The sequence below is a fragment of the Stenotrophomonas sp. 71799_Sma genome (assembly GCF_056482505.1).
This window is the reverse complement of record NZ_CM151202.1, coordinates 4,500,097-4,613,274: the sequence shown is the minus strand read 5'-3', so window position 1 is coordinate 4,613,274 and position 113,178 is coordinate 4,500,097. Positions and strand designations below refer to the sequence as shown.

The window sequence follows — 113,178 nt, the reverse complement described above, 5'->3', positions numbered from 1 at the left end:
AGTACAACGGCCAGCTGGCGCAGCGTCGTTATGGCCTGCGCGTGCTCAGCCGCCAGGCGCCGCGCGCGGTGCAGGCCGGTGGTCGCGCGCTGCCGGCGCTGGCCGATGCCGCTGCGTTCAACAACGCCAGTGAAGGCTGGTACTTCGATGCCAAGGAGCGTCGTGGCACCGTGCATGTGCGCACCGCCGCCCAGGACATCCGCCAGCCGCTGCAGTTGCAGCTGGACTTCGCGGTGGCTGCCGCGGCCGCCGACGATGCCTATCCGGCCGCGCTGGTGCTGGGCCGCGAACTGCCGGCCGACAGCCTGCTGGTGGTCAACCGCCCGGCCGAAGAACCCGGCCATGCGCTGGAGAATGCCTTCGATGATGATCCGGGCACCTGGTTCCGCAGCGTGCGCAACCAGGCCGTGCGCACCGGTGCGCACGAGTGGGTGATCGGCTTCGGCGAGCGCAGGATGATCGACGGCATCGACATCGCGCCGCGCAACGACAAGAACTGGAAGCACGGCCAGGTACGCGACTACGAGGTCTACCTCGGCGACAGCAATGGCGAGTGGGGCGAGCCGATCGCCCGCGGCCGCCTGCAGCTGAAGGAAGGCGTGCAGCGCATCGACTTCCCGGCCCACGCGGGTCGCCTGCTGCGTTTCCGCGTGCTGAGCGTGCAGAACCCCGAAGGCGACGGCGCCAGCAGCACCGACCCGATGGTGACCGCCGCACAGGGCAGCGCCCGCGCCTTCGATGCATTGCAGCCGCGCGATGTCGGCCCGATCGCCTTGTCCACCTTCCACATTCTTGAACACCAGGAACCGGAGCGACCGGCCCGGCAGCGCTATCTCTCCGAGCTGCCGGTGCCGGCCGCGCTGGCCAGCCAGGTGCGCACCGACCAGTCGTTCCGTGGCGACGCCGGCATGCGCATGAACGGCCTGCAGTTCCGTCGTGGCCTGGGCGTCGGCGCCAACAGCCGCATCGACCTGCGTCTGCAGGGAGGCTGGCACCTGCTGCGCGCCGACCTCGGCATCGACGACGCCTGCCGCACTGCCGGTGGCCTGCAGTTCCAGGTCTGGGGTGACAACCGCCTGCTGTACGACAGCGGCCTGGTCAAGGCGCCCGGCGTGGTCAAGCCGGAGCTGGACATCCGTGGCCTTTCCACCCTGAGCCTGCGCACGCTGGGTGCGCAGGGCAGCCAACCCGCCCAGGTCTGTGCCAACTGGGCCAATGCCGTGCTGATCGGCCAGGAGGGCGACTCCGCCAGCATCGTCGCCCCATGACTCCAACGTAACACCGCTCCTCCCCCCGCCCATTCCGACTACGGCCCTCATGGCCGTGGCCCGGGAGCGTTTTGCCCGCCGAACGCCCACGCGCTCACTTTTTGCGCCGCACCCCTGCCAGGAGAGAACCCCGATGTTGCCCGCACGCCACCACCGTCCCCCCTGTCGTTCGATCGCTCCGCTGACGCTGGCCATTGCCGGCGTGCTGTTGTCGGTCACCGTTCCTGCCTTCGCCCAGGAGAGCAAGGACAAGGCCACCGACCTGGCCCGCATCGAGGTCACCGGCTCCAACATCCGCCGCACCGACGTTGAAACCGCCTCGCCGGTGCAGGTGATCAGCAAGCAGGACATCCAGAACATGGGTGCGCGCACGCTGCTGCAGGTGCTGGACAATCTGCCGGCCGCACGCCCGGCGCAGCAGGATGCGCGTTCGCTGTTCACCGGCTCCGATGGTGCCTCGCAGGCCAACCTGCGTGGCCTCGGCGCACAGGGCACGCTGGTGCTGCTGAACGGCCGTCGCCTGTCGTACTACGGTGCGCCGGCAGGATTCCAGACCCAGTTCGTCAACATCGATGCGATCCCGGCTGCAGCCATCGAGCGCATGGAAGTGCTGACCGACGGCGCCTCGGCGGTGTACGGCACCGACGCGGTGGCCGGCGTGATCAACGTGATCACCAAGCGCAACTTCCAGGGTGCCGAGGTCAGCTTCACCAACGACACCTCGTCGCGCATCGACTCCTACGGCGAGCGCCAGGCCAGCATCACCGCCGGCTTCGGTGACCTGACCGAGAACCGCTTCAACATCTACGGCGCGGTGAACATGTACCGCCGCGACGCGATCCCGCTCAGCGACTTCTACGACAAGCGGCCCGACCAGTACTACGTCAACAATCCGAACTACCTCAACAACCTGCGCCTGGGCGTGGGCAGCAAGCCGGGTGAATTCAATCCGGGCACTTACTTCGCCTTCGATCCAGTCACCGGCCGCCGCGTGCAGGAAGCTGCGCCGGGTTGCCGGAACGTGCTGACCAGTGAAGCGGCCGGTCCGCGTTGCGTCTGGGAAACCTGGATGAACAACGAGATCGACGCTGGTGCCAAGTCCGAGCGCAACACCGCCTACCTCAACGGCACCTTCCTGGTCGGTGACAGCACCGAGATCTTCGCCGAGGCGACCTACACCGACATCGACCTGCGCGCCAACGGCGGCACGCCGCGTACCTACGGCACCACCACCGGCAACCCGACCAGCTGGTTCTCGCGCAATACCGGCAACACCGTCAACCAGTTCCTGTACCCGTTCCTGGGCCCGAACAACGAGTACAACCACGCCAGCCCGCAGATGAAGGCGATGATGGGCGGTGTGGTCGGCCTGAATTACCTGCTGCAGGATGCCGGCCCGAACTATTTCGGCCAGCGCAATACCGACAAGAGCTACCGCGTGCTGGCCGGTGCGCGTGGCAACCGGGGCGACTGGAACTGGGAAACCGCGTTCGCCAGTGCCGGCACCCACTCCACCACGTACCAGACGATCAACGTCAACACCAAGGGCTTCGAGAAGGCCTTCGGTCCGTACACGATCGATCCGGGTACCGGCCGCGTGATCATCTCAGACCACCCGGCGTACAAGTTCGGCGAGATCAGCGAAGCCAACGCTGCCTTGATCCGTGAAGCGTTCCCGACCTTCGACATCCAGTCGTGGACCCGCCTGCACACCCTGGACGGCAAGATCGAAGGCCCGTTGTTCCAGCTGCCGGCTGGTGAGATGCGCGCCGCGTTCGGCTTCAATGCCAGCCGTGAGACCTTCTATACCCCGGGCAACGCCGATGCGGCCAATGGCCTGATCACCCAGCAGGGCGGCTCCTGGTTCGACGGCAAGCGCAACACCTACGCGCTGTTCGCCGAGACCGTGGCGCCGATCACCGACAAGCTGGAACTGGACGCGGCGGTACGCGTGGACAAGTACCCGAACTTCAGCGCCAACGTCGCGCCGAAGATCGGCTTCAAGTACCAGGCGTTCGATCAGCTGATGCTGCGCGGTACCTACTCGACCGGTTTCCGTGCACCGAGCCTGGCCGAATCCGGCAACGGCGGCGTGTTCGCGCAGCTCGGCGGCTACCGTGACGAGCTGCGCTGCAACGAGACCAACGCCATCGCCAACCTGCTGCTGAAGTCGCAGCGGCCGGGCGATGTCGATCTGGGCAAGACCATGCTGAACGTCGATTGCAGTCGCACCGTGGCACGCATGACCCAGCCGAACAAGGACCTGAAGCCGGAGAAGGCGAAGATCGCCACCCTCGGCTTCGTCTACGAGCCGGCAACCTGGCTGTCGGTGTCGGCCGACTACTGGTTCATCTACCGCGACAATGAAATCGTCGCGCCGGACTACCGCCGCATGGAAGACATCATCTCCTCGTCGCGTTCGCCGATCACCGACAGCGACCGGGCCAACCTGGCGCAGCTGGCGGCGATGTGTGCCGACCCGGCCAGCGGCGTGAACTGCCCGTCGGCACTGCCAGGCTATTCCGCCGGCAACGTGGCCAGCGTGGTGGGCCAGTACAAGAACCGTGGCAAGACGCTGATCGACGGCTTCGACATCGACGCGCGCAGCCGCTTCTCGCTGGGTGACTGGGGCAACCTGAACATCGGCCTGGCTGCCACCATCGCCAACCGAAACCGCTTCTACATGGACGAAGCGAGCGGCTGGTACTACGGCGACGTGGTGGGCTACTACAACAACCCGCGCCTGCGTGCCACGCTCAACGCCGACTGGACCTACAAGCAGGTCACCACCAGCATGTTCGTCAACTATGTGGGCGGCACCAAGTGGGCCACCGACCAGGTCGACGAAAAGAGCAACAACAAGGAAACCTGCACCGGCGGCTACCTGGCCCTGCAGAAGAGCAAGTGCGACGGTGCACCGTCGTGGTGGACCGCCAACATGAGCGTCACCTGGCGCCCGGATGATGCGTGGAATCTGAGCTTCACGGTCAAGAACCTGTTCAACCGCCTGCCGTTCTACGACCCGAACAGCTTCCTGGGTGACTCCAGTGACTACGCAACGATCTTCGGTCGTGGTTACAGTGTGACCATCGGCTACCGGTTCAAGTAATTCCGTTTGCGTGACCTGGCGTGCCGGCTTCGGTCGGCACGCTGCCAAGAGGAGAGATGTTTGCCATGAAGCGTAGGGAATTCATCGCGGCCAGTGCCGCTGTTGCCGCCAGCAGCCTGCTGCCGCAGACCCCGGCCTGGGCACGCGGGCGCAAGGTGCGCCTGGCCATGATCGGTACCGGCATGCGTGGCCTGGTGCTGCTGAAGGAACTGGTGCGCCGCGACGACGTCGAGGTGGTCGCCGTCTGCGATATCGAGCCGATCATGCTTGGCCGCGCCGTGGAGATGGTCAGCAAGGCCGGCAAGCCGGCACCGAAGACCTACGGCCAGGACCGCGACACCCATGCCTGGAAGCGCCTGCTGGAACAGAAGGGCATTGATGGCGTGATCATTGCCACGCCGTGGGAGTACCACGCGCCGATGGCGATTGCTGCGATGCAGGCCGGCGTGGCAGTGGGTTGTGAAGTAGTGGCCGGCATCACCCTGCAGGATCACTGGGACGTGCTGAAGACCCAGCTGAGCACCGGCACCCCGTACATGCTGCTGGAGAACGTCTGCTACCGCCGTGACGTGATGGCCGCGCTGCAGATGGTGCGCCAGGGCCTGTTCGGCGAGCTGGTGCACCTGCAGGCCGGCTACCAGCACGACCTGCGCGGCGTTAAGTTCAATTCCGGTGACCCGAACCAGCCCTACGACAGCGGCGTGGAGTTCGGTCCCAAGGGCTGGAGCGAAGCCCGCTGGCGCACCGAGCATTCGGTGGAGCGCAATGGTGAGCTCTACCCCAGCCACGGCATCGGCCCGTGCGCGATGTACACCGGCATCAACCGCGGTAATCGCTTCACCCACATCAACGCTTTCGCGACCAAGGCGCGTGGCCTGCACGAATACACCGTGGCCAAGAGTGGCGGCACCACCCACCCCAGCACCAAGGTGAAGTTCAAGCTGGGCGACATCGTGACCACCACGCTGGCCTGCGAGAACGGTGAGACCATCCTGCTGCAGCACGACACTTCGCTGCCGCGCCCGTACTCCATGGGCTTCCGCGTGCAGGGCACCAAGGGCCTGTGGATGGATGTGAACCATTCGATCCACATCGAAGGCCGCAGCCCGCCGCACCAGTGGGAAGAGTTCAAGAAGTACCAGGACGAGTACGAGCACCCGCTGTGGAAGCAGAATGCCGAGACCGCTGCCAGCGCCGGTCATGGGGGAATGGACTGGTTCGTCATCCACGCGTTTGTCGAGGCGCTGAAGGCCAAGGCACCGATGCCGATCGATATCTATGACGCGGTGACCTGGAGTGCGATCACGCCGCTCAGCGAGCAGTCGATCGCCAACAGCTTCCAGACGTTGGAGTTCCCGGACTTCACCGCTGGTGCGTGGAAGCAGCGTAAGCCGATTTTTGCGTTTGACGGCAAGTATTGATTCGCTCTTGTAGAGTCGAGCCATGCTTGTATGTTCCTCCCGGCTCCTACGCGGTATGTAGGAGCCAGGGTGGAGGGACCGTCAAGCATGCATCTGCGGATACTAGCCGACAGACGAGTCGAGCGATCCCCATCCCGCACACGAACGTCGATAAAGGATCGTACGGCCCCCAAAGGGGATCGTCGATGTAGGCAAGCTAACGTCGGTGCGGTACCACCCCAGCCCCTTAAAGATAGCTGGGAGCCGTACAAATGTCTGATTCTCTCGATATTGGCGTGGACGTGGACTCCAAGGAGTTCGTACCGGCAGTGGCCGACCGCAAGGCCGGCGACAGGATCGCCAACACCCGGGCCGGCATAGCCCAGTGGCTCAACACCTTGCCCCAGCGATGCCGGATTGGCATGGAGGCGACGGGGCGGTACTACGAGTTGTTGGCTCGGATGGCTGGCCAGGCAGGCCACGTTGTCTATGTGATCAATCCACGTCTGATCAAGCACTACGGCCGGGCGACGGGCTCGCGTGGCAAGACGGACGCCATGGACGCCGAAGCGATCGCCCGGTACGTGAAGAAGGAGAGCGATCGCCTGCGTGAATACGTACCGCGTACCGACGAGCAGCAGCAGATGCACGATTTGCTGCGCAAGCGGCAGACGCTGGTAAAGACACGCGCGCGCCTGGAGCAATCCTTCGGGGTAAGCAAAAGTGCCCCCGGGGAGCTGTCAGATCTGTTCTGCGCTCTGGCTGGGACGCTGTCCGAGCTGGAAAGCGAACTGCAGCGCTTGGGTCGCGATGGAGAGCATGGCACGCTCTACAAGCGCCTGTTGACCATCCCTGGTATCGGCCCCGCCGTCGCCGCTCACCTGATTTACTACATGACGCGCTGGCCGTTGGCCAACGCCAACGCGTGGATCGCCTGCACGGGCCTGGATCCCCGGCCCAACGAGTCTGGCGGCAGAACGGGACGGCGTCGGCTGTCCAAACAGGGCGCGCCAGTGCTGCGCCAGATGCTCTACATGGCCGCAATGGGGCTCAAGCGGTGTCGCCGGGGGCAACCGCTCTACGACGAGCTGTCAAAACGCGGTCACCCCAGCACCGCCGTCTTCAACATCCTGGCCAGAAAGCTGGCCAGGATCGCCTGGGGTGTCTTCAAAAGCGGCCGGGACTTCGATCCGGCCATGCTGAAGGTGGGTCAAGCCTGCTTCCAGCAGGCTTGACCACGAACATAGGATCTCGACTGTTTCGAACACAACGCCGGGCCATGCCCGGCGTTGCTGTTTGCGGCGCCCCCTAACAGGCCCATGCTAGGCTCGGCTTCGTGCCCGGCAGTTGATGTCAATCGACAGAGAGGAGCTTGCCTGATGCGCCTGCTGACCTTCACCTGTCCACTTTGCGGCGCTGCCGGGCAGCGATTCCCGCTGCTTTCCGCATCGAGACGGCAGGCGAAGACGGCATGCAGGGGATGTGGCGTGATGCTGCGCTCGGATCCCCGCTTGGGCCTGCACACGCTCTACCTGCTGCATACGCAGATCATCGTGCTGCTGGCTGCATTGCCCATGATCTGGGCCTGTGCCTTGGGCCGATGGTTCTGGTTGGCTGTGATCTGGGCCGTGGTGCTGGCGTTGTGCTGGTTCCCCGGCGTAATCAGGCACGCACGAAGTCCGATCATGCGCGCCTGCCGCGATCCGGATTACAGCTACGCGCGCAGGCCGGGTGCTTCCACTACGCGCGCTGCTGCAAACGCTGGGCAGGGTAGCGACGTGCCAGGTGCCAGCCCATGATCCGGCCGATCATTGCCCTCCTGACCGCAAGCCTGGCCGCGTGTGCATCGCACCCAGCCGATGCCGTGCAGTGCCCCGAGGCCACGATCACCTACATCGGCAGTGAAACTGTGGATGCCGTGGTCCTTGGCAGGTTCCAGATCAGTACGGAGGGATCGCAGGCACTACGACTGCCACTGGCCAGCGTGGATCGGCAGGCGCATGCACACGCGGTATCGACCGATATCCGCGACGAACACGGTCTTGCCTGGCGTCCCTTCAGTGTTGTTCTGGAAGAGCTCAAGCCGCCGGCTGCGGACCTGATGGTTGCACGAGGTGAGATTGAAACCTTCCTGTACGACGGCAAGGGCGCCTTCCTGCCCGGTGCGGTGCAGAAAGGGCAGGAGCTTTCCATCGTCGTGCGCGATCTTCAAGGTTGCGCACATCGCTCGATGCCGTTCGCTCCTGAGCTGCGTTGACGTGGAAGCGCAAGCGAGAGGCCCGGAGTGACGGGTACGAGCAGGGGAAGATGGCGCGCCCGGAGGGATTCGAACCCCCGACCAATGGCTTCGGAAGCCACTACTCTATCCGGCTGAGCTACGGGCGCGTTGTAGAACCGCCGCGCCACCGACCAGTGCCGGAGCGGGCATCGCAGCGCCATGAAGCGGTGCGGGACCGGCATTCTATCCAGTTTCGCCGAACAAATCTCCCCCCATGGGCAAAGCCCTGCCAGAGGGGCAGGAGTATCCTATCGTCATGGCTGATACCCCCCTCATTTCGCCGCAGTCGCCGGCGACGCCGCGTTGGCGGCATTACTGGAGTCTGATGCGCGCTGATCGCCCGATCGGCACGCTGCTGCTGCTGTGGCCCACATGGTGGGCGTTGTGGCTGGCTGCGGGCGGCCTGCCGCCGCTGTGGACCCTGTTCGTGTTCACCGCCGGCGTGTGGCTGACCCGCTCGGCCGGTTGCGTCATCAACGACTATGCCGACCGCTGGCTGGATCCGCACGTGGAGCGAACCAAGGCGCGCCCGCTGGCCACCGGCGCAATCAGCGGCCGTGCCGCGCTGGCACTGTTCGCCGTGCTGATGCTGGTGGCGTTCGGCCTGGTGCTGACCCTGAACGGGCTGACCATCGGCCTCAGCTTCATCGGCGTGTTCCTGGCCGCCAGCTACCCGTACCTGAAGCGCTACACCCATCTGCCGCAGGTCTACCTGGGCATGTCGTTCGGCTGGGGCATCCCGATGGCGTTCGCCGCCGTGCAGGGCGAGGTGCCGATGCTGGGCTGGCTGCTGTATGCCGGCAACATCCTATGGTCCACCGCCTACGACACTTGGTACGCCATGGTCGACCGCGAGGACGACCTGAAGATGGGCTCGCACTCCACCGCGATCCTGTTCGGTGATCTCGACCTGGTCATCCAGGGCGTGCTGTACGCGCTGTTCCTGGCCACCATGGCGCTGGTCGGCGTGCGCGGCGGGCTGGGTGGGTACTACCTGGCCGGCGTGGCGGTGGCCACCGTTCTGGTGGTGTACGAGTTCTGGATCTGCCGAAACCGCGAGCGCGGCCCGTGCTTCAAGGCGTTCCTGCACAACAACTGGGTGGGCGCCGCGCTGTTCGCCGGCATCGCCGTGGACCTGGCGCTGCGTTGAGCCCAAGGTGAGGTAGAGCCGGCCGCTGGCCGGCTGCACCCGTGCGCGATCCCGAGGTTGCCGGCCAGCGGCCGGCACTACCATTCCGCCACCTACGACCAATAGGTGGCTGACAGCCTGCACCTCACCGCCCAGAATCGATCCATCGAACCTGGGAGGGTAGGCGATGGCCTCGACGGCAGCAGTACAGGACGGCTGGATGGCGCGCGCTGCGCTGCGCTCGGCCGCCTGGGCGGAAAAATGGTTCCCCGATGCGTACGTGTTTGCGGTGCTGGGCGTGGTCATCGTCGCGCTGGCGGCGATGGGCTTCGGCTCGACCCCACAGGCCACCGCCAGCGCCTTCGGTGATGGCTTCTGGAGCCTGATTCCCTTCACCATGCAGATGGCCTTCGTGGTCATCGGCGGCTACGCCGTGGCCACCGCGCCGGTGGTCGCACGTTTCATCGACTTCCTCGCCCGTGTACCGCGCACCGGTCGTGGCGCGGTGGTGTACGTGGGGCTGGTCAGCATGCTCGCCTCGCTGCTCAGCTGGGGCTTCTCGCTGGTGTTCGGCGGCCTGCTGGTGCGCGCGCTGGCGCGCCGTACCGAACTGCGCATGGACTACCGCGCGGCCGGTGCTTCGGCCTATCTCGGTCTGGGTGCGGTGTGGGCGATGGGGCTGAGTTCCTCTGCCGCACAGCTGCAGGCCAACCCGGCCAGCATGCCGCCGGGGCTGGTCGAGATCACCGGCGTCCTGCCGTTCACCGAAACCATCTTCCTGTGGCAGTCGATCGCGCTGACCTCGGTGCTGATCCTGGTTTCGCTGCTGATCGCCTGGCTGACCGCACCGGCTGCCGGCAGTGCGCGTACCGCTGAGGATTTCCCCGGCGCCGCGCAGGCCGAGCCGGAACCACTGCAGCGCCGCACGCGCCCGGGCGAGTGGCTGGAATACAGCCCGCTGCTGACCGTGCTGCTCTCACTGCTGGCGTTCGGCTGGCTGTTCAACGAGTTCGCCAACAAGCCGGTGGTCACCGCCATCGCCAACCTCAATACCTATAACTTCATGTTCATTTCGCTGGGCCTGCTGCTGCACTGGCGGCCGCGCAGCTTCCTCAACGCGGTGGCCAAGGCGGTGCCCAGCACCACCGGCGTGTTGATCCAGTTCCCGCTGTACGGTGGCATCGCGATGATCCTCACCCATGCTGCCGGCGGCGATGGGCAGACGTTGGCGCACCGGTTGTCGAGCCTGTTCGTGCACGTGGCCAGCACCGATTCGTTCGCGCTGGTGATGGGCGTCTATTCGGCGGTGCTGGGCTTCTTCGTGCCCTCCGGTGGCGGCAAGTGGATCATCGAGGCGCCGTACGTGATGCAGGCCGCCAATGAACTGAAGGCACACCTGGGCTGGGCGGTGCAGGTCTACAACGCGGCCGAAGCGCTGCCGAACCTGATCAACCCGTTCTGGATGCTGCCGCTGCTGGGTGTGCTGGGCCTGAAGGCACGCGACATCGTCGGCTTCACCTTCATCCAGCTGCTGGTGCACATTCCGCTGGTGCTGGGCCTGCTGTGGCTGCTGGGCATGACCCTGGCGTATGTGCCGCCGGTGATGCCCTGAATGCAGGGTTGGCTTCCCTGCGTGAGCCGGGAAGCCAGCCTCGTTCAGCGCGTGTTTCCGGCGGCGAACGCCATGAATGCGTGCACCGTTGACGAAGGCATGAGCACATGTCGAACCCGCATGAATCCTTCAGCCGCTTGTGCCACAAGGGCTTCTGCGCGTTCATTCACAGGCGTACACACAGATGTAGCCGCCCACCCACGCGTGATTAACCATTCGCTGCAGACGATGGCCACGTCCACCGCATTCCGCGAGTGGCTTTGGAGATCGGACATGGCACAGCAGAACCAGAACCCGAACCAGAAGCAACAGGGCCAGCAGAACCAGCAGGATCAGCAGCAGGGTCGTGGCCGTGACCAGCAGCAGCAACAGCAGCAGGAACAGCAGAAGCGCAACCAGAACCAGCAGCAGGGCGGCAACGACGAAGAAGAATGACCGCGCCGTGCATGCGGAGTGACCGGTGAAGCCCCGCCTCGTGCGGGGCTTTGCTTATTCCAGCATGCCGATGCGCTGCAACACCGGTGCCGCCGACATGTCGTTCGGATTGCTGCCGGGCTGATCCTGCGGCACGTCCATGCCCATGCCGCGGTACAGATCAATCCAGTGCTGGGCGATCTGCCCGGTCTGCGGATTGCGGAAGTTCATCGGCTGCAACGCAAATACATGGTGCGCACGGAACGCACGTTCGATGAAGTCCGAGCAGTAGTAGCTGTCCTCGTTCAACACATACGACGTGTTGTACGGCTTGCCCAGCATCGTGCGCGCGGTGGCGACCGCATCCCTGATCGCTGCCTGCTGCGGCGCGCGCAGGCGATAGACCACGATCTGCCGCTGCTTGGCGCGCGCCTCCTGGCGGAATTCGACCAGCGATTGCCGGCGCGATCCTTTCTCGTCTGCATGCAATACCTCCCAGCCCTTCGGCGCGGAAGCGACCAGCGCGACGTGATCGAAGCTGGGCGCGCCCTGCTTGCCGGTGGCATCGTCGATGGCTGCACTGAGACCGCTGCTGCCGGCGGTGACGAACAGCAGGTCGCCTTCGTGGACATCGACGGCCCTCGCCACGGCCGGCCACAGGGCGGGCAGCAGCAGGCCGATCAGGAGCAGGAGGCGATGCATGAGGACTCTCGGACAGGCGGAATGCCGGAATTGTAGGGTGCGCGGTAGCATGGAGCGACCGGACCGGATTCAGGATGAGCCCATGTGTCGATACCGTTCTGCCGCACCGCTGATGCTTGCCTGTGGCGCGGTGCTGGCAGCCTGCGCGCCAGTGCCGCAGGCACCGCAGACCGCGACCGAAGCCTCACCTGCCGCAGCGGCGCCGGCGACCCCCCCCGCCGAGCCCACAGCTGTGGCTGCACGCGGTGAATGCCTCTACCCGGACTTCGATGCGTTCCTGAAACATTTCGGCAACGAGATCGCGTTGCAGGAAAAGGCCACCGCCGATCCGCTGCTGGACAGCTACATCGATGCCGAGGCCGAGCCGGAACCACGCAAGGTGGAAAGCCGGCTGGCGCGGGCCGATGTCGAGTGGCCGGTGATGCCTGATCCCGCCGCACTGGCCGGGCAGGGCCGCGAAATGCAGGTCAGCCTCCTGGCCGATGGACAGCGGCAGGTGCAGATCCGTACGCCGGACAGCAGCGACCAGCAGACCTATACCTTTGCGCAGGCGCCGTGCTGGACGCTGGTCAAGCGTGAGGATGAGTCGATCTGATGGCTGATCCGGCACAGGCGCGGCGGGCCAGCGGCTGCTAGGCTCGATCCCTGGTCCAGGCAGGGAGACGCCGATGCAGGCTTTCAGGAAGCGCACCACCACCGCCGCCATTGCCGCCGTATTGGCGATAGCCCCCTTCAGCGGCGCGCAGGCACAGTCGGTGCATGCCGATGACCGCACCTACTTCGCCAGCGCCGCGTCCGAACAGACAGCGCGCGACGCGTTGGGCAAGCGCGTCGAGGCCCTGCAGCAGGCGTCCACCCTCGCACCGGCGGAACGCTTCCAGCAGGCCGAGGCACTGGAGGCGCTGTGCCTGCGTCATCTCGGCTACCTGCATCTGCAGTCCGCCCGCAACGCGCGCGATCTTCGCCCGGCACAGGCGATGGAGCAGGCAGCGGGGCTGTGCAGCCGCATCGCTCGCAGTGGTCGCGCCGCACTGCGCGAGGCGCCCGCAGATGCGGCGTGGGCAGCACCGTATGGCTTCCTGCGCACTCGGGCGCTGAAGGAGGCTGCCACCCCGGCCAACGCCGCGCTGGATGAGGCCGTGGAGGCACTGGCCGATCCGGCGCTGGACAGCTTCGCGCGCCTGCGCGGGCAGATCCTGCGCAGCGCCGAGTACCCGCAGATCGAGCACGGCGGTCGTCACTGGGACACCGGACGCGACAAGCAGCTGCTGGCCCAGCAGCCCGACCGCGCCCTGCGCGAGGCCGGGTGGAAGGGCTACTGGCAGGGGCTGCACTCGCGCCGTGAGCCGATGGCCTCGGTGCTGCTGGGGCTGGTGCAGGTGAATGACGCCGCCGCACGCCTGCAGGGTGACGGCTCGGCGCCGGCATATGGCTACCAGCGCATGGGCCTGGATACTGCCGCAGTGGATGCAACGCTGGTGGCGATCGAACGGCACGCCGGGGACCGCCGTGCCTACCAGGACATGCTGCTGCGCCACGCTGCGCGATCCGGCATCGACGCGCCGCAGATCTGGGATACCACCGTGCCCGATGCCGGCTATACGCCACCAGTGCTGACATTGACGCAGCTGCGTGACAATGCCGCCGATGCCATGCAGCACCTGGGGCCGGCGTACGTCGCCGAACTGCGCGCGCTGCTCGATCCGGCCAACCAGCGCATGGATCTGGCCACCGAACGTGGTGACCGCAGCCAGGACGCGTTCCCGGTGAGCGCTCCCGGTGTGCCGGCAATGCTGTTCGTTGGCCTGCGCCGTGGTGATCTGGAAAGCGACGTCGAGATCGCCCATGAAGCCGGTCATGCCGTGCACGGCGAGTGGATGCAGCGCGGTCATGCGTCGCCGCTGCAGCGCAATGGCAGCCAGTGGCTGACCGAGGCGTTCGCGATCTACAACGAGCTGCGCTTCCGCGACCAGCTTTACCAGCAGGCAGAGGATCCGCGCGCCAAAGCCTATTACCTGAAATCGCTGCTGGACGACATGGTGCTGCAGCTGTTCACCTCTTCCGAGGAAGCGCAGCTGGAGCAGTCGATCTATCGGGGCGTGGCCGCCGGCACGCTGGGCACCGCCGATGACCTGGACGCGCTGACCGGGCAGGTGCTGGCGCGCTTCGGCCAGCAACCGGAGCGCTACCCGCAGCTGCGCAACACCTGGATCGGCAAGCGTCTGATGTATGAAGACCCGAATTATCTGGTGAACTACCTGTATGCGGGGCTGTTGGCCGTGCAGCTGTACGTGCAGGACCAGCGCGACCCCGAAGGGTTCCGTGAGCGCTATCTTGCCGTGCTTGGCGAGGGCTTCGACCGCGCGCCGAGCGAGCAGGTGGCGCAACTGCTGGGGCACGCGCCTGACTGGGCGGCCCTGGTGGATGCCGATCTGCAGGTGTTCAACCAGACGGCGGCGCAGCTGCAGGCGCTGCATGCGCAGATCGAGGCAGGGCAGGGTACGTGAACCCGGCGCGCCCCTTGCAGCAGGCGGCCGCCACCGTGTGGCTGCTGTTGCTGCTGTGCCTGCTGCCGATGGCAGCGCTGGCGGCAATCCCGGTCCCGGCGCTGGACGATCCCGTGGTGGACACTGCCAACGCGCTGTCCGCCGACACCCGCGCCACGTTGCGCAGGCAGGCGCTGCAGCTGCAGGCGCGGAAAGGTGCACAGCTGCAGGTGCTGGTGGTACCCAGCGTGGGCAGCGAAGGCATCGAGGCCTATGCACAGCGGGTGTTCGATCAGTGGCAGCTGGGGCGCGCCGGTGTCGACGATGGTGTGCTGCTGTTGGTGGCGGTGCAGGACCGCCGCGTGCGCATCCAGACCGGCTATGGCCTGGAAGGAGCGCTACCGGACGCGTACGCCGCTCGCATCATCGACAACGCGATCGTGCCGCGCTTCCGTGAGGGCGATGTCGACCAGGGCGTGCTCGATGGCACGAAGATCATGATGGCGCTGATCGATGGCGAGGACCTGCCGGCATGGGAAGAACCGTCGGCCAGCAATGTGCTGCCTGCGGACTGGCGACGCGCAGACTCGGTGGTGGCGTTGACCCTGCTGGCCGGTTTCCTGGCCGGGCTGTGGCGCTCGCCGCCGCCCCTCCCGCCGGCGAAGACCGAGGACGATTTCAGCGGCAGCCGTCGGGAGCGGCGGCGCAAGGCACTGGCCGCCAATGCATCGGCACCAAAACCAACCTGGCCGACCTTGCCGGCCTGGGGGCGCCCGATGCTGGTGACCGCTGTTGTGGGTGCGGGCATGCTCTCCGTGGCGCTGCTGCTGCCACGCCATGTGCTGCCGGGCCTGTGCTTCGTGCTGGCGCTGGGTGTGCCGGTGGCGACCCTGCTGGGCTGGTGCTGGCGCCGCAGTCGAGGTGTGCGCATCGTGCTGTGCGGGATGCTGATGCTCAGCGTGCTCTTCCTTGTGCAGGCGCTGCTGCGTGGCCAGCTGCCACCGAGCCTGGCCCGGCACCTGCTGCTGCAGGTCGCTGCGGGCGTTGTCACCCTGATGGTGTTCCTGCTGGTGCAGGCCTGCCGCACACGCTGGAAGAAGAATCGCGGCAGCTTCGTCGTGCGCATGACGGTGCTGGTGCTGTTGACCCTCGGCTATGCCGCGGGCGCGTTGCTGGCGATCCATCGTGCCGAAGGTGACGATCCACGGCTGCTGGCAATGATCGTGTCCGGGGTGTGCGGCGTACTGCTGTACTTCGTGTGGTTGTTCACCATGCTGCCGGGCGAGCGCGCACGTGGCCGGGTTTCATCCTCCCGCGAACGCACGTCGTCCCGTTCGTCGTCCTCGTCGAGTTCGTCGTCGAGCAGTTCCAGCAGCTGGTCTGGAGGCGGCGGCCGCAGCGGCGGAGGCGGCGCGTCCGGCAGCTGGTAGTTCAGGTCGCCTGCACCCGCCAGCCGAGCGAGGCGTCCTCCACAACACCCGGGCCGGCGACGTCGCCGACCTGCAGCTGCAAGCCGCGCGCGTTCGGCAGGTCCTTCTGCTCGGGGAACCAGCGACGATCCGCCGCAACCACGATCAGCAGGCCCTCATCGTCGCCCATTGGCGCGAACTGCGGCGACGGCGGGCTGATCGGTTGCAGGCCGAACCGCAGGCTGGACTGTTCGCGCACAGCGTCGACATCGTGGCTGGGCAGGCCGACTTCGCTCAGGCAGGTCAGTTCGCTGCCGTGGAAGGCGCCCTGACGCGTACTGGCCGGCAAACGGCGGCGGCCGATCAGTTCCAGGATCAGGCCGTCAGGACCAGTGAAGTACACCGACTGCGACTGCCAGCTGCTTTCCAGCGCGAAGTAGTCCAGTCCCGCCGGATTGCGCTGCAGTGGCGTGCGTTCACGCAACCAGGTCATCGCCTCGCCGAAGCGGTTGTCCGCGACGTTGAAGGCCAGGTGCACGCCACCGACCGGATGATCAGCCGCCGGCTGCAGTTCGATCGTGCTCCAGCCGATGTGCACATGATTTCCGACCACGCGCTGCTGCAGCACATCGTGGAAATACGCGGCGACGGTGGTGACGTCGGACACTGGCAGGGTGAGGTGAAGCAGGCGCATGGCCGATCCTCCGTGGATGCGCCCACTGTAGCGCCGGGCCATGCCCGGCGGCCACTACCGCAGTGCTTCGGCGAAGAATCGCACCGCGGCATCCACTGCCTGCGCGTGGGTGTCCGCCTTCGGAACCGAACTGCTGCAGAGCTCGGGCAGCCTCTGCACACCAACCGCTGTACAGGCCGCCAGGAAGTCGTAGTGACCGACATCCGGCAGACGCTGCAGCACAGCGCCCGGAATCAGTGTCTGTGCAGCCTCGCCATTGCTCTGCGGTGGCGCAACCGTGTCAGCCTCGCCCAGCACGATCGACACTGGCTGCCTCAGCGAGGACAGCTGCTCGGGCGCGAACGCCTGCACGATCGCGGGTGCCAGCAGGAATGCCGCACGCACGCCGGGGATCGCGCGCGAGTCGTTGGCGTGGGAGATCCAGGGAGACATCGCGGGTGAGCCCGCAGCGGCAACACGCGCGTCCATCGTGTGCGTGGCGGTTTCCTGTTGTGGCCGGCAGACGCCGTCATCCGGGTGCGCGCGGCAGAAGGCCAGCAGCCGCTGCAGGTCGGGGCGTGCACCGGCGGCCAGCAGCGCGGTGTAGCCTCCGGCCGAGAACCCGGCCACACCCAGTCGCTCAGGGTCGACATGCGGACCCAGCAGCGGATCGGCCTGTACTGCAGCGAGTGCCGAGCGCAGGTCATCCGCACGCAACCAGCTCAGTACGCTGCCGGGCAGGGTCATCTCGTCCACGCCGTTGTTGCCGGGATGATCGACCGCGATTACCAGATACCCGGCGCGCGCCAATGCCGTGCCCAACCAGCCCATCATGCGCGCGCTGCCGCCGTTGCCGTGGGAGAGCAGCAGGGTCGGCAGGCGCTTGCCCGCGATCGGGGCATCCGTGGCTGAGCGGCCGACGTCGAACAGCGGCGCATCGGGCGGACCGATGGTCAGGGCGGTTTCCGTGCTGCCAGCGGGCGCGGGATACCAGACCGTGTAGAGCAGGGCGTCGCGATGCTGCGCATCGCGAACCGCGGCGCTGGCCACTGTGGTGGTGCCGTGGCGTTCGCCTGCCTTCCAAGGCTCGCCAGCGCTGGCGGCCCCCGCGGAGGCCATCAGCATCATTCCCATCACAGTGGCTGTCATGCGCATCCTCAACTCCTTGTCAGCGTGGGCGTTCGTCCACCGGCAGCCAGATTTCCACGCCGCCGTTGCCGCTGTGCTCATCGAAACGCATGTCGTAGCGTTCCAGATCGGGGGCATCGGCCAGGCTGAGCCCGGAGCCGGGCAGGTAGTGATCCAGCAGCCAGAACCAGGTCGAGCGGATGGTCGAGATGTGCCCCCCGTGCCAGGCCACCAGGTAGCGGCGCGGCGGAATGTCCACGCGTTGCCAGTGCGCAGGTACGCTCGGCACCGCGCTGGCCGGCAGTGCGGCGATGTAGTCGAAGCCGCCATCGTCATCACTGTTGCAGCACACGCCGAAGCTGATCGGTGCCGGCGTCGGCCATTCCCGGTTGAGCTGCGCCCACTGTCCGGGTATCGCACCGCCGCTGTCGCGGGTATGCCGCATGCCGATACCCGCGACCTGGAAGGCAGGGGTATCGAGCAGGCGCGGCGCTTCACCGCAGGCAGTCGGCGCATCGTCCACGCGGATCGCCTGCACCAGCGCCAGCCCATCGGTGCCTTGTTCGCGTACCCGCTCCGGGGTCTGCCCGAACTGTTCGCTGAAGGCGCGGGTGAACGCGGCATGGGTGGTGTAGCCCGCGCCCAGTGCCACCTGCAGGATGTCGCCCGCCCCGTTGGCCAGCCGCTGCGCGGCAGCGGTCAGGCGCCGTCCCCGCAGATAACGCACCACCGAGGTGCCGGTGCGGGCCTGGAACAGGCGCGACAGATGGAACGGCGACAGCCCCGCCGCAGCGGCAATATCGGCCAGTGCCAACGGCTGGTCCGCATGGGTTTCGATGTACCACAACGCCTTGCCTGCCGCGCTCATCCTTCCGTTCCCCGAATCCAATGCCGGCACAGTAGCGGATCGGCAGGCAGCGCGTTTAGCAGTTCTTGCGCTCAAGCGGCATCAAGCTGTCGCACTGACGTCATGGCTCCTTCACAGATCGCGCCGAGACTGCGCGCCTTGTCCACGCCTGTTGTGTCCGAGCGGGTGCTGGCCCTGTCGCGTCCTCCCGGAGCCCTGCCGTGCATCGTTCGAAGCTTTCGCGTTCCATCCTCCTCGCCCTTTCCATGGCCAGCGCAGGCGGCGCGATCGCAGCGGAGGCCGATGCGGTCGATGCCCCGGCGGGCAGCCGTGCGGCGCCCACCCAGCTCGACGCGATGCTGGTCACCGGCACCCGCGCCTCCAACCGCACCCAGTTCGAAACGTTGGCGCCGGTGGACGTGTTCACCAAGGAAGACATCAAGTCCGTTGAATCCACCGACCTGAAGGACGTGCTGGCGCAGCTGGTGCCGTCGTTCGTGGTGCAGCGCCTGCCGATGGCGGACGGTCAGGTGTTCGTGCGCCCGGCCACGCTGCGTGGCCTGTCGCCGGATCAGACCTTGGTGCTGGTCAACGGTCGTCGCTTCCACCGCAGCGCGCTGCTCGGCAACCGTGGCGCGCAGGCGGCCGATCTGGCACAGATTCCGACCAGTGCGATCAAGCGCATCGAAGTGCTGCGCGATGGTGCGTCGGCGCAGTACGGCTCGGACGCCATCGCCGGCGTCATCAACATCATTCTCGAGGATGGCCCCGGTACCGAGATCACCGCCGGCTACTCGCAGTACGCAAAGGGCGATGGCGCCTCGCGCGACTTCAGTGCACGCACCGGCTGGTCGCTGGGCGACTACGGCAGCCTGGTGCTGTTCGCCGAATCGTCCAACTCCGACGCCACCTCGCGCACCCGCCAACGCCCCGATGCCATTGCCTTCCAGGCCGCGCATCCGGATCTGGACGTGCCCAACCCGGTACAGCGCTGGGGCCAGCCGGAACTGGAAAGCCGCCGTGTCGGCTTCAACGTGAAAGCCAATGCCAATGACACGCTGGAGCTGTATGCGTTCGGCCTGTACAGCCACAGCGATGGCGTCAGCGATTTCAACTGGCGCAATCCGGACACCACCACCGGTGCCTACCGCACCACGGCGATCTTCCCCGGCTGGAACCTGCGTTCGATCTATCCGGTGGGCTTCAGCCCGCAGTACGGCAACGTCCAGAACGACCTGCAACTGGTCGGTGGCCTGCGTGGCGAGATCACCCCGAAGCTGCGCTGGGATGTCAGCGCCTCGTATGGCCGCAACGCCATCGACTACAGCCTGAAGAACTCCATCAACGCCTCGCTCGGCCCGGCCAGCCCGACCGCGTTCGATCTCGGCCGCCTGACCCAGACCGAGAAGAACGCCAACGCCGACTTCAACTACGAGTGGGATGTGGCTGCGCTGTCCAAGCCGATCAACGTCGCCTTCGGTGGTGAGTTTCGCCAGGAGACCTACCAGGTGCGCGCGGGTGATCCGGCTTCGTACGCGGTGGGGCCGGGCGCAGCGGCGGGCCTGGAAGCCAACTCCAACGGCGCGCCGGGCTTCTCGGCCAGCCAGGCCGGGCAGTGGAGCCAGCGCAGCAAGGCCGCCTACGTGGATATGGAAGTGCCAGTGGGTGAGCGTTGGAGCATCGGTGCAGCCAGCCGCTACGAGGACTTCTCCAGCTTTGGCAGCACGCTGGACGGCAAGCTCTCGGCGCGTTTCGCGATTACCCCGGACGTAGCCCTGCGCGGTACGGTGTCCACTGGCTTCCGTGCACCGACCCCGGCGCAGCTCAACACCACCAGCACCACCCAGGGCCTGGATACGCGCACGCTGCAGATCTTCACCAGTGGTCGTCTGTCGCCGAACGATCCGCTGGCGCAGCTGCTCGGTGCCAGGCCGCTGAAGCCGGAGGAATCGCGTACCGCGTCGCTGGGCCTGACCTGGCGCACCGACCTGGGCCTGTCCGGCTCGGTGGATGTCTACCAGATCAAGCTCACCGACCGCTTCAGCCAGTCGGCCAGCTTCGCCATTCCGGCTGGTACTCCCAATCCGCTGGGCTATACCTCGGTGAACTACTTCACCAATGACTTCGATACCACCACCACCGGCGTGGACGTGGTCGGCAACTACCTGCGCGACCTCGGCGCGGGTCGCATGACGCTGACCCTGGCCTACAACTACAACCGCACCCGCGTGGACAACGGCAGCACCTCGGTGGCCACCAACGAGACCCAGCGCGTGCTGTTTGAAGACCGCCTGCCCGAGCACAAGGGCAGCCTGACCGGCAGCTGGGATGTCGGCGCCTGGTCGCTGATGGCGCGCATGCGCTACTACGGTGCCTGGACCGACGCCAGCGGCAATGCGGTGGGCGATATCTACCAGCGCTTCGGCGCGATGAGCTTCCTCGACCTGGCCGTGGGCTATCGCATCAACGAGCACCACAGCCTGCGCGTGGGGGCCGACAACGTGCTGGACCGCTATCCGGATGAGGCGGTGTTCCAGGCCAGCCGCGGCCTGGTCTACTCGCGGAACGCGCCGTACGACACCGATGGTGCCAACCTGTACGCGCAGTACCGGTTGAGCTTCTGATGGACCGCACGCGCCGCTCCCTGCTGCGTGCCGGCACCCTGCTGCCCGCCGCAGCCGCACTGTCTTCACTGCCCGCCATGGCTGCCACGCGTTACGCTGCGCCCATGCAGATTCCCGCAACGACCGTGGCGCCGGACGTGCTGGCCCGCGATGAAGGCTATTGGGCCTCCGTGGCCAGTCACTTCGATATCACCGATGAAGTGAACCACCTGGAGAACGGCTACTGGGGCGCGATGGGCCGCGAGACGCTGGCGAGCTACCAGCGCCACACCGCTGAAGTGAACCGTGGCAACGCCTGGTACGGCCGTCGTGAGTTCCCGGCGCAGTACATGGCGGTGCAGCGGCAGGTGGCCGAGCTGCTGGGCGTGGGTGCCGACGAGATTGCACTGACCCGCGGCGCCACCGAGGCGATGCTGGCCCTGATTGGCGGCTACAACCGTCTGCAGCCCGGCGACCAGGTGCTCTACGCCGACATCGACTACGACAGCATGATCGGCGCGATGCGCTGGCTGCAGCAGCGTCGCGGCGTGCAGGTCGAGCGTATCGCGCTGCCGGCCGTGCCCGACCACGCGCAGATCCTGCAGGCCTACGAGGCCGCATTCGCGCGGCTGCCACGCCTGAAGCTGGTGCTGCTGACCCAGGTCAGCCATCGCCATGGGCTGGTGCTGCCGGTGGCGGAGATCGCCGAACGCGCGCGAGCGCGCGGTATCGATGTGATCGTCGATGCCGCGCATGGGTTTGGCCAGATCGACTACGCGGTGCCGCAGCTGAAGGCCGATTTCGTCGGCATCAACCTGCACAAGTGGATCGGTGCGCCGGTGGGCGTCGGTGCGATGTACGTGCGCAAGGGGCGTGTGGCCGACCTGGATCCCTACATGGGTGAAGCCGACGATGGCCGCGTGGGCAGCCGCGTGCATACCGGTACGGTCAACTTCGCCGCCTACCTGGCACTGCCGGAGGCGATTGCCCTGCATCAGCGCATCGGCGTGGCCAACAAGCAGGCGCGCCTGCGCTACCTGCGTGAGCGCTGGACCTTGCCGGCGCGGCAGATGGCGCACATCGAAGTGCTGTCTTCGCCGGACCCGGCGTTGGCCAGCGCATTGGCCAGCTTCCGCCTGCGCGGGCGTACCAGCGTGGCCGACAACATCGCGCTGCAGAAGCGGCTGCTGGATGAGCATCGCGTGTTCACCACCCATCGCGACGGGTTGGAGTCTGGCGCGTGTGTGCGGGTGACGCCGTCGGTGTTCACCCGGCCGGAGCAGATGGATGCGTTGGTGCAGGCGCTGGACGCCCTGGCCTGACCCTGCTTTGGTGGGTGCCAACCTTGGTTGGCACATTCCGTCCGTGCCGGGGAATCTTCCGCCGGGCATGGCCCGGCGCTACCGATCCTCCCCCAGCCTGGTGGGTGCCGACCGTTGGCCGGCACATTCCATCCACGCATGGCGTGCACGGGCATTGCCAACCAAGGTTGGCATCTACCGAAGCGGGTCCCGTAGATCCACGCCATGCGTGGATGCTCTCCACCTACCGCTCGATCGCCGGCAACGCATCCGACAACAACAACCGATCAATCCGCCGCAGCGCACTTTCCAGCTGCCGACGGTCCGCCGCCAGCCCCAGCGACAACCGCACCCCGTTCTGATGCTGTACCCCCGGCGGGCAGAACGCCGATGACGGTGCAATCGCCAGCCCCTGCAGTTGCGCGGTGCGCACCAGCGTGGCATCGGTCCACGGCGCCGGCACGCGGCACCAGGCATGCAGGCCTTCAGCCCGCTGCAGCAGCGATGGCGCCAGCAGGTAGCGGGCCATGCGCATGCGCTCGCGCGCCTCGGTGCGCACCTGCGCCAGCAGTGACTGTGCCGAACCATCCAGCAGCAGCTGGCTGGCCAACGCCGATACCAGCGGATGGCCCATCAACCGCGTTGCCCGCAGTGCGGCCGTCATCGCCTCGGCATGCGCGGCGCTCGGGCAACGCACGAAGGCGGTGCGCAGGCCCGGGCTGATCACCTTCGACAGCGTCGCCACGTAGAACACATGACGCGGTGTCAGTGTTGCCAACGGTAGCGGCGCATCTTCGGCCAGATGCCAGTACGGATCGTCTTCGATCGCCAGCAGGCCTTCGCTTTCCAGCACACGCGCCAGCGCTTCGCGCCGATGCAGCGGCAGGGTCAGTGCGGTCGGGTTCTGGCAGGTGGGATTGAGATAGACCAACCGCGCGCCGCTTTCGCGTGACAGCCGGGCCAGTGCATCGGGGCACATGCCGTGTTCGTCGCTGTCCACCGGCAGCAGGCGCCGGCCCAGTGCGGCAGCGGCCTGCAGCAGGCCCGGATAGACCAGCGCATCGCAGAGGATCGCGTCGTTGTCGCGTCCCTGGCTGACCAGGATCGACGCCAGCGCCACCTGCGCGCCTTCGGTCAGCAGCAGGCAGTCGTCATCCACGGCGCCCAGCATCGGCTGCAGCCAACGCGCCGCAGCATGGCGATCAGTGGGGTTGCCGCCACCCAGGTGATACGTCATCAGGTTCGGCGCGTTGCTGCGTGCAAGCACGGCGGCGGCACCACGGCGCAGCGTCTCTGCCAGCGCGTCGGCGTCGGGCACCGGCGGCACGTTCATGCTCAGGTCCACCACTTGGTCGAAGCCAGCCTTGGGCGGTGCGATGAAACTGCCCTGTGGACCGCGCGCCTCGATCAGGCCGCGCTTGCGCGCTTCATCGAAGGCCCGCGTCACCGTGGTCAGGTCGATACCGAGCTGCTGCGCCAACGCGCGCTGCGAAGGCAGGCGCTGTCCCGGTGCGAGACCACCGCGGCGCACCGTGCGTTCCAGCGAGTTGACGATGCGCAGGTAGATCGGCCCGCTGTGCGCGAGTACGTCCTGCACCCATTCGCGGGCTGCGACATCCGGTCGCGGCATGTACGGAGCATGTCGGGGCGTATCGTTGCTTCCAACGGCGGGAGCCTGTCCATAACCATCGGTCGGTTCGGACAGGTGACCGCCGTTGTTGTTTGCGGGGGCCACACCGGCCAGCGTCAGTGATGTCATTGCGCGTCCTCAGCGCTTGGCCTGCCAGGGGCAGTAGCAGCCCACGGCAAGCAGTCCTTTCGGGCGCACGGTCTCGCCGCGCACCAGTCTGTCCAGCAGCGGTTCGACGAAGCTGTTGGCCGAGTTGCAGACCATGCCGATGCTGTACGGGCCGGCGTACGCCAGGTGGCCGTGCCGGTCCCAGATGGCCACGGCGGGGCTGGCCGGGATGTGTTCGATGCCGTCGATGGTCGGCAGGTTGATCACCTTGTTGCGCAGTGGCTCGGGCAGCTCGCCCTGCGTACCCGGGCGGCGGATGGCATAGAAGTCGATGCCGGCGCGGCGGTACATGCTGATCAGGTAGCTCAGGTGCGCACCGGTCTCGCGGTTGCACACGCCGCAGGCCGGGTCCCAGAAATGCACCACGCGGATGCTGCCGGTATCACCGGCCAGATCGGCCGGCAGGCGCAGCTGCGAATCGTCGAAGACGATGGCCTGTTCGGTGAAGGTGGACTGCGCGCTGTAGCCGAAGTACTGCCACAACGCAGCTGCCACGCCGGCCATGAACAGGCAGGCGAGGGCGATCATCGTCGGCAGCAGCCAGCGGCGACGCGGCGCGGCTGCGCCCATCAGGAATCTTCCCGGCCGAACTTGTGCACGTACTGCTTGCGCATCTCGCGGCAGGAATCGGCCTGCGCGCGGCGCTGGATCTCGCTACGCGACGGATCCTCGCTGCGCTGCACGCACTGCTCGATGGCGTGGCGTTCGGCGGCCTGCACATCCACGGTCTGCGGCTGCAGGCAGACCCAGGCCAGCGCGGCCAGCATCAACACCACAAAGCCACCGCACCCGGCCATCACCAGGTGGAATTTCATTTTCTCGGCGCGCATCGATGCACGTCCCTTCATCCATACATTGCATACAAAATATCATCTTGTATGGATAAAGCGCCATGCGCCCCGTTCAGACGATGGCGTTGTGGCGTGCCTCGGGGGCCTCGGACAGGATCTCGTTCAGCTTGGCCAGCGCCCCGGCCAGCGCGCCCTGGTCGACCGCGCCGCCCAACGACAGGCGGATCGCGTTGCCCGGTGGCGGTTCTTCCACGCTGAAGGCATCGGAGCTGGCAATGCCCAGCCCCTGCTCCTGTGCGGCCTGGATCAACCGGTACTGGTCGAGCCGCGGCGGCAGCGGCAGCCACACATGCAGGCCGGCCGGATGCGCCTGGGCGCGGGCCGGCAGGTAACGGGCGGCAATGGCCTGGCGCTCGCGCAGTTCCTGCTGGAAGCGCTGCACCATGTCCTGGGCCTGGCCGCTGCGGATCCACTGCGAGGCCACCGCTACCATCGACTGGGTCGGCATCAGTGCGATCGCGCGCAGCGCATCCAGCACCGGTTCCATCGGCTCGCCGGCCGGCACCACCAGGTAGGCGGTGCGCAGGCCCGGGGCCAGGCACTTGGACAGGGTGGAGATGTAATAGACCGGGCAGTCGGCATCGCGGTGCGCGGCCAACGGCGGCGCGGCGTCTCCGGCCAGCAACCAGTAGGGATCGTCTTCGATCACGGTCAGGTCGTGGCGCTTGGCGACCGCCAGCAGGGCCTGCCTGCGTTGTGCCGACATCGTCGCTGTGGTCGGGTTCTGGATGGTCGGTACCAGGTACAGCAGGCGCGGGCGGCGTAGCTGGCAGGCCTCCTCCAGTGCGTCGGGCAGCATGCCTTCGGCGTCCATCGCCACTGGCACCACGCCCCGCTGCAGCACGCGCGCGGCGGCCAGCAGGCCCGGGTAGGTCAGCTGCTCGGCGGCAATCAGCTCGCCCGGCTGGGTGCGGGCCAGGATCAGCGCGCACAGTGCGGTCTGCGCACCGGGGCAGATCACCACCTGGTCGGCACCGACCGTCCCCAGCATCGGCGCCAGCCACTGCACCGCGGCGGCGCGATCCTCGCGGGTGCCGGCGCCGACGTGGTAGCTCATCAGTTCGCCCTGGCCCAGCTGCTGGCCCACGTGCTGGAAACCGGCCTCCATGCCCTGTGCGAACGGCGCGCTGCCCAGCAGCGGCGGGATGTTCATGCTCAGGTCCACCGAGGTGCTGCGGTTGCCGGCCGACAGCGCGATGAAGGTACCGCCAGCGCCTTGGGCGTCGAGCAGGCCGGCCTGGCGCAGCTCGGCGAAGGCACGGGTGACCGTGGTCAGGTCCACGCCCACCTGCTGGGCCAGGTCGCGCTGCGGCGGCAGGCGGTCGCCCGGGCGCAGCACGCCGTCATCCACCGCCTCGCGCACCTGCTGGGCAATCTGCAGGTACAGCGGGCCGGCGCCCTCGCGGAAGGGGCGAACCCAGGTGCGATTGGGGTGTTTCAGGCGGCGGCCGGCGGCAGGTGGCGTCATCGGTCAGTTTTTTCCATACGTACAGATGCACAAGTCCATACAATGATGTATCTTGTATGGGCTTGATTGGAGTGGTTCGCCTGCTTGTAGGCGACCTCGTACCCACAGTGTAGCCGCTCCACGCCCGGGCGCTGCGCGCAGGCGAGCCGGTCAAGCGCGCTTCTTCAACAGGGTTGACCTCCAATGAATATCTGCTGGAACCGCATCCGCCTGGCGCTGATCGCCCTGGCCTGCGTCGGCCTGTCGGGCTGTGACTGGGTGCTGCTGGATTCGAAGGGCATGGTCGGGCTCGCCCAGCGCGACCTGATCCTGATCTGCATCGGCCTGATGCTGATCGTGGTGATACCGGCCATCGTGCTGACCTTCGTGTTCGCCTGGCGCTACCGCGCCGGCAATACCAAAGCCAAATACATGCCTGACTGGTCGCACTCCACCAAGGTGGAGATCGTGGTCTGGGGCGTGCCGCTGATCATCATCGCGGTGCTGGCGGTGATCGTGTGGAAGTCCACCCACGAGCTGGACCCCTACAAGCCGCTGGACGTGGCCGGTGAGCCGCTGCATGTGGACGTGATCGCCACCGACTGGAAGTGGGTGTTCGTGTATCCGGACCTCGGCATCGCCACGGTCAACCAGCTCAACTTCCCGGTCGACCGCCCGCTGGCGTTCAACATCACCTCCAACTCGACGATGAACACCTTCTTCATCCCGCAGCTGGGTGGGCAGATCTACGCGATGGCCGGCATGCGCACGCAGCTGCACCTGATCGCCAACGAGCCTGGCCAGTTCCGTGGCATGTCCGGCAACTACAGCGGGCATGGCTTCTCGAACATGAAGTTCATTGCCACCGCCAGCAGCAACGAAGAGTTCGAGCGCTGGGTGGCCGAGGTACGCAGCGCGCCGGACTCCCTCAGCTTCACGCAGTTCAAGGCGCTGGCCGCGCCGTCGAAGAACGCACCGGTGCAGCACTTCTCCAGTGTTGAACCACTGCTGTTCAAGAAGGTCATCGACCAGTTCATCGGCGTTGGTGAGAACACCGCTGCTGCTACCCCGGCGGGCGCTGCCGGTGGTGCCCAGGTTTCCCAGGAGTAACGAACATGTTGGGTAAATTGACGTGGGAGGCCGTGCCGCTGCACGAGCCGATCGTCGTGGTCACATTGGCGGCCATGGTGCTGGGTGGCCTCGCGCTGCTTGGCGCGGTGACGTACTTCAAGCTGTGGGGCCCGCTGTGGCGTGACTGGTTCACCACCGTGGACCACAAGAAGATCGGCATCATGTACGTGGTGGTAGCGCTGGTCATGCTGGTGCGTGGCTTTGCCGATGCGCTGATGATGCGCGCGCAGCTGGCCGCGGCTGGCCCGGGCAGTGACGGCTTCCTGCCACCTGAGCACTACGACCAGATCTTCACCGCGCACGGCGTGATCATGATCTTCTTCGTGGCCACCCCGTTCGTGGTCGGCCTGATGAACATCATCGTGCCGCTGCAGATCGGCGCGCGCGACATGGCGTTCCCGTTCCTCAACGCCTTCAGCTTCTGGATCTTCGTCGTCGGCGCCGCGTTGATGATGATCTCGCTGGGCGTTGGCGAATTCGCCATGACCGGCTGGGTGGCCTATCCGCCGCTGTCGGGCATCGAGTTCAGTCCAGGCGTGGGCGTGGACTACTACATCTGGGCATTGCAGGCTTCGGGCATCGGCACCTTGCTGACCGGCGTCAACCTGTTCATCACCATCCTGCGCATGCGTGCGCCGGGCATGACCCTGATGAAGATGCCGGTGTTCACCTGGACCGTGCTGGTCACCAGCGTGATCATCATCGCCGCCTTCCCGATCCTGACCGTGGCGCTGGGTGCGCTCACCCTGGACCGCTACCTGGACTTCAACTTCTACACCAACACGTTGGGTGGCAACCCGATGATGTACGTGAACCTGGTGTGGGCCTGGGGCCACCCGGAGGTGTACATCCTGGTGCTGCCGGCATTTGGCATCTTCTCTGAAGTGACTGCCACGTTCGCGCGCAAGAAGCTGTTCGGCTACAAGTCGATGGTGGGCGCCACCCTGGCGATCGGCATCCTGTCGTTCATCGTCTGGCTGCACCACTTCTTCACCATGGGCTCCGGTGCCAGCGTCAATGCCTTCTTCGGCATCATGACGATGATCATCGCCATTCCCACCGGCGTGAAGATCTTCACCTGGCTGTTCACCATGTACGGCGGCCGCGTTGAGTTCAGCGTGCCGATGCTGTGGACCATCGCCTTCCTGGTCACCTTCACCATCGGTGGCATGACCGGCGTGCTGCTGGCCATTCCGGGCGCGGACTTCCTGCTGCACAACAGCCTGTTCCTGGTCGCGCACTTCCATAACACCATCATCGGCGGTGCGCTGTTCGGCTACCTGGCCGGCTTCGCCTACTGGTTCCCGAAGGTGTTCGGCTTCACCCTCAACGAGCGCCTCGGCAAGTGGTCGTTCGCCTGCTGGGTGATCGGCTTCTACCTGGCCTTCATGCCGCTGTACATGCTCGGCTTCATGGGCATGACCCGCCGCATGAACCAGTACGACAACCCGGCGTGGACGCCGTACCTGATCGCCGCCTTCATCGGTGCACTGTTCGTGTTCGCGGGCATCATCCTGATGCTGGTGCAGATCTACGTGAGCGTGCGTGACCGCAAGCGCAACCTGGACCTGACCGGCGACCCGTGGAACGCACGCACGCTGGAATGGGCCACGCCGTCGCCGCCGCCGTTCTACAACTTCGCCGTGGTGCCCAAGGCCGATGAGCTGGATGCCTTCCACGAAGCGAAGAAGCGCGGCCTGCCGCCGCCGCCGAAGAAATACGCGCCGATCCACATGCCGAAGAACACCGGCGTGCCGCTGATCCTCAACATCTGGATCCTGGTGCTGTGCTTCGCCCTGGTCTGGCACATCTGGTGGATGGCCGCAGCCAGCTTCATCGCGATGATCGTGACCCTGATCGTGCGGTCCTATGACGAGGACGTGGACTACTACGTCAGTTCCGAAGAGGTGGCGCGCACCGAAGCGGCCAACCTGGCCAAGCTGAAGGAGGTACGCGCATGAACCTGTTGACCCGCCCCGAGCTGGCCAGCGACACGCAGGCGCACGAGGACCACCACGAACACGACCATGGCCACGAACAGGGCGGCATGAAGGTGTTCGGCATGTGGGTCTACCTCATGTCCGACCTGGTGCTGTTCGGTTCGCTGTTCGCCTCGTACGCGGTGCTCAGCACCGCCTACGCCGGCGGCCCCACCGGCAAGGAGCTGTTCTCGCTGCCGTTCGTGATGGCCGAGACCTTCCTGCTGCTGGTCTCCAGCATCACCTACGGCCAGGCCGTGCTGGCGATGCATCGCCACGATACCTCGGCAGTGCTGCGCTGGCTGGGCGTGACCTTCGTGCTCGGTGCCTCGTTCATCGGCATGGAGATCTACGAGTTCTCGCACCTGATCCACGAAGGCGCAGGCCCCAGCACCAGTGCCTACCTGTCGGCGTTCTTCGCGCTGGTCGCCACTCACGGCCTGCACGTGGCCAGCGGCCTGATCTGGATGGCGGTGGTCATGCACCAGGTCTACCGCCGCGGCCTGACCCCGACCAACATCACCCGCGTGTCGTGCCTGAGCCTGTTCTGGCACTTCCTGGACCTGGTGTGGATCTGCGTCTTCACCTTCGTCTACCTGATCGGAGCCTTCTGACATGGCCCACGTCGAAACCTCGCGCGCCGGCAATGCGCACGGCTCCACCAAGTCCTACCTGATCGGCTTCGTGCTGTGCGCGCTGCTGACCGTGGTGCCGTTCGCGCTGGTGATGAACCCGGTGCTGTCGCGGCCGCTCACGCTGTTCCTGCTGGTCGGCTTCGCGGTGGCGCAGATCCTGGTACAGCTGGTCTATTTCCTGCACATGGACCGCAAGTCCGAAGGTGGCTGGAACCTGGCCAGCTTCGTGTTCACCCTGGTGATCCTGTTCATCGTCGTCGCACTGTCGGTCTGGATCATCTGGAGCATGCACTACCACATGATGATCAACTGACCGTGGCTGGGGTGATCGGCATGGACCGCGCGATCACCCCGGCACCTCCGTCCTCTTTCCCCCAAGGGCAGGCCTGACCGAGACCCCGCCCGCGTATGCGTTGGTGGTACCCGTGAAGCGTCCTGCTGCTGTTGCCCGCTGGTTGTTCTCCCCCCGTTTCCGCCTGCCACTGCTGGCAGGACTGGCCGTCGGCCTGCTGGCCGGCTGCAGTGCGCAGTCGCGCATGGACTTCTACTCGAAAGACATCGCCTGCGAAGAGCTCGGCCAGCAGTGGTCGATGCCCGACAGCCACGGCACCGTGCGTGGCCCGAAGGACCTGCAGGGGCAGGTGACCTATCTGTTCTTCGGCTTCACCAGCTGCCCGGACGTGTGCCCGACCACCATGGTCGAGCTCAGCCAGGTCAAGCACCTGATGGGCAAGGATGCCGACCAGTTGCAGGTAGTGTTCGTCAGTGTCGATCCCGCACGCGACACGCCCGAAGTCGCCCGCACCTATGTGGAAGCGTTCGACCCCAAGGCGATCGCACTGGTCGGCAACGAAGCACAACTGGCCGCGATGGCCAGCGACTTCAAGGCGTTCTACGAAAAGGAACCCGGTCAGATACCGGAGACCTACACCATGAGCCACATCGCCGGCGGCTACGTGTTTGATCGCCAAGGCCGTCTGCGCCTGTTCGCGCCCTATGGCATGCCGGTGGACAAGCTGTTCTCGGACGTGCAGCGCCTGCTGCTGGAGCCTGGCCATCCGGCCGCCGGCAACGGCCCGCTGGCCAGCTGCCACCTCAAGCAAAGCGACACGCTCGCCGCCCGGTAGGTGTCGAGCTTGGTCGACACGCGGTGAATGAATCTGGTGGATGCCGACCGTTGGTCGGCACACCCCCCACACACCAATCCCCCGGCCGGCCAGGAGAGCCAACCGGCCGGGGGCACCACTCAACGCCTTACTTGGTTTCTTCCCACTGCACCACGTCCGGCTCGGCCGCCTTGATGCCGGCGGTCGACAGCAGCTTGGTGGTCGCATCCAGTGCCGCGTTCACCGACGGATACTCCACAATCGCGCGGCCCGAGGCCTTGGATACCTTCACCACGGTGCCGCCGGTGGCGGTGGCCGCACGCTGCGCCGAAGCCGCATCGGTGAAGAACACCTTGACCCGCGAGGTCGCCACGACCGGTGCGCCATCGTTGGAGACAGCGGCCGCAAACTTGCTGGCACCGGCATCCGCACGTGCGGCCACACCGGTAGACGCATCCGTGGACCGCTTGCTGCGGGTGCCGACGGCCGCCGCGCTGGCATCAGCCCCGGTGGTGATCCGGAACTGACCGCCGCTGGCCTGCTGCACGGTTGCCGACGGCGCCAGCTGGAAGCGCGAGCCGCCCACATTGAACGAACGGCCAGTGGCCTCCGCCTTCAACTGCTGCGTGTCTACGGTCGACAAGGTCTTCGCCGGAGGTGTCTGGCCCGAGCTCTGTGCCCAGGCGGTGGTGGTCATCGCCGCGAGGGCGAGGGTGCTCAACAGAATGGTCGTCTTCATCATCAGTGCCCCAGAACGCGGATCTTGAAGAATTCGAGGTTGCCACGCGATGCAGCGTTCGCGGCCTGCCCCAGGTCGGTGACTTCCAGCGTCCAGGTGCCCGTGGCGTTCTCATCCAGGAAGGCATTGCTGGACAGCAGGTCCCAGTTGGTGAAGTTGCGCTGGACACCATTGAGGCCAGAGCCGATCGCGGTGAATGCCGGCTGCACCACGCTGCGGGTGCCACTGGGCGAGATCAGCACGAACTGCAGCTGGCGGGTGTTGCTGTGGTTGACGCGGAAGCCGAGCTGCACGCTCTCGATGTTGCGCGCACCGTTGGCGAGCTGGAAGGTCAGGCGCGCCGCGGCCGCCGAGGTATTGCCGATGGCCACGGTACGCGTCGTGTTGCGCCAGCCACTATCCACCAGTGTACCCAGCGGCTGGAAGTCCTCTGCGACCTGTACCGCGCGTGCCGCATTGACCACACCGAAACCGTACCAGTTGCTGTAGGCACGGCCGGCGGCATTCACCGTCCAGCCCGGCACCAGCACGCGGCCGTCGGAGTGGGTCACCGCTGCCCGGTTCGGATCGGTGCGGGTGGCGGTGGTGGCCAGGATGTACTTCACATCGCGGTAGGACAGGTTCGGGTTGGTCTCCAGCAGCAGTGCCGCCACGCCCGACACCATCGGCGTGGCCGCCGAAGTTCCGTTCATCTTGCCTGTGTAGTTGCAGGTGCTGTCGATGGCAGACTGGTCGCCGTCCAAGGTGTTGCGCAGGCTCGTGTTCTTGTTGCTGCCCTGCGCGCAGCCGGTGACATCGGTGGTGAGGATGGCCGGATCGTAGCGTATCGCCAGCTGCCCCGGCACGACCTGCCGCTGCCAACCATTCTCACCGCCGAAGCCGGACACCCACAGCGCCGAGCCGGTGGACGAGTAGGACGAGCGCACGCCATCGGCGCGCACGGCGGCAACGGTGATCACGTTGAACAGGTTGTTACGCGGGTCGCGGCCGGCCGGAATGCAACCCGTGTTGCGGTTCTTGGTGTCTGCCGAGCAGATGTCGGTGCCATCCGAGCGTGCGCCGTTGTTGTGGTTGTTGCCGGCGGCCTTCACGTAGATGCCACCGCGGCCGCCACGGGTGCCGGACATGGCCTGCTCATAGGCGGCGATGTCGTTCTGGCTGTAGGCCAGCGGCAGGTTGGGGTTGCCCGGGCTGGAGCCCCAGCTGTTGTTGAAGACCCCCACGTCGGCCACTTCGGCGCCGTCCCACCACGAGTACTCGATGTTGGAATTCGAATTGCCCTGGGCATTGGACGCCAGGAAGTTGAAGCCCTTCAGGGTGGCCGCCGAGGCCACGCCGCGCACGCCCAGGTTGTTGGCACCTACTGCACCTGCGATGCCGCCGACCATGGTGCCGTGATTGTCGCGGTCGGGATTGGACGGTGAAGGGTTGTTGCTCTGGTTGGCGAAGTTCTTGCCCGCGACCGCCGCAACGTTGGCGGCCAGGTCCGGGTGTGCGATCTGCAGGCCGTCATCGACGATGGCGATGGTGACGCCCTGGCCACGGATGCCATTGCGGAACAGGCCATCCACGTTCAGATCGTTGCCAGCCACCGGCAGGGTATCGCCCAGTACGGCCTGTCCGGTGTTGAGCAGATGCCACTGACGCCCGGCCAGCGGATCGGCCTGCTGGGCCTGGGCGGTGACGGCCAGGCTGCCCAGCACCAGGGCAGTGGCAAGGGCCAGGCGCGCGGAGCGCGGTGGCGCGGAGCGTTGCGTGTGTCGCTTCATACACGAATCCTTCTGTTGTGAATCGGCATGGCAGGACGGCGGGGCGGAACTGCCCCATCGCAACGAGCCAAACGCGACACAACGAACAACCCCCTACCTCTTCACACTCCCAATCTGCAGATGTGCCGATTGCGTCACAAACGCTTATGCCGTGGGGTAATGACGACTGCAGCGGCCCGCATCTGGTAGGTGCCCACCTTGGTTGGCACGCGTATCGACGCATGGCGTGGATCTACCCGGCATCATCGCGCCCCCTCACATCCGGCTGTGCTACTACAGCCCGTGCACCCTTCCGCATCGGAGCACGATGATGGTCAACCCTCTGGCCCAGGCCCATCGCGGCCTCGGCACCACGCTGTTCAGCCTGTTGAACCCGATACCCTTCGGCTTCTTCGTCGGCGCGCTGATCTTCGACGCGATCTATCTCAACAGCGCCGAGGTGATGTGGGGCAAGGCCGCTGCCTGGCTGATCACCTTCGGTCTGCTGATCGCCATCATTCCGCGCCTGATCAACCTGTTCGCGGTCTGGCGCCGCAACGGCACCGCCACCCGCATCGACCGCATCGACTTCTTCCTCAACCTGGTCGCGGTGGTGCTGGCCATCTGGAACGCCTTCGTGCACAGCCGCGATGCCTATGCCGTCGCGGTGCCGGGCACGATCCTGTCGGCGCTGACCGTGGCCCTGATCGCACTGGGCCTGATCTTGCTGTCACTGCAGCCGCCGGTGCTGCAGGGAGGTCGTCATGGCTAAGCACATCCTGCCCACCGTGGGCGCCCTGGCGCTGGCCGTGATGCTGTCGGCCTGCGCGGGCAAGGCCGAGTACCACCCCACCGACCAATCCGGTGCGAAGCCACCACTGCCGACACCGAAGAACTTCCTGATGCCGCCGATGCAGGTGCCGCGCGGAGTGGGTTGGGCCGAGGGCCAGTCACCCACGGTGGCCGAAGGCCTGAAGATCGAACGCATCGCCGCCAACCTGCAGCATCCGCGGCGATTGTTGACGCTGCCCAATGGCGATGTGCTGGTGGTGGAAGGCAACGGCCCCGGCGAAGAACCGGTCACCACGCCCAAGCAGTGGATCGCCGGCAAGGTCAAGGCGCGCTCGGGCAAGGCCGGCAAGGGCGGCAACCGGGTCACCCTGCTGCGCCGCACGCCGGGAACGAACACCTGGACCCAGCACGTCTATATCGAAGGCCTGCATTCGCCCTTCGGCATCCAGCTGATCGGCGACACGCTGTACGTGGCCAACACCGGCAACATCGTGCAGTACCACTACGTGCCGGGTGAAACCCGCATGTCCGACAAGGGCCGCGAGTTCACCGACCTGCCCAGCACCATCAACCACCACTGGACCAAGGAACTGCTGGCCAGCCGCGATGGCAGCAAGCTGTACGTGGGCGTGGGCTCCAACAGCAACATCACCGAGAACGGCCTGGCCGTCGAGTACCGCCGCGCGGTGGTGCTGGAAGTGGACGTCGCCACCCGTGGCAACCGCCGCATCTTTGCGTCGGGCATCCGCAACCCGACCGGACTGGACTGGGAGCCGAGCACCGGGAAGCTGTGGGCGGTGGCAAACGAACGCGACGAGATCGGTGCCGACCTGGTGCCTGATTACCTCACCTCGGTGAAGGAAGATGGCTTCTACGGCTGGCCCTACAGCTACTACGGCCAGCACGTGGACGAGCGCGTGCAGCCGCAGCGGCCGGACCTGGTGGCGAAAGCCATCACGCCGGACTACGCCATCGGCTCGCACGTGGCACCGCTGGGCCTGCTGTTCTACACCGGCCAGGCACTGCCGGCGCAGTACCACGGCGGCGCCTTCATCGGCGAACACGGCAGCTGGGATCGTTCGCCGCTGAGCGGCTACGAAGTGGTCTACGTACCGTTCAAGGACGGTAAGCCGACCGGGCGGCCGCAGACCGTGGTCAGTGGTTTCGCCTCGAAGGACGAGAAGACGCTGATGGGCGCGCCAGTGGGCATGGCCATGGATGCCGAGGGTGCATTGCTGGTCGCCGATGACGTGGGCGACGTGGTGTGGCGGGTGTCAGCCAAGTAGTTCTGTAGCGTCGAGCCACGCTCGACTGCGTTGGATCTGGCCCTTGTAGAGTCGAGATCCTATGTTCGCGGTCAAGCCTGCTGGAAGCAGGCTTGACCCACCTTCAGCATGGCCGGATCGAAGTCCCGGCCGCTTTTGAAGACACCCCAGGCGATCCTGGCCAGCTTTCTGGCCAGGATGTTGAAGACGGCGGTGCTGGGGTGACCGCGTTTTGACAGCTCGTCGTAGAGCGGTTGCCCCCGGCGACACCGCTTGAGCCCCATTGCGGCCATGTAGAGCATCTGGCGCAGCACTGGCGCGCCCTGTTTGGACAGCCGACGCCGTCCCGTTCTGCCGCCAGACTCGTTGGGCCGGGGATCCAGGCCGGTGCAGGCGATCCACGCGTTGGCGTTGGCCAACGGCCAGCGCGTCATGTAGTAAATCAGGTGAGCGGCGACGGCAGGGCCGATACCAGGGATGGTCAACAGGCGCTTGTAGAGCGCGCCATGCTCTCCATCGCGACCCAAGCGCTGCAGTTCGCTTTCCAGCTCGGACAGCGTCCCAGCCAGAGCGCAGAACAGATCTGACAGCTCCCCGGGGGCACTTTTGCTTACCCCGAAGGATTGCTCCAGGCGCGCGCGTGTCTTTACCAGCGTCTGCCGCTTGCGCAGCAAATCGTGCATCTGCTGCTGCTCGTCGGTACGCGGTACGTATTCACGCAGGCGATCGTTCTCCTTCTTCACGTACCGGGCGATCGCTTCGGCGTCCATGGCGTCCGTCTTGCCACGCGAGCCCGTCGCCCGGCCGTAGTGCTTGATCAGACGTGGATTGATCACATAGACAACGTGGCCTGCTTGGCCAGCCATCCGAGCCAACAACTCGTAGTACCGCCCCGTCGCCTCCATGCCAATCCGGCATCGCTGGGGCAAGGTGTTGAGCCACTGGGCTATGCCGGCCCGGGTGTTGGCGATCCTGTCGCCGGCCTTGCGGTCGGCCACTGCCGGTACGAACTCCTTGGAGTCCACGTCCACGCCAATATCGAGAGAATCAGACATTTGTACGGCTCCCAGCTATCTTTAAGGGGCTGGGGTGGTACCGCACCGACGTTAGCTTGCCTACATCGACGATCCCCTTTGGGGGCCGTACGATCCTTTATCGACGTTCGTGTGCGGGATGGGGATCGCTCGACTCGTCTGTCGGCTAGTATCCGCAGATGCATGCTTGACGGTCCCTCCACCCTGGCTCCTACATACCTCGTAGGAGCCGGGAGGAACATACAAGCCATGCTCGACTGCTTTTGCCAGCAGCAGTCGAGCATGGCTCGACTCTACAGAAGACCATAAGCAGCCGAGCCTGGGCTCGGCTCTACATTTCCGAAGGCGCAGCGCGGAATCCACTGAACACCGACTCGGCGGCAAACCCCACGCCACCCAGCAGCACGCCGAAATACACCACCGTAGCCACCACGAAACCATAACCAGCCGCCACCGCCGCACCATCGCGCTGGATGAAGCCGATCGCAAACGACATCAGCGCCAGTGCCGGCAACGTATTGCTGAACGGAATCGGCCCGGCCGGCGCCATCAGCAGCAGGGTCGCGAACACCAGCATCAGGTTGTTCAGGCGCATCATCTTCTTCGAGCGCACCATCACCGCCAGCCGCATCGGCCGCGACAGGCGCTCCATGCGGTGCACCCATTTCAGCGCACGGCCCAGGTTGGCCTTCAGTTTGTCGGTGGCGATCTCGCGGCGCGCCAGTTTCTGCGGCACCCACAGCGGGCGGTTGCGTACGCGGCTCAGGCCGATCAGCAGGATCGAGGCACCAAACACCGTACTCAGCCCGGGAATCGACACCGGAATGATGAAGATGGCCGAGAGCAGGATCACGATCAGCAGCAGGCCCTCATCGCCCAGCGCGCTGAGCAGGGTACCGACGCTCACCTGGTCGCCGGGCAGCTCGTCGATCATCTGCTCGATCTGCTGGGCCAGGGGCGCGCTGTCATTGGTTTCGGGGGCACGGTAGGTCATGCGTCGCAAGGTTCTCCAGGGAAGGGCGGTCAATGGGCCGTCCTGCGGTGGGGGACGCACAGGCTCCCGCAGTATCCCGGCCAACGTGGGCAAAGAGGTGAACCGGGCATGAGGGGTTAAACTGGCGTGCCCCGCACGAGTTGAACGCAATGGACATGGGCCGCAGGCAATCGACCATCGAACTGGTCGCCATCGACATGGATGGCACCCTGCTGGACCCCAGCCACACGCTCACCGCGCGGGCCAAACAGGCGATCGCGCAGGCGCGCGCGCTGGGCGTGCACATCGTGCTGACCAGTGGCCGCCCGGTTCCGGGCCTGGAACCATTCCTGCACGAGCTGGGCATCACCGGCGACGACGACTACTGCATCGCCTGCAATGGTGGCCTGGTGCAGCGCATCGGTACGCGCGAAACCGTGGTCGAGTATCCGCTCAGCTTCGACGACTTCCTGTTCTGCGAGCAGGTGGCCCGCGACCTGGGCGTGCATTTCCAGGCGCTGGACAGCCAGCGCATGTATACGCCCAACCAGGACATCAGCTACTACACCGTGGCCGACTCGCATCTCTCGCGGATGCCGCTGTCCTATCGCCGCGTGACCGACATGGACCCGTCCATGTCGTTCATCAAGCTGATGATGATCGACGAGCCCGACGTGCTGGATGCCGCCATCGCGCGCCTGCCCAGCGAACTGACCGAGCGCTTCGCGGTGCTGAAGAGCGCACCGTTCTTCCTGGAAGTGTTCGACCACCGCGCCGGCAAGGGCCCAAGCCTGCAGAAGCTGGCCGAGCACTTGGGCATCGACCGCGCCAACGTGATGGCCATCGGTGACCAGGAGAACGACCTGACCATGCTGCAGTACGCCGGTACCAGCGTGGCGATGGGCAATGCCATCGACGCGGTGAAGGCGGTGGCGCGGTTCGAGACCACCAGCAATGCAGACGAAGGCGTGGCGCGCGCGATCGAGCGTTTCGTCCTGCAGTAACCGCGCGTTCCTACGCCCCGGTAGGTGCCAACCTTGGTTGGCGCACGCACACCGTATGCGCCGACCAAGGTCGGCCTCTACCATGTCCCATCCGCCCTGGTAGGTGCCAACCTTGGCTGGCACACGCAAACGGCAAGCGCCGACCAAGGTCGGCCTCTACCAGGCTCCCTCTGCCCAGGTAGTTGCCAACCTTGGTTGGCATACGTAGACCGTAGGCGCCGACCAAGGTCGGCCCCCACCACGCCCAGGCTATACCCACGTATAACCCACCCATCCCCATCGCCATCCGCGCTGTACCACCGCGCAATGGCGAATGCGGCACTGCGATGCAAGAATTTCGCACGTCGAAATCACCCCATCGAATCCCACGGCAGATGATCGCCTTCGTCTGCTGACCGGCGCGCACCGCGCCGTCACTCCCTCAACGCAATCGCATCGCCAGCCAGGGCGCCGACACCGGTGCTGCAACGCGCTGGGCGTGCGCCTGCGCCGCTCTCTCCCTGCACCCTGGATCTGCCCATGAACACCCCACCCACGACGCGCCTCGCTCTGGCCATCATCACGGCCATCACCGCACCTGCGTACGCCGCCGAGATTCACGACGCAGCACATGACACCCCCACCACCTTGAACGCCCTGCAGGTCATCGCTACCCCGCGCGGTGCGGCCGTTGCGCCCACCCAGGTGGTCGGTCCAAACCGCTACATCATCAAGGCCGAAGACCTCGACGCGATGGTCACCGGCAACAACGGCCTGGCCATGCTCAAGCAGGTGCCGGGCGCCAGCTACACCGCCACCGACGGGCTGGGCCTGGATATCTCCGCCACCAGCCTGTTCGTGCGCGGCTTCCGCATGAATGAAATGGGCATCACCTTCGAAGGCGTGCCGCTGAACGACAACGGCTTCCTCTCGCTCACCGGCACCAGCGTGGTGAACGTGGGCGTGCCCGATGGCATCGGCGCGATCACGGTCAGCCCCGGCGGCGCACCCGTCAGCGTGTTCTCCAGCAGCGTCAACGGCGGCAGCCTGGAATACCGCCTGCGCGAGCTGCAGGACACGCCCAGCCTGCGCGTGAAACAGGGCGTGGGCAGCAACAACACGCTGGTCACCACCGTGTCCGGGCAGAGCGGCCAACTCGGTGAGCACGGCCCGAAGGTGCTGGTCGACCTGCAGCGAGTGTCCGCCGACAAGTACCAGGGCGAGGGCACCCAGAACTTCCTGCGCGGCGACCTGAAGCTGCAGCAGGACGTTGCCTGGGGCGACTTCACCGTGTTCCTGTCCGACAGCAAGGCCAAGGTCTGGGGTTACAACAACATTTCGTTCGACATGATCCGCAAGCTGGGCTGGAAGGCCGACATCTTCTATCCCGATTATGCCTGGGCGTGGTACGTGGCCTCGCCGGAGAATGCGGACAAGTCCTGCGGCGCCTATACCTGCGGTGAGCTGTCCGAACTGATCCCGTACGACACCGGCCAGATCACCCGCGATCGCGTGTCCTCGATCAACCATCGCTTCCAGATCAACCCGGCGCTGAGCGGCAACGTGCAGTTGTACAACGCCAACAGCCACACCCAGGCCACGCTGACCGACCCGACCGTGCCGTCGCCAAACGGCGCACCGTTCTCCGAACAGGTGCAGACGCCGCGTGTGAATCGGCTGGGTGGCATGGTCAACCTGCAGTTCGAGACCGGCGCGCACACCTTCACCGCCGGTTTCTGGCAGGAGAAGAGCAAGGCCGCGGCCAAGACCGAGTGGTACCAGCAGCCGCTGCTGGGTGAGGGCCCGCCGCTGAAGGCCACCGGCCCGTTCGATGTGTACGGCCCCGCGTTCAAGACCGACAACGCATCGAGCTGGGTGACCCGCTCGCGCCAGTTCTACCTGCAGGACGACATCGTGTTGAACGACACGCTGAAGCTGGGTGTCGGCTTCAAGGCGGTGGACTTCCGCACCAGCGGTGGCGGCCTGGGTGATGCCAAGGACCGGCCGGTGAACGGCACGCTGCGCGCGAAGAGCAACTTCCTGCCGCACGTCTCGCTGTTCTGGAGCCCGACCGAATCCACCGACGCCTTCATCGACTTGGCCAATACCATGAACGGCTATCGCGTGGCGCAGCGCGGCAACATCGGCTACACCGCCTCCGCGTGGACCATCACCGACCAGGAAGAGTTCGACCGCGTGGCCGGCACGCTGCGCCCGGAGAAGAACTGGAATCTGACCGTCGGCGCGTCGCATCGCTTCGACCGGCTGACGATCACCGGTGACGTGTTCTACAACGACATCCGCAACCGCCTGCTGTCGGCGGCCATTGGTACCCAGTTCGCGCAGATCAACACGGTGCGGCTGATGCCGAAGATGCACGTGATCGGCGCCGACCTCGGCATCACCGCCGACCTGACCGACCACCTGCAGTTCTACCAGGGCGTGGCCGTGGCCCGTTCGTACTACGACAGCGATTTCGTGGTGGGCGACACGGTGTACCCGATCAAGGGCAACGCCCAGCCGGGCTACCCGCAGATCTCGCTGGTCAGCGACCTGTCCGCCCACTTCGGTGACTGGCGCTTCGGTGCCACCAGCACCTCCTACCTGCGCCAGCCCTTCACTTACGAGAACGACATCCGCGTGCCGACCTTCTGGCAGGTCAACACCTATGCCGCCTACCGCCTCGGTGCGGACAGCGCCGTACCCGGCCTGGAGCTGCGGCTGGACGTGAGTAACCTGTTCAACCGCCACAACATCGGTACCGCCACCATCGCCGGCTCGTCGTTCTCGGGGGATTACCAGACCCTGCAGCGCAGCGCCCCCCGGCAGCTCATGTTCAGTACCTCGATGACCTTTTAAGTAGATCCACGCCATGCGTGGATGCACTTGGCGGTCCCCAGGCAGGTGCTCAGATCCGCCCACAAACCTGCCTTGCGCAATCAACAGGGATTTTCTGGCAGCGACGCAAGGTTCCCACAATGTTGCTGGGTCATGCTGTCGGCATGGCTCAGCACAACCCGCGAACCCCGTTGTTCGGCATCCGGGGCCCAGGACGGCCCCGGCAGGCGCTGTCCGTGGCGCCTGCAATCGACCTGCGGGCCGAATACCAGTTCTGGCAGGTCTACGAACGCGTGGTCCGCCCGCTACCCGGTGGTGGGCTGCCGCAGGCGTGGCTGGCCTGCCAGAAGGTCTATCGCGACCGCATGCGCTTCCCCGACGACACCCACCCGACGGCGCTGTCGCGGGTGTTGTTCGGTACCAACATGACCGCCGAGCGCGCGGCGGAGCTGGAAGCGCTGTACGGGTTGGTCAGCCGGCGGCTGGTGCTATTGGGCAAGCAACAAAGGTTGCCGTTGCACAGCGCGGGCTACTGATGTTGTTGGGAACCAACTGCTTGCTGCGACTTCTCACTGCGAGATCTATCATTCCGGTTGGGATTCCGGTGCGATACCGGTATCAGGAGAATGCAACTTGACTGGTTGGGTGAACGCATGATGAGCCAGATGCCTTCAGAAGCTGTTGTAATCATTGCAACGGGTTTCGTAACGGTCGTTTCGTCGGTGATCGCACAGATCTGTGTATCCGTAGCTGAGTCCCGAAAGATGTCACGTGAACATGCCAGAGAGCTTCAGAAGCTTCAGCTGGCACAGGGGCAAGCGGCCCGTGATGTGAAAAATTCCAAGCTTGCGGAACTATGGGCTGGGATGGAGCTGGTCAGGATCCGTTGCGTGGACGGGCATATCAATTCTCGCGTGGGCGATGCCATTCTTCCTCCGCCCGCCGAAGGTCTGGCGTCAAAACCCGCCAGTGACGTCTATGGGATCGCTCTGTTGCATTTCCCGGAGTTGCGCCCGCAGGCCTACGAACTTCACGCAATCACTGCGGAACTGGAGACCGAAATGTGGTTCGGTGGTTCCGACGAGAATATCGATGTGCTGCTTGATCGACTTGCGGAGGTGAGGACTTCGCTGGCGGATGGCATTGAAAAGATCGCATCCAGCCTTGCCCAGCCGGCGAATCAACGTCCGCTCCGCTAGATGCAGATGCAGGACTGGTTTGTATTTCGACTTGCCTTGGCCGCAAGGATCAACTCTGCTAAGGCCCGTTCAAGGCCAGTTGGCGGGGGCGAAGCTTTCAACTGGCCGACGCTCCGCAAGCCTCCGCAATTCGCCCGATCAGATAGCCATGCGCGCCATGCTCCGGTCGGCCTGTCGGGCAGGGAGCTCCTGGCAGGGCCAGTTGCTAGTCAAATGCTTCTAGCTTTACCTGAGAAGCCTGCGCTTGGCGCAATAGCCGATTCTACCGCCCACGGTCCAGCTGCCTATACCCGATCGCCTCGGCGAGGTGCGCCGTCTGGATCGTTTCACAATCAGCCAGATCCGCAATCGTGCGCGCCACCCGCAGAATCCGGTGCATCGCCCGTGCGGACAGCTGCAGCCGTTCGATGGCCTGTTCCAGCATATCCTGATCGGCCTCACTCAATTTCGTGCACGCACGCAGCGCCGCCGGTGGCAGATGGGCATTCAGCCCACCACGCGCCTGCTGCCGGGCATGGGCGGCTTCCACCCGTGCACGTACCGCAGCACTGGGCTCACCCAGCGGCGTACTCTCCCGCAGCTCCACCGCGTCCATACGTGCCACGCTGATATGCAGGTCGATGCGGTCCAGCAACGGGCCGGACACCCGCGCGCGGTAGCGGTTGATACGTTCGTCGCTGCACAGGCAGCGGTTGCTGCGGTCACCGGCCCAGCCACACGGGCAAGGGTTCATCGCCGCCACCAGCTGGAACCGTGCGGGATACTGCACACTGCGTGCCGCGCGGGCGATGCGGATATGGCCGGATTCCAGCGGCTCGCGCAGGGTTTCCAACGCACTTCGATTCCATTCCGGAAGCTCGTCCAGGAACAGCACGCCATGATGGGCCAGCGAGATTTCACCGGGGCAGGGCGGATTGCCGCCACCCACCAGCGCCGCCGCACTGGCACTGTGATGGGGAGAACGGAACGGCCGTTGCCGCCAGCGCCGCGGATCCAGCCCTTCACCACTCACCGAGGCAATCGCAGCCAGCTGTAACGCCTCGGCTTCCTCGGTGTCCGGCAGCAGGCTGGGCAGGCGCGAAGCCAACAGCGTCTTGCCGCAGCCAGGGCTACCGATCAGCAATAGATGGTGCCCACCCGCTGCGGCGACCTCCAATGCGCGCCGCGCATGCGCCTGGCCGCGCACATCGGCCAGATCCGGCAGCGGCAACGGCGTCGTGTCCACACGCTCTACTGGTGGCAGCAGGCGTGGGTTCCCCAACCCAGCGCAGCACTCCAGCAACGTACGCGCTACCCGCACATCAGCGTGCTCAGCCAGCGCAGCCTCGGCGGCATTGCCCGGCGGCACCACCAGGATGCGCCCGGCTTCGGCCGCCGCAATCGCCGCTGGCAGCGCGCCGGCCACCGGCCGCAGTTCGCCGGTCAGCCCCAGCTCGCCCAGGAACTCGTACTGCAGCAGCGACTGCGGATCGACCTGGCCGCTGGCCGCCAGAATGCCCAGCGCAATCGCCAGGTCGTAACGCCCACCTTCCTTGGGTAGGTCGGCAGGCGCGAGGTTCAAGGTGATGCGCCGCTGCGGAAAGTCGAAGCGTGCACAGAGCAGGGCGGCACGCACGCGCTCGCGTGACTCGCGCACGCTGGTCTCGGCCAGGCCGACAATCTGGGTGGCGGGCAGGCCGCCAGAGAGGTGCACTTCCACCCGCACCAGCGGGGCGTCGACCCCGGCGCGGGCACGGCTGTGGACCAGCGCCAGGCTCATGTGTGGGTTCCTGCAGAAAGACGCTTGATGGTGAGGCAGGTGCTCTGCAGGGACTATCGGGAATTGCTGGTGAAGCGGCTAGGGGGATTCCGGCCAAACGCAGCCCGGTCCTCAAGCTGGTCCGCTGAATGGCATTTTGCGTAGCCCCACGCAGACTATTCGATCAGGCTGTGCGCAAGGTCGTTAGATATCCTCGCCGCTCCAAAATTGAGTTGTGTATACGGGGTGTTTGGAATCGACGTCCCCCAGGTTCTGAGTAGTACGATCCGAGTCATTGCCTCGTTGATACGGTCCGGTCAAGATGCGAACTAAGCTCTTTTATTGGATGGCATATGGAAGCCTTGAGAAGATACCTGCTTGCGCCCCCGTCCGGCCACGCGATCTTGCTGAACGGTCCTTGGGGAAGCGGTAAGTCGTACCAGTGGAGCCATTTCTCACTGTCACTAAGCGAGATCAAGCGAGAGCCGATTTCGCTGTCCGTCGCAGGACTTGTATCGCAAGAACAGCTTGAAGCCGCTCTCTTTCAGGCTTCCTTGAGTGGCCTTGGAAATGAGGCAATGAGGGAGGCTGCCACCGTGATCGGCCGAGCACTGCTTCGGACAGTCAGAATTGAACCGAATGACATTAAGCTTAAGTCCGATTTCTCTTCGGGAAAGACAGTTGTCTGTCTGGATGACGTAGAGCGATTTGAGGGGAAGTTCTCGATCCTCTTTGGATTTATCGTCAACCTGTTGGACAGAGCGCGAGTTCATTGTGTACTTCTGGCCGATGAGCGGAAGGCGATGGAGAAATTCGGTAGTGAATTCGGAGTATCCAAGGAACGAATCATTGGCCGTACGGTAGTGGTATCGTCCGATACTGCTGCATTCAGCGAGGAAGTGATCAAGGGGCTGGCGGATCAGGGAGCTCGGGATCTGCTGATGCACCATTTTCCCTATATTAGGAGCTTGCTGAATCTTAGTGGTACTTCGAATTTGCGGACAATTCGATACTTCCTCATTGAGGTTGCATCTCTTATTTCTGACATTCGACCAGTGGAGGGGACTGCCGTGCGTCCTCTCCTCAGTGCTGTGTACTTCTGGGTTCTATCTGCAAGTCGGAACGCCGCAGAGCGCGACATTGCTGCGGCCGTCTTCCGCATGGGTGGAATGGCAGTAGCAATTCAAATCCACGTGAATCGAGACAGCCCCTCAGTGGCCGGCGACGACATTGCCGTCTGCGCAGCACGCCTTGTATATGATAGCGGTTTGATGGATGAAGCGACGACGTGGCCAAAGTCCACAGCATTCGCTACGTTGGTCGAGGGCGCTGAGGCCGATGTGGCGATGATTGCGGAGGATTTTAGCCTTCATGCTCCGGAATCTATCTCGAAGGTACGTGCTCTACAGGCAGCGCTCAATGGCTATAGCCAGATGACAGACGATGAGCTCCAGACGGCAATTGGCGAGGCGAAAGAGGCCATTAAGAGCGGTTTGGACGCTGATCTAGTGGAGCTAGTAGAGCTCTACCGAACGCTTCGTCATTTTCGGAATCTTGGGTTCATTGCGCAAACAGAGTCCGACTTCGACAAGGATATGAACCTTGCGTTCTCTACCTACGACCCGTCGGTCGTCAGCTGCGACCACGCGGGATTGGAGTTTCTGTCAGATCACCAGGGGGCTGATAGCCTTCCGATCTGGGGTGTGATTCGAGACCTCGCCGATCGTATTGAGCAGCATGCTAGAGTCGAACGGAACAGGAGCATGCTGGCGCAACTAGCCGATCCTTCGAGCGAGCTCCCAGATATGATCGACTGCCGAGGGATGTTCGCAGATTTGGATCCACATGCCTACGCGATCGAGCTGATCGCTGGCGCTCCAGTTGCAACTGACCGGCTCTCGAAGGCAATTCGCAGGGCTTATCGAGTATCGAATGTTGAATCGTATCTCCGAGGCGAAGCACCATTCTACGAGGCTCTGGCCGCCGAGCTGGGCGCAATCCTTGCGCTCGATTCGCCGAGAACCATCGCTCAAGTTTCAGTGCTATCTGTTAAAGACCAACTGTCTGCTTTGGCGGCTCGGGTTGTGGTGTAGCGGTAATTTCATAGGTCGGAGGTGCTGTTCCCAGTGTCGGCCTCATTCGAGATCTCTATTGAATTCGATCCTGCCGCAACACGTATCGTTTCCTCTCGACCGGGCTGCCTCTTCTCTATTTGGTGCTGGACAAGTGGGGGCCCATTGAATCCGATCTCGGGTCAATGGTCCTGTCACTAGCGGTAAGCCCTTGCGAATAGGCTGCAAGGACCATCAGAGAGATATAAGCTGCACAAACGTGTGAGTCGCAGCGGTAGGAATGTGGCGTGTGGGATGTACGGTCGGCCGATCCTTGGCGGTGGGGCTGGCAGAGAGGAAGGAAGCAGGGCTCTTGCTGCTGGGCGAGGAGAAGTTGATCTCGATCTGAGGGGTCATCGCAGGTTGCTGACGAAGCGACTATGGGGCCCTGGCGGGCGCTGAGCTGTCCCCCAAGCAGGCACCGCTGCTCTTCAGGCACCAACCCAGTGACGCGCCCAAACCGCGCCTCAACCCACGAAGGCCCCGCACTTTCCACCAGCAACCGACCCTGGCTCTGGTGCAGATCCAGCCAACGCTCGAAGTTGATGCGCAGGCGCTCGATATCAGGCGCACGCAGGCGGGCATCGGCGGGCATGCGGATCAGCACGCGCGACGGCGCGTTCTCCACGTCCATCACCAGCACGCCCTTGCATCGGATCTCGAAGGACGTTGCCCCGGCATGGCGCGCGTGAAGTTCAAAGCCCTCGTATGCCTTCGCGGTAACGAAGCCGAGCGCATCACTGTGCAGCAGGCGGTAATCGGCCGGCCGCAGCTTCTGGTAGGCCCACACCTGATCGCCCGCTGGCTCGGGCCACTCCACCCACATCGCGCCGATCACCGCGATGCACACCGCTACAGCGGCCAGGCCGTGCATCTTCATTCGTCACCCCGCACACAGGCAGAAAGGTCCGCGCCATAAGCGCGCTCAGTCTTTGGGTCGCATCCGCTCGTGGATGAAGGCGGTCAGCGCGAGATCGGCCATCACCAACCCCTCCATCACCCGGTCGCCCACGTACTGCTCCGGCTCGCCGTTCTGGCGCGTGCGCTCGGCCGCCAGCAGGATCTCCTGCACGATGCGTTGGCCGGTGAGTGCGCAGTCGGCGTCGGACAACGCCATCTGCCGGCTGCGTAGATGGTGCCGCTCGGGCCAGGGCTGGCCGTCGGCCGCAGCGCCCGCGCCGATGGCGTGCAGGATGGCGATGAGGCTGTTGGGGTCCAAGGCTGGAGCGGCCAAGGGCGCTTCCTGGATGGGGCGCGGGGGTGGGGAGTGCGGTGTGGTCATGGCGGGCTCCGTGCATGCAGGCGGACGCCGCCACCGATAAAGGTGGCGGACGGGGCGTGGCTCGAAAACCGGTGTGTGATGATCGCCGGCGGGCACGAGGCCCCCACGCCCCGCCCGCCATAGCCGGCAGACGGATTGCCAGCCGGCACCACGCAAGGTGATGCCGGCTGGCAAGCGCAAACTTCATCACAACAACGGGTTTTCGAGTCCCGACCACCGATGCACGGTGGCGCAGTAACGATTACCTGCTGTTGTGCGGAATGCCAACGGGTAGGGGTCAATGCCGCCAAAACCCGAGACGTTTTTGGCATTGTCGCATAGCACCGGAAGCGGCGAGAGCCTTGGTGTGCTAGGCGGAACGGCACTTCTGGAACGGAGTCGTCAGAACCTTCCGTCAGAGATGTAAGGCGCGGCAAATGCGACAGCACTCGACCATCGGGCATGTGTGATCGCTCATGCAGCCGAACCGATGCGACACCCGCTAGATGGTTTAAATGACTTCTTGCCTATTGAACCTACCGAGTGCCGCGCGCAATCTGACTACTGCTGTAGTCACTCAAGATCGTCCTGCCCGCTGTAGGAAGGTTCTGCAGCGTTCGACTGGATTCCACCCACTGGCGCGGCCAATACAAGGATCACTGTACGTGTTACGCCGCAATCGACTTCTTCTGTCTGCGGGGCTGGTCCCGCTTCCGTGGTTCCTGTTCTGGACCAGCGTTGCCGCCGTGTTCGCGCCGGGCTACAACCCGCTTGCACAGCACGCCAGCGAGCTGCTGCAGGCACCAACGCTTGCAAGCATCTGCGCCAGGATTGCCCCCATCGGCTGCGGCGTGGGCTTCGTGGCGTTCGCCATCGGGGTATGGCGGGAGTCTGGTCGCCGGATTGCCGTAGGCGCGATCTGCTGGATGATCTTTGGCATCTCCATGCTGACCAACGGGCTCTGGCCCATGGGCCATCCGATGCACGGCTTCTACACCATCGGTATCGCAAACATCATTGCACCGGCGATGTCGCACATCGAATTGAGCGCGTGGTCTTCCGGCCGAAGGGCGTACACCGTGACTGCTGCGGTGAGCATCGCGGGCATCGTCTATCTCTGGTTGAACGTGGTGGGGGCGGATCCGGAGGGCTTCAGGGGGCTGACCCAGCGGCTGTTCTCGTCGATCAACTCGTTGTGGCCATTCCTGGTTGCGTTGTACCTGCTGCGCCGGGGTTCAAGCGCGCTGAAGGCGCAGCCGGCGCTTTGATGGAAAGGCATGCAGGCACATGGACGACCATTGAGCGTGTGGGGTTGAGAAGGGGATGAAGATTTTTCGCCGTCAGCTGATCTACGTTCAAGTGCATCAGGACCACTTCGTTGCGCGCGTGGTGGGTGGAGACAGGACCATCCGTCGCCAGTGTCACGCCCTTGGCAATCGCGCGGGTCCGATCACGGACTTTTCGACTATCCGGCCCAAGCTCAAGGCGATCTTCTCGGAACTCCTGCCTGGGTTCTCTTTCGTCAAGCCGTGGGGGATTCTGCACTTTGATCCGGTTGAGTACCCGGTCACGAAGGAGGAACTGGCCGGGTTTCAGAAGGCTGCCATGCGAATTGGTGTGAGCTTCTGTTTTCTCTCCACGTGGGAGCAGCGGCATGAAGACAGGGATCTGTTGGAGATGTTCAAGTAGGGTTCGGCCCGATACTTCGTTATAGGCCACGCAGATTCTTGGGCCGGTTCGAGGCACTGCGAGAGTCCGCTCTTGACCGAAAGCGGACATCCAGTTAGGGCGCTGCCTGTCTACTGAAGCCTTGGCGATTCAGCTCTACGTGCTGCAACTACTGCGATCAGTTGTTGTTACCACCTAAGTCCGGCGGGCTCATTAGCGACGAACTGGATAAACTCTTCTTTGAGAGTCGACTGCTGAGCTTTGACGAGGTGTGATTGAATCCATGAGCCGTGCTCAGATTCGTCATCAGGACCCTGACACGTTGCAACAGTGCCGGCTGCCAATCGCTTACGGCGGGTAGCGACGCGCTAGGCAGACCTGCTATCGAATCTCTGGTGAAAGCCCAAATAACGCGACGAAGCACTCGTTCTTCTGGGTACCTGGCTGGCTGAGTCAGGCGAGCGACGATGCCTTTGGGCGCGTTGTCGGTCAATCCTATGATGGCAGTTGCCAAGAGTCTGAATGCTGTTGAGTGGTCAGAGTGGATATCGCGCACCATCGCTGCTTGGGCATGCATCTTGGTCGTTCCAACACCAGGCGCACCCTCACTCCTGGCCAGCTCGTTGGCCCACTTGATCCAGCGCCGCCGGTCTTAGCCGCATGGAGGCTAAAGGGGCCTGGACATTCGGGCCTCGGTGAAGCGTGGGAGGTGACCTGGCGAAGTCAGCTTCTGGCCGCAGGACGCCATGGGACCCGAAGCGGTCGGCCACTGTCACCGGTTGTTGAACAAATCCACTGCGATCCATCGCTATCCGCGCTCAAGCTGCCCACTTCCTGCCGCGCAGCGCGTACTCAACGGCAAGGTCATAGACGTTGTCGCACTTCTGCTTGAAGGTGGTACGGTCATAGCTTTCCGGCAAGTCCGCATCAAGCACGCGTTCGATTTCCGCGCGCACCTGCTTCTGCGTCTGCGCGCTCTGGTGCCAGTTCTGAATCAGCACCTTGGGCTGCTCCTCCACCAGGCGCTTCAGCAGGTGCTTGGCGGCCAGCTTCACGCGCTGGGTCTCTTCCTGCGTCAGTGACTCCTTATTCAGCAGATCGAACAGCTCCAACTCGTCCTCGGTCAGGCCTTCGCGGATGTGTCGCTCAGCCTCTTCCTTCAGCTCCTCGGCATAGGCGGTCAGCTCGTCGTAGTAGTTCTCGGTGGACGTGGCGCCGGAGTTGTAGGCGTCGATCACATTCTGTAGCCGCTGGATGAAGCCCACCCGCGTGCTGTTCTGCGCCAGCATCTCGGCTAGCTTTCGCTGCAGAAAGGCCTGCAGGTCGGCGATCTGGATGTTCTTGAAAGGCGCCTGCTGGAACTCCTCGCGCAGCTTCTCAACGTTCACCTTGCTGAGGTCCCAGGCCTTGCCGCGCTGCACGATCTTGTACTGCGCCTCGAACTCCTTGGCGGAAAAGGCCTCGGCCTTGTCCACCACCACGCTGGCGTCCAGCAGCGCCTCGATTCGCTGCACCGCGCTGTCAATGTCGACCTGCTCGACGATGCTGTCCATCACCCCGCGCAGGTACTGGAAGGCCGACACCACGCGGCCCAGCTTGCGGCCCAGCACCTCAGGCTTGCAGGCCTCGTACAGCGAGGAGATTGTGTTCTCGTAGACGTTGAAGGACTTGCGCTGCTCGTCGCTGGCCAGCAGCGTGTCGGCAAAGCCGTTGAACTGGCCCAGCTTGGTGAACACGTCGCCGCGGTCCAGCGCCTCGTGCAGCGGCACACCCTGGCTTTGGCAGTAGGCCAGACCCTGCTCTATGGCCTCGTTCAACAGCGTGAACAGATGACTCTTGTCCCGCACCGGCAGCTCGTCGTCCTCGGGGCCGGCGGCGTAGTCCTTTAGGGCCTTCTTCATGCGGCGGAAGACGTTGTAGTAGTCCACGATCTCGCCGTGACGCTTGGCCACGCCCAGGATCTCGTGGCCGCTCACCCGGTTGGCCCGCGCGATGGTCTGCATCAGCGTGTGGCCCCGCATGGGCTTGTCGAGGTACAGCGTGCTCACCGTCGGCGCGTCGAAGCCTGTCAGCCACATCGCGCAGACGAACACCAGTTGCAGCGGGTGCTCCGGGTCCTTAAAGTTGAACTCGATATCGTGGCCGTGCTCATCCAGTGCGTTCATTCGCTGGCGGTGCGGCTTGAGGTCCAGTCCCTTCTTCGCGAACTTCTCGTCCTCGCCCGCCTCCTCGCTGACGATCACCGCCATCTGCACCGCGCCCATCCAGGCCTTGAGCTGCTTCAGGCGCTGGCGCTCCACGTCGTTGGTCGTCGCGGTGATGCGGCCGTTCAGCGCCTTGATCTCGGCCTTCCACAGCGACTGCACCTTGTCGAACATCGTCACGGCGGTGAACTTGTCCACCGAGATGACGATGCCCTTGCCCAGGTAGCCGCGGCGGGGGAAGTGGTAGACGATGTCCCGCGCAATCGTGTCCAGTCGATCCTCCCGCTTGACGACCTCCATCTCCTGCGCGAAGCGCTTCTCCAGCTTCTCCTGCGCCTCGCCGTCGAGGTTCTCGTCTTCCAGGATCGCAGCGAACTCGTCGCTCAGGTCGTCGTTCTGGATCAGCACCTCCGGCACACGCTTCTCGTAGAACAGGGGCACCGTGGCGCCGTCTTCCACGCTCTGCTGGAAGTTGTACTCGGACACATAGTCGCCGAACCAGGCGTTGGTCTTGCGCTCCTGGCCCAACAGTGGCGTGCCGGTGAAGGCCAGGAAGTTGGCGCGTGGCAGGCCGACGCGCATGTTCTCGGCCAGGCCCGCGTACTGCGTACGGTGCGCCTCGTCCACGATGACGACGATGTCGTCGCGGTCGGACAGCAGCGGGTAGTCCCTGCCCTTCTCGAACCGGAACTTCTGGATCAGCGTGAACACCACGCGCTTGTTCTTGCCCAGCATCTCGCGCAGTTGCGCGCTGCCCTTGGGTCGCACGTCGTCCTTCGGCGCCACCACACCGGTGTGCAGGAAGTTGCGGTAGATCTGCCCGTCCAGGTCGTCCCGGTCCGTCACCACCACGAAGGTAAAGTTGCCGGTGAGCTTGCGGAAGATCTTGCGCGTGTAGAACACCATCGAGAAGCTCTTGCCCGAGCCCTGGGTGTGCCAGAACACGCCCAGCTTGCCGCCTAGCTCCCGCCGGTGCCTGAACTGCTCGAAGGCGTTGTTCACGCCGATGAACTGGTGGTTCTGCGCGATGACCTTCTGCGTCTCGCGGTAGAACACGCAGAAGTTCTCCACATAGTCCAGCAGCCGCTCGGGCGTCAACAGCCCCAACACCGCGCGCTCCACGCTCAGGCCCTGCGCGGCAATGGCAGGGCGGTCCAGCTGTTCCTTCTCGTCATCGACCCGCAGCCAGGTGAAGAAGTGCTCCCACTGCGCGGTGATGCTGCCCAGCCGGGTCTCGATGCCATTGCTCAGCAGGCACAGCGCATTGGCGGTGAAGAGCTGCGGGATCTCGGCCTTGTAGGTAGTCAGGTTGTCGTCGAAGGCTGCGCGCAGCTTCACGTTGCTGTTCTTCAGCTCGATGAAGACCAACGGCAGGCCGTTCACGTACAGCAGCAAGTCGGGCCGACGGTAGCCATGTTCGCCGCGAACCCAGAGCTGGCTCACCGCCAGGTAGTGGTTACGGCCGGTGCGAGGATCATGCGCGTCGAAGTCGATGACCTTCAGCCGCTCGGTCACGGTCTGCCCGACCTGCGGCCCGGCCTCGGGCTTGTAGGTCACCGGCACGCCGTCGCGTATCAATCCGTCCATCTCCCGGTTGGCCGCGACCAGGCTCATTGCCGTGCGCGGTTGCAGCAGTTGGGCCAGAGCCTGGTCCACTGCATGGGCCGGAGCCTGCGGGTTCAGCCGCTCCAGTGCGGCGCGCAGCCGGTCGGCCAGGATCACCTCGCGCTTGTCCGCGCGGCCCGAGCCGTCGTTCAGCTCGTCGGGCTGGGCCGTGTAGCAGTTCAGCGCATCGAAGCCGCACAGGTGCTGCAGCCGCTGCAGCAGGGCCTGCTCGATATCGTCTTCGCTGATGAAATTCTTCGCGGCGGCCACGGCACCCCCTGGTGTTGCCGGTTATGGAGAAGAAGACCTACTAAAGGACTATCGCCTCACGCTGCGTGGCCTCTGCGGGCGGTTGCTGCATGCTGGGCGGGAATTGGATGTCTAAGGCATGGACGCCGAGTTTGCCGGAGATCAGGCGGGGAAGAAGGGCGTCGCGCTGCTTGCTTAGTTTGGTAGTCGTTGCGTAGAGCGTCGCGAGCTGCGCGTCAATTGGCTTGACAAAGGTCTCAAACATCTCAGCCAGTTCAGGCGGCGGACAAAGAATAGGATGCTTGGCGAGCTCATCTTTGCCGACGGAATTGAAGATGGAGCCGTTGCCAATCATGTCCTCGTTCGCAAACGTCACCTTAAGCAGGTAGAAGAGATAGCTGTTTAGATCCTGCTTGTGACGCATCGCGGCGAGACCGCGACCGATGATCAGCTCGGTGTCGGCAATATTGAGTCGGCCTACAGGTGCGCGAACACTGAAAAGAATGTCGCCAGCACTTGCTTTGCGACCGGTGCTTGAGCAAAAGACTTGATGCCGTGGGAAACGGTCGCCGTAGGTGCCGACGCCTTGATGGAATGGCAAACCGTCCCCCGTTTCGTTGTAGTGCTCGGAACTCGGACTCTGCCCCATGACGAAGTTCGCGATGGTGCCCAGAGTCGCTGGCGTCCAGCCCTCCGGTATGCCTTTGGGTTTTTGAACTTCGGCATGCCTTGGAAAACGCATCCGCACAAACCACTCGCGGTAGATCTCTTCGGCCATGGACTCCAGCAAGGTGATGCGGCGCTGGTTGTTGGCGATTAGGTCGTCAATCGTGCCCAGAATCGCAGCGATCTTTTCCTGCTTTTCGTGCGGAGGGAGGATGACTGGCAGTCGATGCTGCTCAGTGATGCCGAGGTAGGCACGAGTCGAGCCAGAACTGGCCAGCATTTGCAGCGTCTGCTGGAACAATGAGCTGTCGAAGTATGCCTTCAGGTACCGGTTGCTGAGCGCCGCTTTATCCTTGACGCGGTAGTAGGTCACCTGGGGCGTCAGCATGATGTACGGATGCTTGTCGTAGGCCACGATGGCGGTCTCACCAATTGTGGCCTTGTGTGTCAACAAGACGTCGCCGTTCTTCGCGAAACCCTTGCGCAGACTCTCCGCCTGGCGTTCGGTGATGAAAGCGCACTGGCCATACTCAACGCGACCGTTCTTGAGATCGCTTGCCATCACGAAGGGCACCCCCTCGGACACGAAGTCCGCTGACTTCGGATGAATTTCTCCGTGGTTGCCGTCGATGGGGCGCTCCAGGACGCCTCGCTTGACCAGATCACCTACGGTCGTGAGCTCAAAGCTTGCGTCCCGTATACCGATGGCTTCTCTCTTGTCCATCAGTGGCCCCCGAGGATCGCAGCAAGGTTCTTGGTCAACGTCGCCTCAAGCGCATGCGCATCGGCTGTGAGTGATTCCAGTTCGGCGTGCTGTTCTGCAATAGCGGCCAGGAACTCCTCCTCCGTCTTCCCATCCTCCTCAATCACCACACCCACATACCGCCCCGGGTTCAAAGACCAATCCTGCTCGGCAATCTCCTCGCGGCTGGCCAGCTTGCACAGGCCGGTGACGTCTTCGTAGGCGGCGTTGGGAAAGCGTTCCTGCAGCCAGCTCACATGCTGGTAGTACAGCTGGGCAGTCTTGAGCTCGTCGTGCAGGGCCTGCACCGCTGCCTTCACGCCCTTGGTCTGGCGGTTGGCGGTGGCGCGTTTGCCGTCCGCCTTGGCGGCCTCGGCCTTGCGCTTGTCCATCTCGCGGATGGCTTTGTCCAGCGCCTTCCCCGCTGCGTGTAGGCCGGTGAAGAAGGGCTTGAACTGGGCGCGCAGCAGGTGCTGAGCCGTGTTGCGGTCTTCCACACTGTGCTTCTGGCCGCGGGTGCGCTCGTGCTGGTCTTGGGCCTGCGCCAGCGCGGCGAGTAGGCCCCACTGGGCTTGCAGCGCCGCGATAGCGTCGTGCGCGGCCTGGCTGGTTTGGGCGTCGGCCGCTTCTTCGGCCAGCACGGCCAGCAGACGGTCGCTCAAGGCGGGCAGGTGCTCGGCGGCTTCCTTGAGCTGGGCCATGCCCTGGTGCAGGTAACGGTCCACCTGGTCCACGAACTCCTGGCGGCGGCCCTTGTGCAGGCGGGGGATGAGGGCGATGTTCTGGATCTGCTCGTCGCTCAGCTCACGGTGGGCGCGGTCCACTTGGGTGAAGATGTTGCGGGCATCGATGAACAGCAACTTGTCATCGGTCTTGCCCTTGTCGAAGAACCACAGCGTGGCGGGCAGCGTGACGGTGTAGAACAGGTTGGACGGCAGCGTGAGCATGCCGTAGATAAGGTTCTGCTCGATGAGCGTGCGGCGGATGTCTGCCTCGGAGTGGCGGGCATCGCTCGCCGAGTTGGCCATCACCAGCGCGGCGCGGCCGCCGGGCTTGAGCGACGTGGCGAAGAGGTTGATCCAGAGGTAGTTGCCGTTGGGCACGGTCTCGACGGCTTTTTCCTTGCCGTCTTTCCCGCCCGCCGCCTTTGCCTTGGTCTTGTTGCGGGGCACGCCGTAGGTGTTGAAGCGGCGGTCTTTCTCCACGGCGTCCAGCGTCACGTCGTCCACGTTGAACGGCGGGTTGGCCATCACGTAGTCGAAGGCGCCGAAGGCGTTGAAGGGGTCCTCGTAGTAGGTGTTGGCCTGCTTGATGTCGCCGCGCAGGTTGTTCACGGCAAGGTTCATCTTGGCGAGCTTGACGGTCTCCAGCGTCTTCTCGGTGCCGCAGACGAACACGTCCAGGTCTGCCGCCTTGTCGGCCTGGTGCTGGAGGATGAAATCCGCCGACTGCACAAACATGCCGCCGGAGCCGCAGGCGGGGTCGAAGACTTTGCCACCATGGGGCTCGATGATCTCGGTCATCAGCTTGACGACGGAGCGCGGCGTGAAGAACTCGCCGCCACCCTGGCCCTCGCTGAGCGCAAAGTTCGCGAGGAAGTACTCGTAGATCTGGCCGAACACGTCGCCGGTAGCGTCCACCGGGATGTCGGAGAACAGCTTGAGCAAGTCCTTGGGAATGTGCTGGTTCTTGGGGCTGCGGGTGAAGCGGTCGTACTCCTCCTGCGGCAACACGCCCAGCAGCTCGGGCTTGGTGTTCTCGATGCTGGCCATCGCGGCGCGGATGGCCTTGGCGATGTTTTCCTTCTCGGGCAGGTTCAGCAGGTAGTCGTAGCGGGCCTTCGCATCGAGGTAGAAGCCACACTTCTCGATGGCAATCTCTTCCAAGGTACGCTCACGGCGCGTGCCCTGAAGCTTCTTGAATTCCTGCTCGATTGCCGCTTGGTGCTGCCGGTACTTGTTGTCCGCGAATTTCAGGAAGATCAGACCGAGCACTGGGGTGCTGTACTCGCTGGCCTTGAGATCGGAGTTGGCGCGGAGCTTGTCGGCTGCTGACCACAGGTCATTTTCGAGTTTTTTGAGCTGGTCGCGATTCATTCTATTGATCGTAAAGGGGTTTGACCTGTTCCTGTCTTGCCGCCAATTAATATGTTCTGACGCGCAGACTCAGTCATGGCGCCCCATGGAGTTTCGATAGGCGACTTGACGTTCGTAAACAAATCTTGAGTTGACAATCAAAGATGATACTAGCCGGAAGGCTGCTTGTGGCCGTCGGGCGTTCTACGACCCATAGCGGCCATTGGTGCGGCCGCTGATCCTGCCACTGGGTCCATTTGTACGCTGCCCTGTTAGCCGGACCCTGCCGCCCTAAGATCGAGTTGTATCAAGGCGAAGCGCGCAGATCGGTGCTTTGTGGGCGAGTCGCATAACCGGACCCACGGGTCCGTCTACTTGGTAGTTGGGCGCCACTACAGCTATGACTGATCTTTGGGGTCCCATTTCGGCAACCGATTGGCATGCCTCACCCTGCATGGTCGGCCGCGCAGCGACCGAGGCTGATGTTGCGGCCGGCTCGGCCATCTTTTATGTACAGGGTGGTTCCACTCCAGCTCCAATGAGCCTTCCATGCTGCGCAGTTCAGATACCGGACGAACATCGTTCGACGACATTGATCTTCCGTCAGCCAAGGCACCGGTCTCCTTCCCTCAGTTGATGATCTCCCCACTCCCCGAAGCAACAAACGCCTTCAACTGCCGAATGAACTCCGCGTCGTAGGCTTCCCACTCCGTAATCTCCCCAACCACCCGCAACGGCTGCGCACTCCGATACGACCGCGTCGGGTTCCCGGGAAACTTCTTGTTGGTCACGTTCGGATCGTCTTCAAACGGCCCGGTCGGCTCCACCACATACACGCGCGGCCGCCCTTCACCCTTGGCCATCTCCGCAGCCAACCCGGCGCCCTTGGCAATCGTGGTGAAGTAGATGTGGTTCATCACCACGCTGTCGCGATAGTTGGAGCGGAAGCCTGCGCTCAGCAGTTCGCCCACCGCGAGGTCCGCGCGGGTGCCGTGATAGAACGGCCCGGCGACCTGGTCGCAGGTGTCATGCGAAACGGGTGTCCATTCGGTGTCCTGCGCCATCGGCACTGCCCCTGCGTGTCCTGCCGGATCGACAGGCCGGCGAGTCTAGGGCGCCCGGTGGGCCTTGCTGCAAGGCCCCATCCGGGAAATAATCTGTAAACGGGAGGCGCGGTGCGCCTCCTTTTTTCATTCTGCGGCGCCGCGCCCTTCCAGTTCACGCACGGCGGTTTCCAGCGCATCCAGCTTCTCGCGGGTCTTCAGCAACACGGCGCGCTGCACTTCGAACTCCTCGCGGGTGACCAGGTCCAGCTTGGCCAGGCCGGCCTGCAGCGCGCTCTTGAAGGTGGCCTGCAGTTCCTCGCGCGATTCGCGCAGGCCCGGCGGCACCAGGTCGCTGAGGCGACGGGCGAGGTCATCGATTTGATTCAGGTCGATCATGGGGTGCTCCGTGGGGGTGGGCCCGTGCATCCGGCGCGGGCAGGCCATTCGGGCACAAGGATACTGCCGGCACCCATCGCCCGGACAGGCGGCGGCGGCTTCGCACGGGCCGCGTTCAGGCGCTATCCTCCACGCCGGAAGACAGGAGATAGACGATGAAGATGGTCATGGCGGTGATCAAGCCGTTCAAGCTCGACGACGTGCGCGAAGCGCTGGCCGAGCGTGGGGTCACCGGGATCACGGTGACGGAAGTGAAGGGCTTTGGTCGCCAGAAGGGCCATACCGAGCTGTACCGTGGCGCGGAGTATGTGGTTGATTTCCTGCCGAAGGTGAAGCTGGAAGTGGCGGTGACCGATGACCAGGTGGAGGCGGTGGTTGAGGCCATCGTGAAGGCCGCCGGCACCGGCAAGATTGGTGACGGCAAGGTGTTCGTGTACGACCTGGGCAGCGTGGTGCGTATTCGTACCGGTGAGCTGGACGCGGACGCGTTGTAACCCGGTTTCTGTAGAGTCGAGCCATGCTCGACTGCATTTCGCGCGATGCAGGAAGAGCAGTCGAGCATGGCTCGACTCTACAAGGAGCGGTAAAGCGGTCGAGCAAGCTCGACCCCTACCGGCGCTTCGCCCACTTGTAGAACCGCTTCCAGCCCTGCCGCACGGCGGCCACCCAACCCGGGTCGGCCACCAGCGCGGCCTGCGCAGCATTCGGCGCCTGGCCGGTTACGCGCTGGCGGATCTTCAGCAGGTTCTTCATGTCGCTGCGGCGCATCTGGCGGCTCAGCGGGTTGCGGCGCAGCCAACGCGGGGCCCGCCAGGCCGAGGTGAAGTCCAGCAGCACCGGCACGCCGCCACTGACCACCACATTTGTGCCATGCAGGTCGTTATGGGTAATGCCGGCGGCGTGCAAACGGCTGAGCGCGTGCTGCAGCTGCTCGAACACTTCATTGCCCACGGCCTGCGCAGTGCTCAGGGTCTGGCCGGGAATGAACTCCATGCCCAGCGCCAGGCCACCGAGGGTGCCGAGCAGCGCGGGGGCATGCTTCCAGCCGCCGAGGCGCTGCAGCATGCGGGCTTCACGTCGCACCATCAGCCGCGCGATCAGTGAAACGGGAGTGCCGCGGTAGCGGGAATAGTCCTTGATGACCGCCTCGCGCCCGTCCAGGCAGGTGCGGTAGACGTCGGGGGCCAGGAAGCGTTCGCCGCGCTTGAGCAGCAGCGGGGTGGCGGCGTCATCGCCGCAGGAGGAGGGGGGAGAGCAGGAAGATACATGTCGGGGTCTCGGACGACCCGGTGGGTGGCGCAAAGCGTCAAGCGAACCGGTGTTACAGGGAGTTACTAAGTTTTCGTTAATTTTAGTACTCGCCAGTTCGCTATTCCACGATTTGTCGGAGAAATGTCGGGGTCGTGGCTGGAACAGTTCGTCGCGCTCAATCGGACAATTCTGTCTCACTTTGCCGTCGGTTCTTTCAGAATCAATAGGTTGCGTTTCGCTCTGCTTCGTTCATCCGCGGCCCGCTGAACGTCACGCACGTCCAGCTTGACCCCGACGCACGGCCTACCGACCATAAGCTGTTAATTCGCGACATCGGCGGCCGCCCCTTCCTGGCACGTCCCCGTCCCCTGCCGCGGTCCCCACCGGTGCTGGCCGTCCGGCCGTGCATCGCCCTGTTTCCCGTTCCGGCTGCGGCTGGAGGAAAGTGCTTTGATCATCAAAATCGTCATCGCAGCGCTGTTCGTCGCCTGCGTGCTGTACATCCACTTCCGTGGCAAGGTCCGCGCGCGCTGGTCGCGCCAGCTGCTGGACCATTCCAGCTTCATGGCCCCCATCAACGTGGTCATGTACATGTTCTCGAAAGTGCCGACCACGCCGTTCCTGGACCCGGCCAAGGAATTCCCGCAGCTGGAGCCGCTGCGCCAGAACTGGCAGATGATCCGCGACGAGGCACTGGCGCTGCGCGATGCGCAGGCGATCGCCGCGTCCAGCACGTTCAACGACGCCGGCTTCAATTCGTTCTTCCGCCGTGGCTGGAAGCGCTTCTACCTGAAGTGGTACGGCCCGTCGCACCCGTCGGCGAAGGCAATGTGCCCCAAGACCACGGCGCTGCTGGAGTCGCTGCCGGATGTGCGCGCGGCGATGTTCGCGCAGCTGCCGTCGGGCAGTGAACTGCGCCCGCACCGCGACCCGTTCGCCGGTTCGCTGCGCCTGCACCTGGGCCTGGCCACGCCCAACAACGACGGCTGCTACATCGAAGTGGACGGCATCAAGAAGAGCTGGCGCGACGGTGAGTGGATGATGTTCGACGAGACCTACATCCACCATGCGCACAACGAGACGCCCGATGATCGCGTGATCCTGTTCTGCGACATCGCCCGCCCGCTGCACTTCGGCCTGCCAGGCCTGTTCAACCGCGCGGTGGCGGCCACGCTGCTGGCCGGTGGTGCCTCGCCGAACCTGCCGGGTGACCCGACCGGTGGCGTCAACAAGGCCTTTGGCAGCGTCTACAAGGTGCGCCTGAAGGCCAAGGCACTGCGCGAGCGCAGCGTGGTGGCTTACCAGGTCATCAAGTGGGGCCTGGTGGTGGCGGTGATCGCCGGTATCTGGGCGCTTTGAATTGTAGAGTCGAGCCATGCTCGACTGCATTTCGGTCAGATCGCGGTAGCCCTGCAGAAGAGCAGTCGAGCATGGCTCGACTCTACAGAAAGCAAAAAACCCGCGCTGTTGCCAGCGCGGGTTTTTTGTTGGATCAACCCTTCAGCGCCGCCTGCACGAACGGCGGGGTCACCAGCACGCCGGTGTGCAGCGCGGCGGTGTAGTACAGGGTCTCGAAGGTCTTGGCGGCCGAGTCGGCCTGGCGGAAGTCGAAGCTGCTTTCGCCCTTGCGCGCCAGGGTCACGCTCCACCAGCCGGTGGGGTAGCACGGCTGCGGGAACGGCAGGGTCTTGAACGAGCCGAAGCCGGCCTTGCCCATCTCGGTGCGCATTTCGTTGATCAGCTCCAGCTGCATCAGCGGCGATTCGGACTGCTGCACCAGGATGCCGTCGTCCTTCAGGGCCTTGAAGCAGCTTGCGTAGAAGGCCTTGTTGAACAGGCCTTCACCCGGGCCGACCGGATCGGTCGAGTCCACGATCACCACGTCCACGCTGCCAGCCGGGCAGTTGGCCATGTAGGCCACGCCGTCGTCGAACAGCAGCTCGGCGCGCGCGTCGTCGTTGGAGTCGCACAGTTCCGGGAAGTGCTTGCGCGCCATCACCGTGACCTGCTCGTCGATATCACACTGGGTCACGCTCTCCACGCCCTTGTGCTTGAGCACTTCGCGCAGGGTGCCGCAGTCGCCACCGCCGATGATCACAACGCGCTTGGGCGCGGCGTGGGTGAACAGCACCGGGTGGCTGATCATCTCGTGGTAGAAGAAGTTGTCCTTGCTGGTCAGCATGATGGCCCCGTCGATGGTCATCAGGTTGCCCCAGTCGGTGGTCTGGAAGATCTCGATCTTCTGGAACGGCGACTGCACCTCGTCCAGCTTGCCGGTGATGCGGTAGCCGATGGCCGAGCCCGTGCGCTCGAAGTGTTCGATGTACCAGTTGTTGCTGTCAGTCATTGGAAAACAGTCCTGTTCGGAGGGGTGAAGCCGGGCTGGCGGGCGGGGCCGCGTGGCACAGATGCCACATCCGGACGGATCGGCCCGTTCAGGTTTGAACCTGCCACGGGCGCGGGCGCGCATGATAACGAACCTGTGGGCATATAGGCGTTATCATGCCCCCCCCTTTTATTGCCAACAAGGCCGACTGCAATGACCGATTGGTCCCTCGACCAAGCCCGCAAGACCTACTCGATCCCGCATTGGGCGGACGGTTACTTCGACGTGGATCAGGCCGGGCACATGGTGGTGAGACCGACCGGGGCAGACGGCCCGGTGGTGTCGCTGCCCAAGGTGGTGGACGCTGCGCGCGCAGCTGGCGCCAAGCTGCCGCTGCTGGTGCGCTTCCCGGACATCCTCGGCCAGCGCCTGGGCAAGCTGCAGGCGGCCTTCGGTCAGGCCCAGCAGGACTGGGAGTACAGCGGTGGCTACACCGCCGTGTACCCGATCAAGGTCAACCAGACCCGTGGCGTGGCCGGCACCCTGGCCAGCCACCACGGCGAAGGCTTCGGCCTGGAGGCGGGCAGCAAGCCCGAGCTGATGGCGGTGCTGGCGCTGTCGCGCCCGGGTGGCCTGATCGTCTGCAACGGCTACAAGGACCGCGAGTACATCCGCCTGGCCCTGATCGGCCGCAAGCTGGGCCTGCAGACCTTCATCGTCATCGAGAAGCCGTCCGAGCTGAAGCTGGTGCTGGAAGAGTCCAAGGCGCTGGACGTGAAGCCGGGTCTGGGCGTGCGCATGCGCCTGGCCTCGCTGGGCGCCGGCAAGTGGCAGAACAGCGGTGGCGACAAGGCCAAGTTCGGCCTGTCGCCGCGCCAGCTGCTGGACCTGTGGAAGTCGCTGCGTGACACCGAGTACGCCGACTGCCTGAACCTGCTTCACTTCCACATGGGCTCGCAGATTTCCAACGTGCGCGACATCGCCAACGGCATGCGCGAAGCCACCCGCTACTTCGTGGAGCTGTCGCGCCTTGGCGCGAAGATCACCCACGTCGATGTGGGCGGCGGCCTGGGCGTGGACTATGAAGGCACGCGCTCGCGCAGCTTCTGCTCGATCAACTACGGCCTGCATTCCTACGCCAGCAACATCGTGCAGCCGCTGGCCAATGCCTGCGAAGAATTCGGCCTGACCCCGCCGCGCATCGTCACCGAGTGCGGCCGCGCGATGACCGCGCACCACGCGGTGCTGATCGCCAACGTCTCGGAAGTGGAAGAGGCGCAGGAAGGCCGCGTACCGGACCAGCACGACGACGAGCCGGCAGCGATCCGCCACCTGCGCGAGATCCACGACGAGCTGGACGTGCGCCCGGCGGTGGAACTGTTCCAGGAAGCGCAGCATTTCCACGCCGAAGGCCTGGCCAGCTACGCGCTGGGCCAGATCGACCTGCCGCAGCGTGCGCGCATCGACGATCTGTTCTACGCCATCGCCCATGGCGTGCGTGCGCGCCTGAGCTATGACGAGAAGAGCCATCGCCCGGTGCTGGATGAATTGAACGAGCGCCTGGTCGACAAGTACTTCGTCAACTTCAGCGTGTTCGAATCGATCCCGGACGTGTGGGCGATCGACCAGGTGTTCCCGATCGTGCCGATCGAGCGCCTGGACGAAACCCCGGACCGTCGCGGCATCATCGCCGACATGACCTGCGACTCGGACGGCATGGTGGAAACCTATGTCGAGAACGAGAGCCTGGACAGCTCGCTGCCGCTGCACAAGATGAAACCGGGCGAGAGCTACCGCATCGGCTTCTTCATGGTCGGCGCCTACCAGGAAATCCTGGGCGACATCCACAACCTGTTCGGCGATACCGACGCGGTGGAAGTGCTGGCCGATGCCGATGGCTACGCCATCACCCAGCAGCGCCGTGGTGATACTACCGACGTGATGCTGGATTACGTGGGTTACCGCCTGGACGAGCTGCGTGCGACCTATGCGCAGCGCGTGGCCGAGGCGCAGCTGTCGCCGGAACGTGCGCAGGAGCTGTCGGAGGCGCTGGAAGCCGGCCTGACCGGTTACACCTACCTGTCCGACGAACCGCTGGTCTGAGGTCAACGGGAACGCCGGGCATGGCCCGGCGCTACCGGCCCCGATGAGCGCGCGCGCGATCTTCCACCTGTTCCTGCATGCCGCCGTGCCAGCCCTGCTGGCATGGCTGTTCTGGCGCAAGCGCTTCGCCTCGGCGTGGCTGCTGATGCTGCTGGGCTGGATCATCGATCTGGACCACCTGCTGGCCGATCCGATCTATGCACCGAACCGCTGCAGCATCGGTTTCCATCCTTTGCACACCGCACCCGCGATTGCCGTGTATGCAGGCCTGTGCGTGCCGAAGAGAACGCGGTTGTTCGGTATCGGTTTGATCATCCACATCGTGCTGGACGCGATTGATTGCTGGTGGATGCATCACCGTTGATGCTGGGTGGATGCCGACCTTGGTCGGCGCCTGCCCGGTGCACGGCGATCGGTCGGATTGGCGCTTGGTAGAGCCGGCCGCTGGCCGGCTTCCGCAGGGCGTTCCCGGTGATCACGTGGTTGCCGGCCAGCGGCCGGCACTACCCGCCGTCAGGTTGGCCGCCTCACGCTACCGGCAACCACAACGTGGCCCGCAATCCCGGCTGCGCATTCTCCAGTGCCAACCGCCCGCCATAACTGGCAGCGATATCACCCACAATCGCCAGGCCCAGCCCACTGCTGCCCTCGCGCTCATCCAGGCGCACGCCACGCTGGGTGACCTGTTCCAGCGCGTCTGCGGCCAGCCCGGGGCCGTCGTCGCGTACCTCAATGCGCAACTGCCCTTCGATGGTGTCTGCAGTGACGTCCACCTGTTGCTTCGCCCACTTGCCGGCGTTGTCCAGCAGATTGCCCAGCATCTCCTCCAGGTCCGCACTGGCACCGGCGAACTGCAGTGCCGGATCGATACCAGCCGCCGTGAACGTGATGCCACGTTCGCCATGCACGCGTGCCATCAGCCGGCACATCGCCTGTGCGACTGCCGCCACGTCGGTGCGCTGGCGATGGTCGGCGGCCAACCCTGCGGCCAGGTAACGGTCGACGCTGGCCTGCATACGCGCACTCTGCTCGCGTACGGTGGCGCGCCAGTCCGCGCCGTCGCCGTCGGCCTCAGTGGCCAGCACGCTCAGCGGGGTTTTCAGCGCATGCGCCAGATCCTGTGCACTGGTGCGCGCGCGCGCGACCATGCGTTGCTGATGCTCCAGCAGCGCGTTGAGCTCCTCGCCCAGCGGTGCGACCTCCGCACCCAGCCCCTGTGTATCGATGCGCTGCGCGTCGCCGCGCCGCACCCGTTCCAGCTGTGCACCGAGGCGATGCAATGGACGCAATCCGAAGTGCACCTGGCTGGCCAGCACCGCCAGCCACGCCGCGACCAACACACCCAGCGCGATGGCAGTACGCTGGCGGAACGCGGCAACGTCTGCATCCAGCGCGCTGCGATCGGTGGCAACCACGGCCACGAACGGTTCGTTGGCGCGTGGCAGGCGCACCTGCTGCACGCGTGCGCGCAGGGATTGCTGCAGCGGCCCACTCAGATTGCGCGTGGCCGGCCCGCTGGCTGTGACGGGCAGGGTTTCATCCCACAGCGAGCGCGACTGCAGCAGCACACGGCCATCGGCACCGGCGATCTGCCAGTAAGCACCTGAGAACACGCGCTGGAAGCGTGCGTCATTCGGTTCCTGGCGCAGGCGCAGCTGTCCGTCCGCATCCACTTCGGCCTGCGCCAGCAGGGTCAGCATGTCCTGCTGCAGTTCATGGTCGAAGCGATCGCGCGCGCTGCGCTTGAACAGCTCGCCCAGCAGTGCACTGGCCAGCAGCGAGACCAGCAGCAGGCCGACACCGCCAGCCAGCAGCAGGCGCCGTCGCAGCGAGGGTTGCCGGTTCATGGCGCGGCCAGCCGCCAGCCCTGGCCGCGCACGGTCTGGATCAGGTCGATGCCGAGCTTGCGGCGCACCCGCCCGAGCAGCACGTCCAGTGCGTTGGAGTCCGGGTCATGGCCGCAGTCGAACATCTGTTCGCCCAGGCGGTCGCGGCCGATCACCTGGCCGCTGTGGTGGATGAAGTAACTGAGCAGGCGGAACTCCTGCGGGCTCAGCGACAGCGCCTGCCCATCCAGTTCAAAGCGGCCGGCGTTGACGTCCAGCTGCAGCGGGCCGCAGTGCAGGCGCGGGCTGGCGTGGCCGTGGCTGCGACGGATCAGTGCGCGCAGGCGCAGCACCAGTTCGTCGGCCTGGAATGGCTTGGTGAGATAGTCATCGGCACCGGCATCGAACCCAGCCAGCTTGTCGTGCCAGCGCCCGCGTGCGGTCAGCACCAGCACCGGAAAGCTGCGGCCGTTGCCGCGCCAGCGCTCGATCACGCTCAGTCCGTCCAGCCCGGGCAGGCCCAGGTCGACGATGGCGGCCTGCAGATCTTCGATCTGGCCGATCTCCTCGGCCTGGCGGCCGTCGGCGACCACGTGCACCACGTAGCCGGCCTGCTCCAGCAGGGGCACCAGGCGCTGTGCCAGCGCGGCATCGTCTTCGGCCAACAGGATGCGCATCAGTCGTCGAGCTCCGTCTTCAGCAGCTTTCCGCTGCGCGCATCATAGTCCAGCTCCACTACCACGCCGTCGCCGCGCAGGATCTCCACTTCGTAGACGCCATCGTCCAGCTCCACTTCCAGCAGCTGGCCCGGAAAGCGCTTGAGCGCATCGCGCACCACGCTTTCCAGCGGCACGTAGCGGCCCTGCTGCACGGCGCGGCGCGCGACCTGCTGCGCCGGGTCCTGTGCCGGTGCGGCGGCGGTCGGGGCGCTGGCCAGGGCCAGCAGCAGGGGCAGGGTGGAGAGCATCGGGGCGCAGGGAGGGCTGTAGGAACAGGCGCGAGTGTGGAGGGGGTGACTAACAGCTGGCTAACAGTGCCGGCTAAGGAGCTGTTAACCACGGGGGGCATTGTGGCGCTGCCGGGATGGTCCGGCCACGAACACGAACAGGAGAACCCCCATGTTGAAGTCGCTCACCCTCGCCACTGTTGCTCTGCTGGCCATCGCACCGGCCGCACAGGCTGCACCGCTGGGCATGGCCCAGGTCGAACAGACCCTGCGCAAGGCCGGCTACACCCAGATCCACGAGATCGAACGCGATGATGGTCTGTGGGAGGCTGACGTGAGCCGCGCCGATGGCCGCTTCAGCGAGGTCTACGTTGACCCCAAGACCGGCGAGATCTTCGACGAGCACAGCGGCCGCGCGCTGTTGACCACCGAGCAGGTGCTGGCACGGGCACAGGCGCATGGCCTGCGCGAGATCCATTCGCTGGAACGCGATGGTGCGACCTGGTCGCTGGAAGCCCGCAATGCCCGCAACCAGAAAGTGGAGGTGCGCCTGAGCGGCTATGACGGCCGCATCCTGCACAGCGAGCGCGATGGCTGGCTGGATTGATTCGCGTGCCGGTAGGTGCCGGCCGCTGGCCGGCACACGGGGAGAAAGCGTGTCGACCAAGGTCGACACCTACCGGACACGTGCAGCGGTAGCGGCCGACCTTGGTCGGCCCAGGCCCGACGCGGCGCTTACCAGCCAAACGGCGGCGGGTAATCCCAGTAGCCCGGGCCGCGGCCGTAGTAGCCGCCGTACGGGCCGTAGAAGCCCGGGCCCTTGCCTTCGCTCACGTGGATGTTGACGTTGACCCCGTGGGTCTTGCCCTCATCGGTGGTGTAGTTCTTGCTCAGGTTCAGCGTGGCGGCGTTGTAGTGGCTGTTGCCACCGTTCTTGGAATAGCCGATGCCGGTGGTGAAGCTGCCGGACACTTTGACCTTGTCGTCGGTGACGTCGGCTATCTTCGCGTCGTCGTGCACGCGCGGGCCGCTCTTGTCACCGTAGTACGTGCCCGGCGGGTCCTGCTGCAGGGCCGGGTCGTTGAGGTAGCGCATCGGCGCCTGCGGCAGCGTCAGGTCCAGGCCGGCGGCCTGCGGCGCGGTGGCGCCAGCGGCGGACTGGGCCAGCACGGTTCCCGGCAGGGCCAGGCACAGCAGCAGGGTCAGGGGGCGGATCATGACGGCGCTCCAGCGGACAGGTGGCCACGCAACACGCGGCGGTACAGGCCGACGCTAGCAGGGGTTGCTTGAATGATGCCTGTCGGCGCCGGATTGGGGTAGAGCCAGGCCATGCCTGGCTGCAGGTCACAGCCGCCCGAACCCGAACAGCCCTTCCAGCGCATGCCTGCGCCGCTCGATCCGGGCCCGCAGCAGCTGGGCGCCGATCATCGAATAAGTGATGCCGTTGCCGCCGTAGGCCATGGCGAAATGCACCCGTGGCCCCCACTGATCGTGCGGGCCGAAGAAAGGCAGGCCGTCGGCGGTTTCGGCGAAGGTGCCGGCCCAGGAGAAGGCGGGCACCGGATCCAGCCGCGGGAACCAGTGCTGGAGCTGTTTCATCAGCTTGTCGGCCTTGCGCTCTACGCGCCTGTCGCGGCGGGCGGGGATGTCGATGGCGTCGTCCAGCCCGCCCACCAGCAGGCGGCGGTCGCCGGTGGCGCGCAGGTAGAGGTACGGGCGTGCGCTCTCCCACACCATCGTGTTGCGCAGCCGGCCCAGCACGTCCGCATCGATCGGGTCGGTGATGAAGGCATAGCTGCTGCGGTTGCGTGCGACGCGCTGATGCAGCCAGCGTTGGTTGGCATAGCCCATTGCCAGCACCACGTGGCGGGCGTGGATCGTGGCGCCGTCCTCGGTGAGGGCGGTTACCCCGCGCGCGCTGGGCGTGAGCGTGTGCAGTACCGTACGGTCATGCACATTGCCGCCGCGCCGGCGCACGCGTTGCAGCAGCGCATAGGTCAGGCGATAGGGATCGACCCGCGCCGCCTGGCGCGTGAGCAGGGCACCGCCGGCGTCCACGTCGAAGCGCTTCCGCAGTGCCTCCGGGCCCAGCCAGCGGGCATCCAGGCCGATTCCGCGCCGTGCCTCACCTTCGGCCATCAGGCGCGGCACGTCGCGATGGCGGCTGGCCAGGTACAGGCTGTCCATGCGCTGGAAATCAACGTCTTTCAGGCCGCGAGCCACGTCGCCCAGGGCCGGAATCGCCTCGGCACACGCCCGATAGGCAAGCGCGGCGGCGTCCTGACCATGGCGCTGCGCCAGTTCCAGCAGATGGGTATCGATCTCGTACTGCAGCAACGCGGTGCTGGCAGCGGTGCTGCCCCAGCCGATGTCGCGCTGTTCGATCACTGCAACCTCGTGGCCGTGATGGGACAGCTCGTCTGCGATCAGCGCACCGGTGATGCCGCCGCCGACCACCAGCACGTCACAGCGCAGGTCCTGCTGCAGCGCAGGAAAGGCGTGGATCAGGCCGTTGCGTACCGCCCACCACGGGTAGCCACTCTTCAGGTCCATGCGTGGCGTCACTCAGGCCGTGGGCTGGCCGGTATGCGGGGTCTGGATCAGTTCGGACAGATCGAAGCCCTGCAGGCGGGCGGCCGCCAGATAATGGTCCTGCACGGTAGCGTCCAGCTGCGGTTCGCGGGCCAGCAGCCACAGGTACTTGCGGTCCGGGCTGCCGACCAGTGCCACGCTGTAGTCCGGCGCGACCTGGATCACCCAGTAGTCGCCCTTGGCGAACGGCAGCCAGCGCAGGCCCTTGGGCAGGAAGCTCACCTCCAGGCGCGCGCTGTCGTTGTCGACGGCGCAGGCCTCGCCGGTGGCTTCCTCGACCTCGCCGTCCATACGGCAGCGGTTGGTGACGCCGACGTTGCCGTTGTCGAGCAGGGTGTAGTGCGCCGACACGTCGGTGCAGCCTTCCGGTTCATGGCGCATCGGCAGGCGTGCGATCTCGTACCAGGTGCCCAGGTAGCGGGGCAGCTTGAGGTCGGCAACGGTCTTCAGCGGCGGGTACTCGGTCATCGGCGGTCGTGGCAGGGGTGGGCCTCCACGATGCCGATGGCCTTGCCACGGGCGGGTGAAGCCGGGGCGATGGCCGTGTCCAGAACGTTCCGTCGCCCCGGCGGAGCGCCCGTTGTCACCGGCGTGGCGGTATCCTGCTGCCAGCGCCGTGTTTTCCTGATCCAACCGAGGTGGAGGTGCCGATGTACCAGGTGATCCTGTTGAAGAGTGAATCCGCGTTCGCACGCGAACAGTGGCCGCAGGTCGATGACCTGGTCGACTACGAAGGCGTGGCCTACAGCCTGCGTGCCGGCCCGCGCCAACCGCTGCCGACCGACCACGACTGGCACCCGGTGGCGGTGTATGCGCCCGATGAAATCACCGAGGAAGAGTTCCAGGACTGGTACGCGCTGCAGCAGCCCACGGTGGAAGAGCTGCGCCTGAAGTACTGATGCTCGACGCTGCCGGGGCCACCCATCCGCCCTTGACCGGCTCTGCCGTATAGTCGCGCGCAGGCGCGGTGGTCCGCGCGAACCGGTGTGGCTGGCTTGTCTTCTTTCCTGCGATCAATCCGTGCACGGGGCCCCTGGTGGGTCCTGATGCTGTGCACTGCCCTCCTGCTGTCCGCGCCGGTGCTGGCACAGGATGATGCGCCCACGCCGAAGCAGCAGCTGGCAGATATCGATGCGAAGCTGAAGGAGGTCGACCGCAAGCGTGGTGATGCGGCTGCCATCGAGACGCTGGCGATGCTGTCCGAGAATGCCTCGCAGGTACGGCGTGACGCCGAGGCGCTGGAAAAGGAGCTGCAGCCACAGCTCGTCCGCCTCGACGAACAACTGGCGCAGCTGGGCACGCCTGCCGAGGGCACCACCGAGCCGCCTGAACTGGCGGCACAACGGCGCACCATCAACAAGCAGCGCGACGGCCTGGCCGCGTCCTTAGCGCAGGCCAAGACCAGTGCCGTGCGTGCCCAGCAGCTGGCAGCCGACATCGACCAGCAGCGCACTGCACAACGCGCCGAAGACATGGGGAAGAAGGTCGCCTCGCCGTTGTCTCCAGCACTGTGGAGCAAGGTGGCCGAACGCCTGCCGATCGATATCGCACGCGTCGCGCCGTTGGCCGAGCAGGGGCGCGATACGTTTGTCGCTGGCGTCCGGGCCAATGGCTGGGGCACGCCGTTGCTGGGCCTGGTGGCCGCGCTGGTGATGATGTTCCCGCTGCGGCTGTGGCTGCGCAGGCTGGGGCGGCGCTTTGCGGAGTCCGAGCGCGCGCCGGACGGTCGCCTGCGCCGTTCCGGCCTGGCCATGTGGCTGCTGCTGGTGGGGACACTGCTGCCCGGCTATGCCGTGGTTGTACTGATGGCAGCGCTTGATGCGATCGATGCCATCGCGCCGCGCCTGCAGGTGGTGGCCGATGGGTTGGAAACCGCGACCTTCCGCGCCGCCTTCATCGCTGCACTCAGCGCCTGCATGCTGGTTCCCAAGCGTCCGTCGTGGCGGTTGCTGAATCTGGATGACACCGCCGCACTCAAACTGCGCAAGTACGCGTGGTGCGCGGCGGCGCTGGCTTGGCTGAGCACGGTGCTGGTCGCCCTCGATCAGGCCACACGTACCAGCGACGTCACCACGGTGGCGCTGGACGGCCTGATTGCGCTGACCTACCTCGGCCTGATCATGGCCATGCTGGTGACCCTGGCGCGCCTGCATCGGCGGCAGACCGCCGAGGCCGAAGCCAAGCTGGAGGCGCAGGCCGATGGCGTGGGCGCGGCCACACCGGTGCGCCGCAGCAGCTGGCTGGTATTGGCACGCGTGGCGGGCAACGTCGCGGTGGTGGCCGCCATCGTCGCGACATTGATGGGCTACCTGAACTTCGCCAAATTCGTGAACCAGCAGCTGATCGGCGGCAGCATCGTGGTGCTGGCGGCGACGCTGCTGTTCAAGTTCGTCGATGACTTGAGCACGTGGATGCTCAACGCCGACAGCAAGGTGGGTCAGACCATCCTGCTCAGTACCGGCCTGAGCGTGTCGCGGCTGGAGCAGGCCGGCGTGCTGCTCTCTGCAGCCCTGCGCACCATCGTCGTGCTGATCACATTGCTGGCGCTGGTGGCACCGTTTGGCAACATCGGCGCGGTGGTGGAACGCTTCTCTTCGCTGCTCACCACGGGCATTCCGTTGGGTGGAACCACCCTGAAGCCGATGCAGATTGTGCTGGCGGTTGTGGTGCTGCTGGCCGGCCTGGCGATCACCCAGCTGGTGCAGCGCTGGCTGACCGATACCTACCTGCCCAAGACCGAACTGGACCTGGGGGCGCGCAACTCGGTCAGTACCGTCGCCCGCTACGTCGGCATCATCCTCGCCGTGATCTGGGCGTTGACGGCGATGGGGCTGGAGCTGACCAAGCTGGCGCTGCTCGTCAGTGCGTTGTCAGTGGGTATTGGTTTCGGCTTGCAGGTGATCACCCAGAACTTCGTCTCCGGCCTGATCCTGCTGGCCGAGCGTCCGGTGAAGATCGGCGACTGGGTGAAGCTGGGCGACCAGGAAGGCGACATCCGCCGCATCAGCCTGCGCTCGACCGAGATCCAGGTGGGCGACAAGTCGACGCTGATCGTGCCCAACTCCGAGCTGGTCACCAAGACCGTGCGCAACATGACGATGGGCAACAACCAGGGCCGCATCCAGATCCAGTTCGCGGTGCCGCCCAGCACCGATGTCGGCAGCCTGCGTCAGGCGCTGCTGGATGCGTACACCGCACACACCAACGTGCTGAAGCAGCCGGCGCCGACGGTCTACATCGACAGCATTGCCGGTGGCCAGATCACCATCAACAGCTTCGCGTACGTGGCCAGCCCGCGGCAGGTGTATGCCACCCGCAGCGATCTGTACTTCAGCCTGCTGCACATCCTGGCGGAGCGGAACATCCCGCTGTCGACCCCGACCGACATCCACATCACCCGCGATCCACAGGAGTAGAGGGTCTGCAGGGCTGCGCCCTGCACCCGCTGAATCAACGTCAACCGCAAGAGCAACAGCAACAGCATGCATTCCGTGGTTTGGCGGGGCGGTGTCGGAGTGCGGGGACGCCGTAAATCCGTCCATGGAGGCTTGGCAGCCGCATCCATGCGGCTGACACCCCGCACTCCGACACCGCCCCACCTCTGACAGATTCCTGCGGCCGTCGGTAGGTGTCGACCTTGGTCGACACTTCTGTCAGATATCGAAATCAATCTGGGGTCAGATCCGTTTTCCTCCGGAAAACGGATCTGACCCCATCGGCATGTCCAACAGACCGCAGCAAACTGTCGAAGGCGGGGTGGGCCCGGTTGCGGGGGCGTGAGCCGCATGGACGCGGCGACCGAGCTTACATGGAAGTACTTGCAGCGTCCCCCGCAACCGGACCCACCCCGCCAAACCACGGAATGCACGCTGTTGCCGTTGCTGTTGCTTCGGCTTTTGCTTCGGCAGGTGCAGGGCGCAGCCCTGCAAAGAACCCTATCCTCGTGGTCGGCTGCGCGAGGGCACCAGTGCGAACGTATCCACCGCCAGCTTCTCCGCATGGTTCAACCACGCGCGGATCTCCAGATCATCCACTTCGTGATCCAGCCCGAACGACACGTTGATCTTGCCGTTGGCATCGGGCTGCACCCACTGCTGCGCCAGTACCACCTTGCGCTGCGAGGACACCGCCTCGATCCAGAAGCCGCGATCCGGGCGCGTGCTCGCCACCAGCTGCAGCATGTACTGGCCGGCACGGGTACGGCGGCCCTTCTGGGTGATCATGTGTGCCTGGCGCACGCTCGGGCGCGGGCCCTGGAATGCGTCCAGTGGTGCATCCACCGCGATGCCCCCGCGCAGGTCGTTGTCGCGGTACAGCTTGATGCCGTTGTCGCGGTTGACCAGCAGGGCGCACCAGTCACCGTCGGCCGAGCCATCCTCGAATGCGGTGCACCGGTCGACGTAGGCCAGGGTGTTGTCCGGGTTGGCATCGTCGAACTGGCGTGAGGTGTTTTCCAGATACACCGACTTCAACCCCCAGTCCTTGTCGTACTCCAGCAACACCGGTGGCTGCACGTGCTGCAGGCCCACCACCACCTGGTCGTCGCCATCGATCTTCAGCTCGCGGGTCGGTTCGCCCAGCCACAGCGAACGGGCGAAGGCGAGGTACTGCGGGTAATCGCGGCCGCCATCGCGCTGGGTGGCCACGCTGGCGCTGGGCGCGCGCTGGGTAGCGATCAGTGAACGGCCGAAGCCCATCGTCTTCAGGTTCGGGTCCAGCAGGCTGAGCAGGGTCGCACCCGAATCCAGCGTGGTGCCGGCGTCGGCGCTGAGCTGCTGCGGGGCAATGTCATCACCCAGGAACAGCAGCAGGTTCTCGCGCTTCTGCTGGGTCAGAATGTGGGTCAGATCGTTGGGCATCGCCAGGTGGTCGGAGGCGATCACGATCAGCGTGTCCTTGCCGTACGGGCTGGCCTGGATGCGTTGCACCAGCTGCGAAATCAGCCGGTCGCTGCACTTGAGCGCGTTGAGCATGTTGATGTTGCCGTACTGGCTCTGGTAGCGCTCGCCCTTGCACGACACCGGCAGATGACCGGCCGGGTGGTGGGTGTCCATGGTCAACGTGGTCAGCATGAACGGCGAACCGGCGCGCGAGAGCTGCTCGAAGCGCTGGTAGGCGGTATCCAGCAGCACGTCATCGTGCACGCCCCAGGCCGAGTAGTGGATGCGGCCGATCTTCTTCTGCTGCTTGAACCACGCCAGGTCATGCACTTCATCGAAACCGTGGCTGGCCAGGAACTGGCCCTTGCCGGCGAACTGGCCGTTGGCGCCACCCAGGTAATGGTTGGTATAGCCCTGCTGCTTCAGGTAGTCGCCCAGGCACACGGCCTTGGGCAGGAAGCTGCCCATGCGGTCCATGCTGTTCTCATCGCCCTGCGAAGTGGTCAGCGGCACGCCGCACATCGACGAGACCAGGCCGGCGATGGTCCAGCCGCTGCCCTCGGCCGAGGCAAGGCCGCGCACGTCCAGCGACTCGGACGCCAGGCGGTTGAGGTTGGGCATCAGGCCCGGAAACACGGCCTCGTCCAGGTAGGTGCGTTCCAGGCTCTCGCCGTAGATCCAGACGATGTTGCGCGGACGCTGCAGCGGCTGCGTCGGCACCTGGTATTCGGGGGCGATGCGGGCGAAGTCGACCGGACGCAGCTGCTGGTAGAGGCGTTGGCCGTCGCGGGCCAGCGGGCTGATCATGATCGTGGCCACCCATACGGCCGCGAAACCGGCGAACAATGCGCCACCATGGCCGGGCCGGCGCCAGCGCTTCACCCGCGTGGCGAACAGCGGTAGCAGCGAGACCAGCGCCAGCACGATGAAGCCGGCGATATAGCCCTTGAAGTCGGAGACACCGGCGCCTTCCATGTCGGCGCCCAGGTGGTACAGGGTGGCGGCATTGAGCCCATCACCGGACAGCTTGTCGATCAGCCACCACGCGCTGAGCATGAGCAGCAGCAGCGAGAATGCACCAGCCTTCCACCACACCCACTTGTCGGACGCGAGGAACAACCAGCACAGCAGCAACAACGACAGCAGCAGTATCCAGAGCATAGGCAGCTTCGGCAGTGACGGGGTGGTGGTGATGGACGTCGTACCGACGCGTGTCCATCCGACCGACGCTGCCACAAGCACATGCACATGACAGGCCGATGACCCGATAGTGCATGCACGAACCTGACTGAAATGTTTGTTGAAATAACACGCGCGCAATCGCGCTAAGAAGGTAAAACGAGCGTGAAGGGCTTCGTTGGATTACATTAAAAACCGCATGAATACGGCGGTTTTCGCTGATGCACTAGCGATGACCACGTTCTTCGCGTGCCCGCGCACGACGGTCGAACAGCAATGCACTGGTCACGATGCCAAGGCCGAGTACCACGCCGATGAACAGCAGAATCAGCGCAATGAGCGGGTAGCCGAACAGGTGCCAGCCGGTGTCGATCTTCATCATCATCGCCGCAGCCATGATCAATGCGGCGCTGATGATGCCGGCAGCCACGCGGTTGGCGATCTTCTGCAGGTTCTCCATCAACCGCGATTCTTCCAGGCCGGTCACCTTCATCTGCAGGCGGTTCTCGGCCAGCAGCGCCATGATGTCCGACAGCTTGCGCGGCCCATCGCGCAGCAGCTGCTGCAGCTCCATCGCCTCGCTGGCGAGGTTGGCGGCAGACAGCGATTTCTTCAGACGCGCACGCATTACGTGCTGCAGCTGGCGCTCAACGATGCGGCGGGTTTCCAGCTCGGGTGCCAGCAGCCGGCACACGGTTTCCAGATTGAGCAGCGCCTTGCCCAGCAGGCTCAGTTCCGGTGGCGTGCGCAGGCCGCAGGCGGTGGCGATGCGCACCATGTCCAGCACCACGCGGCCTTCGGAGAAGCTACCGCTGGCGGCGTAGCGCGCGATCAGCTGTCCGGTCTCGCGCAGGTAACGCTCTTCGTCGAAGGCCTCCAGCCGCGTGCTGATGCTGATCAGGTCGTCGGCCACTTCTTCGCCACGACCATCGACCGCGGCGAACAGGATCTTCAGCAGGCGCTCGCGCAGACGCGGCGGCATGTGCGCGACCATGCCCAGGTCGAAGATCGCCAGCCGTCCATCTGGCATCACCCGCAGGTTGCCCGGGTGCGGGTCGGCATGGATCTCGCCATGCACGAAGATCTGGTCCAGGTAGCCGCGGATCAGCGCCGCCGCCAGAGGATCCATCGATTGCTCGGTGCGGCGCACATCGGGAATCGCATCCACGCGCACGCCGGTGGCCAGTTCCATGGTCAGCACGCGCTGGCTGCTGTAGTCCCACAGCGGCTGCGGAATCCACAGGCGGCGGAACGGCTTCAGGTGCCGGCCGAAACGGGCCAGGTTCTCGGCCTCGGCGTGGTAGTCCAGCTCCTGCATCAGGGTCTTGGCGAACTCGTTGAGCCAGTCGCGCAGGCGCACGCGACGGCCCACCTGGGTCAGGTGGTCGGCGGCCAGCGCGAAGCTGCGCAGTGCCTCCAGGTCCGAGCGCAGCTGCGCGGCGACCTCGGGTTTCTGCACCTTCACCGCCACCTGGCGGCCATCGTGCAGCACCGCGCGATGCACCTGCGCGATCGAGGCACAGCCCAATGGCTCGGGATCGAACGCGGCGAACAGCTTGTTCACCGGCGCGCCCAGCTCCTGTTCAACGATGGCATGGATGCGCTCGACCGGAATCTCGGCCACCTTTTCCTGCATGCGCTCCAGCGCCGTGGCGAACTCCACCGGCACCATGTCTGGGCGGGTGGACAGCATCTGGCCTAGTTTGACGAAGGTCGGTCCCAGCGCTTCCAGGTCGCTGACGAACTGTTCCGGGTTGCCATCGGCGGGGACGTCGGCCTGATTGCTGGCGGCATCCAGGTTCATGCCCGAGAACACGCCCGAATGGCGGTAGCGCATCAGCAGGCGCAGGATCTGGCTGCGCCGGTTCATGCCTTTGACCAGCGGGGGATTGCCATTGGCGGTGGGCGGATTGCTCAAGCGACACTCCCATGCGACGGATACAGGTAGTGCCGGCCGCTGGCCGGCAATGTCCGGATTACGCAGTGTCGCCGGGGGGCGGTAGGCACGCGGTGAATCCGACCGCTTCCGCAGCTGCCCCGGTATCGGTCAGAATCCGCTCATTCCCTCACTTGGACGCCCCATGGCCGGTGCCAGCCTGTTCGCCCTGCTCGACGATATCGCCTCCCTGCTGGACGACGTCTCGGTCCTGACCAAGGTTGCGGCGAAGAAGACCGCCGGTGTGCTCGGCGACGACCTGGCGCTGAACGCGCAGCAGGTCACCGGAGTCAACGCCAACCGCGAACTGCCGGTGGTGTGGGCGGTGGCCAAGGGCTCGCTGGTCAACAAGGTGATCCTGGTACCGGCGGCGCTGGCGATCAGTGCACTGGAGGCGTGGCTGCACAGCCGTGGCTGGAACGTGCCGCTGATCGTGCCATTGATGATGATCGGTGGTGCCTTCTTGTGCTTCGAGGGCGTGGAGAAGCTGGCGCACCGCTTCCTGCATTCGGCTGACGACGATGCCGAGCATCAGGCCGAGCGGCGCAAGGCGCTGGCCGATACCCAGGTGGACATGGTCGCGTGGGAGAAGGACAAGGTGAAGGGCGCGATCCGCACCGACTTCATCCTCTCGGCCGAGATCATCGTGTTGACCCTGGGCGTGGTCGCCACCGCGCCGTTCACCAACCAGGTGGTCACCCTGGCCGTGGTTGCACTGGCGATGACGGTCTTCGTCTATGGGCTGGTCGCGGGCATCGTGAAGCTTGATGACGTCGGCCTGTACCTGTCGCGCAAGGGCGGTGCCATTGCTGCCTTCGGTCGTGGCCTGGTGGCCTCGGCGCCGTGGCTGATGAAGTTCCTGTCGGTGGCCGGCACCATCGCCATGTTCCTGGTGGGTGGCGGCATCCTGGTGCACAACGTGCCGGCACTGCACCACGCGGTGCAGGCACTGGGTGGCGAAGGGCAGTGGGGCTGGCTGATCAGCGCTGCGGCCAACATGGTGGTGGGCATCATCGCCGGTGCCATCGTGCTGGCGGCGGTGACCGGGTTCCAGAAGCTGCGCGGGAAGTAAACGGCGGCCCATTGCCCGGTAGAGGCCGACCTTGGTCGGCGCTTTGTTTCCGCGTGTGCCAACCAAGGTTGGCACCTACCGAAGCGCTGTCCTTTGCATTGGTAGAGGCCGACCTTGGTCGGCGCTTTGTTTACGCGCGTGCCAACCAAGGTTGGCACCTACCGAAGCGCTGTCCTTGGCGTTGGTAGAGGCCGACCTTGGTCGGCGCTTTGTTCCGGCGTGAGCCAACCAAGGTTGGCACCTACCGAAGCGCTGTCCTTGGCGTTGGTAGAGGCCGACCTTGGTCGGCGCTTTGTTCCGGCGTGTGCCAACCAAGGTTGGCACCTACCGAAGCGCTGTCCCTTGCGTTGGTAGAGGCCGACCTTGGTCGGCGCTTTGCCCCGGCGTGTGCCAACCAAGGTTGCCACCTACCAAAGCGCTGTCCTTGGTGTTGGTAGAGGCCGACCTTGGTCGGCGCTTTGCTTCCGCGTGTGCCAACCAAGGTTGGCACCTACCAAAGCGCTGTCCCTTGCGTTGGTAGAGGCCGACCTTGGTCGGCGCTTTGTTCCGGCGTGTGCCAACCAAGGTTGCCACCTACCGAAGCGGTTCGCGGTGGGCCGGGCGATCAACCCGCCTGCACCCGGTTCTTGCCCTGCCGCTTGGCCGCATACAGCGCGTCATCCGCGCGCCGCAGCAGCGCTTCGGTGTCATCGCCCGGCTGCCATTGCGCCAGCCCGGCGCTGAAATGCACCGGCACGCGCTGGTCCTGCACGGTCAGCACGCGGTGTGCCAGTGAACGCTGCAGGCGCTGCACGGTGGCCATGCTGTCGGCGCCCTGGGTCTCTGGCAGCACCAGCACGAACTCGTCGCCACCCAGCCGCGCGATGCCATCGGTGGCGCGCAGCAGCAGCTTGCAGACGGCTACCAGGTGCTGCAGCAGTGCATCGCCACCGGCATGGCCATGTGCATCGTTGGTCTGGTGGAAATCATCCAGGTCGATCACCGCCACGCCCAGCGGCGAGTTGTTGCGCGCGGCGCGGGCCAGTTCACGTTGCAGCAGTTCGTCCAGGCCGCGGCGGTTCAGCGCCTGGGTCAGTGGATCGATGCGCGCCAGGTCACCGGCGGCACGTAGTTCCTGCTCCAGCTCGGCGATGCGCTGCTCTGCACGCTCCACTTCCTGCCGCGCGTTGGCCAGGTGATCGCGCGCCTGCGCGGCCTGCTGCTGCACCTTGCCGGTGTCGCGCATCACGTCCTGCAGCAGCTGGTTGAGGTCGGCGATGCTGCGCGCCTCGCGCAGCTGCAGTGCATAGCTGCCAATGCGGTCGTGGTATTCGCCGGTGCTGGTGGCCATGCCATCCATGCGCTCGATGAATTCGCCCATCAGCCCGCGCATCGCCGCCTTCGAATCGTCGATGCCTTGGCGCAGCAGCCCCTGCTTGTAGATCACTTCGCGCAGTTCGGCGCGGGTGCGCTCGACCGCTTCAGCTTCCAGCGGACCATCCAGCAACTGGCGCACCGCCGCGATCTGGCCCTGCAGCCAGCTGCGGTCATCCAGCAGCTCGCTCACGTTCTCCAGCAGCAGCGCGAACAGTTCCAGCAGCAGCGCCTGCTGCTCCTGCCAGCTCTCGGCACGCACGCCGACCTGGTGGCCGAGTTCGCGCACACCCTGTTCGATCGGCTCCAATGCGGTACCCGGCTGCCACTGGCGCAGGCGCGTGGCCAATGCCTGTGCCTGCTCGCGCAGATCCGGGTCGTGCTGCAGCAGGGCCACCACGGCGCCGCCCAGCAGCAACCGCAGCTGCTCCGACAGGCGCAGGCTTTCCGGCTGCCCATCCGGGGAATGCTGCTCGATGGTGCGGATGTACTTGTCGATCAGCTGCCGCATCGCGCGCCCGTAGCGCGGCCAATCGGCACTGGCCTGCGCCGACTGCAGGCGGTCGCCCATGTCACCCAGTTCACCGGGCAGGGTGGCCATGCCGTTGGCGAACGCGGCCAGCAGCGGCTCCGGCGCGTCGGCACCAGCAAACAGCTGCTGCAGTGCCACACCACCACCGCCCTGCAGCACCACCCGGTCACCCAGGCCATCGTCCACCACCGCGCGCACGCGTGCCGGCGGCCCAAGGGCGGTACCGGGGGCAGGGCGGTGGTCGGGCTGGTCCGTCATCGAGCAAATCCTGGGGCTGGCAGGGACTGGTTCCAGCATATCGGCGCGGCCGCCGACGGCTTGAACGGCTAGGATGGGCGACAGGATGCCGCAGTGGAGGTGGTGATGCGCGTGATGTTGCTGGGGGCGACCGGCCTGGTCGGCGGGCTGACCCTGTCCAGGCTGCTGGACGACCCGCGCTGCAGCGCCGTGATCGCGCCGACCCGCCGCCCGTTGGCTGTGGCCCATGCCAAGCTGGAGAATCCAGTGCTGGCCTTCGATGCGTTGCCTGGCGCGCCCGAGTGGGCACGCGTGGACGCGGTCATCTGTGCGCTCGGCAGCACCATCGCCCAGGCCGGCAGCCGTGAGGCCTTCCATCGCATCGACCACGACTACCCGCTGGCGTTCGCCCGGCTGGCGCAGGCGCAGGGTGCGCAGACCTATGTGCTGAATTCCGCAGCCGGTGCCAACCCGCAATCGTCGATCTTCTACAGCCGGGTGAAGGGTGAGCTGGAGCGTGACCTGCGCGCGCTGGGCTTCAACTCGTTGACCCTGGTCCGCCCCGGGCTGATCGGGGGCGAGCGCACCGAGGTGCGACGTGGCGAGCGCCTGGCGCTGATGGTGCTGGGTGCTTTGGGGCCGATGTTGCCACGGGCGTGGCGGATCAACCCGGCCAGCGAGATCGCCAAGGCACTGGTCGAGGCCGCGCTGGCCCCGCAGCCGGGTGAGCACGTGGTGGCATCGCGCGCACTGGTCGGCTGATGTCGCGTGCGCTGCGCCTGACCCAGTTGCTGCAGCTGCTGCGCCGCCATCGACGGCCGGTGGCCGGGCAGGTGCTGGCCGAAGCGCTGGGTATCAGCCTACGCACGCTGTACCGCGATATCGAAACGTTACGCGAACAGGGTGCCGACCTGCGTGGTGAGGCCGGCGTTGGCTACCAGCTGGCGCCGAGCGACACCCTGCCACCGATGACCCTGCCACCGGCCGAGATCGATGCGCTGGTGCTCGGCCTGCGCTGGGTCGCCGCGCGCACCGAGCCGGCGCTGGCCGAGGCCGCACGCGATGCCCTGGCGCGTATCGCGCATGTGTTGCCCGCAGCGCGGCGCGAGGCCTTGCGTGACAGTGGCCTGCGGGTGGGCCCTTCGCGTGCGGCGGCCAAGGTTCCCCCAGCTCGTCTGCAGGCCGTGCGAGAGGCTGTCGGTTCACAGCAGCGCCTGAAGTTCGGCTACGAGGACGCGCACGGCCAGCGCAGCGAGCGGATCGTCTGGCCGTTCGCGCTGGGCTACTTCGATGAGGTGCCGATGCTGGCGGCGTGGTGCGAGCGCCGCGAGGATTTCCGCCATTTCCGTCTGGACCGCATCCGCCAGGCGCGTGTGCTGGAGGATCACTACCTCGTGCCACGCGCCACCCTGCTGCGACGCTGGCAGAAGGCGCAGGGCATCGCCCCGGACTGGCTGGACCGTTCGTAGCGTCGAGCGTGCTCGACTGCTTCTGCGCTTCGCTTCCTGCTTCTGGGGGAGGGGGCCTTCGCTCTTTGCTTCTGGTAGGGGTCGAGCTTGCTCGACCGCCTTTGATCTTCGCGAACATCAGTCGAGCAAGCTCGACCTCTATCAGGGCAGGGGCAACAGCAGTCGGGCACGCTCGACGCTACTGACAGAATCTGTCAGCAGGGCCGTACCACCATGAGCGCTCCCAACAACGGAGCTTCCCCATGTTCACGCCCAGCACCCTGCTGCAGTACGTGCGCGACGTCGCCGCCAGCGCCACCTTCTACAGCGGCATCCTCGGCAAGCCGCCGGTCGAGCAGTCGCCCGGCTTCGCCCTGTTCCTGCTCGGCGATGGCGCCGCACTGGGCTTGTGGCAGCGCGACGACGTGCAACCGCCGGTGTCCGCACAGGCCGGTGCCGCCGAACTGGCGATGGTGGTCGCCAACCCGGAGGCCGTGCAGCAGATGCACGATGCGTGGCGCGGGCTCGGCGTGCGGATTCTGCAGGCACCGGTGACCCTGGAATTCGGCCACACCTTCGTCGGTGCCGATCCGGATGGCCATCGCCTGCGTGTCTATAGCCGCGCCGAGGGCATGGTCGCGCGCGATTGATTCAGGGAGGGAGCCGGTACTGGCGGGCTCCTCGACCTACCCTTGCTTCTGTGCTGCTTCGATGACGATTGAAAATGTCTCGTCGTCTTCCGAATCCCACTCAATGGCCAGCTGGGCCAGCTCTGCGACCACATCGCGGCCGGGGTTGCACCGCCTGAGTTCCTTGATGAACTGCCGTATCTGACGGGGTGTCAGTTCACAACCTGGATAATCAAACAGATTGAGCGCGGCATCTGAAGAACGGTCCAGCAGTTCAGGTGCGAGGATGGAGTAGGCTTTGATGTAGCGGGAGAACGGAATATCCGACAGGAAGTTGTCCGTTGCAGTCATGATCGACGCATCATGTGGTGGGTCGCGAAGAAATTCCCTCATGACTGCCAGGACGACCTCTACTGACGGTGGTTTCGTCAGAGGCCGATAGAAGTGGTTGGCGTATGCGCAGCAGCCTTCGTGGGTGATCGCAGCATCCGATAGCGTTGCCAGCGTTGAGATCCAAGCATCAGCGTCCAGCGGCGCAGCCGGTTCGGCGTCTCGTTGTTGATCGTTCTTGGCGATGAGCGCCCGGACGATGGGCTCGCCATTGCGCCATGACTGCAGACGAGAATCGATAATCGCGTACACCTGCTCCTGCTTGTCCCACATGGTTTCCGGCGAAGGCATGTCGCTTTGCGGAAAAAGGGAGAAGAAATCCGAGGAATAGGGGGCGCGCTTGCAGAAGTAGCGAATGGTAAATTCCAGCAATTCCGGGTCGAACGCAGATCCGGGAATCTCGTCCTGGAAAGCAGCTTTGATGCATGCCAAGGCATCCGCCAGTGAGGGGGCGGCTGCCACCGTAGACCCTACCGATGCGTCAAGGAGCGCGCGATTTCGAGCGAGCCAGCGCAGGAAGATGATGTCGAGAACCCAATTCCTGTCCGTGGGATCCTCATCCCTCGTCAGCAGTAATAAGAACGGGGAGGCACGGAAAATATCATCGCCCGCCTTCAGGATTTCTTCGATTGTGGGTGCTTTCTCCAGCATGGGAACTCGACGTCTCAAGAGAAGCTCAATGCTATCGAGCTGCTCTGGGGAATCCATGCAACTATTCTCAAAGTGCTCTCTTGCGCTCTCGACCGATCGACGGAGAGCCCTGTAGATCCACGCCATGCGTGGATGGAGCGCGACGGAGCAGGCACAAAAAAACGCCGGGCAATGCCCGGCGTTTCTCTAATTCATGTGCCAACCAAGGTTGGCACCTACCGGTCAGGTGGCCGATCAGCTGGCCAGTGCCAGGTCGTCCATCATCGCGCGCAGGAAGCGTGCTGCTTCGCCGCCGGTGGCCGCGCGGTGGTCGAAGGTGACCGACAGCGGGATCACCTTGTGCGCTTCCACGCCGCCCATCACCGGGGTCATCTGGTGGCGGGCACGGCCGGCACCGACGATGGCCACGCACGGCGGCACCACGACCGGGGTCGCGTAGCGGCCGGCGAACATGCCGAAGTTGGACAGCGAGATGGTGTAGCCGCTCAGTTCCGAGGCGGCGATGGAACGCGATTCCACTTGCTCGCGCAGGCGGTTGACGCCTTCGCGGATGCCACGTGCATCGAGCATGTCGGCATTGCGCAACGCCGGCACGAACAGGCCGTCGTCGGTGTCCACGGCGATGCCGATGTCCACCTGCGCGTGCAGGGTACGGGTCAGCGCTTCACCGTCGAACCAGGCGTTCATCGCCGGCACCTTCTGTGCGGCGACCACGATCGAACGCACCAGGCGCGCGGTGACGTCGTTGCCCGGCAGCCAGGCGTGGATGTCGGCATCGTCGTTCAGCGTGGTCGGCACGACCTTGCTGTGCGCATCGGCCATCACGCGCGCCATGTTGCGGCGCACGCCCTTCAGCGGTTCCGGCTGGCCCTTGGCGACCACGCCCGGCGGCTGGGTACGCATCGGCTTGCCGGCGGCGGACAGCGGGGTGCGCGCTTCGCTCTGCACCGGGGCAGACACCTGCGCCGGGGCCGGCGCGGCATAGGCAGCAGCGGCAGCCGGTGCCGGAGCAGCGCCGAGCTTGGCGGTGCCGTTGGCGGCGGCCTGCTTGACGTCGGCCATGGTCACCGCGCCATCGGTGCCGGTAGCGGCCACGCGGCTCAGATCCACGCCCAGCTTGCGCGCCATCGCACGCACGGCCGGCACGGCCTTGACGCCACCGACGGCCAGCGCCTGTTCGGCATGCACGGCGTTGGAGCTCTGCATGGCGCCGACCACGGTACCGGCGTCGTCACGCTCGGCGGCGGCCGGCTTGGCTTCCTCCGCAGCGACCGGCGCAGCCGGCAGCGGCGGCGGGGTCGGTGCCGCGGCCGGTGCCGCATGGCCGTGGCTGTGGCCGGTGTCCTGGCCATCCGCGCGCTGCGGCAGGTTGGGGTCCAGTTCGAAGCTGGCCAGCACCGAGCCGGTCGGGATGATGTCGCCGGCAGCGCCGGACAGCTTCAGCACCTTGCCGGAGAACGGCGACGGCACCTCGACGACGGCCTTGGCGGTCTCCATCGAGACCAGCGGCTCGTCCAGCTTGATCACATCGCCTTCCTTGACGAACCACTCGACGATGGTCGCGTCCGGCAGGCCTTCGCCCAGGTCGGGCAGGTTGAAGTTCTTGGTCTGGCTCATTTGCAGTTCTCTTCCAGCAGTTCCAGTTCGCGGGCCGGCAGCCAACCCGTCGCGCCATTGGCGCGCTCGGACCACCACCACCCGCCGTGTTCGTGATGAAGCTTCACCATCTCGCCGCTTTCCACATCCAGCTCGCGGGCGTCGTAGTCGCACAGCGCTTCGGCGCGACCCTCGTCCAGCAGCTGCAACCAGGCGATGGGCGCCCATCCAGCGCGCCCATCGTTGGTGCGTACCCAGGCAAACGCCGGCCATTCCTCGTCACGGACACCTACTTCGACGATCTGGCCGGTGTGGAACCGGAGCGGGTTGGGATACTGGCTGCGGTAAGCCCCCAGAAGGCGGGCCCGCATGTCAGCCGGCCGCCACCGCGCGCTTGGCCGCAGCCACGATCCGCTCAACGCTCGGCAGGTACTTCATTTCCAGGCGGAACAGCGGAATGTGGGTGTCGTAGCCAGTGACGCGCTCGACCGGGGCCAGCAGGTCGTAGATCGATTCCTCGGCCAGGCGCGCGGCGATCTCGGCGCCGAAGCCCGCGGTCTTCGGGGCCTCCTGCACGATCACGCAGCGGCCGGTCTTGGCCACCGATTCGGCGATGGTGGCGAAGTCCAGCGGACGCAGCGTGGCCACGTCGATGACTTCGGCACTGATGCCTTCGCCGGCCAGCTTGTCGGCCGCTTCCAGCGCTTCCTTCACCTGCGCGCCCCAGGTCACCAGGGTCACGTCGGTGCCATCGCGCAGCACAAAGCAGACGTCCAGCGGCAAGGCTTCGCCGTCGTTGACGACTACTTCCTTGTACTGGCGGTAGATGCGCTTGGGCTCCATGTAGATCACCGGATCCGGCTCGCGGATCGCGGCCAGCAGCAGGCCGTAGGCGCGCTGCGGCGACGACGGCAGCACCACGCGCAGGCCCGGCACGTTGGTGAAGATCGCCTCGTTGGCTTCGCTGTGGTGTTCCGGCGCGCGGATGCCACCGCCCCACGGCACGCGCAGCACCATCGGGCAGTGCAGGCGGCCACGGGTGCGGTAACGCAGGCGGGCGGCGTGGCAGACGATATGGTCGACCATCGGGTACATGAAACCGTCGAACTGGGCCTCGGCCACCGGCTTCATGCCCTGCGCCGCCAGACCGATGGTCAGGCCGGCGATGGTGGTTTCATCCAGCGGGGTGTCGAGGATGCGTTCGGAGCCGAAGCGCTGCTGCAGGCCGGCGGTGGCGCGGAACACGCCGCCGTTGACGCCCACGTCCTCGCCCAGCACCAGCACCGACGGGTCGTGCTCCAGCTCCCAGGCCAGTGCCTGGGTGATGGCTTCGATCAGGGTGATGGGGGTGGTGGTCATGCTCTCTTCTCCGCGCGCGACGGCGGCGCTGTCGGCGGCGTTGGTGTGCGCGCCGGGCGCGCCGTTCTTGATCTCATCCATGGCGCTTCTCCAGGGCGATCGCCTGGGCACGCTGGGCCAGCAGGTCCGGCGGCGGATCGGCATACAGGAAGTCGAACATCGCCTCGACCGGCTGCACCGGCGTGTTGAGGTACAGGTTCACTTCCTCGTCCACGCGGGTGCCGCACTCGGCGACCCACGCGGTTTCCTCTTCTTCGCTCCACACACCGGCGTTGATCAGGTACTTGCGCAGGCGCAGCATCGGCTCGCGCTGCCAGGCATCCTTCACTTCGGCGTCGTCGCGGTAGCGGCGCGCGTCATCGGCGGTGGTGTGGTCGGACAGGCGGTAGGTCATCAGTTCCAGCACGGTGCCACCGTTGCCGGCCAGCGCACGTTCGCGCGCCTGCTCCATCGCCGCCAGCACTGCGATCAGGTCGTTGCCGTCCACCTGCAGGCAGTGCAGGCCGCCGGCCAGGCCCTTCTGCGCCAGCGTTTCGGCACCGGTCTGGGCCGAACGCGGAACCGAGATGGCCCAGCCGTTGTTGACGATGCACAGGATCAGCGGCAGCTTATAGGCGCCGGCCGAATTCAGTGCCGCGTAGAAGTCGGTCTTGGAGCTGCCGCCGTCGCCACACACGGCCACCGCGATCTGCGGTTCCTTGTTGAGCTTGAACTTCAGCGCAGCGCCTGCGGCGTGCAGGCACTGGGTGGAAATCGGCACGCAGAACGGGAAGTCCTTGGCCGCGTTGCCGCCGTAATCGTTGCCGCGTTCGTCGCCGCCCCAGTACATCAGCACGTCGTGCGGGCGCACGCCACGCATGAACATCGCGCCATACTCGCGGTACGAAGGTGCGAACACGTCGTCCTTCTGCATCGCAGCGCCGATGCCCACGTGCGCGGCTTCATGGCCCAGGCAGGCGGCGTAGGTGCCGAGCTTGCCGGTGCGCTGCAGCGCGATGGATTTGCTGTCGAACGTACGTACGAACAGCATCTGCTTGAACAGCGGTACCAGGACCTTGGGGTCGCGCAGCGACGCGGGCAGGTCATCGCGGACGAGCTTGCCGTCCGTATCCAGGTACTGCAGGTATTCGATCTTGAATTCAGCGGCAACCGTCATTGCGTACTGCACCTTCGACAGAGAAGTTACAAATGATATGAATCGCCATGTTAAGGAACGCGTACGGAATAGCCTTCCTGCGCCGCAACACGGCGATTCCCCGTTTTACCCCTGCCGGCGGGTGGGGGGCCAATAACAACAACGTATTCAGTCGTTGCTGCAAAGCATCAGAATACGCCTCTGGCTGACCGCCAGTACAACGGCCTGGGCGGTTCCACGCGCAGGCCTGGTATCGGCCGATGCTCCACGGCCAACCGCACGCCCGAGTATGGACCCGGCGGCTGCCAGCGCGGCGGCAACGCGCTACCCTTGCCGCCCCCGATCTGGTCCCGCCCATGTCCGTCGACAACAACCAACGCGATCTCGAAGCCGGCATCCACACCGACCTGCAGGGACGCCTGACCTATGGCGGCTACCTGCGGCTGGACCAGCTGCTCAGCGCGCAGCAGCCGCTGTCCAGCCCGCCGCACCACGACGAGATGCTCTTCATCATCCAGCATCAGACCTCGGAGCTGTGGCTGAAGCTGCTGGGCCATGAGCTGCGTGCCGCAATCGGCTTCCTGCAGCGCGATGAAGTCTGGCAGTGCCGCAAGGTGCTGGCGCGCAGCAAGCAGGTGCTGCGCCAGCTGACCGAGCAGTGGTCGGTGCTGGAAACGCTGACCCCGTCCGAGTACATGGGCTTCCGCGACGTGCTGGGCCCGTCGTCGGGCTTCCAGTCGCTGCAGTACCGCTACATCGAGTTCCTGCTGGGCAACAAGAACGCGCAGATGCTGCAGGTGTTCGAGCACGACCCGGCCGGCCAGGCGCAGCTGCGCACGGCACTGGAAGCGCCGAGCCTGTACGAGGAATTCCTGAAGTACCTGACCCGTTTCGGCCACGCCGTCCCGGCGGTGTACGAGGCCCACGACTGGACCCAGCCGCATGTGGCCGATGACGCACTGCAGCCGGTCTTCGAACGCATCTACCAGGACACCGATCGCTACTGGCGCGAGTATTCGCTGTGCGAGGACCTGGTGGACCTGGAGACCGCCTTCCAGCTGTGGCGATTCCGACACATGCGCACCGTGATGCGGGTGATCGGCTTCAAGCGCGGCACGGGCGGCTCGTCCGGCGTGGGCTTCCTGGCCAAGGCGCTGGAACTGACCTTCTTCCCCGAACTGTTCCAGGTGCGGACCAGCCTGCAGGCCGGGCCCCCGGCAGAAGAGGGCTGATCCGTATTCAGCTTGGATCCCGGCCGGCGGCTGGATCGTTTCAGATGCAAGTTCAGGGAGCAGGCTGGCACCTGCCTCAAACGGCGTGTATTTGACGTGAACGCCAGAAGTCGGTGATCCTCGCGCGTTGCTCCAACTGCACATCGGACGTGCTCGTCATCCACCGAACCAGGAAATCCGCATGAGCGTAAACGCCACTGCGAACACCCCAGAGCCGGCGCTGCCGGACTTCAAGACCACGCTGGGCCACCCGCGCCCGTTGTGGATGCTGTTCATGACCGAGTTCTGGGAGCGCTTTGCGTTCTATGGCATCCGCTGGGCCTTGGTGCTGTACATCGTCGCCCAGTTCTACAACGGCAGCGCTGCCGGTGAAGGCGACGCCAGCCGCATCTACGGCGCCTACCTGGCCCTGGTGTATGCCGCAGCGATCTTCGGTGGCTACGTGGCCGACCGGGTACTGGGTTACCAGCGATCGATCCTGACCGGCGCGATCATCATGGCCGCCGGCCTGTTCATGATCTCGCTGCCGCAGGAGCACATCTTCAAGCTCGGCCTGGCCACGATCATCGTCGGCAACGGCCTGTTCAAGCCCAACATCTCGACCATGGTCGGCAAGCTGTATGGCCTGAAGGACGAGCGCCGTGATTCGGGCTTCACCATCTTCTACATGGGCATCAACATCGGCGCGATGATCGCCCCGGTGCTGACCGAGTACCTGGCCCGCAAGGTCTTCGGTACCGACGCGATGCCGTCCTACAAGGTCGTGTTCATCGCCTCGGGCGTGGGCATGCTGATTTCGCTGGTGTGGTTCTACATCGGTCGTGCCGGCCTGAAGGGCATCGGTGCACCGCCGGCCGGCGCTGAAGGCTTCGGCCGCATCATCATGGTGCTGGCCGGTGCCGTGGTCGCCATCCCGGTCGCCTACTTCCTGCTGGCCACCGGCGCCACCGCACTGGCCTGGATCCTGGGCGCGATGTTCACCGCGCTGGCCATCCTGCTGCTGGTCGAGGGCATCCGCGAAGGCAAGGTGCAGCGCGACCGCGTGATCGCGATGCTGATCATCTTCGCCTTCAACGTGATGTTCTGGATGTTCTTCGAGCAGGCCGGCAGCTCGTTCACCTTCCTGGCCGAGAACATCGTCAACCGCCAGATGGGTGACTGGACCTTCCCGACCGCGTGGTTCCAGTCGGTCAACTCGGTGGCCATCATCACCCTGGCGCCGATCATCGCCTGGATCTGGGTGGCCCTGGGCCGCGCCAACCCGTCCATTCCGCGCAAGTTCGGCCTCGGCCTGCTGTTCAACGGCGCCGCCTTCGCCCTGCTGATGTACGCGCTGTCGCAGATGGTCGTGGACGGCAAGATCCCGTTCTGGACCCTGTTCATGGTCTACGTCATCCAGTCGGTGGGTGAGCTGTGCCTGTCGCCGATCGGCCTGTCGATGGTGACCAAGCTGGCCCCGGTGCGCCTGGTCGGCTTCGGCATGGGTGGCTGGTTCCTGTCCACCGGCATCGGCAACAACCTGTCGGGCATCTTCGCTGGCGTGGTCAGTGGTGAAGGCGGCATGACGGTCGAGTCGGCCCTGAAGGGGTATACCTTCGGGTTCTGGGCCCTGATCGGCTCCGGCGTGGTGCTGTTCCTGGTCGCCCCGCTGATCAACAAGCTGATGCACGGCGTCAAATGATGATGAGAGGGTAGTAGGCATGCGCAGCAAGCTCGGTGGTGCAGTGGTGGTGGTCTGTGTGGCGCTGATCGGCGCCTGTTCCCAACCGCAACCGCCTGCCGCCGCCGAGCCTACGCAGCCTCTGGATACCCGACCCACCGAGCCACCGGTCGCTGACCCCAGCGAACCGGTGGCCTCGGGCAACACCCCGGTGGCGGCGGACATCGCCGCCATCGCAGGGCTCGGCGCGCAGTTCGACCCGGCCCGCAACCCCGCCGACGACCTGGCCACCGCCAAGGTGGAAGCCCAGCGCGGCAAGAAGCGCATCCTGCTCGAGGTCGGCAACGCCGCCTGCGAGCGCTGCCGGGCGCTGGACGAGGTGGTGGAAGGCAACGGCGACCTGCGCCGCTTCCGCGATGCCCACTACGTGTGGGTGAAGGTCAACGCCAGCGACGAACAGCCCAACACCGCTTTCTTCGCCCAGTTCCCGATGATGGAACGCGACTACCCGTACCTGCTGGTACTCGATGCCGATGGCGGACTGCTGGTGTCGCAGGCGACCGGCGAGCTGCGCAAGGGCGAAGCCTTCCAGCCCGCGCGCGTGACCGCGTTCCTCAAGCAGTGGGCACCTGACAAACCGGAATAGGGTAGTGCCGGCCGCTTCGGTGGATGCCGACCGCTGACCGCCACCCCCGTTGGGTGCCGACCGTTGGTCGGCACTGAGGCACATCCACGCGTGACGTGGGTCGATTGCGCGCGCCGTCACACTCTCTGAAACGGCGTCTCAACTTCATCGCACGTACGCCGTTACCGGCAAGGACCTCAGTCGACATCCCGTCGATGCAACCTTCCGGAACGCCCATGCACAGCGACCACGCCGAACGACTGCCCGAACCTGCCAGCGACCTGGCCGAGGCTGGGGCAGGCGAGGGCGTGACCCTGCCGCCGCAGGAGGCGTTGCTGGATGACGCCGGTACCGGCGAGGACACCGTTGAACTGGCACCGCCGCGTCACCGCCTGCCGCAGATCGCGCTGCCCGACAACGTGGTGCTGAAGGGGGCGGTGCAGAAACTGGTCGAGCAGAAATCACGGCTCGATGCATTGGCCGCCGACGGCCAGCTGGCCGGGCTGCTGCCGCCGGAATGGCAGGGCCAAGGCGTGCGTGCGATCGAACTGTCCACGTTCATCCAGGGCGTGCTGCCGTTCCTGCAACCCGGCGAACGTGGCGAAACCGCGCCCGCGCGCCTGCCGGTGCGCCACGTGCTGGGAGACGACAGCCGCTGGGGCTTGGAGGATGTCGCCGAACCGAAATCGCTGGCCTGGTACCTGGCCAGTGACGAACGCGCTACCGTCGGCAGCAAGGACGTGGCCGAGGCCTATCTGGTGGGTGCACTCGGTCTGGCGTGGATGCAGGAAGGGCGCAGCCGTCCTGGCTTCCTGCGCGCGATGGGCCAGGACAGCCTGGCCGCGGGGGTGACCATGCTCGGCTACCCGCCGGCCAACGAACTGGCGCTGTACAGCGTCACCGCGCACGGCCAGCCGCAGATCTGGTGCGTGCATGGCCGCCGCCGCATGCGCCCGCTGGTGGCGCCGTGGCTGAGCGTGCCGCTGCTGACCGCCTATGGCGTGCCGGCGCCGGTTGCGTGGCCGTCCAGTTTCCCGCCGGTGGAGGCGGTGGCCGAACTGCTGGCGACCGCACGGCAGGGGCGTGCGCTACCGGAGGTGGACCTGGGCAAGGTCGTGGCGAAAATCGCCGAAGACACCGCGTCTGACGCCTGGCAGCCGGTCAGCCTGCTGCAGCTCAACACCTGGTCACCGCGTTGGCACTTCTTCCTGGGCACCTTCGTCGGCCTGCCGTCGCTGCTGCTGGTGGCTGCTGCGCTGGCGCTGCCGGGCGCGGTCGAAGCGGCCACGGTTGCCGCATCGCTGGGCTTCGCCGGCGGTGCCATCGCTGCGCTGGCGGTGCCGTGGATCCATGCGCGGCGCAAGCATCTGAGCTGAAGCATGAGCGCCATCCACGCGCGGCGTGGATCTACAGGGGGCCGGGTGCCGCGGTCTGCAGCTTTTGCCGGGCCCGCTCCATGGCGGTCTGCAGTCTTTGCTTGAGGACCTTACGAGAGGGCAGCGTGGTCAGGTATTCCGCAACATGGATGCCTGAGCGATCCAGCTCCAGCAATTCGATCTGACCCGCCTTTTTCCCCGTGCAGAGGATGATGCCCAACGGCGCCTGCTCGCCGTCCTCACGTTCGTAGCGGTCCAGCCAGCGCAGGTAGAGTTCCATCTGCCCTTTATAGGCGGGCTTGAACTCGCCGATCTTCAGCTCGATAGCGATCAGCCTGCGCAGACGCCGGTTGTAGAACAGCAGGTCAAGGTGGAAGTCATCGCCGTCGATCTGGATGCGCTTCTGGCGGGCGACGAAACTGAAGCCCGTGCCAAGTTCGAGCAGGAAGCCCTGCATCTCGCGAAGGATCGCGCTTTCAAGGTCCTGCTCGTCCCAGCTGTCCTTCAGGCCAAGAAAATCCAGGACGTAGGGATCACGCAGTACCAGCCCTGGAGACAGCTGCTGGTTGCCACGCAGTGCCGCCAACTCATCGGCGATGGTCTGCTCGGGTTGACTGGAAAGCGCCGTGCGCTCGTACAACATCGAATCGATGCGCTGGCGCAGCATGCGCACACTCCAGCCCTCGGTGGCGGCCATCTGCGCATAGAAGTCACGCTTGAGCGGATCCGCCAGGGGGATCAGTGCGATGAAGTGGGTCCAGCTCAATTGTCGTATCAGCGATACGACAATCTGCTCGTCCGCAAATGCGGTGGAGAACTGCACCATCCGGCGCAGGCTCTTTTCACCGAAGGAGGTACCGAATTCGGTCGTCAGCGCCTTGGCTATCCGGGTGAAGACAAGCTCTCCGTAGCGGGCCCGTCGGCCCCTCAACTGATCAGCGTGGATGCGCCGCCCGATCCGCCAGTACAACAGCGTGAGCTCGCTGTTGATGGTTCTGTGCATCCTGTTGCGCGCCGCGCAGATCAGCTCTCTGAGATCGGCCAGCAATTTCTGGCCATGCGGCAGCGTTGAATGCGAGTCATCCATGAGGGGGCCCGTCCGATGTGGATCCATGGCCGGGCTGATACCCGTTGAACGTTTACCGTCAGGCCGCACACGTGAGCAGTCCAATAGGAGAATTCACTGGATCAGCCCGTTTCGATACACCAGCCTGGCGGAAACGGGCCGTATCGGGCCAATGCGGAAATGTCGCCGGGCGAGGGCGACACTTCAGGACGGGATCTGCGGGGGGGGAATGCGTCCGATGGCATCGTTTGCGGTCGGTCCGCAGTCCGCCAAAGAGCGGGTCCCGTCAGATCAAAGGGGGCGGACGACAATCGCCCAGCCACTGTTCCGCTGCCGGTCGGGGTCGGAACCCGCGATCTGGGGGCCAAAACGACTTAATCCCCTCCGTCCCCTTTTTCTCTTTCAGACCCCTTCGCCCATCCGCTCCAGGCCTTCGCCGGCCAGGCGAAGGATCAGTCTTTCCAGCACCTGCTCTTCCTCTTCGCTCAGCACCGACATCAGTTTGCGGGTGATCTCGATCACCATCGGCGCGATGGTCTCGTACACCTCGAAGCCGGCCGCCGACAGCGCCAGCACCGAGCGGCGGCGGTCGTCGCCGTGGGTCTCGCGCTTGATGAAGCCGCGCTCCAGCAGGCGCGCCACGGCACGGCTGACCGCCACCTTGTCCATCGCCGTGCGGTCGGAGACCTCGCTGGCCGAGGAGCCCGGGTACAGCGCCAGGATGGTGATCACCCGCCACTCGGGAATCGCCAGACCGTAACGATCGCCGTATAGCTTGGCGATGTTGCCGCTGACCCGGTTGGACAGCACGCTCAGCCGGTACGGCAGGAACTGTTCCAGGTCGAGCAGGACGTGCGAGGAACGCAGGCGGGTCGAAACGGGATCGGCGGGGCTCATGTTGCGGTGCACCTTGCTGGTGGTTTCAAGTGTAACTATAAGGGGTAGGTCCAGACCCTGCATTCTCGCCGGGTCCCTACCTGCCCGCACCTGGTTTGTACCGATGCGGTACCGATTCGGAGCCACGCCATGAATACCGCAGTCCCGACCGCCTCGCACCCCAACCCCGGCATGCAGGTCACCACCTTCGAGAACCCGATGGGCATCGACGGCTTCGAGTTCGTCGAATTCGCCGCCCCGGCCGGCCGTGGCCAGGAGCTGCACGAGTACTTCCGGAAGATGGGCTTCAGCGCGGTGCTCAAGCACAAGCAGCGTCCGATTACCGTCTATCGCCAGGGCGACGTCAACTTCCTGGTCAACGAAGACCCCGATTCGTTCGCCTCGGACTTCGCCGAAAAGCACGGCCCGTGCGCCTGCGGCTTCGCCATCCGCTTCAAGAAGCCGGGCCAGGAGGTCTACCAGACCGCGCTGGGCAACGGCGCCGAAGCCATCGCCTTCAAGCCGGACAGCAAGGCGGTCAACGCGCCGGTCATCAAGGGCATCGGCGACTGCATGCTGTACCTGGTCGACCGCTACGGCAGCGCTGGCAGCATCTTCGACGGCGACTACGAGCCGATCGCCGGTGCCGACCTGCACCCGGTGGGCTTCGGCCTGACCTTCATCGACCACCTGACCCACAACCTGTACTTCGGCAACATGCAGCAGTGGTCGGACTACTACGAACGCCTGTTCAACTTCCGCGAGATCCGCTACTTCGACATCAAGGGCCTGAAGACCGGCCTGGTGTCCAAGGCGATGACCGCGCCGGACGGCATCGTGCGCATTCCGCTGAATGAATCGTCCGACCCGAAGAGCCAGATCAACGAGTACCTGGACGCGTACAAGGGCGAAGGCATCCAGCACATCGCCTGCTTCACCGAGAACATCTACGAGACCGTCGAAGCGATGCGTGCGCAGGGCGTGGACTTCCTCGACACGCCGGAGACCTACTTCGACGTGATCGATCAGCGCGTGCCGAACCACGGTGAAGACGTGGCGCGCCTGGCCAAGAACAAGATCCTGATCGACGCTGATCCGGAAACCCACCAGCGCAAGCTGCTGCAGATCTTCACCCAGAACTGCATCGGCCCGATCTTCTTCGAGATCATCCAGCGCAAGGGCAACGAAGGCTTCGGCGAAGGCAACTTCACCGCGCTGTTCGAAAGCATCGAGCGCGATCAGATCCGCCGCGGCGTGCTGTAACGTTCAACGGTAGCGCCGGGTCATGCCCGGCGCCTGCTCATCTGTAGAGCCGAGCCATGCTCGGCTGCTTCCCGTTCCGGTCTCGCCGTTCTTCAGGAGCCCCCATGTCCACCGCCATCACCACCCGCGGCTACCAGTCCGGTTTCGGCAACGAATTCGCCACCGAGGCCGTCGCCGGCGCGCTGCCGGTCGGGCAGAACTCGCCGCAGAAGGTGGCCCACGGCCTGTACGCCGAACAGCTGACCGGCACCGCCTTCACCGCGCCGCGCGGCAGCAACCGCCGCAGCTGGCTGTACCGGATCCGCCCGGCGGTGACCCATGGCGAATTCACGCCGTTCGCGCAGTCGCAGCTGCAGTGTGATTTCGGCGCTCAGCCTGCTTCGCCGAACCAGCTGCGCTGGAGCCCGCTGCCGCTGCCGGAACTGCCGACCGACTTCGTCGAGGGCCTGTACACGATGGGCGGCAACGGCTCGCCCGATGCGCATGCCGGCGTGGGCATCCACCTCTACGCCGCCAACCGCGACATGGTCGGCCGCTACTTCTACGATGCCGATGGCGAGCTGCTGATCGTGCCGCAGCTGGGCGGCCTGCGCCTGCTGACCGAGCTGGGCGTGATCGAGATCGAGCCGCAGCAGATCGCGGTGATCCCGCGCGGCGTGCGCTTCCGCGTCGAACTGCCCGATGGCCCGAGCCGCGGCTATATCTGCGAAAACTACGGTGCGCTGCTGAAACTGCCGGACCTCGGTCCGATCGGGTCCAACGGCCTGGCCAACCCGCGCGACTTCGAAACCCCGCACGCGGCGTTCGAGGATGTCGACGGTGATTTCGAACTGATCGCCAAGTTCGAGGGCCGCCTGTGGCGTGCGCCGATCGACCATTCGCCGCTGGACGTGGTGGCCTGGCATGGCAATTACGCGCCGTACCGCTACGACCTGCGCCGCTTCAACACCATCGGTTCGATCAGCTACGACCACCCGGATCCGTCGATCTTCCTGGTGCTGCATTCGCCCAGCGACACGCCCGGCACCAGCAACATGGACTTCGCGATCTTCCCGCCACGCTGGCTGGTGGCGCAGAACACGTTCCGTCCGCCGTGGTTCCATCGCAACATCGCCAGCGAGTTCATGGGCCTGGTGCATGGCGCCTACGATGCCAAGGCAGAGGGCTTCGTGCCGGGTGGCGCGTCGCTGCACAACTGCATGAGCGGCCACGGCCCGGACGCGCCGACCTTCGACAAGGCTTCCAATGCGGACCTGTCCAAGGCCGATGTGATCAAGGACACGATGGCCTTCATGTTCGAGACCCGCGCGGTGATCCGCCCGACCGCACAGGCGCTGGCCGCCGGCCATCGCCAGGGCGATTACCAGCAGTGCTGGAACGGCCTGCGCAACAACTTCCGGTCGTCCCGCTAGCTTGGTGGGTGCCGACCTTGGTCGGCACGGATCCTGATCGCATCCACGCCATGCGTGAATGTTCTCCGCCGGAACCTGCGCTTACGCCACCTCGACGAACGCGTCGCAGTGCTCCAGCGGCAGCGCTTCCAGCAGGCGTTGGCGCACGCGCTGGCAGTAGCCCTCCGAGGTCAGCCCGGGCAGCAACTGCATGGCCGAGTGCAGCACCTGCAGTACTTCACTTTCGGCGCGTGCCTGCTGCAGGTCGCGGAACAGCGCCGCCGCCTGCGGATGGCGCTGCATTTCCAGGATGCCCAGCACGTAGATGCGCGCAGCTACCAGCGAGCGGCGGCGCTCCACTGCGGTGGCCGGAGTTGCCGCAGGTGCCGCGGCTGGTGGTGCGGGCGGAACCGGCGCTGCCGCGGGTGCCGGCGACGGCGGTGCGGCCGTGGCGGCAGTACCGGTGCTCAGGTACCCCGCCTGTACAAGCTGGATGACCATCGCAGGTGCGTCCTGGCCGAGCAGGCCGGTCAGGTCGGCAATGGTGCGCTGGCCGTCGCACAGGATCAGCAGCCGGCGCTGGCGCATGTCCAGCGGCGCGCGGTGGGCCTGCAGCGCGGTTCGGGCGAGATCGGTCTTGCGCGGTTGCATGGAAGGGACGGCCAGGTCGGTGCTCGCCGAGCCTGAACGAAGGCGATGAAACCGCGATGACAATGCAGCGCCTGCACACAGGATGGGCTAGCGTGCAGCCACCTTCGTGCCAGGGAACCGCACCGATGAAGCACCTTCCGCTTGCTGGTCTGTTGCTCCTTTCGCTCACCGCCTGCAGTGCTGGCTCCGACAGGCAGGGGGCGGCCGGCAGCGGCAGCGATACCCCGGCCGAAACCGCCTCGGCTACCGGGCCCGCGCAGTCGACGGATCCTGATCTGGCAGCCCGTCCAGCCAATGACCGCCGCGAGGACAGTCCCGCGCACCTGGAGGGCTTCGCCGGCGCGAAGCTGGGCGCCGGCATCGCTGAGGTCCGCAGTGGCTTCGGCGCGCCGTTGCAGGGGCTGGGCACCGATGCCAGTGGCAAACCGCTGCCGGCCGACGACAGCAACGATGGCTGCTATTTCCTGCGACCGCAGAATGCCGAAGACCCCCGCCTGATGATCGAAGGCCGCAAGCTGGTGCGCTACGACGTGCGCAGCGCAGCCATCACCGCACCAGGTGGCGGCAAGGTCGGCATGACCCTGGGTGAGCTGCAGGTGCTTTACCCCGAGCGCGCTGACGTCGGCCCCGACAAGTACGACGAGAAGGCCCAGCACCTGCGCGTGCGTCCGGCGCAGGAGGGTGGGGCGGTGATCGATTTCGCACTCGGTGCGGACGGCCGGGTCGGTGCGTGGAGGGTCGGGCAGACCCCGCAGGTCGATTATGTGGAAGGCTGTGGCTGATCCTTGATCCACGGCCCAGCCATGCGCGCGGGGCCAGCGTAGAATCGCGCCACGACCGCAGGGGGAGTGCTCGATGATCGCCATTGCCATTGCCTGGTTCCTGCTCGGCCTGCTGCTGCTGGCGCTGGGCGGGGACTCCATCGTCAAGGCCGTGTCCGGCTTGGCGCAACGCTTCGGGGCCAGTCCGTTCACGGCTGGTCTGTTGCTGCTCGGCGTGACCACTTCGCTGCCGGAACTGGCGGTCAACGCGCGCGCGCTGGCGGTCGGTCAGCCGGAGCTGGCGCTGGGCAACGCGGTGGGCAGCAGCATCGTCAACCTGGGCCTGACCCTGGCCGTGGCGGCCATGGCTGCGCCACTGCTGCTGCGCGCGCGCCTGCAGACGGTGCTGTGGTGGTCGCTGCTGGCGGCCGGCGTGCTGCTGATCCTGTTCGGTCTTGATGGTGGCCTGGCACGCTGGGAGGGCGGCGTGCTGCTGGCCGGCTTCATCGTGGTGCAGGTGCTGCTGCTGCGCCGTGGTCGCAGCGAGAGTGCGGAGGTGCAGGCAGCCATCGCCGAGTCCGCACTGAGCCGAACCAGCCTGCCGTTGAATGTACTGCGGGTGCTGATCGCCGCGCTGGCCCTGTACTGGGGCGCACGCCTGGTGGTGGGGGCCGCAGCGGACTTCGGTACTGCACTGGGTTGGACACCGCTACTGGTCGGTCTGCTGCCGGTCGCGATCGGTACCGCGCTGCCGGAGGTGGCAACCGCGATTGCTGCCGCACGCCGTGGTCATGGCGACATGGTGCTGGGCCACGTGCTGGGTTCCAGCGTGGTCAACCTGTTGCTGGTGATTGGTGCGATGGCCGTACTGCAGCCGCTGGCGCTGCCGGCCTCGTTCGTGCGCCTGGAATTGCCGGCGCTGCTGGCCTTCGCACTGGTGCTGTACCCCATGCTGCGCGGCGACCTGAAGATCAGCCGCGGCGAAGGCGCGATCCTGCTGGTCGCGTTCGCGGGCTGGTTCGTGCTGGAGCTGCTGCTGGTGGGCGCACCGGCGTTGTAGATCCACGCCATGCGTGGATGCGGTTGGTTCCGTGCCGACCAAGGTCGGCACCTACCGGTCACCTCGCCGATGATGCGGTAGCTGCCAACCTTGGTTGGCACTCAGGGAAACAAAGCGCCGACCAAGGTCGGCCTCTACCGGGCATTGCAGTCGGTAGATCCACGCCACGCGTGGATGCGGTTGGCTCCGTGCCGACCAACGGTCGGCACCCACCGGTCAACCCGCCGATGATGCGGTAGCTGCCAACCTCGGTTGGCACTCAGGGAAACAAAGCGCCGACCAAGGTCGGCGTCTACCGGGCATTGTGGTCGGTAGATCCACGCCACGCGTGGATGCGGTTGGCTCCGTGCCGACCAACGGTCGGCACCCACCGGTCAACCCACCGATCACCCGGTAGCTGCCAACCTTGGTTGGCACTCAGGGAAACAAAGCGCCGACCAAGGTCGGCCGCCACCGGGCATTGCGGTCGGTAGATCCACGCCATGCGTGGATGCGGTTGGCTCCGTGCTGACCAACGGTCGGCACCCACCGGTCCACCCACCGATGATGCGGTAGCTGCCAACCTTGGTTGGCACTCAGGGAAACAAAGCGCCGACCAAGGTCGGTCGCTACCGGATTCACCGGTTCTGCGTGGTTTCTTCTTCCCGCACCGGTTCCGGCGGCGGCAGCTGCTCTTCAGCAGCCGGCTCGTTGCCGGGCAGGCTGGGGCGGGTTTCCATCAGCAGCGACAGCGCGGCCTTGGCCATCATGTGCGCGCTGATCGGTGCGGTGATGAACAGGAACACGGTGATCAGCAGCTCGCGCGGCTGCGGGTCCTGGCCGAGAAAGATGTGGTAGCACACCGAGCACACCAGCACGCAGCCCACGCCCAGCGTGCTGGCCTTGGTCGGTGCGTGCAGCCGCTTGAAGAACGTGGACAGCTTCACCAGGCCCAATGCACCGACCAGGATGAAGAAGCAGCCGAACAGCAGCAGGATCGACAGGCCGATCTGGATCGCGGTGATCATTCGACGATGTCCCGGCGCAGCACGAACTTGCTCAGCACCACGGTGCTGCCGAAGCCGAGCATGGCGATGATCAGCGCCGCCTCGAAGTAGATCGGCGAGTTGAGGTACATGCCGAACAGCATCAGCTCGGCGATCGCGGTCACCGACAGCGTGTCCAGCGCGAGGATGCGGTCGGGCACGGTCGGCCCGCGCAGCAGGCGCCAGGTGGCCAGCAGCATGGCCAGGCCGACCACGTGCATGCACACCACCAGGGTGGTCTGGATGACTTCAAAACCGGTCATGGGAAGATCTCCATCAACGGCGCCTCGTAACGGCGCTTGATCGTATCGATCAGGTCCTGTGGGTCCTCCAGGTGCAGCACGTGCACCAGCAGGAACTTGCGGTCGTCACTGAGCGCGGCCGAGACCGTGCCCGGGGTCAGCGTGATCATGCTGGTCAGCGCGGCGATGCCGTGGATGTTGGCGATGTCCAGCGGCAGCCAGATGAAGCCCGGATGGATGTTCTTCTCCGGGCCCAGCACCTGCACGGCGACGCGGATGTTGGACATCAGGATGTCCCACAGGGTCACGCACAGCAGCTTGGGCAGCGGGCGCAGGGTACCGATGCGGGCGAACTCGCGGTCCAGGCGCGCGGCGAACAGCGGCACCACCACGCCCAGCACCAGCCCCAGCACGAACTGGCCGAGGGTGAAGCTGTCGGACATCAGCAGCCAGAACGCCACCACCATGATGCTGAGCATCGGCGAGGGAATGACGCGACGGAACAGGGAGCGCTGGGCGGTCATGGCTGGCGGATCTCCGGCGTGGTCGCGCGCAACTGCTGCACGTACTCGCTGGGGTGCAGCAGCTGTGCGGCGGTGGCGTCGGTGTAGCGCATCAGTGGCGCGGCGGCCAGTGTCATGCCGATGCCGTAGGCCAGCAGGATGCAGGCCGCGTACAGCTCGACCCGGCGCAGGCGTGCCTTGCGCGGCTTCGGTGCATCGGCCTCGACCGGCGGCACGCGCCAGAACAGGCGGATGCCGCCACGGGTCAGGCCCATGATCACCAGCAGGCTGCTTACCAGCACTGCCGTCCACACCGGGGCGGTGTACTGCGCCGGCATGCCGGCCAGCAGTGCGGCCTTGGCCAGGAAGCCGGACAGCGGCGGCAGGCCGGCCACGGACACCGCGCCGATCAGGAACAGCACCGCCGGCGTTTCCTTGCCCGGCATCGGCGCGACCACTTCCTTGCGGTCGCTGGCGCCACCGCGGCGGCGGCGGATCAGGTCGGCAATCAGGAACAGTGCGGCGGCGACGAAGCTGCTGTGTGGCAGGTAGTACAGGCCGGCGGACAGCACCTGCGGCGTGCCTACCGAGAAGGCGATGAACAGCGTGGCCGCCGAGACGATTACCAGATACGAGATCAGCACGCGCAGGCGGGTCGCGGCCAGCGCACCGAGGCCGCCAAGCACCAGCGTTGCCACGCCGGCCCACAGCAGCCAGTCGCGGCCATAGCCGGCCATCGCACCGGCATCGTCGCCGAACCACAGCATCTGGATGCGCAGCACCGAGTACAGGCCGACCTTGGTCATGATCGCGAACAGGGCGGCCACGGCGGCCGGTGCGCGCGAATAGGCTTCCGGCAGCCACAGGTACAGCGGCATCAGTGCAGCCTTGGCGCAGAACACCAGCAGCAACAGGCCCATCGTGGCCTTTACCAGCGTCAGCTGCGCCGGCGGCACCTCGGCAATGCGCTGCGACAGCTCGGCCATGTTCAGCGAGCCCAGCGAGGCGTACAGCAGGCCCAGTGCGATCAGGAACAGGGTCGAGGCGGTGACGTTGAACACCACGTAGTGCAGGCCGATGCGCATGCGCAGGCCGCGGCCGCCACTGAGCAGCAGGCCGTAGGAGGCGATCAGCATCACCTCGAAGAACACGAACAGGTTGAAGATGTCGCCGGTCAGGAATGCGCCATTCAGGCCGACCAGCTGGAACTGGAACAGTGCATGGAAGTGTGGTGCGCGACGGTCCCAGCCCGAGCAGGCATGCAGCAGGCAGGGAATGGCCAGCAGCAGGGTGGTCAGCAGCATCCACGCCGACAGCCGGTCGGCCACCAGCGCGATGCCCAGACGCGACGGCCAGTCGCCGAGCAGGTAGACGTTGATCTCACCAGTGGCGGTGGCGGCAAACAGCAGGCCCACCGCCAGCGCCAGCGCCGACAGGGCAGTCCAGGCCACCGCGCGCTGCACCTTGGGGCCATACCGGCGGTGTTCGACGAACAGCGACAGTGCAGCACCCAGCAGCGGAATCAGGATGGGCAGGATCACCAGGTGGTTCATGCGCGGTCCTCTCCCTGGCGCGGCAGCATGCGCTCATCCTGCAGGTCGTCATCCGGCTCGTGGGCGTCCACATGATCGCTGTGGTTGTCGCTGCGGCTGCGCATGGCCAGCACGATGCTGACCGCGGTCATCGCGAAGGCGATCACGATCGCGGTCAGCACCAGCGCCTGTGGCAGCGGATCGGTGTAGTTGCCCAGGTGACTGTCCACGCCTTCCTGCAGCACCGGTGCCTTGCCCAGCACCACGCGGCCACCGGCGAAGATCAGCAGGTTGGTGGCGTAGGACAGGAAGGTCATGCCGAGGATCACATCGAAGCTGCGCGCACGCAGCAGCAGGTAGATGCCGATGGCGGTCAGTACGCCGATCGCGGTAGCCAGGGCCAGTTCCATCAGTGCATCTCCCCGGTGCGTGCCGAACGGCGTTGCAGGTCGATCTCACCCTTGCGGGCAGTGCGGGTACGCGACGGCTTGATCGTGCCCATCATCGACAGCATCAGCATGGCGCCACCGAACACCACCAGATAGACGCCGATGTCGAAGCCGATCGCACTCGCCAGCGGCACGTCGCCGATCAGCGGCAGGTGCAGGTCGAGGTGGCCGCTGGTCAGGAACGGCACGCCGAACAGCATCGACGCGCTGCCGCTGAGCAGGGCGATCAACAGGCCCATGCCGATGCAGCGGATGTAGTCGAAGCCGAAGCGCGACTCCACCGACGCGGTGCCCTGGATCACGTACTGGATCAGCAGCGGCACCGCCAGCACCAGGCCGGCGATGAAGCCACCGCCCGGCGCGTTGTGGCCGCGCAGGAACAGGAAGATCGATACGGTCAGGGTCAGCGGGAACATGATCTGCGCCAGGTCGGCCGGCACCGGCAGCTTGATCGGTGGGCCGGGCATGATCTGCTCCGGCGCCATCCGCGTGCGACGCAGCAGCGCATGCACCACCAGTGCGGCGATGCCGAACACGGTGATCTCGCCGAAGGTATCGAAGCCGCGGAAGTCGACCAGGATCACGTTGACCACATTCTGGCCGTAGGCCTCGGGCAGGGCACGGGCGAGCAGCTCGCCGGCCATGGTGTTCGGCGGCAGCGTCATCGCCGAATAGGCCAGCGCACCCAGGCCGGCGCCGGCGATGATCGCGATCACCGCATCGCGGCGCTTGCGCCAGCGCGGCCGCTCCGGCCCGGACTGCGCGGGCAGGTAGTTCATGCCCAGCAGCATCAGCACCAGGGTCACCATCTCCACCAGCAGCTGGGTCAGCGCCAGGTCCGGTGCGGACAGGAACACGAAGGTCAGCGCCACCATCAGGCCAACGCCGCCGACCAGCAGCACCGCCAGCAGGCGCTGCTTGTAGACACGGAGGGTGGCAACGGCGCAGGCCATCATCACCAGCCACAGCACCCAGCCCAGCAGCGGGATCGGCTGCGGCGCGGTCCAGTTCGGCGAGGCCGGGTTGGCCACGAACGGCGCGGCGGCGACCGCGATCGCCACCAGCACCAGGCCCAGCAGCATGCGCTGCAGGCTGCCATTGGCGATGCCGTTGGTCAGGCGCATGGCCAGCGCGGAAAGGGCATCCAGCTGCGCATGGAACACGTTGCGGCCGGTGGTGCGGGTTTCCACCCCGTGCAGGTTGATCAGCTTGCGCAGGCCGAAGTACAGCGCCACGCCACCGACCACGCCGATCGCGCTCATCGCCAGCGGCAGGTTGAAGCCGTGCCATACGGCCAGGCTGTACTCGGGCATGGCGTTGCCGAGGATCGAGGCCGCAGCGGCATGCAGCACTGGCGCCACGGTCAGTGCCGGGGCGATGCCCACCGCCACGCAGATCACCACCAGCAGTTCCACCGGCACCTTCATCCAGCGCGGCGGCTCATGCGGCACGCGGTCGAGGTCGTGCGGGCCGGGGCCGAAGAAGGTGTCGTGCACGAAGCGCAGGCTGTAGGCCACGCCGAACACACCGGCCAGCAGCGCCGCGATCGATACGGCCGTGCGCATCGCGCCCGGGCCGCCACCGGCGGTCAGCGCTTCGGCGAACAGCATTTCCTTGGACAGGAAGCCGTTGAGCAACGGGATGCCGGCCATCGCCAGCGAGGCGATGATCGCCAGCGCGCTGGTGAATGGCATCAGTTTGCGCAGGCCACCCAGCTTGCGCATGTCACGGGTGCCGGTTTCGTGGTCGATGATGCCGGCGGCCATGAACAGCGAGGCCTTGAAGGTGGCGTGGTTGAGGATGTGGAACACGCCGGCCACCACCGCCATCGGCGTGGACAGGCCGAACAGCAGGGTGATCAGGCCCAGATGGGAAATGGTCGAGTACGCCAGCAGGCCTTTCAGGTCGTGCTGGAAGATCGCGTTCCAGGCGCCGATCAGCAGGGTCAGCGCGCCGATGCCGCTGACCGTGTAGAAGAACAGGTCGCTGCCGGCCAGTGCCGGGTGCAGCCGCGCCAGCAGGAACACACCGGCCTTCACCATGGTGGCCGAGTGCAGGTAGGCAGAGACCGGGGTCGGCGCCGCCATCGCGTGCGGCAGCCAGAAGTGGAACGGGAACTGCGCGCTCTTGGTGAAGATGCCGGCCAGCACCAGGAACAGTGCGTACGGGTACAGCGCGCTGGCGCGGATCTGCTCGCCGGCGGCCAGCACCACGTCCAGGTCGAAGCTGCCGACGATGCGGCCGATCAGCAGCACGCCACCGAGCAGGGCCAGGCCACCGCCGCCGGTGATCACCAGCGCCATGCGTGCGCCTTCGCGGGCGTCCTGGCGGTGCGACCAGAAGCCGATCAGCAGGAACGAGCTGATGCTGGTCATTTCCCAGAAGATCATCAGCAACAGCAGGTTGCCCGACAGCACCATGCCCAGCATGGCGCCCATGAACAGCAGCAGGTAGCAGTAGAAGCGGTGGGCGTTGTCCTGCTGGCTCAGGTAGTAGCGCGCATACAGCACCACCAGCGCGCCGATGCCGAGCACCAGCCCGGCGAACATCCAGGCCAGGCCGTCCAGGCGCAGGGTGAAGTCCAGGCCGATCTGCGGCAGCCAGGGCACCAGGGTGCGGACCACCTGGCCATCGAGCACCGACGGGGTCAGCCAGCCGAGGATGGCCAGCCCGCCCAACGGCGCCAGCGCCGCCAGCCAGGCAGCAGTCGAGCGCGAACTACGGGGGAAGGCCGCAACAGCCGCTGCCATCAGGAACGGCAGGGCCAGCAGCAGGGGCAGGCTGGGGAGCATGCAGGGAATCCATGATTCACGAGCAGGTCAGGGAGGATAACAGGCTGCGAAATGTCGCCGAAACCCATCGAACAGCGATCAATTGCATGTAACGTCCGCTGATTCATTTTTTCTGCAGCGCAGCATCACGTTGCTGCGGTCCCTCCGCGGTTGCTCTCGGGGGACACCCTACGCCGACGCAGGGAGACCGCAGGCCCTGTCGCACAGGGGCTGCCGTCGACGGGCGGGAGGTGGGGAACGGATCACCGGTGCAGGCTGGCAGGGCCGTCGTGGAGTGCGGGTGACGGAATCTGCCCGTTCAGGAAACGAGGGGCAGCGTCGGCCACGGGCAGGTCAGTAGCGCCAGTCGAGCTTGCGGTAGAACTTGGCCATCACCCAGGCCGGGCCGATCAGCAGGTAGGTCAGGTCGGTCAGGAAGCTGGGCTTGCGGCCCTCGAACTTGTGACCGATGAACTGCGCGATCCAGGCCACCACGAATACGCCCACCGCCAGCCAGAACAGGTTATGCAGGCCGATCTCGGCCTCCAGCAGCCTGCACAGGCAGCCGAATACGAAGAACTGGATGAGCATGCCGATGCCCAGCGGGCGCGACAGCTTGTTGTAGAAGCACCAGGCGCTGAACATCGCGAACGCCGACCAGATGCCGTACTGGAACCAGGTGATCAGCGGCGGCAGGCACCACAGCAGGGCCACCACCGACCACAGGATCGCCGGCACCGCCACCACGTGGATGCGCTGGTTGATCAGATTGCGGTGGTCGTCGGAGTAGCTGGCGAAATAGCGGTCGATCGGCCGCGCAAGCTCGGTGGATGTCTGCATGCTGCGTTGCTTCCTCGGACAACGGTAGTGCCGGCCGCTGGCCGGCAATCCAGAGCATAGCCGAGTTCGCGAGGTTGCCGGCCAGCGGCCGGCACTACCCCCAGGCAACCGTCAGTAGAGCCAGGCCATGCCTGGCTGCAGGCTTGCGAGGCTGCCGGCCAGCGGCCGGCACTACCCCCAGGCAACCGTCAGTAGAGCCAGGCCATGCCTGGCTGCAGGCTTGCGAGGCTGCCGGCCAGCGGCCGGCACTACCCCCAGGCAACCGGCAGTAGAGCCAGGCCATGCCTGGCTGCAGGTTCGCGAGGTTGCCGGCCAGCGGCCGGCACTACCCCCAGGCAACCGTCAGTAGAGCCAGGCCATGCCTGGCTGCAGGTTCGCGAGGTTGCCGGCCAGCGGCCGGCACCACCCCAGGCAACCGGCAGTAGAGCCAGGCCATGCCTGGCTGCAGGTTCGCGAGGTTGCCGGCCAGCGGCCGGCACTACCGCATTCAGAACGCCCCCAGCCAGACCGGCGGGGGGCGCAGGGCATCAGTCGACGCTGATCCCGGCCAGGCGCTGCAGCGCCTCGGCGTACTTGGCGCGGGTGCGCTCGATGATCTCGGCCGGGATGGTCGGGCCCGGGGCGGTCTTGCCCCAGTCCAGCGTCTCCAGGTAATCGCGCACGAACTGCTTGTCGTAGCTCGGCGGGCTGGTGCCCACTTCGTACTCGTCGGCCGGCCAGTAACGCGAGGAATCCGGCGTCAGCATCTCGTCCATGATGTACAGGCGGCCATCGGCGTCGGTACCGAACTCGAACTTGGTATCGGCCAGGATGATGCCGCGCTCGCGGGCGTATTCGGCGGCGAACTTGTAGATGCGCAGGGTGGCATCGCGCACGCGCTCGGCCATCTCGGCACCGACCTGCTTCACCATCGCATCGAAATCGATGTTCTCGTCATGGTCGCCCACGGCGGCCTTGGTCGAGGGGGTGAAGATCGGCTCGGGCAGCTGCTCGGCCTGGCGCAGGCCGTCGGGCAGGTCGATGCCGCTGACCTTGCCGGTGCGCTGGTAGTCCTTCCAGCCGCTGCCGATCAGGTAGCCGCGGGCGATCGCTTCCACCGGCACCGGCTTCAGCTTGCGGGTGACCACCGCGCGCTTGGCGTACAGGGCCGGGTCCACGCCTTCGGGCAGCACGCTGGCCACGTCGATGCCGGTCAGGTGGTTGGGCATCAGGTGCGCGGTCTTGGCGAACCAGAAGTTGGAGACCTGGCAGAGCATCTCGCCCTTGCCCGGAATCGGGTCGGGCAGGACCACGTCGAACGCCGACAGGCGATCGGTGGCCACCATCAGCAGGTAGTCGCCCGGCGGGGTCCCTGCTGGCAGCCGCTCGCGCGGGATATCGAACACATCACGCACCTTGCCGCGATGGCGCAAGGGCAGGCCGGGGAGATCGGATTGCAACAGCGTGGTTGGCACGGGCACTCCTGGGGCGTTGTCGATACGGCTGCTGCCCAACGGACCCGGCGGGCCCGCTGACCAGCGGGCGGCCTAGTGTAAAGCCGTCCGGGCCCGCTGTGACGTAAAATGAGCGTCCATTTCGTCGGCCGACCCCGGAGCGCCATGCGCTGGTACGGAAAACTGCTCGGATTCATCGCCGGCGCCCTGCTGTTCCGGCCCAATCCGTTGTTTGGCGCGGTGGTCGGCCTGTTGATCGGCCATGCCTTCGATTCGGACTGGTTCCGCCTGAACAAGGAGAACCCGTACCGGGAGCTGGGGCTGACCTCCGAGGCCACCGATGCCGAGGTCGAGCGCGCCTACCGCAAGCTGATCTCGCAGTACCACCCCGACAAGCTCGGCGGCGCCGCCCCCGAGCTGCAGCAGCAGGCCGAGCAGAAGTCGCGGCGGATCAATGCCGCCTACGACCGCATCAAGACCCTGCGCAAGCGCTGACCCTCTTTCCTACCGTTGCAAGGCCCGGCCATGTCCAACTGCCTCATCGCCCCCTCCATCCTGTCCGCCAACTTCGCCCGCCTCGGCGAGGAAGTCGACAACGTCCTCGCCGCCGGCGCGGACTGGGTCCACTTCGACGTGATGGACAACCATTACGTGCCGAACCTGACCATCGGCCCGATGGTCTGCCAGGCGCTGCGCAAGCACGGCGTGACCGCGCCGATCGACGTGCACCTGATGGTCGAGCCGGTGGACCGCATCATCCCGGACTTCGCCGAAGCCGGTGCCACCTACATCAGCTTCCACCCGGAAGCGAGCCGCCACGTGCACCGCACCATCCAGCTGATCCGCTCGCTGGGCTGCAAGCCGGGCATCGTGCTCAATCCGGCCACCCCGGTGGACATCCTCGACTGGGTGCTGGACGACCTGGACCTGGTGCTGCTGATGTCGGTCAACCCGGGCTTCGGCGGCCAGGCCTTCATTCCCTCGGCGCTGGACAAGCTGCGCGTGGTGCGCAAGATGATCGATGCCAGCGGCAAGGACATCCGCCTGGAGATCGACGGCGGCGTGAAGGCCGACAACATCGGCGAGATCGCCGCTGCCGGCGCCGACACCTTCGTCGCCGGTTCGGCCATCTTCAACGCCAAGACCAGCTACCAGGACGTGATCGCGCAGATGCGCGCGAATGTCGCTGCGGCACGCTGACAAAAAAGGGACGGAGGGGATTAAGCTCGCCTGATTCCCTCCGTCTCCCTTTTCCGCCCATGGCTCTGTTGAACATCCGTCCGGCCACTGTGGCCGATGCCGGTCTGATCCTGCATTTCATCCGCGAACTGGCCATCTACGAGAAGGCCGAGCATTCGGTGCAGACCGACGAGATCGGCATCGCCGAAAGCTTGTTCGGTGCCGATGCCACGGCCCGCGCGCTGATCTGCGAAGTCGACGGCGAAGCGATCGGCTATGCGGTGTATTTCTACAACTACTCCACCTGGTTGGGCCGCAAGGGCATCTACCTGGAAGACCTGTATGTCAGCCAGGAAAAGCGCGGCGCCGGTGCCGGCAAGGCGCTGCTGAAGTACATCGCACGCCAGGCCGTGGCCGAAGGTTGCAGTCGTTTCGAATGGTCGGTGCTGGACTGGAATACCCCGGCCATCGAGTTCTACACCGCCGCTGGCGCCACGCCGCAGGACGAGTGGACCGTGTACCGGCTGCAGGGCCAGGCATTGCACGATTTCGCCAACGGTTGAGGCGAAGTGCATCCACGCATGGCGTGGATCTACCCACCTGGTGTGCGCGAACCGCAACCCGGTGTGTGCGAACCGCAGCCCGGTGTGCGCGAACCGCAACCCGGTGGGTGCGAACCTTGGTTCGCACTCCCTACGCACCAAAAAAAAAGCCACGCCAATCACTGGCGTGGCCTCGCTGCATGCGTGGGAGGCTGATCCTGCCTCCATCCGTCGTCCCTGCTATGGCCTTCCATTCTCCAGCAGCTGAATGACACCTGCGTGACATTCACTGCGGACAAACGGCGCATTGCTAGCCTGTGCCACCCCCGTCCTGGAAGCACCGCATGACCACCCCGCGCTGGCGCCTGATCCTCAACGGAAAATCCGCAGGCAATGACGAGCTGCGCGACGCGGTCGGTCATTGGCGTGGGCAGGGCGTGCAGCTGGAAGTGCGGGTGACCTGGGAAGACGGTGACGCCGAACGCTACGTGGCCGAGGCGATCGATCATGGCGTGGACGTGATCGTGGCCGCCGGTGGCGACGGCACGCTCAGCGCGGTGGCCGAGACACTGGCGCATCGTGAGGAGCCGGCAGATGCGTTGCCCTCGCTGGCGCTGATCCCGATGGGGACCGCCAATGACTTCGCGACTGCGGCCGGCATCCCGACCGAGCCGAAGGCAGCCTTGGCCTTGATCGGGCAGGCCACGCCGCATGCCATCGATCTGCTGCGCGTGGACGCCGATGGCACGCAATGGTGGTGCGCCAACCTCGCCAGCGGTGGCTTCGGCACGCAGGTGACGGTGGAGACCGATGCCGGCCTGAAGAAGATGCTGGGCGGGCTGGCCTACGTGATCACCGGCATTGCCAAGCTGGGGCGGATCGAGCCGATCCATGCGCGCCTGTCGGGCCCGGATTTCGCGTGGGAAGGCGACTTCATCGCGCTCGGCATCGGCAATGGCCGCCAGGCCGGTGGTGGCCAGCAATTGTGCCCGCAGGCGCTGATCGATGATGGGCAGCTGGACGTGACGGTGCTTCCGGAGCTGGAAGGTGAAGTCACCGCCACGCTCGGCCAGATGCTGAAGTCCGGCACCCAGGCCGCGCTGGAACAACTGGCGACGCGCGCGCGCCTGCCGTGGCTGCAGGTGGAATCCGAGCGTCCGTTGACGCTCAACCTGGACGGCGAACCGGTACAGGCGCGCCAGTTCCGCATCGCGTGCGTACCGGGCAGGGTGCGGATGCACCTGCCCGTGGGCTGTGCACTGTTGTCCGAGCCGCGCTGAGCCGGACCGGAACTCCTACAACGGCGGTATGTCCTGCTCCTTCGCCGGGAAGCCGAATGCTTCGCGCTTCTCGCGGATGTACTGCGGCAGCGGCGGCCGGGCAATGCCGTGATCGATCAGCCACTGCTGGCACTTCTTCTGCCAGGGCAGCAGGTCCGGTGTGGCGATTTCCCAGTAGATGGCTTCGACCATGGCCATCCGATCGGGCGCGCCCGGTTGCGCCGATGACGGCGATGCAATCGTGGGGTCCGCGCCATGCTCAAGCAGCCAGTAAGCCTGCTCGAAGCCGCCACGGCCGGTGTACCAGCTGAGAACGGTATCGGCCTGGCCGATGTTGGATTCGTTGACGTGCGCGCCTCGCTCCACCAGCAGCTGGATGTTCTTCCACAGGTTGCCGGAAATGAAAGCCTGGAACAGCAGCGTTTCGGTGTTGGAGGTGCGCGTGTCCGGGTCGCCGCCATGATCCAGCAGCAGGGCCAGGTAGCGCGGATCGTCCATCTTCGCGGCATAGACCATGGCGTTGTTGTGGCGGAACGTCTCGCCGTCCAGCGTTTCAATACGCCGTGCATTCGGGTCGGCGCCGTTGTCGAGCATCGCGCGCAGGCCTTCCAGGTTCTGTGCGCGCAACGGCCACGCGATGAGCGGAATGCCATCCTGCTTCGAGAACTCCTTGTCGGGGTTCACGCCTTCGGTCTTGATCAGGCGCGTGATCGTCGCTGCATCACCCTGTTCGGCGGCGATGGCCAGTTCAAGTGCCTTGCCCTCGAAATAGCGCTCCGCGCCATGTGAAGACGTGCGCGCGCAGGCGCTCAGCAGCATCAGCAGCATCAGCGCCAGGCAGGAAAATGGCGTAAAGGAACTGTGAGGGTGACGGTGCATGTGATCCCTTGACATGGACGCGTTCGGGGGATGATAGCGTTGGCCGTGGTCATTCCAGCAGGTCCTGGATGACCGTGTCTTCACTGATGAGCAATGGAGTCTGCCATGAGCGGTCACGATCCCGAGCAGCAGGAACGCCTGTTGCAGGCCCGCGCCAAGAGCGTCCAGGCGCAGCAGCACCTGGTCGAGCAACTGCAGGGAGGTGGACATGCCACCGAGGCGGCGCGCTTGCGCGAGACCTATCACGCCCGCGAGCTGGGTTCGCTTGCTGGTGATGTGTATGCCTCGGCAAAGGGCAAAGGTGAGCCGCCGGTCGGGTGGACGCGAGCCAGTGCCGTGACCGACCCGGACACACTCAAAGCGGCGGGCATCAGCCTGGGAGCGGCCGACCTGAAGAAGCTGATGCGGCCGAACGACTCGGGTTTTCGCGCAGAGATCTACATTCCGGACAAAAGGGTGTTCG

General features: G+C 65.5%; 98 protein-coding genes, 1 tRNA gene and 2 pseudogenes (2 of these 101 cut by a window edge). 52 read left to right on the top strand and 49 right to left on the bottom strand.

The genetic code is table 11. The features are described 5' to 3' along the window. The 6 genes from ACZK4Z_RS21295 to ACZK4Z_RS21270 form a co-directional block, all read left to right on the top strand. A protein-coding gene (locus tag ACZK4Z_RS21295) for a TIM-barrel domain-containing protein (RefSeq protein WP_125895460.1) crosses the window boundary here: on the top strand, positions 1-1,268 show its 3' portion. Its footprint begins 2,092 nt before the window's first position; the window shows 1,268 of its 3,360 coding nt (coding positions 2,093-3,360); its start codon lies off the left edge, out of view; it ends in the stop codon at positions 1,266-1,268. A gap of 133 nt (positions 1,269-1,401) precedes the next feature. Then, positions 1,402-4,377, top strand: a complete 2,976-nt coding sequence (locus ACZK4Z_RS21290) for a TonB-dependent receptor domain-containing protein (protein WP_180837677.1) — start codon at positions 1,402-1,404, stop codon at positions 4,375-4,377. A 65-nt stretch (positions 4,378-4,442) separates the two neighbouring features. Continuing rightward, positions 4,443-5,798 (top strand): Gfo/Idh/MocA family protein, encoded by a 1,356-nt coding sequence (locus ACZK4Z_RS21285; protein ID WP_125895458.1) that lies wholly within the window; start codon positions 4,443-4,445, stop codon positions 5,796-5,798. Positions 5,799-6,049: 251 nt separating this feature from the next. After that, on the top strand, positions 6,050-7,012 hold the full coding sequence (locus tag ACZK4Z_RS21280; protein ID WP_478451066.1) for an IS110 family transposase: 963 nt from the start codon (positions 6,050-6,052) through the stop codon (positions 7,010-7,012). A gap of 144 nt (positions 7,013-7,156) precedes the next feature. Then, positions 7,157-7,576: a hypothetical protein gene (locus ACZK4Z_RS21275; protein ID WP_125895560.1), complete on the top strand. Its 420-nt coding sequence runs from the start codon at positions 7,157-7,159 to the stop codon at positions 7,574-7,576. Continuing rightward, positions 7,573-8,034, top strand: coding sequence for an adhesin (locus ACZK4Z_RS21270; protein ID WP_125895559.1), 462 nt, complete (start codon positions 7,573-7,575; stop codon positions 8,032-8,034). The genes ACZK4Z_RS21275 and ACZK4Z_RS21270 overlap by 4 nt, the downstream gene beginning before the upstream one ends. A 51-nt stretch (positions 8,035-8,085) precedes the next feature. Here the strand turns inward: ACZK4Z_RS21270 and ACZK4Z_RS21265 are convergent. Beyond that, positions 8,086-8,162, bottom strand: a tRNA-Arg gene (locus tag ACZK4Z_RS21265). A gap of 149 nt (positions 8,163-8,311) precedes the next feature. On the opposite strand from ACZK4Z_RS21265, the gene ubiA reads away from it, so the two are divergent. From ubiA to ACZK4Z_RS21250, 3 genes are all read left to right on the top strand, one after another. Further along, the gene (gene ubiA, locus ACZK4Z_RS21260; protein ID WP_111178112.1) at positions 8,312-9,205 is read left to right on the top strand and encodes a 4-hydroxybenzoate octaprenyltransferase; all 894 of its coding nucleotides are present in this window, start codon (positions 8,312-8,314) and stop codon (positions 9,203-9,205) included. 166 nt (positions 9,206-9,371) lie between these two features. Beyond that, complete coding sequence (locus ACZK4Z_RS21255) at positions 9,372-10,796, top strand: short-chain fatty acid transporter (protein WP_185749977.1); 1,425 nt, start codon at positions 9,372-9,374, stop codon at positions 10,794-10,796. Positions 10,797-11,069: 273 nt separating this feature from the next. Beyond that, positions 11,070-11,231 (top strand): hypothetical protein, encoded by a 162-nt coding sequence (locus tag ACZK4Z_RS21250; protein ID WP_167796845.1) that lies wholly within the window; start codon positions 11,070-11,072, stop codon positions 11,229-11,231. 54 nt (positions 11,232-11,285) lie between these two features. Here the strand turns inward: ACZK4Z_RS21250 and ACZK4Z_RS21245 are convergent, their stop codons facing one another. Beyond that, positions 11,286-11,912, bottom strand: coding sequence for a YiiX/YebB-like N1pC/P60 family cysteine hydrolase (locus ACZK4Z_RS21245; protein ID WP_125895558.1), 627 nt, complete (start codon positions 11,910-11,912; stop codon positions 11,286-11,288). 82 nt (positions 11,913-11,994) lie between these two features. On the opposite strand from ACZK4Z_RS21245, the gene ACZK4Z_RS21240 reads away from it, so the two are divergent. From ACZK4Z_RS21240 to ACZK4Z_RS21230, 3 genes are all read left to right on the top strand, one after another. Then, entirely contained in the window at positions 11,995-12,507 is a 513-nt protein-coding gene (locus tag ACZK4Z_RS21240) for a hypothetical protein (protein ID WP_125895557.1), read from the top strand. 73 nt (positions 12,508-12,580) lie between these two features. Beyond that, positions 12,581-14,419: a M3 family metallopeptidase gene (locus ACZK4Z_RS21235; RefSeq protein ID WP_125895556.1), complete on the top strand. Its 1,839-nt coding sequence runs from the start codon at positions 12,581-12,583 to the stop codon at positions 14,417-14,419. A gap of 68 nt (positions 14,420-14,487) precedes the next feature. Next, positions 14,488-15,828 (top strand): TPM domain-containing protein, encoded by a 1,341-nt coding sequence (locus ACZK4Z_RS21230; protein ID WP_253144164.1) that lies wholly within the window; start codon positions 14,488-14,490, stop codon positions 15,826-15,828. A gap of 1 nt (position 15,829) precedes the next feature. Here the strand turns inward: ACZK4Z_RS21230 and ACZK4Z_RS21225 are convergent, their stop codons facing one another. From ACZK4Z_RS21225 to ACZK4Z_RS21215, 3 genes are read right to left on the bottom strand one after another with little or no spacing between them, the layout of a single operon-like run. Beyond that, positions 15,830-16,501: a VOC family protein gene (locus ACZK4Z_RS21225; RefSeq protein WP_125895555.1), complete on the bottom strand. Its 672-nt coding sequence runs from the start codon at positions 16,499-16,501 to the stop codon at positions 15,830-15,832. Between the two features lie 54 nt (positions 16,502-16,555). Beyond that, positions 16,556-17,635, bottom strand: coding sequence for an alpha/beta hydrolase family protein (locus ACZK4Z_RS21220; protein WP_478451063.1), 1,080 nt, complete (start codon positions 17,633-17,635; stop codon positions 16,556-16,558). A gap of 13 nt (positions 17,636-17,648) precedes the next feature. Then, the gene (locus tag ACZK4Z_RS21215; protein ID WP_125895553.1) at positions 17,649-18,476 is read right to left on the bottom strand and encodes an AraC family transcriptional regulator; all 828 of its coding nucleotides are present in this window, start codon (positions 18,474-18,476) and stop codon (positions 17,649-17,651) included. 200 nt (positions 18,477-18,676) lie between these two features. Between ACZK4Z_RS21215 and ACZK4Z_RS21210 the strand changes: the two genes are divergently transcribed. Both ACZK4Z_RS21210 and ACZK4Z_RS21205 read left to right on the top strand, forming a co-directional pair. Continuing rightward, positions 18,677-21,079 (top strand): TonB-dependent receptor plug domain-containing protein, encoded by a 2,403-nt coding sequence (locus tag ACZK4Z_RS21210; protein WP_478451061.1) that lies wholly within the window; start codon positions 18,677-18,679, stop codon positions 21,077-21,079. Continuing rightward, entirely contained in the window at positions 21,079-22,380 is a 1,302-nt protein-coding gene (locus ACZK4Z_RS21205; protein WP_125895551.1) for an aminotransferase class V-fold PLP-dependent enzyme, read from the top strand. Before ACZK4Z_RS21210 ends, ACZK4Z_RS21205 begins: the two co-directional genes overlap by 1 nt. Positions 22,381-22,603: 223 nt before the next feature. On the opposite strand, the gene ACZK4Z_RS21200 is transcribed toward ACZK4Z_RS21205, so the two are convergent. From ACZK4Z_RS21200 to ACZK4Z_RS21185, 4 genes are read right to left on the bottom strand one after another with little or no spacing between them, the layout of a single operon-like run. Next, the gene (locus ACZK4Z_RS21200; RefSeq protein ID WP_125895550.1) at positions 22,604-24,118 is read right to left on the bottom strand and encodes an aminotransferase-like domain-containing protein; all 1,515 of its coding nucleotides are present in this window, start codon (positions 24,116-24,118) and stop codon (positions 22,604-22,606) included. A 9-nt stretch (positions 24,119-24,127) separates the two neighbouring features. Continuing rightward, positions 24,128-24,727, bottom strand: a complete 600-nt coding sequence (locus tag ACZK4Z_RS21195; RefSeq protein ID WP_125895549.1) for a DUF6436 domain-containing protein — start codon at positions 24,725-24,727, stop codon at positions 24,128-24,130. Next, the gene (locus ACZK4Z_RS21190; RefSeq protein ID WP_253144116.1) at positions 24,727-25,005 is read right to left on the bottom strand and encodes a hypothetical protein; all 279 of its coding nucleotides are present in this window, start codon (positions 25,003-25,005) and stop codon (positions 24,727-24,729) included. The genes ACZK4Z_RS21195 and ACZK4Z_RS21190 overlap by 1 nt, the downstream gene beginning before the upstream one ends. Positions 25,006-25,060: 55 nt before the next feature. Continuing rightward, on the bottom strand, positions 25,061-26,476 hold the full coding sequence (locus tag ACZK4Z_RS21185) for an aminotransferase-like domain-containing protein (protein ID WP_125895548.1): 1,416 nt from the start codon (positions 26,474-26,476) through the stop codon (positions 25,061-25,063). 183 nt (positions 26,477-26,659) lie between these two features. On the opposite strand from ACZK4Z_RS21185, the gene cyoA reads away from it, so the two are divergent. The 5 genes from cyoA to ACZK4Z_RS21160 all read left to right on the top strand — a co-directional run bounded on the left by cyoA (position 26,660) and on the right by ACZK4Z_RS21160 (position 31,327). After that, positions 26,660-27,565, top strand: a complete 906-nt coding sequence (gene cyoA, locus ACZK4Z_RS21180; protein WP_125895547.1) for a ubiquinol oxidase subunit II — start codon at positions 26,660-26,662, stop codon at positions 27,563-27,565. A 5-nt stretch (positions 27,566-27,570) separates the two neighbouring features. Further along, positions 27,571-29,547 (top strand): cytochrome o ubiquinol oxidase subunit I, encoded by a 1,977-nt coding sequence (cyoB, locus tag ACZK4Z_RS21175; RefSeq protein WP_006474876.1) that lies wholly within the window; start codon positions 27,571-27,573, stop codon positions 29,545-29,547. Continuing rightward, on the top strand, positions 29,544-30,179 hold the full coding sequence (gene cyoC / locus ACZK4Z_RS21170) for a cytochrome o ubiquinol oxidase subunit III (protein WP_005414759.1): 636 nt from the start codon (positions 29,544-29,546) through the stop codon (positions 30,177-30,179). The genes cyoB and cyoC overlap by 4 nt, the downstream gene beginning before the upstream one ends. 1 nt (position 30,180) lies before the next feature. Then, on the top strand, positions 30,181-30,513 hold the full coding sequence (gene cyoD / locus ACZK4Z_RS21165) for a cytochrome o ubiquinol oxidase subunit IV (RefSeq protein ID WP_006399830.1): 333 nt from the start codon (positions 30,181-30,183) through the stop codon (positions 30,511-30,513). 142 nt (positions 30,514-30,655) lie between these two features. Continuing rightward, a complete protein-coding gene (locus tag ACZK4Z_RS21160; RefSeq protein ID WP_125895561.1) occupies positions 30,656-31,327 on the top strand; it encodes an SCO family protein in 672 nt (223 codons plus the stop codon). Between the two features lie 127 nt (positions 31,328-31,454). Here the strand turns inward: ACZK4Z_RS21160 and ACZK4Z_RS21155 are convergent, their stop codons facing one another. Both ACZK4Z_RS21155 and ACZK4Z_RS21150 read right to left on the bottom strand, forming a co-directional pair. Then, entirely contained in the window at positions 31,455-32,048 is a 594-nt protein-coding gene (locus ACZK4Z_RS21155) for a S8 family serine peptidase (protein ID WP_006399785.1), read from the bottom strand. Then, positions 32,048-33,814 (bottom strand): S8 family serine peptidase, encoded by a 1,767-nt coding sequence (locus tag ACZK4Z_RS21150; RefSeq protein ID WP_125895546.1) that lies wholly within the window; start codon positions 33,812-33,814, stop codon positions 32,048-32,050. Before ACZK4Z_RS21150 ends, ACZK4Z_RS21155 begins: the two co-directional genes overlap by 1 nt. 310 nt (positions 33,815-34,124) lie before the next feature. On the opposite strand from ACZK4Z_RS21150, the gene ACZK4Z_RS21145 reads away from it, so the two are divergent. Next, on the top strand, positions 34,125-34,565 hold the full coding sequence (locus ACZK4Z_RS21145) for a DUF2231 domain-containing protein (RefSeq protein WP_049400823.1): 441 nt from the start codon (positions 34,125-34,127) through the stop codon (positions 34,563-34,565). After that, positions 34,558-35,871, top strand: a complete 1,314-nt coding sequence (locus tag ACZK4Z_RS21140) for a PQQ-dependent sugar dehydrogenase (RefSeq protein WP_478451059.1) — start codon at positions 34,558-34,560, stop codon at positions 35,869-35,871. Before ACZK4Z_RS21145 ends, ACZK4Z_RS21140 begins: the two co-directional genes overlap by 8 nt. A gap of 71 nt (positions 35,872-35,942) precedes the next feature. On the opposite strand, the gene ACZK4Z_RS21135 is transcribed toward ACZK4Z_RS21140, so the two are convergent. Further along, positions 35,943-36,905: an IS110 family transposase gene (locus ACZK4Z_RS21135; protein WP_107314971.1), complete on the bottom strand. Its 963-nt coding sequence runs from the start codon at positions 36,903-36,905 to the stop codon at positions 35,943-35,945. A gap of 310 nt (positions 36,906-37,215) precedes the next feature. Then, positions 37,216-37,878, bottom strand: a complete 663-nt coding sequence (locus ACZK4Z_RS21130; RefSeq protein WP_049400821.1) for an exopolysaccharide biosynthesis protein — start codon at positions 37,876-37,878, stop codon at positions 37,216-37,218. 149 nt (positions 37,879-38,027) lie between these two features. Between ACZK4Z_RS21130 and yidA the strand changes: the two genes are divergently transcribed. The 4 genes from yidA (at position 38,028) to ACZK4Z_RS21110 (ending at position 42,877) form a co-directional block, all read left to right on the top strand. Further along, positions 38,028-38,861 (top strand): sugar-phosphatase, encoded by an 834-nt coding sequence (yidA, locus tag ACZK4Z_RS21125; protein WP_125894288.1) that lies wholly within the window; start codon positions 38,028-38,030, stop codon positions 38,859-38,861. A gap of 519 nt (positions 38,862-39,380) precedes the next feature. Next, positions 39,381-41,699: a TonB-dependent receptor gene (locus tag ACZK4Z_RS21120; protein ID WP_478451057.1), complete on the top strand. Its 2,319-nt coding sequence runs from the start codon at positions 39,381-39,383 to the stop codon at positions 41,697-41,699. A 119-nt stretch (positions 41,700-41,818) separates the two neighbouring features. Next, a complete protein-coding gene (locus tag ACZK4Z_RS21115; RefSeq protein WP_317216995.1) occupies positions 41,819-42,214 on the top strand; it encodes a hypothetical protein in 396 nt (131 codons plus the stop codon). A gap of 90 nt (positions 42,215-42,304) precedes the next feature. Further along, positions 42,305-42,877 (top strand): hypothetical protein, encoded by a 573-nt coding sequence (locus ACZK4Z_RS21110; protein WP_317216996.1) that lies wholly within the window; start codon positions 42,305-42,307, stop codon positions 42,875-42,877. 262 nt (positions 42,878-43,139) lie between these two features. Here the strand turns inward: ACZK4Z_RS21110 and ACZK4Z_RS21105 are convergent, their stop codons facing one another. After that, positions 43,140-44,636: a YifB family Mg chelatase-like AAA ATPase gene (locus tag ACZK4Z_RS21105; protein WP_478451056.1), complete on the bottom strand. Its 1,497-nt coding sequence runs from the start codon at positions 44,634-44,636 to the stop codon at positions 43,140-43,142. A 332-nt stretch (positions 44,637-44,968) separates the two neighbouring features. Between ACZK4Z_RS21105 and ACZK4Z_RS21100 the strand changes: the two genes are divergently transcribed. Then, positions 44,969-46,708: a hypothetical protein gene (locus ACZK4Z_RS21100; RefSeq protein WP_478451055.1), complete on the top strand. Its 1,740-nt coding sequence runs from the start codon at positions 44,969-44,971 to the stop codon at positions 46,706-46,708. A 427-nt stretch (positions 46,709-47,135) separates the two neighbouring features. Here ACZK4Z_RS21100 and ACZK4Z_RS21095 read toward each other — a convergent pair. Both ACZK4Z_RS21095 and ACZK4Z_RS21090 read right to left on the bottom strand, forming a co-directional pair. Next, positions 47,136-47,606: pseudogene (locus ACZK4Z_RS21095) on the bottom strand (cold-shock protein); the annotation flags it as partial. Between the two features lie 45 nt (positions 47,607-47,651). Further along, the gene (locus ACZK4Z_RS21090) at positions 47,652-48,008 is read right to left on the bottom strand and encodes a hypothetical protein (protein WP_478451054.1); all 357 of its coding nucleotides are present in this window, start codon (positions 48,006-48,008) and stop codon (positions 47,652-47,654) included. Positions 48,009-48,652: 644 nt separating this feature from the next. Here ACZK4Z_RS21090 and ACZK4Z_RS21085 point away from each other — a divergent pair. Together ACZK4Z_RS21085 and ACZK4Z_RS21080 are read left to right on the top strand one after the other, a co-directional pair. Further along, positions 48,653-49,255, top strand: a complete 603-nt coding sequence (locus ACZK4Z_RS21085) for a DUF998 domain-containing protein (protein WP_478451567.1) — start codon at positions 48,653-48,655, stop codon at positions 49,253-49,255. 55 nt (positions 49,256-49,310) lie between these two features. Next, entirely contained in the window at positions 49,311-49,676 is a 366-nt protein-coding gene (locus tag ACZK4Z_RS21080; RefSeq protein ID WP_478451053.1) for a hypothetical protein, read from the top strand. A gap of 797 nt (positions 49,677-50,473) precedes the next feature. On the opposite strand, the gene ACZK4Z_RS21075 is transcribed toward ACZK4Z_RS21080, so the two are convergent. From ACZK4Z_RS21075 to ubiK, 5 genes are all read right to left on the bottom strand, one after another. Continuing rightward, the gene (locus ACZK4Z_RS21075) at positions 50,474-53,734 is read right to left on the bottom strand and encodes a type I restriction endonuclease subunit R (protein ID WP_448123513.1); all 3,261 of its coding nucleotides are present in this window, start codon (positions 53,732-53,734) and stop codon (positions 50,474-50,476) included. Between the two features lie 40 nt (positions 53,735-53,774). After that, positions 53,775-55,103: a restriction endonuclease subunit S gene (locus ACZK4Z_RS21070; protein WP_448123512.1), complete on the bottom strand. Its 1,329-nt coding sequence runs from the start codon at positions 55,101-55,103 to the stop codon at positions 53,775-53,777. Continuing rightward, positions 55,103-57,217: a type I restriction-modification system subunit M gene (locus tag ACZK4Z_RS21065; protein ID WP_478451051.1), complete on the bottom strand. Its 2,115-nt coding sequence runs from the start codon at positions 57,215-57,217 to the stop codon at positions 55,103-55,105. The genes ACZK4Z_RS21070 and ACZK4Z_RS21065 overlap by 1 nt, the downstream gene beginning before the upstream one ends. 608 nt (positions 57,218-57,825) lie before the next feature. Then, positions 57,826-58,260 carry an NAD(+)--rifampin ADP-ribosyltransferase gene (arr, locus tag ACZK4Z_RS21060; RefSeq protein WP_478451050.1) on the bottom strand — a complete coding sequence of 145 codons (435 nt, stop codon included), beginning with the start codon at positions 58,258-58,260 and terminating at the stop codon, positions 57,826-57,828. Positions 58,261-58,386: 126 nt separating this feature from the next. Further along, positions 58,387-58,638 (bottom strand): ubiquinone biosynthesis accessory factor UbiK, encoded by a 252-nt coding sequence (gene ubiK / locus ACZK4Z_RS21055; protein WP_005411375.1) that lies wholly within the window; start codon positions 58,636-58,638, stop codon positions 58,387-58,389. 155 nt (positions 58,639-58,793) lie between these two features. On the opposite strand from ubiK, the gene ACZK4Z_RS21050 reads away from it, so the two are divergent. Next, the gene (locus ACZK4Z_RS21050; RefSeq protein ID WP_005411374.1) at positions 58,794-59,132 is read left to right on the top strand and encodes a P-II family nitrogen regulator; all 339 of its coding nucleotides are present in this window, start codon (positions 58,794-58,796) and stop codon (positions 59,130-59,132) included. A 115-nt stretch (positions 59,133-59,247) separates the two neighbouring features. Here the strand turns inward: ACZK4Z_RS21050 and ACZK4Z_RS21045 are convergent, their stop codons facing one another. Continuing rightward, entirely contained in the window at positions 59,248-59,853 is a 606-nt protein-coding gene (locus ACZK4Z_RS21045; RefSeq protein ID WP_478451565.1) for an RIO1 family regulatory kinase/ATPase domain-containing protein, read from the bottom strand. Positions 59,854-60,342: 489 nt separating this feature from the next. Here ACZK4Z_RS21045 and ACZK4Z_RS21040 point away from each other — a divergent pair, with 489 nt between their 5' ends. Next, a complete protein-coding gene (locus ACZK4Z_RS21040) occupies positions 60,343-61,248 on the top strand; it encodes an aspartyl/asparaginyl beta-hydroxylase domain-containing protein (protein ID WP_167796846.1) in 906 nt (301 codons plus the stop codon). Positions 61,249-61,381: 133 nt separating this feature from the next. Here ACZK4Z_RS21040 and speE read toward each other — a convergent pair whose 3' ends face one another. Further along, positions 61,382-62,236: a polyamine aminopropyltransferase gene (speE, locus tag ACZK4Z_RS21035; RefSeq protein ID WP_253079715.1), complete on the bottom strand. Its 855-nt coding sequence runs from the start codon at positions 62,234-62,236 to the stop codon at positions 61,382-61,384. A 192-nt stretch (positions 62,237-62,428) separates the two neighbouring features. On the opposite strand from speE, the gene speA reads away from it, so the two are divergent. Together speA and ACZK4Z_RS21025 are read left to right on the top strand one after the other, a co-directional pair. Next, positions 62,429-64,318 carry an arginine decarboxylase gene (gene speA, locus ACZK4Z_RS21030; protein ID WP_012512349.1) on the top strand — a complete coding sequence of 630 codons (1,890 nt, stop codon included), beginning with the start codon at positions 62,429-62,431 and terminating at the stop codon, positions 64,316-64,318. Between the two features lie 43 nt (positions 64,319-64,361). Next, positions 64,362-64,682 (top strand): DUF6122 family protein, encoded by a 321-nt coding sequence (locus ACZK4Z_RS21025; RefSeq protein ID WP_019661547.1) that lies wholly within the window; start codon positions 64,362-64,364, stop codon positions 64,680-64,682. A gap of 163 nt (positions 64,683-64,845) precedes the next feature. On the opposite strand, the gene ACZK4Z_RS21020 is transcribed toward ACZK4Z_RS21025, so the two are convergent. Genes ACZK4Z_RS21020 through ACZK4Z_RS21010 form a run of 3 tightly spaced genes read right to left on the bottom strand, consistent with a single transcriptional unit; the run spans position 64,846 to position 67,111 of the window. Further along, positions 64,846-66,165, bottom strand: a complete 1,320-nt coding sequence (locus tag ACZK4Z_RS21020; RefSeq protein WP_125894260.1) for a sensor histidine kinase — start codon at positions 66,163-66,165, stop codon at positions 64,846-64,848. Next, positions 66,162-66,821, bottom strand: a complete 660-nt coding sequence (locus ACZK4Z_RS21015) for a response regulator transcription factor (protein WP_478451049.1) — start codon at positions 66,819-66,821, stop codon at positions 66,162-66,164. The genes ACZK4Z_RS21020 and ACZK4Z_RS21015 overlap by 4 nt, the downstream gene beginning before the upstream one ends. Further along, entirely contained in the window at positions 66,821-67,111 is a 291-nt protein-coding gene (locus ACZK4Z_RS21010) for a PepSY domain-containing protein (protein WP_005411366.1), read from the bottom strand. Before ACZK4Z_RS21010 ends, ACZK4Z_RS21015 begins: the two co-directional genes overlap by 1 nt. A gap of 151 nt (positions 67,112-67,262) precedes the next feature. On the opposite strand from ACZK4Z_RS21010, the gene ACZK4Z_RS21005 reads away from it, so the two are divergent. Then, the gene (locus ACZK4Z_RS21005; protein ID WP_125894255.1) at positions 67,263-67,697 is read left to right on the top strand and encodes a PepSY domain-containing protein; all 435 of its coding nucleotides are present in this window, start codon (positions 67,263-67,265) and stop codon (positions 67,695-67,697) included. 128 nt (positions 67,698-67,825) lie between these two features. Here ACZK4Z_RS21005 and ACZK4Z_RS21000 read toward each other — a convergent pair whose 3' ends face one another. From ACZK4Z_RS21000 to ACZK4Z_RS20990, 3 genes are all read right to left on the bottom strand, one after another. Then, on the bottom strand, positions 67,826-68,308 hold the full coding sequence (locus tag ACZK4Z_RS21000; RefSeq protein ID WP_049400799.1) for a hypothetical protein: 483 nt from the start codon (positions 68,306-68,308) through the stop codon (positions 67,826-67,828). A 126-nt stretch (positions 68,309-68,434) separates the two neighbouring features. After that, a complete protein-coding gene (locus tag ACZK4Z_RS20995; protein WP_125894253.1) occupies positions 68,435-69,643 on the bottom strand; it encodes an NAD(P)/FAD-dependent oxidoreductase in 1,209 nt (402 codons plus the stop codon). Between the two features lie 12 nt (positions 69,644-69,655). Beyond that, positions 69,656-70,150 (bottom strand): lipocalin family protein, encoded by a 495-nt coding sequence (locus ACZK4Z_RS20990; RefSeq protein ID WP_125894251.1) that lies wholly within the window; start codon positions 70,148-70,150, stop codon positions 69,656-69,658. A 182-nt stretch (positions 70,151-70,332) separates the two neighbouring features. Here ACZK4Z_RS20990 and ACZK4Z_RS20985 point away from each other — a divergent pair, with 182 nt between their 5' ends. Together ACZK4Z_RS20985 and ACZK4Z_RS20980 are read left to right on the top strand one after the other, a co-directional pair. Then, positions 70,333-70,581, top strand: a complete 249-nt coding sequence (locus ACZK4Z_RS20985; protein WP_006399378.1) for a hypothetical protein — start codon at positions 70,333-70,335, stop codon at positions 70,579-70,581. A gap of 147 nt (positions 70,582-70,728) precedes the next feature. Further along, positions 70,729-73,098, top strand: a complete 2,370-nt coding sequence (locus ACZK4Z_RS20980) for a DUF3772 domain-containing protein (protein WP_125894249.1) — start codon at positions 70,729-70,731, stop codon at positions 73,096-73,098. Positions 73,099-73,617: 519 nt separating this feature from the next. Here ACZK4Z_RS20980 and ACZK4Z_RS20975 read toward each other — a convergent pair. Together ACZK4Z_RS20975 and ACZK4Z_RS20970 are read right to left on the bottom strand one after the other, a co-directional pair. Then, on the bottom strand, positions 73,618-75,723 hold the full coding sequence (locus ACZK4Z_RS20975; RefSeq protein WP_125894247.1) for a phosphoglycerol transferase I: 2,106 nt from the start codon (positions 75,721-75,723) through the stop codon (positions 73,618-73,620). Positions 75,724-75,967: 244 nt separating this feature from the next. Continuing rightward, a pseudogene (locus ACZK4Z_RS20970) lies at positions 75,968-77,614 on the bottom strand (ABC1 kinase family protein); the annotation flags it as partial. Between the two features lie 208 nt (positions 77,615-77,822). Between ACZK4Z_RS20970 and ACZK4Z_RS20965 the strand changes: the two are divergent. Beyond that, complete coding sequence (locus ACZK4Z_RS20965; RefSeq protein WP_032127139.1) at positions 77,823-78,749, top strand: DUF808 domain-containing protein; 927 nt, start codon at positions 77,823-77,825, stop codon at positions 78,747-78,749. A 604-nt stretch (positions 78,750-79,353) separates the two neighbouring features. Here ACZK4Z_RS20965 and ACZK4Z_RS20960 read toward each other — a convergent pair. Continuing rightward, positions 79,354-80,892 (bottom strand): GGDEF domain-containing protein, encoded by a 1,539-nt coding sequence (locus ACZK4Z_RS20960; RefSeq protein WP_164161331.1) that lies wholly within the window; start codon positions 80,890-80,892, stop codon positions 79,354-79,356. 105 nt (positions 80,893-80,997) lie between these two features. Between ACZK4Z_RS20960 and ACZK4Z_RS20955 the strand changes: the two genes are divergently transcribed. The 3 genes from ACZK4Z_RS20955 to ACZK4Z_RS20945 all read left to right on the top strand — a co-directional run bounded on the left by ACZK4Z_RS20955 (position 80,998) and on the right by ACZK4Z_RS20945 (position 82,969). Beyond that, entirely contained in the window at positions 80,998-81,633 is a 636-nt protein-coding gene (locus ACZK4Z_RS20955) for a Rossmann-fold NAD(P)-binding domain-containing protein (RefSeq protein WP_185749960.1), read from the top strand. Next, a complete protein-coding gene (locus tag ACZK4Z_RS20950; RefSeq protein ID WP_125894241.1) occupies positions 81,633-82,340 on the top strand; it encodes a helix-turn-helix transcriptional regulator in 708 nt (235 codons plus the stop codon). Before ACZK4Z_RS20955 ends, ACZK4Z_RS20950 begins: the two co-directional genes overlap by 1 nt. Positions 82,341-82,582: 242 nt before the next feature. Continuing rightward, the gene (locus ACZK4Z_RS20945) at positions 82,583-82,969 is read left to right on the top strand and encodes a VOC family protein (protein ID WP_125894239.1); all 387 of its coding nucleotides are present in this window, start codon (positions 82,583-82,585) and stop codon (positions 82,967-82,969) included. Between the two features lie 36 nt (positions 82,970-83,005). Here ACZK4Z_RS20945 and ACZK4Z_RS20940 read toward each other — a convergent pair whose 3' ends face one another. From ACZK4Z_RS20940 to pdhA, 5 genes are all read right to left on the bottom strand, one after another. After that, positions 83,006-83,989, bottom strand: a complete 984-nt coding sequence (locus tag ACZK4Z_RS20940) for a hypothetical protein (protein WP_260467341.1) — start codon at positions 83,987-83,989, stop codon at positions 83,006-83,008. A 234-nt stretch (positions 83,990-84,223) separates the two neighbouring features. Next, positions 84,224-85,606 (bottom strand): dihydrolipoamide acetyltransferase family protein, encoded by a 1,383-nt coding sequence (locus ACZK4Z_RS20935; RefSeq protein ID WP_125894237.1) that lies wholly within the window; start codon positions 85,604-85,606, stop codon positions 84,224-84,226. Next, positions 85,603-85,956, bottom strand: coding sequence for an SH3 domain-containing protein (locus ACZK4Z_RS20930; RefSeq protein WP_005411349.1), 354 nt, complete (start codon positions 85,954-85,956; stop codon positions 85,603-85,605). Before ACZK4Z_RS20930 ends, ACZK4Z_RS20935 begins: the two co-directional genes overlap by 4 nt. Position 85,957: 1 nt before the next feature. Then, complete coding sequence (locus ACZK4Z_RS20925) at positions 85,958-87,025, bottom strand: alpha-ketoacid dehydrogenase subunit beta (protein ID WP_019338598.1); 1,068 nt, start codon at positions 87,023-87,025, stop codon at positions 85,958-85,960. Continuing rightward, the gene (gene pdhA, locus ACZK4Z_RS20920; protein ID WP_049461216.1) at positions 87,018-88,100 is read right to left on the bottom strand and encodes a pyruvate dehydrogenase (acetyl-transferring) E1 component subunit alpha; all 1,083 of its coding nucleotides are present in this window, start codon (positions 88,098-88,100) and stop codon (positions 87,018-87,020) included. The genes ACZK4Z_RS20925 and pdhA overlap by 8 nt, the downstream gene beginning before the upstream one ends. Positions 88,101-88,435: 335 nt before the next feature. On the opposite strand from pdhA, the gene ACZK4Z_RS20915 reads away from it, so the two are divergent. From ACZK4Z_RS20915 to ACZK4Z_RS20900, 4 genes are all read left to right on the top strand, one after another. Then, positions 88,436-89,311 (top strand): tryptophan 2,3-dioxygenase, encoded by an 876-nt coding sequence (locus tag ACZK4Z_RS20915; RefSeq protein ID WP_125894235.1) that lies wholly within the window; start codon positions 88,436-88,438, stop codon positions 89,309-89,311. 181 nt (positions 89,312-89,492) lie between these two features. Beyond that, positions 89,493-90,992 (top strand): peptide MFS transporter, encoded by a 1,500-nt coding sequence (locus tag ACZK4Z_RS20910; RefSeq protein ID WP_032127146.1) that lies wholly within the window; start codon positions 89,493-89,495, stop codon positions 90,990-90,992. A 19-nt stretch (positions 90,993-91,011) separates the two neighbouring features. Further along, positions 91,012-91,617 carry a thioredoxin family protein gene (locus tag ACZK4Z_RS20905; protein ID WP_125894233.1) on the top strand — a complete coding sequence of 202 codons (606 nt, stop codon included), beginning with the start codon at positions 91,012-91,014 and terminating at the stop codon, positions 91,615-91,617. A gap of 215 nt (positions 91,618-91,832) precedes the next feature. Next, on the top strand, positions 91,833-92,972 hold the full coding sequence (locus ACZK4Z_RS20900; protein ID WP_125894231.1) for a hypothetical protein: 1,140 nt from the start codon (positions 91,833-91,835) through the stop codon (positions 92,970-92,972). Between the two features lie 31 nt (positions 92,973-93,003). Here the strand turns inward: ACZK4Z_RS20900 and ACZK4Z_RS20895 are convergent, their stop codons facing one another. Then, complete coding sequence (locus tag ACZK4Z_RS20895; RefSeq protein ID WP_125894229.1) at positions 93,004-94,059, bottom strand: PDDEXK nuclease domain-containing protein; 1,056 nt, start codon at positions 94,057-94,059, stop codon at positions 93,004-93,006. 381 nt (positions 94,060-94,440) lie between these two features. Beyond that, complete coding sequence (locus ACZK4Z_RS20890) at positions 94,441-94,935, bottom strand: MarR family winged helix-turn-helix transcriptional regulator (protein ID WP_125894227.1); 495 nt, start codon at positions 94,933-94,935, stop codon at positions 94,441-94,443. 129 nt (positions 94,936-95,064) lie between these two features. Between ACZK4Z_RS20890 and hppD the strand changes: the two genes are divergently transcribed. Then, the gene (gene hppD / locus ACZK4Z_RS20885; RefSeq protein WP_182266825.1) at positions 95,065-96,177 is read left to right on the top strand and encodes a 4-hydroxyphenylpyruvate dioxygenase; all 1,113 of its coding nucleotides are present in this window, start codon (positions 95,065-95,067) and stop codon (positions 96,175-96,177) included. Between the two features lie 104 nt (positions 96,178-96,281). After that, positions 96,282-97,589: a homogentisate 1,2-dioxygenase gene (gene hmgA, locus ACZK4Z_RS20880; RefSeq protein WP_125894225.1), complete on the top strand. Its 1,308-nt coding sequence runs from the start codon at positions 96,282-96,284 to the stop codon at positions 97,587-97,589. 81 nt (positions 97,590-97,670) lie between these two features. Here hmgA and ACZK4Z_RS20875 read toward each other — a convergent pair whose 3' ends face one another. Next, positions 97,671-98,219, bottom strand: coding sequence for a hypothetical protein (locus tag ACZK4Z_RS20875; protein ID WP_125894223.1), 549 nt, complete (start codon positions 98,217-98,219; stop codon positions 97,671-97,673). 125 nt (positions 98,220-98,344) lie between these two features. On the opposite strand from ACZK4Z_RS20875, the gene ACZK4Z_RS20870 reads away from it, so the two are divergent. Both ACZK4Z_RS20870 and ACZK4Z_RS20865 read left to right on the top strand, forming a co-directional pair. Further along, entirely contained in the window at positions 98,345-99,001 is a 657-nt protein-coding gene (locus ACZK4Z_RS20870) for a hypothetical protein (RefSeq protein ID WP_125894221.1), read from the top strand. Positions 99,002-99,074: 73 nt separating this feature from the next. Further along, the gene (locus tag ACZK4Z_RS20865; protein WP_032127153.1) at positions 99,075-100,040 is read left to right on the top strand and encodes a sodium:calcium antiporter; all 966 of its coding nucleotides are present in this window, start codon (positions 99,075-99,077) and stop codon (positions 100,038-100,040) included. A gap of 617 nt (positions 100,041-100,657) precedes the next feature. On the opposite strand, the gene ACZK4Z_RS20860 is transcribed toward ACZK4Z_RS20865, so the two are convergent. From ACZK4Z_RS20860 to ACZK4Z_RS20825, 8 genes are all read right to left on the bottom strand, one after another. Continuing rightward, positions 100,658-101,047: a Na+/H+ antiporter subunit G gene (locus ACZK4Z_RS20860; protein WP_049401677.1), complete on the bottom strand. Its 390-nt coding sequence runs from the start codon at positions 101,045-101,047 to the stop codon at positions 100,658-100,660. Continuing rightward, positions 101,044-101,328: a K+/H+ antiporter subunit F gene (locus ACZK4Z_RS20855; protein ID WP_005411334.1), complete on the bottom strand. Its 285-nt coding sequence runs from the start codon at positions 101,326-101,328 to the stop codon at positions 101,044-101,046. The genes ACZK4Z_RS20860 and ACZK4Z_RS20855 overlap by 4 nt, the downstream gene beginning before the upstream one ends. After that, complete coding sequence (locus ACZK4Z_RS20850; protein WP_049401676.1) at positions 101,325-101,831, bottom strand: Na+/H+ antiporter subunit E; 507 nt, start codon at positions 101,829-101,831, stop codon at positions 101,325-101,327. Before ACZK4Z_RS20850 ends, ACZK4Z_RS20855 begins: the two co-directional genes overlap by 4 nt. Further along, positions 101,828-103,363, bottom strand: a complete 1,536-nt coding sequence (locus ACZK4Z_RS20845; protein WP_049401675.1) for a monovalent cation/H+ antiporter subunit D — start codon at positions 103,361-103,363, stop codon at positions 101,828-101,830. The genes ACZK4Z_RS20850 and ACZK4Z_RS20845 overlap by 4 nt, the downstream gene beginning before the upstream one ends. Further along, positions 103,360-103,752 carry a Na+/H+ antiporter subunit C gene (locus tag ACZK4Z_RS20840; RefSeq protein ID WP_032127156.1) on the bottom strand — a complete coding sequence of 131 codons (393 nt, stop codon included), beginning with the start codon at positions 103,750-103,752 and terminating at the stop codon, positions 103,360-103,362. The genes ACZK4Z_RS20845 and ACZK4Z_RS20840 overlap by 4 nt, the downstream gene beginning before the upstream one ends. Next, positions 103,752-106,583 (bottom strand): monovalent cation/H+ antiporter subunit A, encoded by a 2,832-nt coding sequence (locus ACZK4Z_RS20835; RefSeq protein ID WP_032127157.1) that lies wholly within the window; start codon positions 106,581-106,583, stop codon positions 103,752-103,754. Before ACZK4Z_RS20835 ends, ACZK4Z_RS20840 begins: the two co-directional genes overlap by 1 nt. Positions 106,584-106,916: 333 nt before the next feature. Further along, a complete protein-coding gene (locus ACZK4Z_RS20830) occupies positions 106,917-107,402 on the bottom strand; it encodes an Mpo1 family 2-hydroxy fatty acid dioxygenase (protein WP_032127158.1) in 486 nt (161 codons plus the stop codon). Between the two features lie 527 nt (positions 107,403-107,929). Beyond that, positions 107,930-108,856 carry a phosphoribosylaminoimidazolesuccinocarboxamide synthase gene (locus ACZK4Z_RS20825; protein ID WP_032127159.1) on the bottom strand — a complete coding sequence of 309 codons (927 nt, stop codon included), beginning with the start codon at positions 108,854-108,856 and terminating at the stop codon, positions 107,930-107,932. Positions 108,857-109,000: 144 nt separating this feature from the next. Between ACZK4Z_RS20825 and ACZK4Z_RS20820 the strand changes: the two genes are divergently transcribed. The 4 genes from ACZK4Z_RS20820 (at position 109,001) to yegS (ending at position 111,836) form a co-directional block, all read left to right on the top strand. Continuing rightward, positions 109,001-109,330, top strand: a complete 330-nt coding sequence (locus ACZK4Z_RS20820; RefSeq protein ID WP_005411327.1) for a J domain-containing protein — start codon at positions 109,001-109,003, stop codon at positions 109,328-109,330. 30 nt (positions 109,331-109,360) lie between these two features. Continuing rightward, positions 109,361-110,035, top strand: a complete 675-nt coding sequence (rpe, locus tag ACZK4Z_RS20815; RefSeq protein WP_032127160.1) for a ribulose-phosphate 3-epimerase — start codon at positions 109,361-109,363, stop codon at positions 110,033-110,035. Positions 110,036-110,094: 59 nt separating this feature from the next. Continuing rightward, the gene (locus tag ACZK4Z_RS20810) at positions 110,095-110,577 is read left to right on the top strand and encodes a GNAT family N-acetyltransferase (RefSeq protein WP_125895888.1); all 483 of its coding nucleotides are present in this window, start codon (positions 110,095-110,097) and stop codon (positions 110,575-110,577) included. A gap of 323 nt (positions 110,578-110,900) precedes the next feature. Continuing rightward, on the top strand, positions 110,901-111,836 hold the full coding sequence (gene yegS, locus ACZK4Z_RS20805; RefSeq protein WP_032127162.1) for a lipid kinase YegS: 936 nt from the start codon (positions 110,901-110,903) through the stop codon (positions 111,834-111,836). A 15-nt stretch (positions 111,837-111,851) separates the two neighbouring features. On the opposite strand, the gene ACZK4Z_RS20800 is transcribed toward yegS, so the two are convergent. Further along, positions 111,852-112,715: an ankyrin repeat domain-containing protein gene (locus ACZK4Z_RS20800; protein ID WP_260467381.1), complete on the bottom strand. Its 864-nt coding sequence runs from the start codon at positions 112,713-112,715 to the stop codon at positions 111,852-111,854. A gap of 105 nt (positions 112,716-112,820) precedes the next feature. Between ACZK4Z_RS20800 and ACZK4Z_RS20795 the strand changes: the two genes are divergently transcribed. Continuing rightward, a protein-coding gene (locus tag ACZK4Z_RS20795) for a Tle-like phospholipase domain-containing protein (protein ID WP_125895886.1) crosses the window boundary here: on the top strand, positions 112,821-113,178 show its beginning. It continues 2,000 nt past the right edge of the window; 358 of the gene's 2,358 nt are visible here — the first part of the coding sequence; it begins with the start codon at positions 112,821-112,823; the stop codon falls past the right edge of the window.

Excerpts from the sequence above, each read along its gene's own strand:
- ACZK4Z_RS21290 (WP_180837677.1), top strand. The coding sequence starts at position 1,402 with ATGTTGCCCGCACGCCACCACCGTCCCCCCTGTCGTTCGATCGCTCCG.
- ACZK4Z_RS21285 (WP_125895458.1), top strand. The coding sequence starts at position 4,443 with ATGAAGCGTAGGGAATTCATCGCGGCCAGTGCCGCTGTTGCCGCCAGC.
- ACZK4Z_RS21280 (WP_478451066.1), top strand. The coding sequence starts at position 6,050 with ATGTCTGATTCTCTCGATATTGGCGTGGACGTGGACTCCAAGGAGTTC.
- ACZK4Z_RS21275 (WP_125895560.1), top strand. The coding sequence starts at position 7,157 with ATGCGCCTGCTGACCTTCACCTGTCCACTTTGCGGCGCTGCCGGGCAG.
- ACZK4Z_RS21270 (WP_125895559.1), top strand. The coding sequence starts at position 7,573 with ATGATCCGGCCGATCATTGCCCTCCTGACCGCAAGCCTGGCCGCGTGT.
- ubiA (WP_111178112.1), top strand. The coding sequence starts at position 8,312 with ATGGCTGATACCCCCCTCATTTCGCCGCAGTCGCCGGCGACGCCGCGT.
- ACZK4Z_RS21255 (WP_185749977.1), top strand. The coding sequence starts at position 9,372 with ATGGCCTCGACGGCAGCAGTACAGGACGGCTGGATGGCGCGCGCTGCG.
- ACZK4Z_RS21250 (WP_167796845.1), top strand. The coding sequence starts at position 11,070 with ATGGCACAGCAGAACCAGAACCCGAACCAGAAGCAACAGGGCCAGCAG.
- ACZK4Z_RS21245 (WP_125895558.1), bottom strand. The coding sequence starts at position 11,912 with ATGCATCGCCTCCTGCTCCTGATCGGCCTGCTGCTGCCCGCCCTGTGG.
- ACZK4Z_RS21240 (WP_125895557.1), top strand. The coding sequence starts at position 11,995 with ATGTGTCGATACCGTTCTGCCGCACCGCTGATGCTTGCCTGTGGCGCG.
- ACZK4Z_RS21235 (WP_125895556.1), top strand. The coding sequence starts at position 12,581 with ATGCAGGCTTTCAGGAAGCGCACCACCACCGCCGCCATTGCCGCCGTA.
- ACZK4Z_RS21230 (WP_253144164.1), top strand. The coding sequence starts at position 14,488 with ATGGCAGCGCTGGCGGCAATCCCGGTCCCGGCGCTGGACGATCCCGTG.
- ACZK4Z_RS21225 (WP_125895555.1), bottom strand. The coding sequence starts at position 16,501 with ATGCGCCTGCTTCACCTCACCCTGCCAGTGTCCGACGTCACCACCGTC.
- ACZK4Z_RS21220 (WP_478451063.1), bottom strand. The coding sequence starts at position 17,635 with ATGCGCATGACAGCCACTGTGATGGGAATGATGCTGATGGCCTCCGCG.
- ACZK4Z_RS21215 (WP_125895553.1), bottom strand. The coding sequence starts at position 18,476 with ATGAGCGCGGCAGGCAAGGCGTTGTGGTACATCGAAACCCATGCGGAC.
- ACZK4Z_RS21205 (WP_125895551.1), top strand. The coding sequence starts at position 21,079 with ATGGACCGCACGCGCCGCTCCCTGCTGCGTGCCGGCACCCTGCTGCCC.
- ACZK4Z_RS21200 (WP_125895550.1), bottom strand. The coding sequence starts at position 24,118 with ATGACATCACTGACGCTGGCCGGTGTGGCCCCCGCAAACAACAACGGC.
- ACZK4Z_RS21195 (WP_125895549.1), bottom strand. The coding sequence starts at position 24,727 with ATGGGCGCAGCCGCGCCGCGTCGCCGCTGGCTGCTGCCGACGATGATC.
- ACZK4Z_RS21190 (WP_253144116.1), bottom strand. The coding sequence starts at position 25,005 with ATGAAGGGACGTGCATCGATGCGCGCCGAGAAAATGAAATTCCACCTG.
- ACZK4Z_RS21185 (WP_125895548.1), bottom strand. The coding sequence starts at position 26,476 with ATGACGCCACCTGCCGCCGGCCGCCGCCTGAAACACCCCAATCGCACC.
- cyoA (WP_125895547.1), top strand. The coding sequence starts at position 26,660 with ATGAATATCTGCTGGAACCGCATCCGCCTGGCGCTGATCGCCCTGGCC.
- cyoB (WP_006474876.1), top strand. The coding sequence starts at position 27,571 with ATGTTGGGTAAATTGACGTGGGAGGCCGTGCCGCTGCACGAGCCGATC.
- cyoC (WP_005414759.1), top strand. The coding sequence starts at position 29,544 with ATGAACCTGTTGACCCGCCCCGAGCTGGCCAGCGACACGCAGGCGCAC.
- cyoD (WP_006399830.1), top strand. The coding sequence starts at position 30,181 with ATGGCCCACGTCGAAACCTCGCGCGCCGGCAATGCGCACGGCTCCACC.
- ACZK4Z_RS21155 (WP_006399785.1), bottom strand. The coding sequence starts at position 32,048 with ATGATGAAGACGACCATTCTGTTGAGCACCCTCGCCCTCGCGGCGATG.
- ACZK4Z_RS21150 (WP_125895546.1), bottom strand. The coding sequence starts at position 33,814 with ATGAAGCGACACACGCAACGCTCCGCGCCACCGCGCTCCGCGCGCCTG.
- ACZK4Z_RS21145 (WP_049400823.1), top strand. The coding sequence starts at position 34,125 with ATGGTCAACCCTCTGGCCCAGGCCCATCGCGGCCTCGGCACCACGCTG.
- ACZK4Z_RS21140 (WP_478451059.1), top strand. The coding sequence starts at position 34,558 with ATGGCTAAGCACATCCTGCCCACCGTGGGCGCCCTGGCGCTGGCCGTG.
- ACZK4Z_RS21135 (WP_107314971.1), bottom strand. The coding sequence starts at position 36,905 with ATGTCTGATTCTCTCGATATTGGCGTGGACGTGGACTCCAAGGAGTTC.
- ACZK4Z_RS21130 (WP_049400821.1), bottom strand. The coding sequence starts at position 37,878 with ATGACCTACCGTGCCCCCGAAACCAATGACAGCGCGCCCCTGGCCCAG.
- yidA (WP_125894288.1), top strand. The coding sequence starts at position 38,028 with ATGGACATGGGCCGCAGGCAATCGACCATCGAACTGGTCGCCATCGAC.
- ACZK4Z_RS21120 (WP_478451057.1), top strand. The coding sequence starts at position 39,381 with ATGAACACCCCACCCACGACGCGCCTCGCTCTGGCCATCATCACGGCC.
- ACZK4Z_RS21115 (WP_317216995.1), top strand. The coding sequence starts at position 41,819 with ATGTTGCTGGGTCATGCTGTCGGCATGGCTCAGCACAACCCGCGAACC.
- ACZK4Z_RS21110 (WP_317216996.1), top strand. The coding sequence starts at position 42,305 with ATGCAACTTGACTGGTTGGGTGAACGCATGATGAGCCAGATGCCTTCA.
- ACZK4Z_RS21105 (WP_478451056.1), bottom strand. The coding sequence starts at position 44,636 with ATGAGCCTGGCGCTGGTCCACAGCCGTGCCCGCGCCGGGGTCGACGCC.
- ACZK4Z_RS21100 (WP_478451055.1), top strand. The coding sequence starts at position 44,969 with ATGGAAGCCTTGAGAAGATACCTGCTTGCGCCCCCGTCCGGCCACGCG.
- ACZK4Z_RS21090 (WP_478451054.1), bottom strand. The coding sequence starts at position 48,008 with ATGACCACACCGCACTCCCCACCCCCGCGCCCCATCCAGGAAGCGCCC.
- ACZK4Z_RS21080 (WP_478451053.1), top strand. The coding sequence starts at position 49,311 with ATGAAGATTTTTCGCCGTCAGCTGATCTACGTTCAAGTGCATCAGGAC.
- ACZK4Z_RS21070 (WP_448123512.1), bottom strand. The coding sequence starts at position 55,103 with ATGGACAAGAGAGAAGCCATCGGTATACGGGACGCAAGCTTTGAGCTC.
- ACZK4Z_RS21065 (WP_478451051.1), bottom strand. The coding sequence starts at position 57,217 with ATGAATCGCGACCAGCTCAAAAAACTCGAAAATGACCTGTGGTCAGCA.
- arr (WP_478451050.1), bottom strand. The coding sequence starts at position 58,260 with ATGGCGCAGGACACCGAATGGACACCCGTTTCGCATGACACCTGCGAC.
- ubiK (WP_005411375.1), bottom strand. The coding sequence starts at position 58,638 with ATGATCGACCTGAATCAAATCGATGACCTCGCCCGTCGCCTCAGCGAC.
- ACZK4Z_RS21050 (WP_005411374.1), top strand. The coding sequence starts at position 58,794 with ATGAAGATGGTCATGGCGGTGATCAAGCCGTTCAAGCTCGACGACGTG.
- speE (WP_253079715.1), bottom strand. The coding sequence starts at position 62,236 with ATGACTGACAGCAACAACTGGTACATCGAACACTTCGAGCGCACGGGC.
- speA (WP_012512349.1), top strand. The coding sequence starts at position 62,429 with ATGACCGATTGGTCCCTCGACCAAGCCCGCAAGACCTACTCGATCCCG.
- ACZK4Z_RS21025 (WP_019661547.1), top strand. The coding sequence starts at position 64,362 with ATGAGCGCGCGCGCGATCTTCCACCTGTTCCTGCATGCCGCCGTGCCA.
- ACZK4Z_RS21020 (WP_125894260.1), bottom strand. The coding sequence starts at position 66,165 with ATGAACCGGCAACCCTCGCTGCGACGGCGCCTGCTGCTGGCTGGCGGT.
- ACZK4Z_RS21015 (WP_478451049.1), bottom strand. The coding sequence starts at position 66,821 with ATGCGCATCCTGTTGGCCGAAGACGATGCCGCGCTGGCACAGCGCCTG.
- ACZK4Z_RS21010 (WP_005411366.1), bottom strand. The coding sequence starts at position 67,111 with ATGCTCTCCACCCTGCCCCTGCTGCTGGCCCTGGCCAGCGCCCCGACC.
- ACZK4Z_RS21005 (WP_125894255.1), top strand. The coding sequence starts at position 67,263 with ATGTTGAAGTCGCTCACCCTCGCCACTGTTGCTCTGCTGGCCATCGCA.
- ACZK4Z_RS21000 (WP_049400799.1), bottom strand. The coding sequence starts at position 68,308 with ATGATCCGCCCCCTGACCCTGCTGCTGTGCCTGGCCCTGCCGGGAACC.
- ACZK4Z_RS20995 (WP_125894253.1), bottom strand. The coding sequence starts at position 69,643 with ATGGACCTGAAGAGTGGCTACCCGTGGTGGGCGGTACGCAACGGCCTG.
- ACZK4Z_RS20990 (WP_125894251.1), bottom strand. The coding sequence starts at position 70,150 with ATGACCGAGTACCCGCCGCTGAAGACCGTTGCCGACCTCAAGCTGCCC.
- ACZK4Z_RS20985 (WP_006399378.1), top strand. The coding sequence starts at position 70,333 with ATGTACCAGGTGATCCTGTTGAAGAGTGAATCCGCGTTCGCACGCGAA.
- ACZK4Z_RS20980 (WP_125894249.1), top strand. The coding sequence starts at position 70,729 with ATGCTGTGCACTGCCCTCCTGCTGTCCGCGCCGGTGCTGGCACAGGAT.
- ACZK4Z_RS20975 (WP_125894247.1), bottom strand. The coding sequence starts at position 75,723 with ATGCTCTGGATACTGCTGCTGTCGTTGTTGCTGCTGTGCTGGTTGTTC.
- ACZK4Z_RS20965 (WP_032127139.1), top strand. The coding sequence starts at position 77,823 with ATGGCCGGTGCCAGCCTGTTCGCCCTGCTCGACGATATCGCCTCCCTG.
- ACZK4Z_RS20960 (WP_164161331.1), bottom strand. The coding sequence starts at position 80,892 with ATGACGGACCAGCCCGACCACCGCCCTGCCCCCGGTACCGCCCTTGGG.
- ACZK4Z_RS20955 (WP_185749960.1), top strand. The coding sequence starts at position 80,998 with ATGCGCGTGATGTTGCTGGGGGCGACCGGCCTGGTCGGCGGGCTGACC.
- ACZK4Z_RS20950 (WP_125894241.1), top strand. The coding sequence starts at position 81,633 with ATGTCGCGTGCGCTGCGCCTGACCCAGTTGCTGCAGCTGCTGCGCCGC.
- ACZK4Z_RS20945 (WP_125894239.1), top strand. The coding sequence starts at position 82,583 with ATGTTCACGCCCAGCACCCTGCTGCAGTACGTGCGCGACGTCGCCGCC.
- ACZK4Z_RS20940 (WP_260467341.1), bottom strand. The coding sequence starts at position 83,989 with ATGCTGGAGAAAGCACCCACAATCGAAGAAATCCTGAAGGCGGGCGAT.
- ACZK4Z_RS20935 (WP_125894237.1), bottom strand. The coding sequence starts at position 85,606 with ATGAGCCAGACCAAGAACTTCAACCTGCCCGACCTGGGCGAAGGCCTG.
- ACZK4Z_RS20930 (WP_005411349.1), bottom strand. The coding sequence starts at position 85,956 with ATGCGGGCCCGCCTTCTGGGGGCTTACCGCAGCCAGTATCCCAACCCG.
- ACZK4Z_RS20925 (WP_019338598.1), bottom strand. The coding sequence starts at position 87,025 with ATGGATGAGATCAAGAACGGCGCGCCCGGCGCGCACACCAACGCCGCC.
- pdhA (WP_049461216.1), bottom strand. The coding sequence starts at position 88,100 with ATGACGGTTGCCGCTGAATTCAAGATCGAATACCTGCAGTACCTGGAT.
- ACZK4Z_RS20915 (WP_125894235.1), top strand. The coding sequence starts at position 88,436 with ATGTCCGTCGACAACAACCAACGCGATCTCGAAGCCGGCATCCACACC.
- ACZK4Z_RS20910 (WP_032127146.1), top strand. The coding sequence starts at position 89,493 with ATGAGCGTAAACGCCACTGCGAACACCCCAGAGCCGGCGCTGCCGGAC.
- ACZK4Z_RS20905 (WP_125894233.1), top strand. The coding sequence starts at position 91,012 with ATGCGCAGCAAGCTCGGTGGTGCAGTGGTGGTGGTCTGTGTGGCGCTG.
- ACZK4Z_RS20900 (WP_125894231.1), top strand. The coding sequence starts at position 91,833 with ATGCACAGCGACCACGCCGAACGACTGCCCGAACCTGCCAGCGACCTG.
- ACZK4Z_RS20895 (WP_125894229.1), bottom strand. The coding sequence starts at position 94,059 with ATGGATGACTCGCATTCAACGCTGCCGCATGGCCAGAAATTGCTGGCC.
- ACZK4Z_RS20890 (WP_125894227.1), bottom strand. The coding sequence starts at position 94,935 with ATGAGCCCCGCCGATCCCGTTTCGACCCGCCTGCGTTCCTCGCACGTC.
- hppD (WP_182266825.1), top strand. The coding sequence starts at position 95,065 with ATGAATACCGCAGTCCCGACCGCCTCGCACCCCAACCCCGGCATGCAG.
- hmgA (WP_125894225.1), top strand. The coding sequence starts at position 96,282 with ATGTCCACCGCCATCACCACCCGCGGCTACCAGTCCGGTTTCGGCAAC.
- ACZK4Z_RS20875 (WP_125894223.1), bottom strand. The coding sequence starts at position 98,219 with ATGCAACCGCGCAAGACCGATCTCGCCCGAACCGCGCTGCAGGCCCAC.
- ACZK4Z_RS20870 (WP_125894221.1), top strand. The coding sequence starts at position 98,345 with ATGAAGCACCTTCCGCTTGCTGGTCTGTTGCTCCTTTCGCTCACCGCC.
- ACZK4Z_RS20865 (WP_032127153.1), top strand. The coding sequence starts at position 99,075 with ATGATCGCCATTGCCATTGCCTGGTTCCTGCTCGGCCTGCTGCTGCTG.
- ACZK4Z_RS20860 (WP_049401677.1), bottom strand. The coding sequence starts at position 101,047 with ATGATCACCGCGATCCAGATCGGCCTGTCGATCCTGCTGCTGTTCGGC.
- ACZK4Z_RS20855 (WP_005411334.1), bottom strand. The coding sequence starts at position 101,328 with ATGACCGGTTTTGAAGTCATCCAGACCACCCTGGTGGTGTGCATGCAC.
- ACZK4Z_RS20850 (WP_049401676.1), bottom strand. The coding sequence starts at position 101,831 with ATGACCGCCCAGCGCTCCCTGTTCCGTCGCGTCATTCCCTCGCCGATG.
- ACZK4Z_RS20845 (WP_049401675.1), bottom strand. The coding sequence starts at position 103,363 with ATGAACCACCTGGTGATCCTGCCCATCCTGATTCCGCTGCTGGGTGCT.
- ACZK4Z_RS20840 (WP_032127156.1), bottom strand. The coding sequence starts at position 103,752 with ATGGAACTGGCCCTGGCTACCGCGATCGGCGTACTGACCGCCATCGGC.
- ACZK4Z_RS20835 (WP_032127157.1), bottom strand. The coding sequence starts at position 106,583 with ATGCTCCCCAGCCTGCCCCTGCTGCTGGCCCTGCCGTTCCTGATGGCA.
- ACZK4Z_RS20830 (WP_032127158.1), bottom strand. The coding sequence starts at position 107,402 with ATGCAGACATCCACCGAGCTTGCGCGGCCGATCGACCGCTATTTCGCC.
- ACZK4Z_RS20820 (WP_005411327.1), top strand. The coding sequence starts at position 109,001 with ATGCGCTGGTACGGAAAACTGCTCGGATTCATCGCCGGCGCCCTGCTG.
- rpe (WP_032127160.1), top strand. The coding sequence starts at position 109,361 with ATGTCCAACTGCCTCATCGCCCCCTCCATCCTGTCCGCCAACTTCGCC.
- ACZK4Z_RS20810 (WP_125895888.1), top strand. The coding sequence starts at position 110,095 with ATGGCTCTGTTGAACATCCGTCCGGCCACTGTGGCCGATGCCGGTCTG.
- yegS (WP_032127162.1), top strand. The coding sequence starts at position 110,901 with ATGACCACCCCGCGCTGGCGCCTGATCCTCAACGGAAAATCCGCAGGC.
- ACZK4Z_RS20800 (WP_260467381.1), bottom strand. The coding sequence starts at position 112,715 with ATGCACCGTCACCCTCACAGTTCCTTTACGCCATTTTCCTGCCTGGCG.